This is a genomic window from Nocardia wallacei (genome assembly GCF_014466955.1).
GTDB lineage: Bacteria > Actinomycetota > Actinomycetes > Mycobacteriales > Mycobacteriaceae > Nocardia > Nocardia wallacei.
The window spans coordinates 1,189,978-1,301,276 of record NZ_AP023396.1; the positions used below are offsets into that span (position 1 = coordinate 1,189,978).

Genomic DNA, 111,299 nt, shown 5'->3' on the forward strand with positions numbered 1-111,299 from the left:
CATCAGATCCGCAGAATCGACAATTCCGGTAGCGAGAGCACCGTCCAGGGCGGCGACCGCGCCCCAGCGAACGGCTGGAGTCGGACCCGCAACCGGCCGCCGGGCCGCCGCGCGCCGACCCAGGCCAGCATCACCAAGCCGAGCAGCAACGCCAACGCCACCAGCACGAAGACGCACCCGTGCAGACCGTGGTGGGCGTTCCCGCAATCGGCACAACCGGCATCGCCGGTCGCAGGCGGATCCCGATGTGCGACCGTCCCGATGGACTCGACCCCGCCCGCCCGGATCTGCTCGAGGCCCGCGTGTGCATGTGCGGAGTGAGCCTGGCCGGCCACGGGCATCGGGCTGGTCTCGCCGACGTGATCGAGGTGGTCGGCGCCGACGATCGAGGCATGCCCCTGGGCGTGCGTGAGCGCGAGCCCCAGGGTGTGCGCTACTCCGGCGGTATGCGCGAGAGTCGGGGTGGCGGGTGTGTGACCGGCCGGACCGGCGTGGGCGTGGGACGGGGCGAAGACGACCGCGTGCATCAGCGCGACACCCGTCAGAAGCACCAGTACGCCCAGGGCGCGGAGATACCCGAGCGCCCGGGCCGGGCGCGGCGGACCGGCGACGCGGCCAAGGGCGGCGTCGGCGCTGCGCGGCCGGGGTTGCTCGCTCACGCGGCCCATTCTAGGGGCTCGGTTGCCTATACCCCGTAGCCGTATGGAATAGGCGCGGGCTCGACGTGTTCGATTCGGTTGTCGAGCCGAGCTAACGGAGGTTGTCTTGTCCGTCGCCACCGGGAAACCTGCCATCGGGCTCCGCTCCGAGCGCGGTGCCGTCCTCGCCGCGCTGATGCTGTCGACCTCGCTGGTGGCGCTGGATTCCACCATCATCGCCACGGCGGTGCTCACCATCACCGCCGATCTCGGCGGCTTCGCGCAGTTCCCGTGGTTGTTCTCGATCTACCTCCTGGCCCAGGCCATTACGGTGCCGATCTACGGCAAGATCGCCGACACCTTCGGCCGCAAGCCGGTGATGCTGTTCGGCATCGCCGTGTTCGCGCTCGGCTCGCTGCTGTGCGGTCTCGCCACGAGCATGGTGGCGCTCATCGTCTTCCGGGCGATCCAGGGCATCGGCGCGGGTGCGGTGCAGCCGATGTCGATGACCATCGCCGGTGACATCTACACCCTCGAGGAGCGCGCCACCGTACAGGGCTACCTGGCGAGCGTGTGGGCCGCCTCCTCGGTGCTCGGCCCGCTGCTGGGCGGGGTGTTCTCCGAATACCTCAGCTGGCGCTGGATCTTCCTGGTCAACCTGCCACTGGCGGCGTTGGCGGGATGGATGCTGGTCCGCTCGTTCCACGAGACCACGCCCCGGCGGCAGCGGCGCCGGATCGACTACCTCGGCGCGGCCCTGCTCGCCGGTGGGGCCGGCGCCCTGATTCTCGGCTTGCTGGAGGGCGGGCACGCCTGGGCGTGGGTCTCGCCCGTCGGTATCGGGGTGTTCGCGGGCGGCGCGCTGCTGCTGGCGCTGTTCGCGGTCGCCGAGCGCGGGGCCGCCGACCCGATCCTGCCGCTGTGGGTGTTCACCCGGCGCATCGTCGTCACCAGCAGCCTGACCTCGCTGCTCGTCGGCGCCGTCATGCTCGGATTGACCTCGTACGTACCGACTTTCGCGCAGGGCGTGCTCGGCGTGGGTGCGCTGGTGGCCGGGCTGGCCGTGGGCGCGCTGACCCTGGGCTGGCCGATCACGGCCTCGCAGGCCGGCCGGTTGTACCTGCGCATCGGGTTTCGCGGGACCGCGCTGATCGGCAGCGCCGTGGCCGCGCTGGGCGCGCTGTCGACGCTGTTGCTCGGCGCGGATTCCGGGCTGTGGCAGGTGGCGCTCAGCTGTTTCGTGGTCGGCGCGGGGCTGGGACTGGTTGCCACGCCGACACTGATCGCCGCGCAAACCGCCGCCGAATGGAGCGAGCGCGGGGTCGTGACGGGCGCCAATATGTTCGCCCGCTCGATCGGCAGCGCGGTCGGTGTGGCGGTGTTCGGCGCGCTGGTGAACATGCGGGTCGGTACGGCCGGCAATCCCGAGCCCGCGCTGCTGGCCGCCGGGATCCGGCTGGTGTTCGCCGGTGTCGCGGCGATGGCCGTCGTCATGGTGCTGGCAGCCGCGGCATTGCCGCGTGACCGGGCCGGACACGCCGCGCCGGACGTACCCGCGGCGTAGGCTGGGACGCATGGGACAGTTCGGCGAACTCCTCCACGGCGGCAGATTGCGCAAGGAGAGCGACGACGAGGCGGGCACGGGTGAACAGTTCGAGATCGGTTCGCTCGATCTCGACCGCGGCGTGGTCCGCCTGAACCCGCGCCCCGAGGCGCGCGACCAGCCCTCGGAGGAATAGCCCGCGACAGCCCGGCGGCTCAGCCGGTCGCGACGTCGACGACCAGCCGCTTCGGATTCTCCAGCGAATCGACCGAGAAGGCGGGCCGATCCGCGTTCACCCCGATGAACGACTGCGTGGCCCCCTCGAACACCAGGGTGCGGTAGACGCCCGCGATACCGGGTGTGTCCGGATCGGTGACCGGATCAGCGCCCTCGTACTGCGTGACCCCGCTGTCCCACGGATACGCCGAACCCAGGATCTGCACCTGGAGAATCGACTGCCCGGCCACGTCGACCGGCTTGCCGCTACCGTCCTGCACCGCGCGATCGGTGTACTGCACCCGCCAGCCCGGCGTCCCGGTGCCGCCGAGTTCGTACACCACCCGATCGAAGCCCGGATGGTGTCCGACCCGGACGTCGGTCACGGTCAGCCGCGCGTCGTCCGACGGCTCGTGCTGCTGCGGGCCGGTGGCCCGCGGCGGCGATTGCGGCGCCGCCGCCACCGTCGAACCCGTGGGCTCCGGTCCGCCGGGATCGGATGAGCTGTCCGAGCAACCCGCCAGCAGTGCGAGTGCCGCGACCACCGTGAATGCCAGCCTGTTACGCATGAGGCCGATGGTATGCGGTGTTGCCACCGGGGTCGGCGCGACGACACGGCAACGATCTAGCACACTGTAGGAGTGCAGGAGGTCGACGACGTGCTGAGCCGGTTGCGGCGGTATCCGGATGTGGAGGCGGTGAATCTCTACGCGGTCGACGCCGCGGATCGGCTGATCTTGGATGTGGCCGGAGACGCCCTGGCAGCGGCCGGCAGTGGCCGGGTCGCGGTCATAGACGACGGCTACGGGGCGCTCACCCTGGGCGCGGTCGCGGCGCACGACCTGAGTTCGGTACGCGTGCATCAGGATCTGCTCACCGGCGAACTCGCGCTGGCCAACAACGCGCGAGCGGTCGGTCTGGCCGATCGATACAGCAGCCACGAACTGGGCCGCCGGTTGCTCGAGGATGTCAAGGTGGTGTTGCTGCGGCTGCCGCGGGCGTTGTCGGGGCTGGCGGAGATCGCGGATGCCATTGCCCGCTACGCCGATCCGGAGGTCGAGGTGTTCGCCGGCGCCCGCGACAAGTACCTGACCCCGGCCATGAACGACGTGCTCGCCGAATCGTTCGGGTCGGTGCGGGCCAGTCGCGGTCGGCAGAAGTCGCGGATCCTGCTGGCACGCGATCCCAAACCCGTTGGCCGCCTTCCTTTTCCGGTGCGCAAGCAACTCGACGAGGTGGGACTCGAGGTCGTCGCGCACGGTGCCGCCTTCTCCGGGCCGCGCCTGGATATCGGCACCCGATTCCTGCTCGACCATGTGCGCCGGATGAAGCCGGACGCCCGCGACGCCATCGACCTCGGTTGTGGCACCGGCATACTGGCCGTCGCGCTGGCGAAGGCGCGCCCGCAGGTCAGTGTGGTCGGCACCGACCAGTCCGCGGCCGCGGTCGCCTCCGCGCGGGCCACGGCCGCGGTGAACGGGGTCGCCGATCGGGTGACGGTGCTGCGCGACGACGCCATGGCCGGCGTCGCCGGGCACAGCGCCGACCTCGTGCTGTGCAACCCCCCTTTCCATGTCGGCGCGGCGGTGCACACCGGTTCGGCGATCAAGATGTTCTCCGAGACCGGGCGAGTGCTGCGGCCCGGCGGCGAACTGTGGACGGTCTACAACTCGCATCTGAACTATCGTGGGGTGATGGAGCGTTTGGTCGGCAAGACCGATGTGGTGGGCCGCAATCGCAAATTCACCGTGACGCGGTCGGTGCGCGGTCTGTACGACGTTCGGCAGGAGTAGTTCTCCGGCGGTAAAGTCCGCTTTGTCCGTTTTTTTGCCCGGTTCGGGAACTTGCGCCCGCCGCGGCACGTTGGATACTCAGAACGGCCACGAGAGACGTGGACCGCGACCTTCGGAAAGGCACGGGAACGGTGCGCACCTCAAGCAACCCGATCTTCAAGAATTTGCCGCAGCAGCAAGGGGGTTATGCGGGGTTCGGTTCGGCTGCCGCCGGCGCCGGACAGTTCGCTCAGTACGGACAGCAGTACCCGCCGCAGGGTTACGAGCAGCCGTACCAGCAGCCCGCGCAGGCCACCCGGCCGATGACGATCGACGACGTCGTCACCAAGACCGGCATCACGCTGGGTGTGGTGACCATCGCGGCGATCCTGTCCTACGGTCTGACCGCCGCCAACCACGCGCTGGCTCCGCTGTTCGTCATCGTCGGCGGACTGGTCGGCCTGGTGCTGGTGCTGGTGGCGACATTCGGCCGCAAGCAGGACAACCCGGCCATCGTCCTGAGTTACGCCGCCGCCGAGGGCCTGTTCCTGGGCGCGCTGTCGTTCATGTTCACCAATATCGCCTTCGGCGGTGTCGGTGGATCCGGGCTGATCGCGCAGGCGGTGCTCGGTACCTTCGGCGTCTTCTTCGGCATGCTGGTCGTCTACAAGACCGGCGCCATCCGGGTCACGCCGCGCTTCACCCGGATGATCGTGGGCGCCATGATCGGCGTCGTGGTGCTGATGCTGGGCAATATGGTCGCCGCGTTCTTCACCCCGGGCGGCTTCGGCCTGCGTGACGGCGGCGCGCTGTCGATCGTGTTCAGCCTGGTCGTGATCGCGATCGCCGCGTTCAGCTTTCTGCTCGACTTCGACGCCGCCGACCAGCTGATCCGCGCGCAGGCGCCGGAGAAGGCCGCGTGGGGCGTGGCCCTGGGCCTGACCGTCACCCTGGTCTGGCTGTACCTGGAGATCCTGCGCCTGCTGAGTTACCTGCAGAACGACTAGTAGCCGGCGCGAGCCGATACGGGTGGTCACCGAATACTCGGTGACCACCCGTTTTTCGTGCCTCGGGCCGATCGGTAAGGTCGGGCGGCGAGGGAAGGGAGAGGTCCGTGCCGTATGCCGTAGCCGGAGACGGGGTCCGCCTCGCCTACCAGGTCGAGGGCGACGGTTACCCGCTGTTGCTGATCGCTGGGCAGTCGAACAACCACCACTGGTGGGACGGCATTCGTGACGACTTCCACGGCGCCCACCGCACCGTCACCTTCGACTACCGGGGCACGGGTGCGAGCGACAAGCCCGACATCGTCTACAGCACACCGGGTTTCGCCGACGACGCGATCGCCGTCCTCGACGCGCTCGAGATCGACCGCGCCGACGTGTACGGCACCTCGATGGGCGGCCGGGTGGCACAGTGGATCGCGGCACGGTATCCCGAACGGGTGCGCGCGCTGGTGCTCGGGTGCACGTCGCCCGGCGGCAAGCACGGCGTGGATCGCGGCGGCGACATCCGCGCCCTGCTCGCGAATCCGGCCACGGCGCACCGGGCTTTGCTGGACCTGATGTACACCCCGGCCTGGCTCGCCGCCCACCCCGGCCCGTACCGGACTCTCGGCGACCCGGACATGCCGTCCTACGCGCGCCGCCGCCATCTGCACGCCAGTCACCGGCACGACGCCTGGGATGTCTTGCCGGACATCGGTGCTCCGACACTGGTCGTGCACGGCGCCGACGATCGCTTCAACCCCGCCGCGAACGCCCCGCTGCTCGCCGATCGCATCCCCGCCGCCGAACTGCACATGATCCCGCGCGCCAGGCACGCCTACTTCGAGGAATTCCGCTCCGTCGCAAGCCCGTTGGTTCGCGACTTCCTCGCCGCCGTCCGGCGCTGACGATCAGTCGCCCAACAGCGCCGCGGGCAGCACATCGGTGGCGACATGGTCGCCGCCGCAGTGGTCGGCCAGCACCGCGACGCCGACCGCGTTATCGGTCCGCAGCGGCAGGATGTCCTGATACTCCGGCGACGCGTACCAGGCTTGCGCCGCAGCGTAATCCGGGAATTCGATCACGATCACCGACCCGTTCGCGGGCCCCTCGACGACCTGCTGCCGCCCGCCGTGCACGATGAACTTCCCACCGAACGGAGCCAGCGTCCCATCGATCCGGCGCAGATATTCCACGATCTCGGCATTGACATCCACATCGTGCAAATGGGCAACGGCATAGGCGGTCATCTCGGGCTCCTTCGCGTAAAACTTCGACGCCTTCGATGATTCCGCCCCGACCCGGGAAAGGCGATTACCCCTCGGGTAATCGCCTTCCCTATTCGGGGAGCGGCCGAGCGTCAGCTCAGCCGCTCGATCACCATCGCCATGCCCTGGCCGCCGCCGACGCACATGGTCTCCAGGCCGAACTGCTTGTCGTGGGTCTGGAGGTTGTTGATGAGCGTGGCGGTGATGCGGGCGCCGGTCATGCCGAACGGGTGGCCCAGCGCGATCGCGCCGCCGGACACGTTCAGCTTGTCCAGGTCCATGTTCAGCTCGCGCGCCGAACCCAGCACCTGCACCGCGAACGCCTCGTTGATCTCGTAGAGGTCGATGTCGTCGATGGTCTTGCCGGCCAGCCGCAGCGCCTTCCGCGACGCCTCGATCGGACCCAGGCCCATGATCTCCGGCGACAGACCCGACACGCCGGTGGACACGATCCGCGCGAGCGGGGTCAGGCCCAGCGCCTCGGCCTTGGTGTCGCTCATGATGACCAGCGCCGCCGCACCGTCGTTGAGCGGGCAGGCGTTACCGGCGGTGATCGTGCCGTCCGGCCGGAACACCGGCTTGAGCTGGGACACCTTCTCGTAGGTGGTGCCCGGCCGCGGGCCGTCGTCGGTGGACACGACGCTGCCGTCGGGCAGCGTCACCGGGCTGATCTCGCGCTCGAAGAAGCCGGACTTGATGGCCTCCTCGGCGCGGTTCTGCGACCGCACGCCCCAGTGGTCCTGCTCCTCGCGGGAGATGCCGGTGTACTGGGCGACGTTCTCCGCGGTCTGGCCCATCGCGATGTAGATGTCGGGCAGTTCGTCGTTCTCGCGCGGGTCGGTCCAGCCGTCCGAGCCGCCTTCGGCGCGCTTGGCCGTGCGCGCCTCGGCATCGGCGAACGCCAGGTTGTGGGTGTCCGGCCAGCCGTCGGAGGTGCCCTTCGGGAACCGCGAGACGGTCTCGACACCGGCGGAGATGAACACCTCGCCCTCACCGGCCTTGATGGCGTGGAAGGCCATGCGGCTGGTCTGCAGCGACGAGGAGCAGTAGCGGTTCAGCGTGACACCGGGCAGGAAGTCGTAGCCCAGGTGCGTGGCCACCACCTTGGCCATGTTGAAGCCGGCCTCGCCGCCGGGCTGCCCGCAGCCGAGCATCAGGTCGTCGATGTCGGCGGGGGCCAGCGCCGGGACCTTGTCCAGCGCGGCGCGCACCATCTGTGCGGCGAGGTCGTCCGGGCGCATGCCTACGAGCGAGCCCTTGCCCGCGCGGCCGATGGGGGAGCGGGCGGCGGAAACGATGACGGCCTCTGGCATGAGGACTCCTTCGTCGGGTGGCGAACAACCAAGCGGCTGTTCGGTACACAGGTACGGAATTCTCTTCCGAATCTACGTCGCACCGATCGGGCTAGGAACACCCGGTATGCCCGTATCCCGCCGATCGAGTTCCCGCAGCAGCGCCGGCAGCAGGTGAGCGGCGGCCAGCTCGTACCCCGCCGCCGAGGGATGGAAGCCGTCGGCGGAGAACAACACCTCGGGTGTGGTGCGGAAATCATGGCCGAGCAGATCGCCCATCGGCACCGGACTGCCACCGGCCGCCCGGGTCGCGGCGACCTGCGCCCGTGCCAGCCGCACGCTCCAGCCGTGCACCACCGTGCGCAACGGCTGCGGAATCGCGCCCACCGAACCGAGGTCCGGGCAGGTGCCCACCACGACCACGCTGCCCGCCGCGCGCAACCGCACCACCGCCGACCGCAGGCGCTGCGCCGACCGCAGCACCGAATGCTTCTTGGTGACATCGTTGGCGCCGATCAGAATCACCGCGGCGTCCGGCGGTGGCCCGGCCACGAACATCGCGTCCACCTGTCCCGCAAGACCTTTCGAGGTGGCGCCGGAAATGGCCTTGGTGCTCAACCGGATTCGCCGCCCGGTGGCCTCGGCGAGCCCGCGCGCGATCCGCACGCCCGGCACCTCCTCGGCGCTGCGGCAGCCGACACCCGCCGCCGTGGAGTCGCCGAAGACCATCAGGTGCAGATCGAAAGGTATTCCGCTGCGCCAGGTTTCGGGCGCAGCGCAGCCCGCTGTGTAGACGCCGTCCGCCTCGGGCGGTTTGGAGGTGTCCCGGCCGATCACCGTCCGCGCGGCCTGTGCCTGCTGCATCAGCAAGCGGTACGCCGCCCACGAAGCGGTCCCGGCGCCGGAACCGGCCGCCACGGTGGCCGCGCCGGTCACCGCCAAGGTGCGCCACGTTCTCGCCACGAAACCACACCACCCTCCACCACGCGATCGTTGTGTATGCCTGCGTATATCGTGCCGGATCGGGCGGATGTGAGCACGGTGCGGCAGGGGTGGTTCTCCTCGCCCGGCGGAGCGCCTATTCGCCGGGCGGCCGGGGCGGCGGGCCCGCGACGTCGAAGGCGCCGCGCGAGGGGATGTTGACATTGGACGTGGTGGTCGTGACCTCGATGTGGCCCGCGCCGGTGTCCTGGAACTGGGCGTACAGAATGCTGCCGTAGATGCCGGAGACCACGTTCAGCCGGTACTCCCCGGCCGCGCCGGTGGTGGTGTTGCGCCAAGCGACCGTCGTGTCGACATTGCACAGCGGTGCCAGCGGATACTGGCCCGGCCCGAACCCGGCCACCGGTAGCGCCTGGACGTTGAAGACGGCCCGGCCCGGGTAGTCGGGGCTGGTGTCGACCCAGGTCCGGATGTTGCCCCAGCAGAAGCCGCCGTAGAACACGCTCGGCGTCTGGGGGAATTCGACGGTCTGCGCGCTCGCCGGGGCGGACGTCGCGATCGCCGTCGCGGCCCCGAGGGATCCGAGCACGACGGCAGCGGTGCGGGCGGTCTTCGGCATCCTCACGGGGGCGATGATATTGCCAAACCGCGCTCTCGTCGCGGGGCAGGCCGGAACTCGCCGGACGATATCGCGGGTTCGCGGATTCCGGCCGCGCCGCGCCCGGCCCGGAGGCGCGGGCAGGCGCGGAGCGCGGTTCTGCAACGATGGGCGTATGCGCATCGCGAACCACGTCGTCGACTTGATCGGCAACACCCCGCTCGTTCGATTGAACTCCGTGGTGGGCCCGAACTCCGGCCTGGTCGCGGCGAAGATCGAATATCTGAACCCGGGCGGCAGTTCCAAGGACCGCATCGCGGTCAAGATGATCGACGCCGCCGAGGAACAGGGCCTGCTGCGGCCCGGCGGCACCATCGTGGAACCCACCTCGGGCAACACCGGTGTCGGCCTGGCGCTGGTCGCCCAGCAGCGCGGCTACCGGTGCGTGTTCGTCTGCCCGGACAAGGTCAGCGAGGACAAGCGCAATGTGCTGCGCGCCTACGGCGCCGAGGTGGTCGTGTGCCCGACCGCGGTCCCGCCGGAACACCCCGACAGCTACTACAGCGTCTCCGACCGCCTGGTGCGGGAGATCGAGGGCGCGTGGAAGCCCGACCAGTACTCCAATCCCGGCGGCCCGGACAGCCACTACGAGACCACCGGCCCGGAGATCTGGCGCGATACCGACGGCACCGTCACCCATTTCGTCGCCGGTGTCGGCACCGGCGGCACCATCACCGGAGCGGGCCGTTACCTCAAGGAGGTCTCGGGCGGGAAGGTGAAGATCATCGGCGCCGACCCGGAGGGCTCGGTGTACTCCGGCGGCACGGGCAGGCCGTACCTGGTCGAGGGCGTGGGCGAGGACTTCTGGCCCAGCGCCTACGATCCCGCGGTCCCCGACGAGATCATCGCCGTCTCCGATGCCGACTCCTTCGACATGACCCGCCGCCTGGCCCGCGAGGAGGGCCTGCTGGTCGGCGGCTCCTGCGGGATGGCGGTGGTGGCCGCGCTCCAGGTGGCCGAGCGCGATCCGGCGGCGGTGGTCGTCGTGCTGCTGCCCGACGGCGGCCGCGGCTATCTGTCGAAGATCTTCAACGACCAGTGGATGAGTTCCTACGGCTTCCTGCGTTCGCGCCTGGACGGCAGCACCGCCGAGCCGACCGTCGGCGACGTGCTGCGCGGCAAGTCCGGCGCGCTGCCGGACCTGGTGCACACTCACCCGTCGGAGACGCTGCGCGACGCCATCGAGATCCTGCACGAATACGGCGTCTCCCAGATGCCGGTCGTCGGTGCCGAACCGCCGGTGATGGCCGGGGAGGTGGCGGGCAGCGTGTCCGAGCGGGATCTGCTGTCCGCGGTCTTCGAGGGCCGTGCCCACCTCACCGACCCGGTCTCGAAGCACATGAGCGAATCGTTCCCGCTGATCGGTTCCGGCGAGCCGGTGTCGGCCGCCACCAAGTCGCTGGAATCCACCGATGCGCTGATGGTGGTCGAGGACGGCAAACCGATCGGGGTCATCACCCGCCACGACCTGCTCGGCTTCCTGAGCCGGTCGGGACTGCCCGCGCGGTAGACACGGGAATTCCCGGTCAGGCCGAACGCTGCCGCTGTCGCAGCCGGGGTTGGCCGTGCAGCACCTCCGCGACCAGATCGCTCCAGTCGTCGGCGAGCGCGGCCAGCCGGTACCAGGCCGTGTGCACGCGCGCGTCGGAAACGTCGGCGGCGGTGTGCAGCAAGCGATTCGCGTGCACCTGGGCAGCGGCGAGACGGTCCACGGCGCCGCCCAGCGACTCCGGGAACAGGCCGCGCCCGACTCGGGGCGGGCGCAGCGTCAGGCTCACCCAGTTGTCGATGGCCGCCACGAGTTCGGCTCGGGCGCAATCTATTTCGGCAGCGTGTCCGGGCTGATCGTGGCGGCGCAGATGCAACTCCGCGAGCGCGCGGGCCCAGCGCACCATCGGATGCGCGCCCGGGTCGTCGCCGAGGTGGCCGCAGAACGCGGCCAGCAGTTCGTGCCAGTCGGGCAGCGCGGCCGCCTCACGCGGGGACATGGCGAGCCTCCCATGACTGTGGCTGCGGCACCGCGGCAACCGGGTGGACCGGAGTGTGGCAGCTCGGGCGCAGGGGACTCGCGGCATCGGTCGGAAAGTGGCGGGCTTCGAACATCGGTACCTCCGGCGGCAGTCGCTGTGCACCCGGCGTGGATTCCGCGTTCGTCGTGACCTGATCGGTCCGGTCCGCGGTGACCGTGCCCCCGTGCGGTGTGGAGTTCGACATCCGGCGCCGGGTGTAGGAACAGCTTGCGCTTTCAACCTTGCCGGGGCGGTGACGCCCAGATGGCGCTTGGATGACCGGTCGTAACAAGGTGATGCGCACGGGCGCGGCCCGGGTTGTGAGGTCGGCCGCCGGTTACCGCTCGGCACAGTCACCGAACGGTCACGGTTCGTTACCGAGACGTGCCCCGATGGCCGGAAACGGTCGCGAAACGGCAAAGTCCAGCGCGACACGGCAACTTTTTTCTGTGACCCGCAGCACGCTCTCGTGAGGGTGAATCCCCAGGTCAGTGCGTTATAGCCGGTGTGGATCGAAGCCGCGCGAGCGTAGCGGCACCATTTGTTCACTTTCAGTTAGGTTTACGTTAACCTACCGCAATCATCCTGTGACCTCGTCGGTAATCGCGACCTCGAGTCCGAACACTACGAGGAGTTGGTCCACCCGCCGGGTCTCGCCCGGCAGCCATCGAGCCGGGTCGTGCCGACGGGGAATGCGAATCCCCTTCTCTCATAACAAGTCTCACAACAGCATGCAGTGCGTGGGTGAGTCGTACCCGGCGTCGCCCTGGTGCCGCACTGCCTGTCGCAGGCCCGAGGGCCGCAACACCAGAGTAGGAAAACACCGCGCATGTCGAAGAAATCCATCGAGAGCAGCAGAGCCAAGGCGGTCGCGCGCACCGCCGGAGCCGCCACCCTGGCGCTGGCCGCCTTCGCCGCCGTGACATCCGCGGGCGGTCACGGGACGGCCGAGGTGCAGCCGGCCGCACTGGCGTCCACGATCGCCCAGACCGCCGATAACGTCCCCGCTCCCGCCGCCGCGGCCGCTCCCGTCGAGGCGGTCGCCGCGGCCCCGGCTCCCGAGGCCGCCCCGGCCCCCGCGCCCATGCCCGCGCCGCTGCCGCCCCCGCCACCGGCCCCCAGCTACCCGGACAACCTGGACGGCTGGATCCGCCACGCGCTGGACATCATGGCCGCCCGCGGCATTCCGGGCAGCTACGACGGCATCTACCGCAACATCATGCGGGAGTCGACCGGGAACCCGCAGGCCATCAACCTCTACGATTCGAACGCCGCGATGGGCATCCCGTCCAAGGGCCTGCTGCAGGTCATCGACCCGACCTTCGCGGCGTACCACGTCGAGGGCACCCCGTTCGACGTCTGGGATCCGGTCGCCAACATCGTCGCCGCGTGCAACTACGCCGCGCACCGCTACGGCTCGATGGACAACGTCAACTCGGCGTACTGACCTCCCCGCCCGCTCGGCACGATGCGATAACGCATTGTTATCGAGATGGCAGCAAAATCTACGCAAACGCCAGATTCGAATGATCACACCGGGGTACAAACGTCTCTGTAGCAGTTCTGGCAAACAGTTGGAACAGCCGAGATAGCGGAAGGGACGGCCGCGCGTGTACACCTCCAGTTTGGCTATCGATTTTCAGCAGGGCATGTCCAACGCGTGGAGCGCCATCGCGACATTCGTGCCCAAGTTCGTCGGTTTCCTGGTGGTTCTGGCCATCGGCTGGATCATCGCCAAGGTCATCGCCAAGATCGCCGACCGGGTGCTGCGCCGGGTCGGGTTCGACCGCCTGGTCGAACGTGGCGGCATTCAGAACATGCTGGCCAACAGCCGGTACGACGCCACCGACATCCTGGTGAAGCTGGTCTACTACGCGATCCTGCTGATCGCGCTGCAGATCGGCTTCGGTGTCTTCGGTCCGAATCCGGTCAGCAACATGCTCAACGGCATCGTGGCCTGGCTGCCGCGGGCCGCGGTCGCGATCATCATCGTGTGTGTCGCGGGCGCGATCGCGCGGGTGGTCACGGACCTGATCGGCAATATGCTCAGCGGGCTGTCCTACGGCCGCATGCTGGGCCGGCTCGCGGCGGTGTTCATCTGGGGCGTCGGCATCATCGCCGCGCTGAACCAGATCGGCGTCGCGACCTCGGTCACCACGCCGATCCTGATCACGGTGCTGGCCACGATCGGCGGCATCCTGGTCGTCGGCATCGGTGGCGGCCTGATCCGGCCCATGCAGCAGCGCTGGGAGGGCTGGCTCGACACCGTCGAGGGCGAGATGCCGCAGTTGCGCGGCCACGCCGAGGCCTACCAACGGGGCCGGGAGGACGCCGCCCGGCAGCGCGAAGGCGTCGCTACTCGCCAGCAGGAGTGGGCGGGTGCCCCGCGGACCGGAGATCAGTGGTCGCCGCAGACCAGCGGTGCGGGCTACCGGCCGGAGACCGGGGGCATGACCGAGCCCGGCTACGGCGGGCAGAGCGGTCAGGGCTACGGCCAGGGTTACGGCGAGGCGCCGGGGTACGACGACCCGCAGTCACCGCGCTGACGCGACAACCGAACAGATCGACAGGGCCTGGGCGGTCGCGGAGTTCCGCGGCCGCTCAGGCCTTCGCGTGGGCCAGTACGCACACCGCGGCGAGCCGCAGCTGCAGCCATTCGGCGCTCGCCCAGCCGACGAGATCCGACGGTGCGCGCAGGCCGCCGCGCCCGGTATGTTCCAGCAGGCCGCGGGCGTAACCGGCGAGCAGCACACCCACCGGCACGGCCGCCGAATCCTGCACTCCCAGATCGAGAATGTCGCGGACGGCCGCGGCGTGCTGATCCAGGGCTGCCGACACCGCGGGCAGTTCCTGTGCCGCGACGAGCGCCGGAACTCCGTGCGTCTTGTGCAGGCGGTTCAAAGTCTTGCGCGCCGACACTTCGAGCAACGCGGAGCCGAGCAAAAACACTTACTTATGCTAGCAATCATGCAGCTTTCGCGGCAGTGTGACCTTTCCCTCGGAAATCGCTACGGCCGCGGCTAACCGGTGGCATTTTGCGAGTTTCGGAAGTTCTTGTCAGCGAAAGGCTTTCGATCCGGTCAGCGCCTCACCGAGTACCAGTTGATGGACCTCCGCGGTGCCCTCGTAGGTGAGCACCGATTCCAGGTTGTTGGCGTGCCGCAGCACCGGATAGTCGAGGGTGATGCCGTTGGCGCCGAGGATCGTCCGGCATTCGCGCGCGATGGCCAAAGCCTCCCGCGTGCTGTTCAGCTTGCCCGCGCTCACCTGTTCCGGGCGCAGCTCCCCGCGGTCCTTCAACCGGCCCAGGTGTAGCGCGAGCAGCGTGCCCTTGCCCAGCTCGACCGCCATATCCGCCAATTTGGCCTGGGTCAGCTGATACGCCGCCAGCGGCTTGTCGAAGACCTCGCGGGTGCGGGTGTAATCGATCGTCGCGTGCAGGCAGTCGCGCGCCGCGCCGAGCGCGCCGAACACGATGCCGAACCGGGCCTCGGACAGACAGGCCAGCGGCCCGGCGAGACCGTGCGCCTCCGGCAGCACCGCGTCGCCGGGCAGCCGCACCCCGTCCAGGTCGAGCTCGGCGGTGATCGAGGCGCGCAGCGACAGCTTGTGCCGCATTTCGCGAGCCGTGAAGCCCGGCGTGCCCGTGGGCACCAGGAAGCCTCGGATGCGCTCCTCGGTGCGCGCCCACACCACCGCCACATCGGCCACCGAGCCGTTGGTGATCCACATCTTCGACCCGTCGAGCACCCAGTCCGAGCCGTCGCGCCGCGCGCGGGTGCGCATGCCGCCGGGATTGGAACCGTAATCGGGCTCGGTCAGCCCGAAGCAGCCGATCGCCCGCCCGGCCGCCAGCTCCGGCAGCCACTGCCGCTTCTGTTCCTCGGAACCGTACTTGTGGATCGCCGTCATCGCGAGCGAGCCCTGCACCGACACCATGCTGCGCACGCCGGAGTCCACCGCCTCCAGTTCCAGGCACGCCAGGCCGTACTCCGTCGCCGACGTTCCGGCGCAGCCGTAACCCTCCAGATGCATACCCAGCAGGCCGAGCCCGCCCAACTCCGGCGCCAGCTCGCGGACCGGGAAGGCGCCGCGCTCGAACCAGTCGGCCACGTGCGGGCGCAGCCGTTGCTCGCCGAACCGCCGCACCGTCTCGCGGATCTGGCGCTCGGTGTCGCTGAGCAGGGAGTCGAGGGCGAACAGCTCGTCTACGGTGGCCATGGATTCACAGTATCGGCCGATCGGGTTCCCGGGTCCCGGCCGTCGACGCGCCCCTTCTAGGCTGGCACTATGACCGACGATCAGCTGGGGTTCTCCACACGCGCGGTGCATGCCGGATTCGATCCGGATCCGCAGACCGGCGCCGTGAACGTGCCGATCTACGCGAGTTCGACCTTCGCCCAGGACGGCGTGGGCGGGCTGCGCGGCGGCTATGAGTACGCCCGCACCGGCAACCCGACCCGCACCGCGCTGGAGGCCAATCTGGCCGCGCTGGAATCGGGCCGGTACGGGCGGGCCTTCTCCTCGGGGATGGCGGCCACCGACTGTGTGCTGCGCGCGGCGCTGCGGCCGGGCGATCACCTGGTGATTCCGAACGACGCCTACGGCGGCACCTTCCGCCTGATCGACAAGGTGTTCACGCACTGGGGCGTCGAGTATTCGGTGGCGCCGGTGTCGGATCCCGACGCGGTGCAGCGCGCGCTGCGGCCCAACACCAAACTGGTGTGGCTGGAGACGCCGACCAACCCGCTGCTGAACATCGGCGACATCGCCGCGCTGGCCGACATCGCGCACGGCGGCGGCGCGAAACTGGTGGTGGACAACACCTTTGCCTCGCCCTACCTGCAGCAGCCGCTGCTGCTCGGCGCCGACATCGTGCTGCACTCCACCACCAAGTACCTCGGCGGGCACTCCGATGTCGTCGGTGGCGCGCTGGTCACCGACGACGCGGAACTCGATGCCGCGTTCGCCTTCCTGCAGAACGGCGCGGGCGCGGTGCCCGGCCCGACCGATGCCTTCCTCACCATGCGCGGCGTGAAAACCCTTGCCCTGCGCATGGATCGGCATTGCGACAACGCCGAGACCCTCGCCGAGTTCCTGTCCGAGCACCCGAAGATCCAGCAGGTGATCTACCCGGGCCTGCCGGAGCATCCCGGACATACGGTGGCGCAGAAGCAGATGCGCCGCTTCGGCGGCATGATCTCGGTGCGGCTGCACGGCGGACGGCAAGCGGCGCACGACTTCTGCGCCCGCACCCGGATCTTCACCCTCGCCGAATCGCTGGGCGGGGTGGAATCGCTGATCGAGCATCCGGGCGCGATGACGCACGCCTCCACCGAGGGCTCGGAGCTGGAGGTGCCCGCGGATCTGGTGCGGTTGTCGGTCGGCATCGAGGACGTCAGCGATCTGCTCGCGGATGTCGAGCGCGCGCTCGGCTGAGTCCCGCCGACCTCGAATACACGGCGGCGACCGCACCGAGTTCTCCGGTGCGGTCGCCGTATCCGTTCCGGCGCCTCGGACGGCGGTGCTGCGATCCGCCGCCGAGGCGTGGCCCGTCAGCTGTGGTAGGGCTCCGCGCTGACCAGCGTCACCTTCATGGTGTTGCCGTTGGGCAGCGTGTACTCGCGGGTCTCGCCGACCTTGGCGTCGATGAGCGCACCGCCCAGCGGTGACGCCGGGGAGTACGTCTCCAGGTCGGAACCGCCCAGGCCCTCTTCGCGCGTCGCGATCAGGAACGTCTCGGTGTCGGTCTCGTCGCCGTCGTAATAGACCTTGACGACCGAACCCGGCAGCGCGATGCCCGACTTGGTCGGGGCCACGCCCACCTTGGCGTTGTTCAGCAGCTCCTGCAGCTGGCGGATGCGCGCCTCCTGCTGGCCCTGCTCCTCACGCGCCGCGTGATAGCCGCCGTTCTCCTTGAGGTCGCCTTCCTCGCGGCGTTCGTTGATCTCGGCCGCGATGACCGGACGGTTGGCAATGAGCGCGTCGAGTTCGCCCTTGAGCCTTTCGTGCGACTCCGGTGTCAGCCAGGTCACGTTCGTCTCAGTCATCTCGATCACTCCCTAGTAGTTGTTCCCGGCGAACCGGGATTCCCTGATACCCGCCGCCGTACCCATCCGAAAACGCGCACAGCGGCAGTGGACGGCTAGAGCGATCCCTGGGGGATGTCACCGACCCCGACAGGCCCTGGTTCGCACGACACCCGGGTGCCCCGGAACCGACAGCGCTGGCCGCCAATGCAGCAAACACGGCTCCGAGCTTCGGAACCGTGTGTTGGGCCATTTTAGCACGATCTACAAATTCGCAGGTAGGAGCCTTGATCGTATGGTGTTTCGCCCGGATCGGGTAGTTGGGGTCGACGGAGCCCCGTCAGCCCGCACGCAGGTAGGCCGGGACCTTGTCGCTGCATCCGTAGATGTCGCCCGCCGCGGGGCGGCCGGTGGTGCGGATGGTGGCGGTCAATTCGACGGTTCCGCTGGTCGAAGGCGGGATCAGCACCTCGCGACGGCCCACTTCGGCCTGGTCGGAGTCCATCGCGCGGACGAAGCACACGACCGGACGGTCCGGGTGTTCGCGGGTGACCTTGATATGGATGTCGAGGGTCGAGTCGTTCACGATGGCGTAGCCCAGCTGGTCGGGCTCGATGTCCTTGGGACCGAACTGCCGGTATCCGGCGTAGGCGACGATCAGTCCGGCCAGCACCACGACCGCGCCGAGAACATAGGGGAGCCAGCGCCGACGGCGGCGCGGCCCGGTACCGTAGCGGTCCGCGACCCGCTCGGCTCCCGGCGCTGGCTCGCTCATGATCTGTCGCTCCTGTGGTCGAGCGGCGGCGCCTCGCGCCGCAGGGGGTAAGTCGGAACAAATGATGGTCGGATGGAACTATAAGGGGTGGAGATCGGCGCGGGATCGGCCGGCTTCGACACCCGCGGCGGAAAGCAATGAGGTGCAGACGTTGAGCAACGAGGTGAACGAGACGTGAGTGGCCTTCGCCTCATGGCGGTGCACGCCCACCCCGACGACGAGTCCAGCAAGGGCGCGGCGACGACCGCGAAGTACGCCGCGGAGGGCAACGACGTCCTGGTCGTCACCCTGACCGGCGGCGAGCGCGGCTCGATCCTCAACCCGGCGATGGATGTGCCCGGCATCCTCGACCGCATCGACGAGGTGCGACGCGAGGAGATGGCCGAGGCCGCCCGGGCGCTCGGCGTGCGCCAGCACTGGCTGGGTTTCGTGGACTCCGGCCTGCCCGAGGGCGACCCGCTGCCGCCGCTGCCGGAGGGCTCGTTCGCGCTGGTGCCGCTCGAGGAGGCCACCGAGGCGCTGGTGCGGGTGGTCCGCGAGTTCAAGCCGCACGTGATGACCACCTACGACGAGAACGGTGGCTATCCGCACCCGGATCACATCATGTGCCACAAGGTGTCGGTGGCCGCGTTCGAGGCCGCGGGCGACCCGGAGCGGTTCCCCGACGCCGGCGCGCCGTGGACACCGCTGAAGCTGTACTACGACCACGGTTTCAGCATTCAGCGGATGGAAGTGTTCGCCGAGGAGTTCGAGCGGATCGGCGAGCCGTTCCCGATGCAGGAGTGGCTGGACCGGTTCCGCGCGATGGCCGCCGAGCGCGGCGACATCATGGGCCGGGTGACCACCCAGATCGAGTGCGGCAAGTACTTCCCCCAGCGCGACGACGCCCTGCGCGCCCACGCCACCCAGATCGATCCGAACGGGGCGTTCTTCGCCATCCCGATGGAGATGCAGCAGCGGCTGTGGCCCACCGAGGAATTCGAGCTGGCCCGCACTCGGGTCCGCACCGAGATCCCCGAAACGGACCTGTTCGCCGGCATCCGCGAGGACGAGGACGCGCGCACCGCGCTCGAGGACACCACCCGATGATCGTCACCCTGCTCGCCCAACCGGCCACCAACCCCACCGGCCCCGAATTCGGCAAGGCCTCCCCCCTGGGCCTGGTAATCGTCCTGCTGCTGCTGGCCGGCACGGTCCTGCTGATCCGCTCGATGAACAAGCACATCAAGCGCCTGCCCGCCGAGTTCTCCCCCGAACACCCCGAGCCCGACCAGGAGGCCGACGAGGGCACCGATCCCGGTGCGGTGCAACAGGATTCCGCCGAAGCCGTCTCCGACATCTCCGCGAAGCCCGACAAGCCCAAGGGAACGTAACTCCCGGCTTCAGAACGGCGGATCGTGATGCCGCCGCCGACACAGATCACAATCACAATCGAAGTACCCGATCCCAGCACTCCCGTGCGCCCCCCGGCGCTCGGCATCTTCCAGATCGGCGAACCAGGGCCGTCGGCGTGCGGGCGAGGCGCCCAGCGAGGTCGTAGTAGTCATACCTGCAGAAATACCCCGCGGAAGCCCACACTGCGTTGCGGTTTCAGCACAGCTGCCGCGACATGATCATTTCAACCGGCCGTGCGATCCCTCACCCCCGCCCCCGGCACTTCCCGCCCCACCTCCGCATGGAATTCCCGCCACCCATCGGGATATCCGGTCTCGACCAGCACCCACCTCCCGAGCGAGTTCTCGATATCGGCCGCAACCAGCCACGCACCTTCGATCGCTTCTTCGGTGTCCACGATTCCGATCCTTCATAGAGACGGTGTTCTGTTGTCAGGCGGCCTCATCCTCACCGACCCCTTTGCGTTAAGCGTCCTTGTCCCTTCTCCAAGCTGCTCAATTCCTTTCTCCTCGCAGACCTGGAACGGCCGACAAATCTGTAGCAAATGCCATAGCTCGGTATCTGTGGTGAGCCCGTTGTGTCTTCCGTCGTATGGGACGCTGGAGGCGTGAATCGACTAGGCAGCGCGACCTCGCCGTACCTACGTCAGCATGCCGACAATCCGGTTGATTGGCGGGAGTGGGGGCCCGAGGCGCTGGCGGAGGCCGCGGCTCGGGATGTGCCGATCCTGCTCTCCGTCGGGTACGCCTCGTGCCACTGGTGTCACGTGATGGCGCACGAGTCGTTCGAGGACGAGGCGACCGCGGCGGTGATGAACGAGAATTTCGTGTGTGTGAAGGTGGATCGGGAGGAGCGGCCGGATCTCGACGCTGTGTATATGACGGCGACGGTGGCAATGACGGGGCAGGGTGGGTGGCCGATGACCTGTTTCCTGACGCCGGCGGGGGAGCCGTTCTATTGCGGTACCTATTACCCGAAGGCGCCGCGTGGGGGGATGCCGTCGTTCACGCAGTTGCTGGCCGCGGTGAGCGAGACCTGGCGTCATCGGCGGGACGAGGTGGATCAGGCGGCCGGGCAGGTGGCGCAGGCGTTGCGGGAGCAGGGGGATGGGCTGCCGGGTAGTGAGTTGGCGGTCGGTCCGGAACTGTTGCGGCATGCGGTCGCGGCCGTGTTGCGCGATGTGGACCCGCGTTACGCCGGATTCGGTGGGGCGCCGAAGTTTCCGCCGTCGGCGTTGCTGGAAGGGTTGCTGCGGCATTACGAGCGCACCGGGGACGAGCAAGCGCTGCAGGCGGTTTCGCGGACGGCGGCGGCCATGGCGCGCGGTGGAATCTACGATCAGCTGCGTGGGGGGTTCGCGCGGTATTCGGTCGATGCGGCCTGGGTGGTGCCGCACTTCGAGAAAATGCTCTACGACAACGCGCAATTGCTGCGGGTCTACGCGCATCTGGCGCGACGCCCGGCGAACGACGATGCGGGACAGCCCTTTTCGCTGCGGGTCGCGACCGAGACAGCGCAGTTCCTGCTCGACGATCTGGGGACCGCGGAGGGCGGTTTCGCCTCGGCCCTGGACGCCGACACCCAGGTGGAGCCCGGTGGCCCCGGCGTCGAAGGCGCCACCTACGTCTGGACACCGGCGCAACTGACCGAAGTGCTCGGTGCGGACGACGGTGCTTGGGCCGCGGAGGTTTTCGGCGTCACGGCGGACGGCAACTTCGAGCACGGTACCTCCGTGCCGACCAGATACGCCGATCCGGAGGACACCGAGCGCTTCGACCGCGTCCGGGCACGTCTGCGCGAGGTGCGCGATAGGCGGCCCCAGCCCGCGCGCGACGACAAAGTGGTGACCGCCTGGAACGGCATGGCGATCGTCGCGCTGGCCGAGGCCGGGTCGGCCCTCGCCCGGCCGGACTGGGTCGAGGCCGCCGTCCGCTGCGCCCGATTCCTGTTGGCCGAGCACGTGATCGACGGCCGCCTGGTCCGGGCGTCGCTGGGCGGCGTGGCGGGCACGGCCACCGGCGTGCTGGAGGACTACGCGTGGCTGGCCACCGGCCTGCTGGCACTGCACCAGGCTACCGGCGATCCTGATTGGCTCGAGCGCTCGTGCCACCTGATCGACACGGCCGCAGCGCATTTCGCCGATTCCGATACCCCCGGCAACTGGTACGACACCGCCGACGACGCCGAGACGCTGGTGAGCCGCCCCCGCGACCCGCTCGACGGCGCCACGCCCGCGGGCGCGTCGGCCTTCGCCGAGGCGCTGCTGACCGCGTCCGTCCTCGCCGACGCCACCCGGTCCGCCCGCTATCGCGAACTGGCCGAGCGGACCGTGCAGCGCGGCGCGATCGTGCTGGCGCGGGCCCCACGCTCGGGCGGGCACTGGCTGGCCGTGGCCGAGGCGGCGGTGCGGGGCCCCATCCAGGTGGCGATCGCGCTGCCGCACGGTGTCGATGCGGAGACCGCCGAACTGACCGTCACCGCGCGCCGCGTCGCGCCCGGCGGGGCCGTGGTGGTTGCGGGCGCCCCCAACTCGGTGCCGTTGCTGGCCGATCGCCAGCCGGTCGCTGATCGGCCCGCCGCCTACGTCTGCCGGGGGTCGGTCTGCGATCTTCCGGTCGGCGATGCGGCCGAACTCGCGGCCGCTTTGGTCTCGGACCGGTAACGATCGACGCCTCCCGGCCGATCTCGAAAGCATCCGGGGTCGCCGCTGACCTTCCGGAACGCCGGTCATAGCGGATGTGCGTGCAGAGGGTGCGTTCGCGACCCGGCGCTTGCCGACGGGGATGACCTCCGTGCAGGATGTCCGAGTCGGCAGCAAATGTCAGGCAAGCACTACCCAGGCCACAGGGAGATCGCGTGAGACTGCCACGTCGAGGAATTCGTACCGCCCGTTCGTCCGGTTTCGTCGTCGCCGCCGCGGCGCTGGCGCTGACGGCATCCGTCGGCGCCGCGCAGGCCAGGCCGATCGGCCCCTTCGAGGTCGGCGGCGCGATCGAGGTCGAGTACGACCGAGCAGGCGGGTTCGCGACCTTCGGCAACCCGGTCTCGCCCGAATCCGACGCGGGCGGCGGCGGCAAGTTCCAGGTATTCGAGCGCAACAACTCGATCTACTGGTCGGTGGGCACCGACGCGCACGCCGTCGGCGGCCTGATCCGCGACAAGTGGGGCGCACTCGGCTGGGAGAACGGCGCCCTGGGCTACCCGGTGACCGACGAGCAGCAGGCGGGTAAGGACGGCCAGGGTCGCTACAACCTGTTCAACGGCGGCTCGGTCTACTGGTCGGCCAAGACCGGCGCCCACGCGGTGTGGGGCGCCATCCGCGACACCTGGTTCACCGAGGTCGCCGAGAAGGGCCGCTACGGCTACCCGACCAGCGACGAATACGACTACCAGGGCGGCAAGGCCCAGGATTTCCAGGGCGGCCGCATCACCTGGAAGCCCTGACCGCACGGGCCGTACACCGGCGGCATTCGTCGAGCTTGAACAGGTCTCCCGTCCTCCCGGAGCTTGAACAGATCCCCTGCCATCCCGGCACGCTTTTGGCCGGGATCTCACCGTGGATTCCGGCCAAAAACACGCCGGAACCACGGGTTGGTGCCCCGTAGCCACGGGTTGCGTGCGATCCTCGGGCTTTGTCTCACGCTGTGGGCGTAACCACCTCAGCTACCCGGTGCCGCTTCTGCCTCGCCGATCTGGGTGCCGAGTGGCTTCAGACCCTCGATGTCGTCCTCGCCGGTGCCGTTGACGCCGGGCGCACCATCGCCGCTGGGGCTGACCGGGAGGTCCGTCCAGCAGGAGGTCGGTTCCACCCGCCCACGAAGCTGAATCGTCTCGAAGTGCGCCCACAACGCCCGCTCGTCGGCGGTGGCCGCGTCGATCACCGCCTGGGACACCAGGATTCGGCGGTCGACGCGCTTGGCCTCGGTGGTGAGTCGCGACGCCTCGTTGACCGCGTCGCCGATCACGGTGTACTCCAGCCGGGTGTCGGTGCCCACGTCGCCGGCGAACACCATGCCCCGGGCCACCCCGATACCGATATCCAGTTCGCCCGCCGCGGCCACCTCGTCGCGAATCCGGCGTGCTGCCCGCAGCGCCGGAGTCGCGTTGTCGCGCAACGCGATCGGCGCGCCGAAGATGCACAGCGCCGCATCACCCTCGAACTTGTTGACCAGCCCGCCGTTGTCCTCGGTGGCCGACACCACGATCGTCAGCAGCCGATTCAGCTTGACGACGAACTCGCTCGGTTCGAGCCCGGTGGACAGCGCCACCGAGCCGACGACATCGACGAACAGCGCGGTCACCGGCCGGATGTCACCGGTGAGGTCGAGCCCGCCGGCGAGCGCGCGCTCGGCGACCTCGGTGCCGACGTGGCGGCCGAACACGGTCCGCATCCGCTCCCGCTCGGACAGATTGGCGGCCAGCTCGTTCACCGAATGCTCCAGCCGCCCGATCTCGCTGGCGCTGCCGACCGGAACCCGGACGTCCAGCTCGCCGCGCGCGATCCGGTCCAGCGCCCGGCGCAGCGCCCGCACCGGCGCCGCGACCGCGCGGGCCAGGGTCGCCGTCGACAGCGCGCCCACACCCAGTCCCACGACGGACATGTACACGGCCGTGCGAATCCGGTCCTCGGCGGTCGCCACCGGATCGGCCAGCACGGTGATCAGCATCAGCAGCGGCATGGCCCCGGCCACCGCCCACGACACCACGACCCGGTTGAGCACCGTGGAACTCCAGTGCATCGTCCCGCCCAGTACCGAGGACACGATCGGGATCGTCGGCCGGATCAGCCGATCGACGATGAGAAAGGTGAACCCCGCCGATTCGAACGCGCCGAGCGTGAACATCGCGCCGACCACCGCGATCGCCCGCGACGGAATCACCTGCGCGAAGATCGCCGTGGCGATGATCACGCCGGGCAGCCAGATGGCGAGGGCGCGCAGCGTGATCGCCAGCGGCAGGTTCAGCAGCCGCCGCGCCTCCGCCGCACCCGGCTTGCGCCCTTGGTCGAGCCAGCCGAAGTAATAGAACCGATCGCGCACGGCGAGGATGATCCCGACCACCGCGCCGATCGCCGGATAGATCGACGCCTGGGCCATCGCGGTCATCCAGTTCGGCCCGAGCCGACCGAGGAACCCGCTGAGCGACAGTTCGGTGAGAATGACGCCCAGACCGCCGAGATTGCAGGCCATCACCACGAACGACAGCCCCCAGCGCGCCCGCAGCGCGAGCAGAATCAGCCGATTGATCATGGCGACGGATCGGCCGCGGACGTGCGAATCGGTTCGGGGAACACGAAGCAGGAGCATAGAACCCGGACGGTGACCCGCGGCGCGTTCCGGCCGATCTTGTCGGCTGCGTCACCCCGCGATTCAGTTCAGCAGAACCAGCCAGACCGCCGCGTAGTGGCACAGCGCGGCGAGAACCGTTGCGGCATGGAAGAACTCGTGATGTCCGAAGGTCTCCGGCCAGGGATCGGGCCATCGGGTGGCGTACAGGACGGCGCCCCCGCTGTAGGCGAGTCCGCCGACGAGCAGCAGCACCATCGGCGCGACGCCCACGTTGTGGGTCAGCGTCGCCGCCACCGGCACCACCGCCCAGCCCAGCACCAGATACAGCGGCACCCCGACCCAGCGCGGCGCGGTCGGCCACAGCAGTTTCAGCGCGACCCCGGCCAGCGCACCCGCCCAGACGACGGCCAGCAGCGTGACCCCCGTCGACGTCGGCAGCCCCAGCAGCGCGAAGGGCGTGTAGCTACCGGCGATGAACAGGAAGATCATCGAATGGTCGGCGCGCTTCATGTGGATGCGCGACCGCTCGGTGCGCCAGTTCACCCGGTGATACACGGCACTGACGCCGAACACCCCGCACACCGTCAACCCGTACACCAGCGTCGACCAGCCCGCCTTCGCCGACACCGTCGCGGCCGTGCCGGTCAGGGCGATCACCGCCAGCGCCGCGATGCCCACCGCGTAGGTGTGGATCCACCCGCGCATGCGGGGCTTGAGCGGCACCTGCCGTAGCTCGTCCAGGGCTCCGAGCACCGGGTTCGCCCGCTGTACCGTCTCCGCCACGCTCAGTACCTCCTCAGTAACCTACGGTTCCGTAGGTTGGCGCTGTCGCCACTGTACCGGGCGCGGGCGAGGGGTTCGGCGAGTCGGCTCGCGCCCGCGGGCCGCGGTACCGCGTGTCGGTGCGCCGAGGCTTGTCAGGCCGACAAGGCGGTGACGTGACACGGCGGCGTAGGGTGGCTGTTCGTGGAACTTGCTAGTCGGGTGCGTGGCCTGCCATATCGCATCTACGAGGCGCGGCTGTCGAAACAGCTGGCGGGCAAACAACATCCGCGTCATGTAGCGGTCGTCTGTGACGGCAATCGGCGCTGGGCGCGGGAGAACGGTTTCACCGACGTCAGCCACGGGCATCGGGTCGGAGCGCTGCGGATCGCCGAACTGGTCGGCTGGTGTGAGGCCGAGGGCATCGAGATGGTGACGGTCTATCTGCTGTCGACCGAGAATCTCAGCCGTGGTCAGGACGAACTGGAGACGCTGTTCGAGGTGATCCCGGACGTCGTGGAGGAACTGTCGGCGCCGGAACGGAACTGGAGCGTGCGGATCGTCGGCTCGCTGGACGGGCTGCCGGCCGATATCGCGCGCCGCATGGAGAAGGCGGCCGCGGAGACGCACGGCCGCAACGGCGTGCACGTGAACGTCGCGATCGGCTACGGCGGTCGGCAGGAGATCGCCGACGCGGTGCGTTCGCTGGTGCGCCAGGAGATGGCGGCGGGGGAGACCGGCGAGGATCTGGTGCAGTCGATCACCGTCAACGCCATCGGCCAGCACCTGTACACCTCCGGGCAACCGGATCCGGACCTGGTCATCCGCACCTCCGGCGAACAACGGCTGTCGGGATTCCTGCTGTGGCAGAGCGCCTATTCGGAGATCTGGTTCACCGAGGCGTACTGGCCGGAGTTCCGGCGAGTGGATTTTCTGCGTGCCCTGCGTGACTACGCCGCACGGCATCGTCGCTACGGGACCTGAGCCGCGCTCGAGCACAGCTCTGTTGCATTGCGTGGTCACGGGCTCACCGGACCGCGCGGCTCGCGTACCGTGCGAACATGAGTGACAACGGGACCGGGCAGCGCGGCACGGTCACGGCACCGGCCCACCTCAGCTACGAGGAATTCGGGCGGCGCTTCCTGCTGTACGCCGCGTCCGAGCAGCGCATCGCCGGCGCATTCGCCCAACTGACCGGCGCCGCTTTCGATTTCGGCCCGATCGGGGTCGGTCCGGGACGGCTGGCCAAGGTGTCGGCGCAGGTCCAGCTGGGCGAACCGCGCCTCGAACGCGACGTCGGCGATCTCATCGAGTTCGATCTGGCCATCCCGCTCGGTGTCGATCTGCTGCTCGATCTGGCCCTGGATCGGCACAACTTCCAGGTCGACGGTTTCGTGCACATCCACCTGACCGTGCGGACGGCCGAGCCGCTGCGGGTGCTCATCGACATCGCCGAGCCGCGTCCGGGCGATGTGCGCATCAATGTCGCCACCGCGACCCGGCGCGGCCAGTTGCTGCGCATTCTGGCCAGTGTCGACCACGAGATCCGGCGTTTCGTGGCCCGCTATATCGCCAAGGAAATTCGCAAACCGCATATCGCCGCGGTGCGCGATATCGATGTGGCGGCCCGGCTGGACGCCGCCTGGAAAGTCTGACGGGCTACAGCTTGCGCAGCCGTATCCGGTTGATGGTGTGGTCGGAATCCTTGCGCAGCACCAGGGTCGCGCGTGGCCGCGTGGGCAGGATGTTCTCCACCAGATTGGGCCGGTTGGTGGCGTTCCAGATCTCCTGGGCCGCGATCGTGGCCTCCCGGTCGGAGAACTTGGCGTAGTGGTGGAAGTGGGATTTCGGATTCGCGAACGCCGTCTTGCGCAGGGACAGAAAGCGATTCACGTACCAGGTTTCGATGTCCTCGATGCGCGCGTCGACATAGATGGAGAAATCGAACAGGTCCGACACCATCAATCGCGGCCCGGTCTGCAGGACGTTGAGACCCTCCATGATGAGAATGTCCGGCTGGCGCACACAATGGAAATCACCCGGCACGATGTCGTAGAGAATGTGCGAGTACATCGGCGCGCACACCTCGGCCGCACCGGATTTCACCTCGGTGACGAAGCGCAGCAATTTGCGGCGGTCGTAGCTTTCCGGGAAACCCTTGCGGTGCATGATGCCGCGCCGGGTGAGTTCGGCGGTGGGATAGAGGAATCCGTCGGTGGTGACCAGGTCCACCCGGGGGTGGTGTTCCCAGCGCGCGAGCAGCGCCTGCAGCACGCGGGCGGTGGTGGACTTGCCGACGGCGACGCTGCCGGCGATGCCGATCACGAACGGTACCTGGTGGTCGGGGTGGGTTTCGCCGAGGAACGTGGCGGTCGCCGCGAACAGCCGCTGCCGCGCGGCCACCTGCAGGTGGATGAGCCGGGCGAGGGGCAGATAGACCTCCGCGACTTCCTCGAGGTCGATCTGCTCACCGAGACCGCGCAGACCGACCAGCTCTTCCTCGGTCAGTACCAGAGGAGTCGATTTCCGCAGGGTGCGCCACTGTTTTCGGTCGAATTCCACATACGGACTCGGCTCGCTCATCCGCGCCACTTACCCACGCCCCCGGCTCGGTAAACACGGCACTTCGGATGAGTTCTCACAGGTGCCGTCCCCGGCGCGGTGAGAACCGGTCCACTGTCCTCGCATAGGCGAATTGTCCTCTCGGTCAACGGACCGCCGTACGCGGGGTGTTCCTACTCGTCGGTAACCTGGCGTGACGATTCTCTCTCCGGTGCCGTGTACGCGGCGATGAACAGGCGTTAAGGTCGGTGGTCATGCAGGCGCATCCGCTCGTGACCGAATACCTGCGGCTGGGGCTGGCATTCGACCGCCTCGAGCCCGGCTTTGTCGACGCCTACACCGGTGATCCGGCGCTGCGGCGTGGGGTGGAGAACGCGCCCGCGCCCGAGCCGCGCGAACTGGCCACGCGGGCAGCGGCTTTGCGCAAAGAACTGCCGGAGTCGGGTTTGACGGCCGAGCGCACGGAATTTCTCGACGTCCATCTGCGGGCGCTGGAATGCTCCGGCCGCAAGTTCGCCGGTGACACGATCTCGTTCGTCGACGAGGTGCGCGCCTATTTCGATGTCGAGATCGCGCCGGGCGAGGTCGAGGACTATCGCGAGGCGCACCGGCAGATGGCCGAGGTGCTGCCCGGCGACGGACCGCTGGCCGAACGGGTCACCGCGCACCGCCGCGCCGACGAGATTCCGCCCGACCGGCTGCGCGCCTGTGTGGCGGCGTTCTCCGGCGCGCTGCGGGAGCTGGTGCGCGCTCGCTACCCGCTGCCGGACCACGAGACGGTGGAGTACGAGGTGGTCGGCGACAAGCCGTGGTCGGGCTTCAACTACTACCTGGGCAACTACCGCTCCCGGGTGGCGATCAACTCCGACCTCAAACAGCACATGGCGCATCTGCCCGCGCTGATCGCGCACGAGGCGTATCCCGGTCACCACACCGAGCACTGCCGCAAGGAGGCCGGGCTGGTCGCGGCGGGGCAGGACGAGCAGACGCTGTTCCTGGTGAACACGCCGCAGTGCCTGATGGCCGAGGGCCTGGCGGATCTGGCGCTGAAGTCGATCGTCGGCCCGGGCTGGGGGCGTTGGGCGCAGGACATCTACGCCGACCTCGGCCTGCGCTTCGATGGTGAACGCGCGGAACGGCTTTCGGCCGCTTCGGCGAAGCTGCTGGGCGTGCGGCAGGACGCGGCGCTGCTGCTGCACGATCGCGGCCGCAGCGCCGACGAGGTCGCCGAATTCCTGCAGCGCTGGAATCTGACCACGCCGGAGCGGGCGCGCCAGTCGCTGCGCTTCCTGTCCTCGCCGCTGTGGCGGGCCTACATCAGCACCTACGTCGAGGGCTACCGCCTGCTCGGCGGTTGGCTGGACCGGGCCGCCGACGCGGACGAGCGGGCCGAGCGGTTCCGCCGCCTGCTCGACGAACCGCTCACCCCGGGCGCGCTGCGCCGGATGCCCTGACCCGATACGGTTACCGGCCGCTGCCCGGCGCGGGCAACTCGGACGCTGCCCGGGGCGGGCGACTCGGACGCTGCCCGGGGCGGGCGACTCGGACGCTGCCCGGCGCGGGCAACTCGGGCAGCCGGGCGCGGACCGGGAGCACCGTTCGAGGGCGCGACACCCGGAACATAGACTGTGCTCGTGACCCAGACGACCGCCTCTGTCAACACGCAATCCCTCGCCGAACTCGATCCCGAGCTGGCCACCGCGATGGCCGGTGAGCTCGCCCGCGAGCGCGACACCCTCGAGATGATCGCCTCGGAGAACTTCGTGCCGCGTGCGGTGCTGCAGGCGCAGGGCAGCGTGCTGACCAACAAGTACGCCGAGGGCTACCCGGGCCGGCGCTACTACGGTGGCTGCGAGCACGTCGACGTGGTCGAGAACCTGGCGCGGGAGCGGGTCAAGGCGCTGTTCGGCGCGGATTTCGCCAACGTGCAGCCGCATTCGGGGGCGCAGGCCAACGCCGCGGTCCTGATGTCGCTGATGAACCCCGGCGAGCGGCTGCTCGGCCTGGATCTGGCGCACGGCGGTCACCTCACCCACGGCATGCGGCTGAACTTCTCCGGCAAGCTCTACGAGGTGCACGCCTACGGGGTGAGCAAGGACGATCACCGCATCGACATGGACGAGGTGCGCAAGCAGGCGCGCGAGGTGCGGCCGCGGGTGATCGTGGCCGGGTGGTCGGCCTATCCGCGGCACCTGGACTTCGCGGCGTTCCGGGAGATCGCCGACGAGGTGGACGCCTACCTGTGGGTCGACATGGCGCACTTCGCCGGTCTGGTGGCCGCGGGCCTGCACCCCTCGCCGGTGCCGCACGCCGACGTGGTCTCCTCCACCGTGCACAAGACCCTCGGCGGCCCGCGCTCGGGTGTGATCCTGGCCAAGCAGGAGTACGCCAAGAAGCTGAACAGCGCGGTGTTCCCAGGTCAGCAGGGCGGCCCGCTGATGCACGCGATCGCCGCCAAGGCCGTGGCCTTCAAGATCGCGGGCACCCAGGAGTTCAAGGAGCGTCAGGAGCGCACGCTGACGGGTGCGAAGCTGCTGGCCGAGCGCCTGGCCGCCGCCGACGTCTCCGCGAAGGGCATCACGGTCCTCACCGGCGGCACCGACGTGCACCTGGTGCTGGTGGATCTGCGCAACTCGGTGCTCGACGGCCAGCAGGGCGAGGATCTGCTGCACGAGATCGGAATCACGGTGAACCGCAACGCCGTCCCGTTCGACCCCCGCCCGCCGATGGTCACCTCGGGCCTGCGCATCGGCACCGCCGCCCTGGCCACCCGAGGCTTCGGCGACACCGAGTTCACCGAGGTCGCCGACATCATTGCCACTGCCCTGAAGGGCGACGCCGACCTGCCCGCCCTGCGCGCGCGAGTAGCCAAGCTGGCCCAGGAGTTCCCGCTCTACGAGGGCCTGGAGGACTGGCGTCTGCTCGGCTGAGCATGTAAACCGCTGAGCCCCAAAGGCTCCGAACACAGCATGGCCCGTCGATGCCTCGATGCGTCGACGGGCCATGCTCGTACTGTCTCGGCTGTGGCCTCGCCCTTACCGTCCGTCCTCGCTTTCGATGCGATCACGAATCCCCCGAACCGACTTGTCCTCCGGCGTCCGCTGCGGCCACAACACCGCAATCACGAAGACCCCCAACGGTATTCCGATCACGACAACAAGACCGACCTGCCACCCGAGCCCATTCACGACGCCTCCCATTCCACCCACCCGCCCTCCCCAGCATCACCGCCATAGCACTCCAGATACACCCCCGGCCCATCCTCGGCCGACTCACCTTCATAGGCGCGAACTTCCAGCACGCCCCCGGGAAACTCGAACAACCGTGTGCGCCACTCCATCTCGTCCCCTCATAGCCGTAGGTACGGCAACCCCGAACCGATCCCATTCCGCCGGTTCCGACTGCCGACTCCGACGCTAGGAAGCCGGATGTCATCAGGGCGAGAGACTTGCAGAAACTTGCGAAAAATGATGGAACCGGGGACATCGAGCATCTATCCGCGAGACAATGCCTTCTGCCATCGCAAGAACCCGCAAGTTTTCGGCGAGGAGAAGTCGTCATGAAGCTGAAGTTCCTTGGCAGCGGAGGATCCGACAGGAACGGCTGTCCGACTTTGTATGCCAACGACGAAGGCTACGTCGTCCAGGCATGGCGGACGGATCGTGTGGGCACTGTCGAACTCCCGCATCTGCTGCTCGGTTTCTTGGAGCCGGATACTTTCATAGCCGCACGGCTGACCGATACGGGCCGAGGTACGTTCACCCTGACGGGTGTACCTGTCACCGACCGTGAGACGCTGGCGCAGATGGCGATCGCGGAGAACGAAACGGCTGTCGAAGTACCGAAGGCTGAGAGGACCTACTACGGTGGAGTTTCGCGGACTCGATGATTGGATTCGGCCGTTCCTCGCGTGTCAACGTTCGGCCTTCCACATGGAAGTCCGCGACTCCTACCTCGAGCCGTCCGAGTCGGAAGCCCTGCGACGGTTCCTGAACGACGAGCCGCCCCCGGAGTACGACAAGAGCGATTGGACCGGGCTGATTCGGGATATGACCGATCGAGGCGTTGGAGTGAGTCGTATCCGAGTAGTCACTGTGCCGCACAGCGGATACCAGCGTTGGCTATTGTCGGTTACCGGCGAGAATGTGGAAGCTGGCGAAGACATTCGATACATCCCACGTCACACGGTCGCGCCGGAAATCGTGCCATCCGACGATTGGTGGCTGTTCGACGAGCAGATGGTGGTGTTCAACCTGTCGGGTGCCGACGGTAAACCGGCCGGTACGGGAACGACAACGGATCCCGGGATTGTCACTTATTGCCGCGAGGTCAGGGAAAAGCTCTGGCCCTATGCGATACCTTACCGCGACTACTACGAACGTCCGGCGACCGCTCGATAGTGACGAACTCGGCTCAGGAAGGCAGGGAGGCCCTCGGCCTGCGGCTCCGCGAGATACGACGGGATGCCGGTGTCACAGGCCGAGACCTCGCTGCCCGCGAAGGATGGCATGAATCCAAGGTATCGCGTATAGAACACGGAAAAGCGCGGCCGTCGAGCGATGATATTCGTGCGTACTGCCGACATTGCGGTGCTGGCGACGAGCTACCGGAGCTGTTGGCCACGCTCCACGCGGTCGACTCGGCGTACCTGGAGTGGCGGCGTGTGCTGGGCGGGGGTATCAAACGGGCGCAACAGGTCGTGATGAGGAACGAGGCCGCAGCTCAATTCATAAGAAATTATGAGCCTCAGGTGATTCCCGGCCTGCTGCAGACTGCCGAATATGCCGAAGCCAAGCTTCGCAGTGTCATCCAGTTCTACAATCTTCCCAACGACCTGGACAGTGGCGTATCGAAGCGCATGGAACGGCAGCAAATCCTGTACAAACGCGGGCGCAGGTTTCACTTTCTGATCAGTGAGAAATCCTTGTACGGTACCGTGGGAAACGACAGTGTGATGGGCGGGCAGCTCGATCGTCTGATGTCGATAATCGGAATGCCGAGAGTTGCGCTGGGTATCGTACCCCTCACCGCCGAGACCGTCGTATCGGTCGAGAATTTCATGATGTTCGACAACCGAATGGTAAAGGTCGAGGGGCATACGGCCGAATTGACCGTCACCCAACCCAGAGAAATCGCCCTCTACGGCCGCGCATTCGACGTCCTGGCCGGTCAGTCGGTGACAGGGGAGAAGGCGCGCAGGCTGATTCGGGCTGCGATGGATATTCGGCGGAGTTCGGATCAGTAAGGGTAGTGACTGGTCGGATGAGCGTTACCAGAGGCGGAAATGGTGGCGGCGGGGGCCGCCGGTGAGGGTGGGGGCGTCGGCGGTCACGGTTGCTATCAGGTCCTTCGGGTGGGGGTTCACCCAGTGGCGTTCGCCGAGAGCGTCGCGGAGGACGACGGTGGGGACGGCCTCGTTGCCGTAGGCGACCGAGCGGACGAAGTCGGCGGCCTGGGGGTCGCTCCAGATGTCGACCTCGCGGTGGATGATGCCGTGCCGATTCAGCACCCGACGCATCCGCGCGCAGTACGGGCAGCCGTCGCGGCGGTAGACGATGAGTTCGGGTGCTGAATCGGACATAGCGGAAGTGTAAGGCGTGTGCTTCGATTCCCCATGGGAAGCACTCTTGCTGTCGCCCAAAGCGTTTCGGGCGCGTGGTACGGCGGGTCCGCGGTGGTCAGTGCACCAGCGGGCTCAGCGTCTTCCCGGCCAGCTCCAGCACGCCAGGCTCGTGGCCGTTGGTGACCATGTTGACGATCACGCCGTCCACGCCGTGGTCGAGTACCCGGCGCTGGATCTGCTCGGCCACATCGTCTGGGGCGCCGACGAATTGGCGATGGCCGACGGTCTCGCGGAGTTCTTCGACCGAGGGGCCGGAGGGGTCCCGGGCGGCCTGCTTGCGGAGCAGGTCGTCCTGCAGTGCGCGGGCGCGGTCGCCGTCCTCGTCGAGGATCAGGAAGGCGAGGAAGCTGGTTTCCAGCGTCGCCGGATCGCGGCCGGCCTCCGCGCAGCGCTGCCGCAGCGCCTCGATCTTGCCGGGCAGTTCGGGTGCGTCGCAGATGATGTTCAGATGGTCGGCGAAGCGGGCGGCCAGGCCGAAGGTCTTCTTCTCCCCGCCCCCGCCGAGCATGATCGGCAGGTCGTCGCGGATGCGCGGCTCGTTGAGCGCCTCGCGGGTGTGGTACCACTTGCCGTCGAAGGTCGGGCGCTGCCCCTGCAGCATCGGCTGGATGATCTGCAGGGCCTCCTCCAAGCGCTGGAAGCGTTCGGTGAAGGTGCCGAACTCGTAGCCGTAGCCGATGTGCTCGAGTTCGAACCACCCCGCGCCGATGCCGAGCACCGCCCGCCCGCCGCTGACCACGTCCAGCGTGGTGACGGTCTTGGCCAGCATCGCCGGATTGCGGTAGGTGTTGCCGGTGACCAGCGTGGACAGCTGAATCCGCTCGGTGGCGGTGGCCAGCGCGCCGAGGGCGGTGTACGCCTCCAGCATCGGCTCCTCCGGCGCACCGAGCCCGGGCAGCTGGTAGAAGTGGTCCATCACGAACGCGGCGTCGAAGCCCGCCGCCTCGGCCGCCCGCGCCTGGGCGATCACCGAGGGGAACAGTTCGCGCGGCGAGGTCGCATGACTGAAATTCGGCATCTGGTACCCGAGGCGAATGCTCATCCGACGACCTTTCGCTGAGAATGGGCTGGTAGGTGCATGCTCACCTCGGCGAAGCTACCCGCGGCGCACGGAGTGAGACAGGGAGCGATCTGCCCTTGTTGTCGGCGTGATCCGGGTGTATGCGGCTCAGTCGTGCTCGGCCAGATACTCGATGTACAGCGGCCGCAGCACGTCGGCGAGCTTGCCCTCGCCGGCGTGCACATAGTCGTCGAGCATCGGCAGCACGTATTTGATGTCGGCCTCGCTCTCGCCGAGGTCGCCGGAGGCGGCCGCGGCGGCGGGAATCTGTTCGAGCAGCCGCCACAGGAACCGGATATCGCCGTGCCGGACGGCGTACTTCACGGCCCGGTCGTGCAGCTCCTTCGACGACAGCTGCTCCAGTTGCTCAACATCGGCCATGTGTCGACTCTATCCGGTGCCGCGGCGTGTGGGCCGCTATCGCGGCCGCGACTGTGCTCCCATGGAGCCATGGCACAGCAACCCGCGGGCGGTTTCCGGGTGAAGCGGGTCTACGACGCGCCAGAGGATTCCGACGGCACCAGGGTGCTGGTCGACCGGCTGTGGCCGCGCGGCATCAGCAAACAGCAGGCACGCATCGATGACTGGGCGAGGGACGTCACGCCGTCGAACGAGCTGCGCCGCTGGTTCCATGCCGACCCGCAGCGCCGCGAAGCCGAATTCCGCGAGCGTTACCTGGCAGAACTGTCCGCGGACGCACCGCGGCAGGGCCTGGCGAGGCTGCGTGAGCTGGCCGCCCGGGGTCCGGTCACCATTGTCACGGCGGTCCGGGACCCGGCGCGCAGCCAGGTCTCCGTGCTGAAAGAGCTACTTGACAGCTAATATTTCCGGGCCATGCCTTGCCGCCAGGGAAGTGAGATGTGTGTCATAGCTTGAACTTTCGTCCAACTGGGTATACATGGGCCGCGTTAACGACATATTCACCGACACGCCTGCGATCTCGGGAGCCGGAATCGCGGATGCGCAGTAACGTCGGATGTGCGGGCCGCGGCGGTGTGGCTCGTACGGGAGGTCCTGATCGTGACTGAGAAATTCAGTGCGAGGGGGCCGGCGCCCGGCCCTCGGGTCCACTGACCCCAGGGCGGACCGGCCCAGCGAGAACGTTCGTACGGGTGCTGTACGAACAACAAAGGAGCCCACCGTGACTGATGCACGCTCCGTCATCGCTCCCTCGGCGAAAGCCCGCTCGACTCAGAGCGCACGCTCCGGAAAGGGAGCTTCCACCTCGCAGACTGCCCGGAAATCCGGGTTGAAAACCTTCGTCATCGACACCTCCGTCCTGTTATCGGATCCCTGGGCCATCACGCGTTTCGGTGAGCATCACGTGGTGCTGCCGCTCGTGGTGATCAGCGAACTCGAGGGCAAACGGCACCATCACGAACTCGGCTGGTTCGCGCGGGAATCCCTGCGCATGCTGGACGATCTGCGGCTGGTGCACGGACGGCTGGACGAGCAGGTGCCGATCGGCACCGAGGGCGGCACGCTCCAGGTGGAGCTCAACCACACCGATCCGGAGGTACTGCCGGTCGGGTTCCGCACCGACAGCAACGATTCCCGCATCCTCGCCTGTGCGCTGAATCTGGCCGCCGAGGGCCGCTCGGTCACGCTGGTGTCCAAGGACATTCCGATGCGGGTCAAGGCCAGCTCGGTGGGTCTGCACGCCGACGAGTACCACGCGCAGGACGTGATCACCTCGGGCTGGACCGGTATGGCGGAACTCGAGGTCGCCCCCGAGGCCGTCGACCGGCTCTACGCCGAGAGCGTCATCGATCTCGACGAGGTCCGGGACATGCCCTGCCACACCGGGATCCGGCTGTTGGGCGCGGGCGGCAGCGCCCTGGCCCGGGTGACGCCGGACAAGCGGTTGCAGCTGGTGCGCGGTGACCGCGAGGCGTTCGGGCTGCACGGCCGCTCGGCGGAGCAGCGCATCGCGCTGGATCTGCTGCTCGACGAGAGCGTGGGCATCGTGTCGCTGGGCGGCAAGGCCGGTACCGGCAAGTCGGCGCTGGCACTCACCGCGGGTCTGGAGGCGGTGCTGGAGCGGCGATCTCAGCGCAAGGTGGTGGTGTTCCGGCCGCTGTACGCGGTCGGCGGTCAGGAGCTGGGCTACCTACCGGGTTCCGAGAGCGAGAAGATGGGCCCGTGGGCGCAGGCGGTGTTCGACACCCTGGACGGCCTGGCCAGTCCGGAGGTCATGGAGGAGGTGCTGTCGCGCGGCATGCTGGAGGTGTTGCCGCTGACCCACATTCGGGGCCGTTCGCTGCACGACTCGTTCGTGATCGTGGACGAGGCGCAGTCGCTGGAGCGCAACGTGCTGCTGACGGTGCTGAGCCGGTTGGGCAGTGGGTCGCGGGTGGTGCTCACCCATGATGTCGCCCAGCGTGACAATCTGCGGGTCGGCCGGCACGACGGAGTGGCGGCGGTGATCGAGAAGCTCAAGGGCCACCCGCTTTTCGCGCACGTGACGCTCACGCGCAGCGAGCGTTCGCCGATCGCCGCGCTGGTGACCGAGATGCTGGAGGAGTACGGGCCGAACGCGTAGGTCAGCAAATCCTTGGTATGTGTTTCACCTCACAGGCTGACGGGTATATTTCCACGGGATACCTGTTCGGCGTTGGTTTCGGGTGAGGAGCTTCAATTCGCCGAACCATAGCCGGGCAACGGCCTGAGTTGCCGGTGGCGTCGTCGCGGCGCCACCGGCAACCAATTTCGAGAGGATGGACATGCACCACTTCGCTCGACGTTCGGCGGCTTGCACCATGACGATCGCTGCGGCGGCCCTGCTGTTCACCGGCTGCGGCAACGACGACGACAACAACGATTCGAGTAGTTCCGCCTCGGCCACCCTGCCCGCCACGACCCTGCCCGCCACGACCACGCCCGACTCGGCGACCACCACGCCGGCGACCACCTCGGAGCACGAGATGGGCAACGAGAGCGGTGCGGCGACCGAAACCAAGATCGCCACGCAGAACGGCGAGATCGCCGTCTCCGGACAGGTTCTCACCAAGTACAACGAGACGGGCGGGCCGACCGGCGCGCTGGGCGAGCCCACCGGGGCGGCTGTGAGCGGCCCCGACGGCGGCTCCTGCCAGGAGTTCACCGCCGGTCTCATCTGCTGGAGCGAGCAGACCGGCGCGCACGTGGTGTGGGGCGACATCCGCCAGGAGTGGGAGAACAGCGGCGGGGTGAACAGCAAGCTCGGCTACCCGACCACCGACGAGAAGGACATCAGCGGCGGCAAGCAGAGCGAGTTCACCGGCGGCAGCATCAGCTGGAACGCCAGTGACCGCAAGACCACGGTGACCGAGAAGTAGATTCTCCGACCTCGCGCGGCCCCGGAAACGTCCCAACGGTTCCGGGGCCGTTGCTGTGGATTGTCTGCGTGTTCGGCGGAGCTTTCCCATTTGCCGGGCGGACTGGGTAGGTTGTCGGGGTGCAAACTCTGTTGACCGACCGTGAACTGCTGGAATCGCTGGCGGCGGAGGTGGAGGAGAACCTGCGGCGGCACACGGCCGTCGCGGACGGCTGGCAACCGCACGACCTCGTGCCCTGGGACGACGGCCGCAATTTCGCCTTCCTCGGCGGAACCGACTGGGAGCAGGGACAATCCGAGCTCAGCGAGGTGGCTCGGCTGGCGCTCACCGTCAGCGTCCTGATCGCCGACAACCTGCCCTCGTATCACCGCGAACTCGGCAAGTACCTGCGCACCGGCCCGTGGTGGCGCTGGGTCGGCCGGTGGACGGCCGAGGAGAACCGCCACGAGATCCTGATCCGCAACTACCTGATGGTCTCCCGCTCGGTGGACCCGGTGGAGCTGGAGCGCCTGCGGATGGCGCATATGACCGACGGGTTCCGCCGTCCGTCGCTGCATCTGCTGGATGTGCTGGCCGCGAGCGCGTTCGAGGAGGCCGCCGCGGCGGTGCGGCACCGCAATACCGCGGCGCTGCAGGAGAATCCGATGGTGACCGCGATCGCCGAGCGGCTCGCCGCCGACGACGAATTGCAGGCGGAGTTCTTCGCCAATCTCGTCGCCGCCGGACTGGACCTGACGCCGGATCAGACCGTGCGGGCCATCGCCGATCAGGTCGCCGCGTTCCGCATCCCCGAGGTGCCGCTGCCCGGCGGCCGCAGCAGCACCGAGGTGCTGGCCGAGGCGGGCATCTACGATCCGGCACGCGAAGCGGAGTTGGTCTTCGCGCCGCTGCTGGAGCGCTGGAACATCTTCTCCCGCACCGATTTCACCGACGCGGGCGAGGCGGCGCGCGCCGAATTGGCACACCTGCGCCGCTGAGGTGACGCGGCGGGGCGTCGGATCGGTCGGCGCCCCCGTGGGTTCAGCGGCGCACAGCGCGCCAGAGCCCTACCGCGGTACCGCGCAGGAAGTTCTCCCAGGAGAAGTGGTCGTGCCAGAGGGTGATGCGGCCGTCCACGATCTCGAAGGTGCCGCAGACCCAGAAGGCGATCTCCACGGGACCGGCGCGCAGGTAGTCGGTGCGCTCGGTGAGCACCGTGCTGCCCTCGGCGGCGGGGGAGCCGTTGGATTCCGCGGCGATGTGGTGCATGTCGGCGCGGAAACCGAACGACGGCCGGTTCAACCCGCGCAACAGCCCGGCGACGCGACCGGCGCCGCGGACGTCGGGCAGCGAGGTGTTCTTCCAGACGATGTCGGGATCGACGAGGTCGAGGGCCTCGTGCACCGCGCCCACCTCCAGCGCCGCGAAGAACTCGCGCACCGTGGTGATCGCATCCTGCTGTAACTCGGGTAGCTCGGACATGTTCCGACTGTAAGCGCGCGGGGGCCGTCGGGCCATGTTCCGGCGGTTGTTTCGCGCGACGGCTTCAGCGCGCCCGGTCGGCGATCAGGGCGGCGATGCCGTCGAGAATGCGGTCGATGCCGAAGGTCAGGGCGTCGTTGCGCACGGCGGCGGGGTCCGCGGCCTGGTCGGCGAAGGCCGCGACGACGTGTGGGAAGCGCTCCGCGTGCGCGGCCATGACCTGCCCGATCTGCTCGGCGAGCCGTGACTCGAGATCGTCGTCGGCGTCGGCCGGGCCGATCTGCTGCACGAGGCTGCGGACATGACCGAGCAGCAGCACCACCGTGTCGAGCCGTTCCGCGCCGGTGAGGGGCGACTCGGCCAGGGCCGCGAGCGCGCTCTCCAGCCACGCGATCTCGTTGGGGCCCATCGGCCGCACGCCGTTGGACAACTCCAATGCCCAGGGGTGGGCGAGCATGCGGTCGAAGATGGTCTCGGACCAGGCCCGCAGGTCGTCGCGCCAGGCGTGCGCGGCGGGCGCCGGGGGCGGTGGCGCGCCCATCGCCGCGTCGAGCATGAGCGCGGTGAGTTCGGTCTTACCGGGCACATAGCGGTACAGCGCCATCTTCGCGCAGCCCAGCCGCTCGGCCAGGCGTTGCATCGACAGGTTGGCCAGGCCCTCGGCATCCGCGAGGGTGATCGCCTCGCCGACGATCCGCTCCAGCGTGAGCGAGGGCTTCGGCCCGCGCTTGGGGCGCTGCGGGCTGCCCCACAACAGGTCGAGGGTGCTCGATGCCGACATGCCGCCCATCCTTCCCGAAAGATCCGCTTGACGAGAATCTGCGTCCACCATACGCTAATTCACATCCAACAGCGTCCGTCGGACGCGGTTAGTGAAGGAGTTTTCGCCATGCGCAACACCACCGTCCTCGTCTCCGGCGCCAGCATCGCCGGTCCGGCCCTCGCCTACTGGCTCGAGCGGTACGGCTTCGACGTCACCGTCGTCGAGCGCGCGCCGGCGCTGCGCCGCAGCGGCCAGGCCGTCGACTTCAAGGGCGCCACCCACCGCACCGTGCTGGAGCGAATGGGTATCTGGGCGGAGATCCAGCGCCGCCGGACGGGCAAGACCGACATGGTGTGCCTGGACGATGCGGGTCGCGAACGCGCCGTCATATCAGGCGAATTCACCGGCGGCGATGTCGAGATCCTGCGCGGCGACCTGGCCGAGCTGCTCTACGAGCGCACCGCGGACGACTGCGAGTACCTGTTCGGCGACTCGATCACCGAACTGACCGAGACCGAACACGGCGTACGCGTGCGGTTCGAGCACACCGAAACTCGCACCTTCGACCTGGTCGTCGGCTGCGACGGCATCCACTCGGTCGTGCGGCGGCTGGCCTTCGGGCCGGAGCGCGACTACGTCCGGCACCTCGGGTACTACTACTGCCTGGCCGGTGCGCCGGGGTGGGGCCACGATCCGGAAACCCGGCAGCGCAACATCTCCCATGCCTGGAACGCGCCGGGGCGGCTGGCGGTCAAGGGCGGGGCGAAGGCGTCACAGATGTACATGTTCGCCGCGCCGGAACTCGATTACGACCGCAAAGATATTGCGGCGCAACGCCGTATCGTGGCCGAGCGGTTCGCGGGCATGGGTGGCGAGGTGCCCGGCATGCTGGCCGAGCTGGCCGAACTCGACGACTTCTATCTCGATTCCCTCGGCCAGGTGCGGATGAAGGGCGGCTACACGAAGGGCCGGGTGGCACTGGTCGGCGACTCGGCGTACGGGAACACGCTGGGCGGCTTCGGCACCGGGCTCGCCGTCGTCGGCGCCTATGTGCTGGCCGGTGAGCTGGCGGCGGCCGGTGGCGACCACACCGCGGCGTACGCCCGCTACGACGAGGTCATGCGGCGCTACGCCAAGATCGCGGGCAACTCCAACGCCGGGCACTTCCTGGCGCCCGAGACGGCGTGGGGCATCCGCGCCCGCAACTGGTTCCTCGGTTCCCGATTGTTCGACCTGATGGTGAAATACGCCGACAACGCGGCCAACGACATCGAGCTGCGGGACTACGAGGCGGCGGTGGCGGCCGGTCGCTGAACCGGCCGCCGGGCTCGCCCGTGTTACTTCTCGCCGTCCACCTTCGCCATCGACAGCACATCGAGCCGCCGATCCAGCTCCGCCTCGGACAACTTGTCGCCGATGAGGCCGCGGTCGACGACGGCCTGCCGAATGGTCTTGTGCTCCTTCAGCGCTTCCTTCGCCACCGCGGCCGCCTCCTCGTAACCGATGGCGGAGTTCAGCGGCGTGACGATGGACGGGGAGGACTCGGCCAGCCGGCGCAGCCGTTCGGTGTCCGCGGTCAGGCCCGCGACACACTTGTCGGCGAACAGCCGGGACACATTGGCCAGCAGGCGGATCGACTCGAGCACGTTGCGCGCCATCATCGGGATGTAGACGTTCAGTTCGAAGGCGCCGTTGCCGCCGCCCCAGGCGATCGCGGCGTCGTTGCCGATCACCTGCGCCGCCACCTGCGTAACCGCCTCGGGCAGTACCGGATTCACCTTGCCGGGCATGATCGAGGACCCGGGCTGCAGATCGGGCAGCTGGATCTCGGCCAGGCCGGTCAGCGGGCCCGAGCCCATCCAGCGAATGTCGTTGGCGATCTTGGTGAGGCTGATCGCGACCGTGCGCAGCGCGCCCGACACCTCCACCAGGCCGTCGCGCGCGGCCTGCGCCTCGAAATGGTCCTGCGCCTCGGTCAACTCGTCGAGGCCGGTCGACTTGCGCAGTTCCGCAACGACTTCGGCGCCGAAACCGGCGGGCGCGTTCAACCCGGTGCCGACCGCGGTGCCGCCGATGGGCAGCTCGCCCAGCCGGGGCAGCGTCGCGATCAGGCGCTCCATCCCCGCCTGCACCTGCCGGGTGTAGCCGCCGAACTCCTGCCCCAGCGTGACCGGTACCGCGTCCATCAGATGGGTGCGGCCCGACTTCACCACGGTCCGCCACTCGGTGGACTTGTCCAGCAGCCGCAGCCGCAGATGGTCGAGGGCCGGAATCAGGTCCTTCACCACGGCCTCGGTGGCGGCCAGATGGGTGGCCGTGGGGAAGGTGTCGTTGGACGACTGCGACATGTTCACGTCGTCGTTGGGATGCACCGTGATACCGCTACCGGCGGCCAGGCCGGCGATGACCTCGTTGGCGTTCATATTGGAGCTGGTGCCCGAACCGGTCTGGAACACATCGATCGGAAACTGGTCGTCGTGGCGGCCCTCGGCGATCTCGGTGGCCGCGGCGACGATGGCGTTCGCCTTGGTGGCGTCGAGCAGGCCGAGGTTCTTGTTCACCGTGGCGCAGGCCGCCTTCAGCAGGCCGAGCGCGCGGATCTGGGCGCGCTCCAAGCCGCGGCCGCTGATCGGGAAATTCTCGACGGCTCGCTGGGTCTGCGCGCGCCACAGCGCGTGCACCGGTACGCGGACCTCGCCCATGGTGTCGTGTTCGATGCGGTACTGCGTCTGGTCGTCGGTCATGCTTTCGACCCTAAGCCCGGGCGCGGTCGCGGTGGGCTGCCACGCCTGAGGGCTTTCGCACACCCGCGGACGGCTGGTCCGGGAATAGTTCAGGAGGAGAACAGCATCTTGCCGAAGCCACGTTTGTGGTGCTTGTGGCCGTGGCCGTAGTGCTGTGCGCCCCACGCCGGGCCCGGCGGAGGCGGCGCGCCGAAGCCGGAGCCGAGGTTGGTCAGATGCTCGAGCTCACCGTAGTCCAGGAAGATGCCGCGGCAGTTGGTGCACTGTTCGATCTGCACACCGCTGCGGTTGTAGGTCTGCATGAAACCGTGACATTTCGGGCACTGCATGCCATTCGCTCCCTAGTTTCGCGGCACGTATGCGGGCCGTGCCATATGCGTCACCCACCATACGGGAGCGCCGTCATGCGCACGCAGGCATCGATCAACGCGATGTCGATATCGTCCGGTGCCGCAGCGGTCTTCGCCACCGCGAGCGCCGCGGCCTGTACCACCACCGCCCGCGCCGGGACGTCGAGCACGGCCCACTCGTCGCCGCCCGGCGGCACCGCCGGACCCTCGCCGAGCCGGTACGCGTCCAGAAAGCGCTGCCAGGCAAGGGGTTCGAGGATCCCCGCGGCGAAGTAACCCGCGGGCCGTGCCAGGTCCCACACCGGGTCGCCCAGCCCCAGATCGTCGATATCTATGAGCCGCCAACGGTTTTCCCCCGCCTCCGGGGTGCGAACCAGTCGTGCTGGCACGGAGTTTCGGAGCTGCCCGTCGTTCGCCGCGTGTGGCGGGACGCCGCCGCATTGCGGTTCCGGGCCGGTGTGTGGTGCACGAGCGCGGAACGGCCCCTTCGGTGCGGTGTGGTGTCCTGCGGAATGCACGTCGGCCGGTGGTTCGGCGGGCCCGCCGCCCGGCAGGCGGACCAGCTGGCCGAGGTGAAAATCGCCGTGTACCAGCGTCTTCGGTGCGGCGTCCAGGGCGGGGAGGTTGTCGTAGGCGCGCAGTACGGCGGTGGTGGCGGCCGGGTGGGAGTGGGCGGCGCGCAGCCGGGCGATCGCGCGGTGCACACGGGCCGGAGCACCGGCCGCCGGGAAGGAATGGGGCGGGCGATCCGGGTGACCGATGTGCTGCGAGCCTTCAGAGCTCTGGTCCAGGGTGAATGCGATTCGGTGCAGGCCGGCGAGCAGGGCCGCGCTCTGCTCCCAGGGAGCGGCATCGGGGTCGCCTGGGTCGACGGGGATGCCGTAGGGCCAGGCCGTGATCGGGCGTTCGTGGACGACGCACAGCAGGTCGCCGTGGATCGTCCGCGGTGGTACGAGGATGTCGCGTAGTGGTGTCCCGCCCGCTGTTCGGAGCCGGGCGCGCAGGGCGCCTAGGTCGGTGTCGGCGGGGTGCGCCTTGACGGCCAGGTCGCCCACGCGGACGACCTGGCCGTCGGCCCGGTCGGACAGCACCTCGGGGGTTCCCTCGGCACCGGCCGCCCGGGCCACGCGGGTCAGTTCGGCGAACAGGCCGCCGGGCGCCATCGCTCGCGGATCAGGGCATCGGCGGGGCGGCGTCCTCGTCCCCGGTGAAGTTGACCGAGGAGTACTCACGGAGCTTGGTCAGGCGGTGGTAGGCGTCGATCATGCGGACCGTGCCGGACTTCGAGCGCATCACGATGGACTGGGTGGATGCGCCGCCGCTGAAGTAGCGCACGCCGCGCAGCAGGTCGCCGTCGGTGACGCCGGTCGCGCAGAAGAAGACGTTCTCGCCGGAAACCAGATCCTCGGTCGACAGGATGCGGTCCAGGTCGTGCCCGGCGTCGATCGCCTTCTGCCGCTCCTCGTCGTCCTTCGGCGCCAGCTGGGCCTGCAGCGCGCCGCCCATGCAGCGCAGCGCGGCCGCGGCGATGATGCCCTCGGGCGTGCCGCCGATGCCGATCAGCATGTCGGTGCCGGAGTCGGGGCGCGCGGTCGCGATGGCGCCGGCGACGTCACCGTCGGAGATCAGCCGGATGCGAGCCCCGGCGTCGCGCACCTCCTGAATGTGCCGGGCGTGCCGCGGCCGGTCCAGCACGCACACGGTCAGGTCCGACACCGAGGAGTTCTTGGCCTTGGCCACCCGGCGCAGGTTCTCCGCGATCGGGGCGGACAGGTCGATCACGTCGGCTGCCTCCGGCCCGACCGCGATCTTCTCCATGTAGAACACCGCCGACGGGTCGAACATCGCGCCGCGCTCGGCCACCGCCAGCACCGCGATCGCCCCGGGCGAGCCCTTCGACATCAGCGTGGTGCCGTCGATCGGGTCGACCGCGAAGTCGACCTCGGGCCCCGTGCCGTCGCCCACCGCCTCGCCGTTGTACAGCATGGGCGCCTCGTCCTTCTCGCCCTCACCGATCACGACGATGCCGCGCATCGACACCGTGGCCACGAGCTGCCGCATCGCGTCCACCGCGGCACCGTCGCCGCCCTCCTTGTCACCGCGGCCGACCCAGCGTCCCGCCGCCATGGCGCCGGCCTCGGTCACCCGGACCAATTCCAGCGCGAGGTTACGGTCCGGGGCCTCACGGCGGCTGGATGCGGGCGTAGGTGCCGTCATGTGGGATGCCTCCTCGATTGTGGTCGTGCGTCCCAAATTGTCGCAGACCCTCCGAGGACGGGTTCAGGTACTAGCGTCCAAGTGTCCCGATGCCTCCGCATGCGGGGCAGCCACGGAAGAGCCCTCGCATCTCTATTGCGAATAACGACCCCGCCGGAGCGAAGCGGAGGCCGACAACCCTGCATACTGGGGGTGTGTCTTATCAGAAGCCGCGGATCATGCACGACTATCGGGACTTGTTCTGGTCGCTGATTCCGCTGGTGCTGATCTGCCTCGTGATCGCCGCGATCGCCAGCCAGTGCAGTTTCTCCGCGGACGGCCCGACGCCGGGCCGGATCCCGAATTTCGACGTGCACGCCGCCTTGCGGGACGATGCGCGCACGCTGTCGTTCCCGATTCGCGATCCCGCCCTGCCGGCAGGCTGGCAGCCGAACTCGGGCAGCCGCGACACGGTGTCGGGCAGCGGCGGTGGCGCGGCCAGCACGGTCGGTTTCATCACACCGCAGGGCACGTACATGCAGCTGACCCAGTCCGCGGCCACCGCCGACGCGCTCGCCAACCACCTGCTGGGCACCCGCACCCGCGGCGGCGCCCAGCAGATCGCCGATCGGGCATGGACGGTGTATCACGTCGAGGGCAGCGAGCCTGCCTGGGTTTCCGACTTCGGCGCGGTCCGGGTGCTGGTCAAGGGCGCGGGAAACCAAGAGGCATACAGGACGCTGGCCGGTGCGGCCGGTGCGGCGCAGCCGATCTCGCCGTAGGCGCTGGACGGGTATGAAACCGTTGTCGTCGTTCCGGCATGGCCTCGGCCGGAATCCGGCTGCATGAGTGTGGATCCCGATGGCACGCCCGGACAAGATCGCCGGTGCAGGCCCGGACATTCCGGCCTCGGAGCGCGCTGCGGTCTCCGACCGATCCACTCTTGCCTTGGCGCCCAACCTTTTTCATGCCGTCTCGACGAACGCCCACCGCGGGGCGCCGAGCACCCGGACTGTCGCCCGGCACAGTTTCGTAGCGTCGGGAGGGGTACGCCCGCTAACGTCAGGCAAGTGGAACGCGCGGACGTCGGCTGGCTGGAGCGGGCAGTGGGTCAGCCTGTCAGCGAAGCAATGCCGGCCGAGTGGGGTGATCGGGACCGCACCGAGATGGTGACCCTCGCCGACGAAACCCGTGTGGTACTGCAGCGTTACCGACGCCGCGCCGACGCCGAGCGCCGCGTGCGGATCATGGACGCCTTACGCGAACCCGCTGCGGACAAGGGCATTCCGATCCCGGTCATCCGCCGGTCCGACCTCGACGCCGACCCGCCGTGGGCGGTGTTCGAGGCACTGCCGGGAGTTCCGGTGCCGGACAGCCCGGAGACCGGCCCGCAGAGCCCGCGTTTTCCCCTGGTGGCCTGGTCGATGGGCGCGCTGCTCGCCGATTTCTCCGAATTGCCCGGCGACGACCTGGATCTCGACGATTCCTGGGCCCGCCCGCGCTACCTCTCCGCGCGCGCCGACGCCTGGGCCGAATGTCTCGCGCCCGCGCTGTCGACCCGGCAGAGCGACACCCTGGAGGAGGTGCTGGCCGATCTGCCCGCATTGTTCGACGGGCGGCCGACGGTGCTGGCGCACGGCGATTTCGCGCCGGTGAACGTACTCGTCGAGGGCACCTCCATCACCGGCCTGCTCGATTTCGAATCGGTGCGCCTCGCCGACCCGCTCTACGACGTGGCCTGGTGGGCCTGGTCGGTGAGCTTCTCCGGCCCGGCCGTCTTCACCGCCGCCTGGCCCGCCTTCCTGGACGGTGTGGGCATCGACCCGCGCGAACCCGGCCTGGTACCGCGGGTCCGGGCACTGCAGATGGTCCGCATGCTGGAGATGCTCGCCGAGCACGACCTCGCCCCGGACCGCTGGCGCATCGTGCACGAGCGACTCGTGCGCATGTTGAGCTGACCGCGAGCTCCCGCTCGGGTCAGCGGTGGCTGACCACGTTGACGACGGTGCCGTCGGGGTCGCGGACGAAAAACCTTCGGACGCCCCACGGTTCGTCGCGCAGCGCGTACACGATCTCGGCGCCAGCGGCCACCATCGTGGCGTGCGCCGCGTCGACGTCGTCGACCTCGACGCTCATATTCGGTTGGGGGTCATCGGCGTTTCCCCCGAACAGGATGATCTGCGCCGTCGGATTCGACGGCGACGCGAGGGTGACGACCCAGCCGAGGTCCATCACCTCCTCGAAGCCGAGCCGCCGATAGAAGGCCCGGGTGCGTTCCATGTCGGCGGGGCGCAGGTCCGGCACGACCCGGCGGATGCTCACGACTGCCCGCCGTCGGCGTCGCGGCGGGACAGGGCGTCCTCGACCCGCTTGCGGGCACCGGCGAGATGCTCCTCGCAGCGGTTCGCCAGCGCCTCGCCGCGCTCCCACAGCGCCAGCGAGTCGTCCAGGTCCATGCCGCCCTGCTCCAGCATCTTCACGACGTTGATCAGTTCGTCGCGGGCACGCTCGTAGCCGAACGTCTCGATCTCGGCGAGGTCACTGTCGGTCATTCTCGGCTCCCTTCGTCTTCCCACCCAACCCCTGGCTGCCCAGTGCGGCCGCGCTGATCGCCCCGTCGGCGACCCGGATCCGCAGCTGACTGCCGGGCGGCGCGTCGGCGACGGCGCGGATCACATGTCGCTCCGAACCCGAAACCCGTTGCACCACGGCGTATCCGCGGGCCATCGTGGCGGCGGGACCGACGGCGGTGAGCTTGTCGCGCAGGTGCCGGATGGTGGTGGATTGGGTGTCGAGGCCGTGCTGGACGGCGCGGCGCGCGGCCGTGCGCAATCGCTCGGCCTCGTCGTGCCGCTGTTCGAGCAACCGCAGCGGGTCGGCCAGCACGGGCCGGGAGCGCAGTTGGCGCAGGGCCCGCGCTTCCCGCTCGACCCAGCCGCGCAGCGCCGCCGCGGACCGCTCCCGCTGCTCGCGCACCAGCGCCAGCTCGGCGGCGGCGTCGGGAACCACGCGCTCGGCGGCGTCGGTGGGCGTTGCCGCGCGCAGGTCGGCGACGTGATCGGAGATCGGGTTGTCCGGCTCGTGGCCGATCGCACTGACGATCGGCGTGGTCGCGGCCACGATGGCGCGGCACAGCGTCTCGTCGGAGAACGGCAGCAGGTCCTCCACGCTGCCGCCGCCGCGGGCCAGCACGATCACCTCGACGTCGGGGTCGCGGTCGAGTTCGGCCAGCGCGTCCAGGATCTGCGGGACCGCGGTCGGTCCCTGCACCGCGGTGTTGCGCACCTCGAACCGGACCGCGGGCCAGCGCTGCCGCGCCACCGTCAGCACATCGTGTTCGGCGGCGCTCGCCCGGCCGGTGACCAGGCCGATCACCTTGGGCAGGAACGGAATCGGGCGCTTCAAGCGCGGATCGAACAGCCCCTCGGCGGCCAGCAGCGCCTTCAGCCGCTCGATCCGGGCGAGCAGTTCACCGATGCCGACCGGACGAATCTCGGTGACGCGCAACGAGATCGTGCCGCGCCCGGTGAAATAGGTGAGTTTCCCGTACACCACGACCCGGCTGCCCTCCTGCAGCGGCACCGCGGCACCGCGCAGCAGCTGCGGATCACAGGTCACCGACAGTGACATGTCGGCGGCCGGATCGCGCAGCACCAGGAACGCGGTGCGGGCGCCGGGGCGCAGCGAGATCTGGGTGATCTGCCCCTCCACCCAGACGCTGCCGAGCCGGTCGATCCACTGCGCGACCTTGACCGCGATGCTGCGCACCGGCCACGGGTGCTCGGCCGAGGCGCCGGGGCGCTCGTCGGCGGGCGTCCGGGGTTCGGTCACTTCGCCCGCACGGTGGCGATCCGGTTCGTCAGCATCGTCACGAACGGCGCCCGGTCGCGGGTCCGCTGCTCGTAGTCGAGCAGGGCGGTGAGATCTTCGACACTGAACATGCGCAGGCGGGCGCGCAGCTGCGCCAGCGTCATGGTGGAGTAGTCGTAGCGGGTGGCGACCTCCGGTTCGATCACCTCGACCGTGCCGTCGCTGGAAGCCGTTGCCGCGAGCACGGTTTCGGGCTCCGGCTCGGCGGACTCGGCCGGTTCCGGCGTCTCGGCCGGTTCGGTGCCGGGCGCCGGTTCCGGAGCCGGTGCGACCGCCGCCGGGGTCGTCTCGTCCGCCGTCGTGGTGCGCGGGTGCGGGTCGGGCTCCCGCTCGGCAGACCGTTCCGGTTCGGCGTACCGATCGAACGCGCTCAGCCGGGCCGCCTCGGCGATATCGCGAAAGGTTTGCTCGAATTCGGAGTCCTCGTCGAAGGTGGCCCACTCGGGCTGTTCGACCGGGCGATTGGCGAGGCGGTCGAACACGACGTCGCCCTTGAGGGCGAGGCTGGTCACGAACTGCTGCGCGTGCATCGTGGTCTGCAGCAGCCGGCTGATCGCGGTGATCGGCAAATTCACTGCCGCCGTGGGTAGCCGACGGGTTTCCTCGATGGCGTACACGGCGGCCCCGGCGGCGACACGGGCGAGAAACGGCGGTCGAAACATGGTCATAGCGTGCCCGAAACGCGGTGTGATGCAAAGGGTGGGGCCGCGTGAGTTACCCATGTGACCACTTAATCAGCCGATCCGCGGCCCGCAGCCGCCGGGGTGCCGCGGGCCGCGCGGCCGACGCCCTTGTCGACAGGCGTGTCGCACCCGCGTGGCGGTGCCCGCGCCTGGGCGCGTCGTTGTGCACGCACGTAAGCTGTGGGGCATGTCCTCGGCTATCCCGTTGAATGTCGGAATCGCCCGGTCGGCCGGCTCCGGCGCGTCCGGTGCGGCCAAGCGCGTGCTGCTCGCCGAGCCGCGCGGCTACTGCGCCGGGGTGGACCGCGCGGTGGAGACCGTGGAGCGCACGCTGGACAAGCACGGCGCCCCGGTCTACGTCCGCAAGGAGATCGTGCACAACCGGCACGTGGTGGAGACGCTGCGCGAGCGCGGCGTGATCTTCGTCGACGAGACCGACGAGGTGCCCGAGGGCGCCGTCGTGGTCTTCTCCGCGCACGGCGTGTCCCCGGCGGTGCATCAGGCCGCCGCCGAACGCGGCCTGCACACCATCGACGCCACCTGCCCGCTGGTCACCAAGGTGCACCAGGAGGCCAAGCGCTTCGCCCGCGACGATTTCGACATCCTGCTCATCGGCCACGAGGGTCACGAGGAGGTGGAGGGCACCGCCGGCGAGGCCCCCGACCACGTGCAACTGGTCGACGGCCCCGACGCCGTGGACACCGTCACCGTGCGCGACGAGAACAAGGTGATCTGGCTGTCACAGACCACTCTCTCGGTCGACGAGACCATGGAGACGGTACAGCGGCTGCGCGAACGCTTCCCCAAGCTGCAGGACCCGCCGTCCGACGACATCTGCTACGCCACGTCCAACCGCCAGACCGCGGTGAAGGCCATGGCGCCGGAATGCGATCTGGTCATCGTGGTCGGCTCTCGCAACTCCTCCAACTCCAAGCGCCTCGTCGAGGTCGCCCTGAACGCCGGCGCCCGCGCCTCCTACCTGGTCGACTTCGCCGCCGAGGTGGACCCGGCCTGGTTCGAGGGCGTCCGCACCGTCGGCGTCACCTCCGGCGCCTCGGTCCCGGAGATCCTCGTCCGCGGCGTCCTCGACCTGCTGGCCGAACACGGCTACGGCGAGGTCCAGCCCGTCACCACCGCCAACGAAACCCTCGTCTTCGCCCTCCCCCGCGAACTCCGCACCGCCCGCCGCTGAGTTTCCGCAGGCGTGTCGGCCTTGCCGCTCACGGCCGCCACTGACGTCTCGGCGTACGCGGCTGGGGATCGCTCCGGCTGTGACAGTTTGGTCGCTATCGTTCGGCGAGCGAACATGGCTGGGCGATACGTGGCTCGGGTGTGACACCAATCGGCTTGTTGGATAACAGCATTCGGTGTCGCCGCGATGCTCGTGGCGTGAGCGATGAGGTGTGCGCGGGGTGCCTGTGGTCAGCGTTCGATGCGGCCGGAATCGCGGTCGCGGTAGCGGACATTCGGGCGCGGGTGGGGTGGGACGTCGCCGTTGCGCTGTGATCGGGAGCGGCGTGCGGCGGGGTCGGGTGTGGCGCGGTCCGAATTGGCACGTGGATAGGCCGCTTTGGCGGGGGAGACGCGCGGCGGGCGTTCCGCGACGCGACCGGAGGCGCGGCGGCTCGTGCGTGGCGCAGGTTCCGGGTCGGCGTCGGCGGCCGACGCACGGGCACGGCGACGCAGGGTGTCCGACGAACTCGCAGCCCGGCTGCGGCGGGCCCGGTCGCCCGAGCGCGGACTCCGGCTCCGGGACGACGACTTGCGGGTGCGGTCGCCACCGGTACGCGCGGCCTCCTGCCGGTGCATCAGTACGCGGCCCCCGCCGATCAGCAGCACCAGCACGGTGGCCACCGCCATCGTCGGAAACCGGTTCACCAGCGGGATCGCCAGATTCAGCAGCACATCCTTCACCGACGTGGAACTGCGGCCGATCAGTTGCTGATAGGCCAGCGGAACCGACACGAACAGCAGCAGCGGCGGCGTCACCATGGTGGTGAACAGACCGCGATAACGCACGACCAGCGCGGCCAGCACGCAACCCACGACGTAGCAGATCGCGAAGGTACCGGTCAGCTCCTTGCCGCTGCTGCCTGCATCGATGAAGAACCCGATGAACGTACACGCCACCGCGATCAACACCGCCGCGCCGGCGGGAACGCCGGGCACCGATGGAATGATCGAGCGGTGCGATGCCGGTACCTCGGATCGCTCGCGTTGGGTAGCTGCCACGTAAAGCACACTATCTGCCCCGGCCGAGACGTGTCTCGAGGCCGGGCGGATGCGCAGGCTACTCGCTGGTGTCGACCAGTCCGACGGCCCGCGGCCAGGACTCCACCCGGGCGATTGCCGGGACCTCCCGGTCGCCGATGTCCAGCTCGTGCAGTCGGCGGGCGGTCACCATCACCCGCGACTCCACCGCCGCGACGGTGTGGTTGTAAGCGTCCACGGCCTTGCCCAGTTGAGCGCCGAGCCGGTCCAGGTGGCGACCGGTGGTGCCCAGCCGGGTATACAGCTCCCGTCCTAATTGCTGCACGGTTGCCATTTCTCGCGACAGGGCCTCCTGACGCCAACCGAAGGCGACCGTGCGCAGCAACGCGATCAGCGTCGTCGGCGTGGCGAGAATCACATTCCGGCCGAAGGCATATTCCAGCAGCCCGGAATCCGCGGTGAGGGCGGCGTCGAGGAACGGATCGCCCGGCACGAACAGCACCACGAATTCCGGCGACGGGTCGAATGCCGTCCAGTACGCCTTGTCGGCCAGTTGGTCGATGTGCGCGCGCAGGTGTTTGGCGTGCCGCGCGAGATGTTCGCCGCGCGATCGCGGGTCGGTTTCGGCGGTCGCGTCCAGGTAGGCGGTGAGCGGGACCTTGGCATCCACGACGATGTGGCGGCCACCGGCCATGCGCACCACGAGATCCGGGCGCACGACGCCGTCCGGTCCGGACGCGCTGACCTGGGTGTCGAAATCGCAGTGCCGCGACATCCCGGCCAGTTCCACCACCCGCTCCAACTGGATCTCGCCCCAGCGCCCGCGCACCTGCGGCGCCCGCAGCGCCGACACCAGTTGGCCGGTCTGCGTGGACAACTGATGCGATACCCGCTGTATCCCCGCCACCTGTTCCCGCAGGCCCGAATAGGCGTCGACGCGGCTGTGCTCGACCTGCCGGAGATGCTGGTTCAGCGCGCCCACCGCCTCCCGCAGCGGATCGACCAGCGTGCCCAGCGCCTGCGAATTGCGCCGCGCCGCATCCTCGTTCGCGGCGCTGAGCGACTGCCGCAGCAGCCTCTCGTTGTCGCGCAGCGCGGCCAGCTGGGCCTCGGCGGCCGCCGCCCGCCGGCCCGCCCGCGCGGCGTGCCCCAGCCACCCGAGTCCGGCTCCGGCGGCGAATACCAACAACAACGCGAACAGCATCGATGCGGTCATGGGTGCAGATAGTGCCCCATGCCACCGACAACTACGAGGATCCGGCAATCTCCCGGCGTCGCGCCCGGCGCACCCGATCACCACCGGAATCCATGACGGCGTGTTCGGGACACGCTCGGCCGGCCGGTTTCGGATCTGTCAGTGGGAGCGTCTACGGTTGCGCGGCATGCGGATGCTGCATACGTCGGACTGGCACATAGGGCGCACGTTCCACGGCGTGGATCTGCTTGCCGACCAGGCACGTTCGCTGCGATCGATCGCCGAGATCGTGGCCGCCGAGGGGATCGAGGTGGTGATCCTGCCCGGCGACGTGTACGACCGGCCGATACCCAGCGCCGACGCGATCGCGGTGTGTAATCGGGGATTCGAGGCGATCCGGGCGGCGGGGGCGGTGATCGTGGCGACGTCGGGCAACCACGATTCGCCCACCCGGCTGGGCGCGCTGGGCAGCTTCGCCGCCGCGGGCGGGCTGCATCTGCGCACCACCGTCGCCGATGTCGGGCGGCCGGTGCTGCTGTCCGACCGGTTCGGCGAGATCGCCTGCTACGGCATCCCGTATCTGGAGCCGGAGATCACCCGCGCCGAACTGGAGGTGCCGCAGGCGCGTTCGCACGCGGAGATCCTCGACGCGGCGATGGCCCGCATCCGCACCGATCTGGAGCAGCGCGGGCGCCCGCGGTCGGTGGTGCTGGCGCATGCCTTCGTCGTGGGTGGCGAGGCGACCGGTTCGGAGCGCACCATCTCGGTCGGCGGTGTCGAGACGGTGCCGCTGGGCGCCTTCGACGGCATCGACTACGTGGCGCTGGGGCATCTGCATTCGCCGCAGACGCTGTCGGATTCGGTGCGGTACTCCGGTTCGCCGCTGCCGTACTCGTTCGCCGAGCGCTCGCACCGTAAGGCGGTGTGGATAGCCGACCTGGACGCCGACGGGCTGAAGGACGTCGTGCGGCGCGATCTCCCGCAGGTACGTGGTCTCACCCAGCTCACCGGCCCCCTCGAGGAACTGCTCGACGACCCGGCGCACGCCGGGGCCGAGGACGACTACGTCTCGGCGACCTTGACCGACCACGCCCGCCCGGTCGACGCGCTGCGGCGGCTGCGCGGCCGATTCCGACACGCCGTCCACGTGGAATGGGTTCGCCCCGAAGGCAATCCGGAGTTGCGCTACCGTGAGCGGGTGCAGGGCCGAGGCGACACCGACGTAGCGCGCAGCTTCCTCGCCGACGTCCGCGGCGAGCCGTCGCCGGGCGAGATGCAGTGGATGGAGCGCGCGCTCGCCGCGGCCGTCGCCGAACGGGAGACCGAGGTCGTGGCAGCCGTCGCCGACGAGCTGACGGCATGAGGCTGCATCGGCTGGAGGTGACGGCCTTCGGGCCCTTCGCCGAGACGGCGACCGTCGACTTCGACGAACTCGGCGCCGACGGACTGTTCCTGCTGCACGGGCAGACCGGCGCCGGAAAGACCACGGTGCTCGACGCTATCGCGTTCGCGCTCTACGGCCGGGTGCCGGGCGCGCGGGGGGAGAGCAAGCGGCTGCACTCCGACCACGCCGATCCGCAGATTCCGCCGCGGGTGCTGTTGGAGGCCACGCTCGGCGGTCGGCGGCTGCGCCTGATCCGCTCCCCGGAATTCCAGCGTCCGAAGAAGCGCGGCACCGGCTGGGTGACCGAACAGGCCGCCGCGACATTGGAATGGCTGGACGGTCGCGGGCATGCCAACCTCTCCCGCATACCCGATATCGGTGACGAGATACTCCGCCTGCTCGGCATGAGCGCCGATCAGTTCTTCCAGGTGGTGCTGCTGCCGCAGGGCGATTTCGCCCGCTTCCTGCGCGCGGACAACGAGGACCGCGAGAAGCTGCTCGAAAAGCTATTCGACACCGAGCGTTTCGGCACCGCCGAACAGTGGCTCGCGCAGCGTCGGCGCGAGAGCGGCGCCGAGCTGGAGACGCAGCGCCAGAGCATCGACCGGCTGATCGCGCAGGTGGGCGGCGCTGCCGGGCTCGGCGTCACCGAAACCGTCGCCCCGTTGGAGTCTGTCGAGTGGTCGCAGCGGCTCCTGGCGACCGCGCGCACCGAGCTCACCACCGCGACCACGGAACTCGAACGCTGCCAGCAGGTTTCGGCCCGCGCCCAGACGGCGGCCGAGGAGCAGCGCCGCCTGCGCGACCTCCACCGCCGCCTGTCCGCCGCCCGCGCCCAACTCGACGAGTACGCCGCGACCGCCGGTCACCGCACCCGGCTGACGGCCGAACTGGACCGCGCCCGCCGCGCCGAACCGGTAGCCGCGGCCTTGTCCGACGCCCGCTCCGCGGCCGTGACGCTGCGCCGCCGCACCGACGAGGCCCGCGCCACCGCCGAACGCCTGGCCGTCCGCCTCCTCGACCCACCCAGTGCCGAACTACCCGGAACCGCCTGGGCCGCATCCGATCTCGCCACCGCCGAACTGGCAGGCACCGACCTGGCAGCCGACCTGTCCGAACTGATTCCCGCCCCGTCGGCGGCTGCCGAGACTCCGGATCCCGACCGCCAGGCACCGTCCACGTCGGCCGAGGAATCGTCCGGACCGGCTGGTCATGTGGCGCGTGCGGCCGAGTCCCGCGACCGCGTACTGCGCGCGGCGGCTCCCACGGCCCCCGATCGGATCCTGTCGCCCGCGGCCGAAACTGTCGACGTCGATGACCCTGTGCCGACGGTCGAATCGGCCGAGTCCGGCGCACCGGTGTCGGCTGCCGAGCCCGAGGAACTGGAGCTGTTCTCGATCGACAGCTTTCTCACCCCGAGCGCGAAGGCTCGAGAGAAGCTCGAGGCCGCTACGGGCGAACAGCCCACATCCGCTGAGCGGCCGCCCACGTCTGCCGCCGGCAAGCGGAAGCCGCCGGCCAGCGATCGTAGCGAGTCCACAGCTGGTGAACGGCCCGAAACCGCGGCGGCGGAGCCGTTCCCGGCCGATCCGCGATCCGCGTTCGGGGAGCGTGCCGAGGTGGCGGCTCGCGGGCAGGCCGAGAGCCTGTCGGCGGGCAGGGTGCCGGTCGAGCGATCGGGAGCTGCGGCCGAGGCCCGGTCCGCGACCCCGGCCGAGAGCGGGCTCGAGGCGGCTGTGCGGGGTTGGTCGGCGCAGATCGGAGCGTTGGACGAGGTTCGGGCGGATGCCGAGTCGGCCAAGTCGTTGGCGGCCGAATTGGCCAGGCTGCGTGAGGAATACGCGAATACGACCGCGCGGGCCGAGAAGCTGAGAGTGCGGCGGGCAGAGCTGCCCGAGTCGATCCGGACGGCCGAGGTGCGGTTGCGGGCGGCCGCCGATGCCATGGCCGGGCTGGCGGGGCTGGCCGCCGAGTGCGAGCGGTTGCGGGCTGCCGCGACCGCCGCGGTGGATCTGGTGCGGCGCCGTGCCGAGGCCGCGCGGGCCCGCGACGAGTACGAGACGGCCCGGACCGCGCACGCCGATGCCCGTGAGCACACGCTGGATGTGCGTGAGCGTCGGCTCGCGGGCATGGCCGCCGAATTGGCGGGCGAGTTGGCGGACGGCCGGCCGTGCGCGGTGTGCGGCGCCACCGAACATCCCGAACCGGCCCGCCCGGCCGCCGCGGCCGCCACCCGCAGCGACGAGGAACGGGCGGTCGCGGCCGAACGCGCAGCCGAAGCCGCCCGCGACCGCGCACTGGCCCGCACCACCGAACTGGAGCGCCGGATCGAGGTGCTGGTCGAACGCGGCGGTGACGGCGACAAGGCGGAGCTGGCCGCCGCCCTGACGGCCGCCACCGATGCCTACGAGGCGGCGGGCCGCGCGGCCGCCCAGCACGACGACCTCACCGTGGAATCGGCCCGCCTGCGCAGTGCCGAGACCCGCCTGCACGACGAACTGCGCGAACTCGAATCCCAGTGCAGCGCGGTGCAGGAACGCCTGCTGGCCGCCGATCGACGCCTGGCCGAACTCACCGAACGCCTGCGAGAGGCGGCGGGCGCGGACGGCACGGTGGACCGCCGCCGCGCCCGCCTCGAATCCCTCGTCCGCGATGCCGCCGAACTACGTGAGGCACGCGTCGAGGCCGCTGCCGCTCGCGACCGGGTGACCGCGCTCGCCGCCCGCGTCGAGCAACTGGCACGCGCCGCGGACCTGGTACCGCAGTCGGAAAAGGCTGCCGCCGAGGGAGTTTCGAGGTACGGGCGGTCCATTGCCGATACCCGGTCCGAACCAGAGCACGCCGAAGGCGTTTCGGACCCGGAGCGGTCCATCGCCGCTACCCGGCCCGAAACAATGCACGCCGAAGGCGGTTCGGACCTGGAGCGGCTCCACGCCGATACCCGTTCCGCGACAGGGAACCCCGACTTCGCCGTGCTGGCCTCTTACGCCGAGGTCGTGGACGCCGCCACCCGTACCGCCGCACAGCAGTCGGAGATGGAGGCCGTGCTGGTGGCGGCCGACCGCGCCCGCGCGCATGCGGAGGCCGTCCTGGCCGAGCCGGAGATCCGCGCGGCCGCCGACACCGAGCCCGCCGATCTCGCCGAGCTGGAAACCGCTGTCGCACAGGCACGTACCCGCTTGGACGCGGCGGTCGGCACACACGCCGAGGCCGCCCGCAGGGTGGCGCGGCTGGAGGAGCTCGGCGGGCAGTTGTGGGCGGCGGTGGATCGGATCGCCCCGATGCAGCAGGCCCACGACGAGCTGGCCGGGCTGGCCGAGGTGGTGGCCGGACGCGGCGAGAACAGCCGCCGGATGTCCTTGCGCTCCTACGTCCTGGCCGCGCGTCTGGAGGAGGTGGCGCTCGCGGGTTCCGTGCGGTTGCGCCGGATGTCCGGCGGCCGTTACGAATTCGTGCACACCGACGCGGCCGGTCCGCGCGGCCGCCGCGGCGGGCTGGGCCTCGATGTCCGCGACGACTACACCGGCGCCATCCGCCCCGCCAAGACCCTCTCCGGCGGCGAGACATTCATGGCCTCACTGGCCTTGGCGCTCGGCCTGGCCGACGTGGTCGCCGCGGAGGCCGGCGGCCTGGTGCTCGACACCCTGTTCATCGACGAGGGTTTCGGCAGCCTCGACGCCGACACCCTCGACTCCGTCATGGGCGTCCTGGACGAACTCCGTTCCGGCGGCAGAGTCGTCGGCGTGGTCAGTCACGTCGACGAAATGCGCCAGCGCATCCCCAGCCGCCTCCACGTCATCCGCGAACCCACCGGCTCCCGCCTCCGAACCACCGTCGCCTGAACGTCTCGCCGCGCGACAGAACCGCCCGGCCCCGCGGTCGTCCGACGCTTCGCCGAGTGCACGTCCTCGCGACCGGTGCTCTGTCCAAGGGCATTCCTGCGAGTCAACCGCCGTCATACCGGCATGTTTCGGCCGGGATCCGCCCGCGCACAGGTCGTTCCGGGTGACGGCATGCCCGAAATGACGATGGGGTCACCCAGTCCGCGACGCCTCGTGGTCCAGCAGCCACCGCTTGACCGGGAGCCCCCAGCGGAACCCGCCGAGGGAACCGTCGGTGCGCAGGATGCGGTGGCAGGGGACGAAGAGGGCGGCGGCATTGCGGGCGCAGGCGTTGGCGGCCGCGCGGATCGCCTCGGGGCGGCCGGACAGGTCGGCGAAGGCGGTGTAGGTCACCGGTTTTCCGGCCGGGACCTTGCGCAGCACCTCCCAGGCGTGCACGAGGAACGGCCCGGAGAGCTGCCGCACGGTGATGTCGTCGATCGCGAAAACATCACCGTCGTGGTACTTCTCGACGGCGCGGGTCACCGCTCCGAGCGACGGCCGCTCGCGCAGCGAGGCGGGGCGCAGGCGCGGGTGGATCAGCACGCGCAGTTCCTCGGCGTCGCCGGTCCAACCGGCGGCCAGGACGGCACCGTCGGGATCGACCAGCGTGGTGAACGGCCCGACCGGCGTCGGGCTCGTCGCGTACTCGGCCGTTGTCATTGCCGCACACTCACTTTCGCGGAGCCGTTGGTGGTACCGGCGGGCACCGTGCGCTCGGCCAGCGCCCGCTTCCACAGATGCATGGACAGGTAGGACCGCCACGGCGCCCATCGCGCGGTGTCGGTGAGATCGATGCCGAACAGCGCCGCTCCCTGCCGCACGACGAGGTCGGTGTGCAGCAGGATGTCGGGGTCGGCGAGCAGCCGCATGGTGACGTAGTCGGCCGTCCACGGACCCACTCCGTCCAGCGCCAGCAGGTCGCGGCGCACGTCGCCGGCGGTGCGCCCGGCGTGCAGCGACAGGTCGCCGGAGGCCAGTGCGCGCGCGGCCGACAGGATCGATCCCGTGCGCCGCGCCGGTCCGGTGAGCACCTCGGCGCCGCGCTCGGCGATGGTCTCCGCGGTCGGGAACAGCCGCGGCACCGGCCCACTCACGGTGTCACCGAGCGCCTCGACCAGCCGTGCGGTGTGCGTGGCCGCCGCCGACACCGAGATCTGCTGCCCGATCATGGTGCGCAGCAACAATTCCGGGCCGTCCAGGCAGCCCGGCACGCGGATGCCCGGGGTGATCGCCGCGCGGCGGAATCCGGCCGCCAGCGCTTCGTCGATACCGACCGGGTCGGCGTCGAGGTCGAGCAGGTGTCGCAGCCGCGCGACCGTCGGCGCCAGGTCCCGCATGTCGTGCAGTGCCAGACCCGCGCGCACGTGCCCCGCCTGCACGCTCAGCCGCACCGTCGCGTGTCCGTGCGGGGTGCGCAGGGCACGGGTGTAGGTGCCGTCCTCCCACAGCTCCAGCCCGGGCACCGCGTGCGACGACAGGAACCACTCCAGCCAGGACCGGTCCAGCGGTTCCCGATACGGCAGGCGCAGGGTGAGCATGCCGTTGGTGGCCGGCAGCGTGTCGCCGCGCAGCCGCCGCGCCTCGTCTCGCAGCGTCGTCGGGCTCACCGCGAACACCTCGCGCACGGTGTCGTTGAACTGCCGGATGCTGGCGAACCCGGCCGCGAAGGCGATGTCCGACATCGGCATCCGGGTGGTCTGGATGAGCAGCCGGGCGGTGTGCGCGCGATGGGCGCGAGCCAGCGCCAGGGGCCCGGCGCCGAGCTCGGCGGTGAGCACCCGGGTCAGCTGCCGCTGCGAGTAGCCCAGTGCGCCGGCGAGCGCGGGCACCCCACCGCGTTCGATGGTGCCGTCTGCGATCAGCCGCATGGCGCGGGCGGCCAGGTCGGCTCGCGTGTTCCACAGCGGCGACCCGGGCGCGGCGTCGGGCAGGCAGCGGCGGCAGGCCCGGAATCCGGATTGCTGCGCGGCCGCGGCGGTCGGTAGGAAGGTGACGTTGGTGCGCTTCGGAGTGATAGCAGGACACGATGGGCGGCAATAGATTCCGGTCGTCCGCACCGCGGTGACGAAGTGACCGTCGAATCGGGCATCGCGGGTCGCCACGGCACGGTAACAACGCTCGAAGTCCAGTCCGTTCGCACTCACGCCGTCCACCATGTCAGTCCGAGCCGATCCGCGCTAGCGGAAATCTGCCACCTTCCCCCACGGCTCGAATGTTGCATCGCGATGCACGATCGCTATCACAGTGATTGCTGGAGATGAACTGGATACCCGGCCGCCGCTCAGCAACATCGGGTGCCCGGATTGCGGGCCGCCGCGTCGTGCCGGTCCCGCCAGTACTCCCGCTCGCTCGGAAGCGGCCGATCGGGATGGTTGCGCCGCAGATGCTCGACGTAGCGCGCGTAATCCTCGCCGCCGAGGATCGAGTTCATGTACCAGACCATGGCGCGTGCGCCGCGCAGGACGGCCCGGCCGGGACCGCCCCGCGCGGCGCGCGGCGTGTCGATGCCCGGCTCGGTCACTTTGTCGCCACGGCGGACGCGGCTCCGGGCGTCTCGGCCTTGTCCGTGCGCGCCCGTTCGTCCCATTCCCGCTGCACCTCCTTCTCGGCCTTCGAGGTGAGAAAACCGCTGGGCCCGAAGATCTTCGACGGCGATTCCGGCGACTCGGTGGTCGGGCCGCCGCCCTTGCGCAGCGCCCGCACGCAGACGATCAGGCCCACCGCCGCCACGATCAGCACCAGCACCGCGAAGACGATCGACAGGGTGCCCTGGATGAAGGTGTTGCGCACCACCTTGTCCATGTCCGCCATGGACTTCGCCGGTGCCACGATCTTCCCCGCCTGCCGCGCGTCGCTGTAGATGCTGTGCTGCTTCCAGTATCCGATGTTCTTGTCGGCGGAGAAGATCTTCTGCCAGGAGGCCGTCATGGTGACGACGAGATCCCAGATCAATGGCAGCGCGGGAATCCAGGCCCATTTGACCAGGCCCTTCTTCACCACGATGACGAGCACGACGGTCAGCGCCACCGCGGCCAGCAGCTGGTTGGCGATGCCGAACAGCGGATACAGCGTGTAGATGCCGCCCAGCGGATCGGTGACGCCCATCAGCAGCACCGAACCCCACGCCGCGACCACGACGAACGAGCACAGGAACACCCCCGGCCACCAGGACGGGTTCTTGAACTTGGCGGCCGGACCGCCGAAGTTGCCGAGGGTGTCCGAGAGCATGAACCGCGCGACCCGGGTACCGGCGTCGATCGTGGTGAGAATGAACAGCGCCTCGAACATGATCGCGAAGTGGTACCAGAACGATTTGAGCCCGGTACCGCCGATGAACTTGTGCATCACCTCGGCCATGCCGACGGCCAGCGTCGGCGCGCCGCCGGTGCGCGAGACGATGCTCTCCTCGCCGACATCCTGCGCCGCCTGGTTCAGTTCGGCCGCGGTCATCGGATCACCGCCCAGGCCGAGGCTGTTGGTGTAGGTGGCCGCCTTCTCCGCGGTGCCGCCGGTGACCCCCGCGCCCGCGTTCATGGCGAAGTACAGGTGCTGGTCGAGAATGCTGGCGGCGATGAGCGCCATCACCGCGACGAACGACTCCATCAGCATGCCGCCGTAGCCGATCATCCGCGCCTGCGACTGCTTCTCCAGCAGCTTGGGCGTCGTGCCCGAGGACACCAGCGCGTGGAATCCCGACAGCGCACCGCAGGCGATGGTGATGAACAGGAACGGGAACAGGCTCCCGGCGAAGGAGGGACCGCTGCTGTTGCCCGCGAACTGCGAGACGGCCGGGGCCTTCAGCACCGGCATGGTGACCACCACGCCGACCGCGAGCAGCACGATGGTGCCGACCTTCATGAACGTCGACAGATAGTCGCGCGGGGCCAGCAGCAGCCACACCGGCAGCACCGAGGCGATGAAACCGTAGACGATCAGCAGCCAGGCGATGGTGGTACCGGACAGTGTGAACAGGTCGCGGCCCCAGCCGGATTCGGAGACCCAGCGGCCGGAGATGATGGCCAGCAGCAGCAGCGCGAAGCCGACGATCGAGATCTCGCCGACCTTGCCCGGCCGCACGTAGCGCAGGTACAGGCCCATCAGCACGGCGATCGGGATGGTCATCGAGATGGAGAACACGCCCCAGGGGCTGCCGCCGTGCAACTGCCCGTCCGCGCCCTTGGTAGCGGCCAGCGCGTTCACCACGACGATGCCGAGCACGGCCAGCAGGATCACCATGATGACCAGCACGGCGATCAGCGCCGCCGCGCCACCGACCACGCCGAGTTCGTCGCGGGCCATCTGGCCGAGACTGCGCCCGCGTCGTTTGGTCGACGCCCACAGCACCAGATAGTCCTGTACCGCCCCGGCCAGCACCACGCCCACCACGATCCACAGCACGCCCGGCAGGTAGCCCATCTGCGCGGCGAGCACGGGACCGACCAGCGGCCCCGCACCGGCGATGGCGGCGAAGTGATGGCCGAACAGGACCCGCCGGTCCATCGGCATGTAGTCCTTGCCGTTCTCCATCTCCTCGGCGGGAGTGGCGACCCGATCGTCCGGCTTGGTGATCTTCCATTCGATCAGCCGCGCGTAGAACTGGTAGGCGATGATGTAGGTGCAGACGGCGGCGATCACGATCCACACCGCGTTCACGTTCTCGCCGCGGGCGATGCCGAGCACGGCCCAGGCGGACGCGCCCAGGACCGCGATGACGAGGAAGATCCCCTTCTTGGCGGGCGTGATCGGGGAACGGTCCACGACTCCCACGGGAGGTAGGTCGGGGTCTGTTCGGAGGGCTTCGATGGTCGCCATGCGAGCTACTCTCCCGTGCTTCATTGCTGGTCTTGCGGAAACGGACACAACGTAGCCGAACCGAGGCGCGTCCGAGTTCGACTTAAGAAAGTCCGAACACAGCGATCGGTACGTTCTTGTATCCGACTGTATGTTGCCACGCGAATCTCACATACTGCGCGGTCCATTCCCGCTTCTCGAGATCGTGCGAATGCGCGGCCGCGCGTGTCACTGCGGCCGTGCGCGCCGCGCGTCCGTATGCTCCCGTGCTGGTCAGCGGTTTACCGCCACGCGGTGCCGACTGACCGGGTCGGCGCACCGGTCGGCCGCGCCCGCCGCCGTGCCGAGGGAGATTCGTGACACCGACGCGTCGTTCCGTACTCCGGTCCGCGCTGGCGTTACCGCTGGCGGCCGCCTCGGGGTGCGGCGCGGACGACGACGCGGTGACGTTCTTCTTCCAGGCGCGCCCGGAGGAGGCGCGCGCCCGGGTGCGGATCATCGACGAATTCCACCGTCGCCGCCCGGACATCCGGATCCGCACCGTGCTGTCCGGCCCCGACCCGCTGCAGCAGATGCTGACCTACTGCGCGGGCGGTCGATGCCCGGACGTGCTGATGTCGTGGGAACTGCTCTACGCGGGCCTGGCCGAGCGTGGCGTGCTGCTGGACCTGCGCACCATGCTGGACCGGGAGCCCGACTACGCCGACCGGCTCCGCCGCGACAGCTACGGCCCGCTGTACGAGACGTTCGGTTACAACGGCGGGCAGTACGCGCTGCCCGAACAGTGGTCCGGGGTGTTCCTCTACTACAACCGGAAACTGTTCGAACAAGCCGGGATCCGGCCGCCGCGACGGTGGAGCGAAGCATGGACCTTCGCCGAATTCCTCTCCGCGGCACAGGAATTGACACGATCCGGCCGCAACCGGCAGTGGGGATTCGTCGACGGCTGGGTGCCGTATTATTCGGCGGCCTGCTTCGGGATGAACAACGGCGCAGAATGGTTCAGCCCGCCGATGGCTCCGGCGCGCACCAATATCGGCGACCCGCGATTCGCCGCGGGCGTGCAGTTCTACGCCGATCTGGCGCTGCGGCACCGGGTCGCGCCCGCAGTCGCGGACCAGCAATCGGTTTCGGCCTACGACCTGTTCTCGCGCGGACGCGCGGCGATGCTGCTGGGCGGGCACTGGCTGTATTCCGAATTCGCCGGGCGCGAGGGCCTGGACTTCGATGTGACGGTTCTGCCGGTCGGACCGCACGGCGGGCCCGGCGCCGTCACCGACGTCGGCTGCACCGGCCTGGGAATCGCCGCCGCCAGCCCGCGGCGCGAACCAGCCTGGGAGTTCGTGAAATTCGCTACCGGGCCGGAGGGGCAGGCGATCATCGCCGAATCCGGGCTGTTCGTCCCGGTGCTCGGCTCGGCCATGCACTCACCGCAGTTCGCCGCCGCGCACCGGCCGATCGCCAACTTCGAGGTGTTCACCGAGGGGCCTGATCACTCTCGCCAGTTCGCGATCACGCCCGCGTGGGGAAAGGTGGAATCGCTGTTGTCGCGCAACTGTAATCGAGTACTGCGAGGGGCTGCCTCGGCCGACTCGCTCGCGGACACGGCCGCCGACATCGACACCTTGTTGCGGGCACGGGCATGAGCCGATGCTCGCTCCCTGACGCGCCGATCGACCGGCACGGCACCGTGTCGAATCGGGGGAACCGCACCCAGCGTCCACGCTCCGCGCTGGCGCGCCGACGGATGCGGGCCGGGATGGGGTTCGTGGCACCCAATCTCGCGGCGGTCGCGGTGTTTCTCCTGTTCCCGCTGGGCTTCTCGCTGTACATCAGCTTCCACTCGTGGGATCTGTTCGGCCCCATGCGTTTCGCCGGGCTCGGTAATTATCGGCAGCTGCTCGGTGATCCGCTGTTCTATATCGCCTTGCGAAATACGGCCGTGTTCACCGCGGCGGCCCTGGCGCCGACGGTGGCGATCAGTCTCGCGGTCGCCGCCGCCCTGAACCGGACGGTGCGGGGCATCGGGATATTCCGCGTGCTGGCCTTCCTGCCGCTGGTGGCCTCGACCGTGGCGATGGCCGTGGTCTGGCGATTCCTGTTCATCACCGACGACGGACCGGTGAACCTCCTGCTCGGCTGGTTCGGGCTGGGACCCGTTCCCTGGCTGAGCGACCCGAACTGGGCGCTGCTCGCGCTGACCGTCGTCACGGTATGGAAGAGCGTGCCGTTCGCCACCGTCATCCTGCTCGCGGCCATGCAGGGCGTTCCGGAGAACCTGTACGAGGCGGCGCGCATCGACGGCGCGGGCACGTGGCGGCGGTTCCGCTCCATCACGGTGCCGCTGATCCGGGGCGCGCTGTCGTTCGTCTTCGTGATCACGATCATCAACTCGGTGCAGGCCTTCGACCAGGCATATGCCTTGACCGACGGCAACGGCGGACCCGAGACCGGCACCTACGTGCTGGGAATCATGCTGTTCCAGAACGCCTTCCGGTTCTACGAGATCGGCTACGCGGCCGCGCTGGCCTGGGTGGTGTTCGCGCTGCTGCTGGTGCTCACCCTGATCCAGCTCTGGCTGGCGCGCCGCGAACCGGAGCAGCCGTGAACTCCGCCACCGCGCGTGGGCAGCAGCGGATCCTGCGCCGGACCATGCGCGGCGCACTCGGGTACGTCGTGCTGATCGGGATCGCCTGGTGCGCGGTCGGCCCGATCCTGTGGGCGCTGTCGGCATCGCTGAAAACCGAAGGGGCGGTGAGCGATCCGAATCCGATTCCGGCCGAACCGCACTGGGCGAACTACGGGGAGGTGTTCGTCCTGCTGCCGCTGGGGCGCATGCTGTTCAATACCGCCGTCTATGCCGGGTGCGTCACCGCCGGGCAGGTCTTCTTCTGCTCGCTGGCCGGTTACGCCTTCGCGCGCTTGCGTTTTCCGGGCCGGGAGATACTGTTCCTGGCCTATCTGGCGACGCTGATGGTTCCGCTGACCGTCACCGTGATCCCGCAGTTCATTCTCATGCGCACCTTCGGCTGGGTGGACACCCCGTGGGCGATGATCGTGCCCGGTCTGTTCGGCTCCGCCTTCGGCACGTATCTGATGCGCCAGTTCTTCCGGACCCTGCCCGCCGAACTGGAGGAGGCGGCGATCCTCGACGGCTGCGGCACCTGGCAGGTCTACCGGCGGGTGCTGCTGCCGCACGCCCGGCCCGCGGTGATGGTGCTGGCCGTCCTCACCTGGATCACGGTGTGGAACGACTTCCTGTGGCCGCTGGTGATGATCCAGCGCAACCAGATCGCCACGGTCACACTGGGTCTCGTGCGGCTGCAGGGCCAATATCACACCGAGTGGCCGATCCTCCTCGCCGCGGCCGTGATCGTGCTGGTGCCGCTGCTGGTCGTCTACGCGGTCGCGCAGAAGTCGTTCGTGCGTGGCATCGCGCAGTCGGGTCTCGGCGGGCGGTGAGGGCTCACCGCCGGTTTGCGGGCGGCGTGCCGGCGGCCTCGGCCTGCAGCGTCGCCCGGTGCGCGAGAGCGAGATGCTCGCGGGTCTTCACCGTATCGGGATGGTCCGGGCCGAGGACCTGCTCGCGATCGGCGAGGGTGCGGGTGAACTCGTCGACCGCGTCGGCGTAGCGGTCCGCCTCGAAGTACGAGCAGGCCAGGTTGCTGCGGGCGAGGATGGTGAGCGGGTGCTCGTTGCCCAGCAGCCGCTGCCGGTCGGCGAGCACGCGGCGGTAGAGCTCGATCGATTCCTCGCGCCGCCCCAGCCGCTCGTAGGCGAGCGCCAGATTGCCGCGGGCGCGCAGCGTCGCCGGATGGTCCGTGCCCAGCGCCCGCTCCGCGGTGTCGACCGCTTGCTCGGACAGTGCGGCGGCCTCGGCGACGCGCCCGGCCTCCAGGTGATCGTCGGCCACCGCCGCCAGCGAATCGATCGTCTCCGGATGGTCGGCGCCGAGCGTGCGCTCGCGGACGGCGAGGCTGTGCTGATTCAGCTCGGCGGCCTCCTCGATGCGGCCGGCCTCCCGCATCGCGAGGGCGAGGCTGTCGTAGGTGGCCAGGGTGTCCGGGTCCTCCGCGCCGAGCACACGTTCGGAGTCGGCGAGGGTGCGTTTGTACAAGGCGATCGCCTCCGGCAGCCGGTCCGCCTGGCGGTAGGCCATGGCCAGATTGTGCCGGGCCGCAAGGGTATTGCGGTGCTCGTAGCCGAACACGCGCTCGCTGTCGGTGAGCGTGCGCTCGTACAGATCGATCGCCTCGCGCAGCCGGCCGACGCGGCGGTATCCGCGGGCCAGCTTGGTGCGGAAGTTGAGCGTGTCGACGTCGTCGGGGCCCAGCACGGCCTCGCCGTCGGCGAGCACCCGCTCGTAGAGGTCGTTGGACTCGGTGATGCGCCCGGCGTCGTAGTAGGCGCGGGCGAGATCGCCCGCGGCGACCAGGGTGTCGCGGTGCGAGGGCCCGTGCGCCCGTTCCCGGTCGGCGACGATGCGCTCGTGCAGGGCGATGAGTCCGGCGTGCCGCCCGGTGAGTGTCGCCGCGTCCGCGGACGGCGCGTCGACCGCGGCCTGATGCTCGATGGTGGGGGCGGGTTCGTCGGACGCCGCCTCGGTGCCGGAGTTGTCGCCGGGTGCCGTACCGGTGCTGGCGGTTTGGTCGGGCGCCGTACCCGTGCTGGACGTCTCGTCGGGCGCTGTGGCCGCGCTGGTGGTTGTGCCGGATGCCGTAGCTGTGTTGGTGGTTCGGTTGGGTGTCGTAGCTGTGTTGGTGGTCTCGTCGGGTGCTGTGGCCGCGTTGGTGGTTGTGCCGGATGCCGCACCTCTGCTGGAGGTTCGGCCGGGTGCCGTACCCGTGCTGGGAGTCCCGTCGGATGCCGCACTCGGGCCGGCGGTTTCGTCATCGGCGGGTGTTGCCGGGACGGTGCTGACGGCGTGCGGGATGGGCTCGGTCGGTGCCTCCTCGGCGACCGGCTTCGGTTTCGCGGGCGCGGGCTGCGCAGGCGCGCCCGCCGCTACCGGCGGCGTCGCCGTTGCCGCGGCTGTCGGGGACAGTGTGAGTTTCACTGTGTGCGTGGTGGTTCCGCCCGGCAGCGGGGTGTTCGCTCCGACCACCCAGAAACGTGGTTCGCGGTTGTCGGCGTCGCTGTCGATCAACAGTTGACACGTCAGGTCGATGGCGGTGGGCTCGAAATCGATGGCCTCGAACGGACGTATCGCTGCCAGCTGCGTCGACAGCGCGGCAACGACGTCGGTGAGCGGCAGTGCTCCGGCGAGCCCTTTTCCGCTGTCCGGCATGGTGATTCCCCTCGGGAGCGCGTATGAACCACCGCCGCGAGGCGGCTTCTCCGATCGTACGGTTCCCCGCCGGCACTTCCACACGGTAGTGGTGAGCGTGGCACCGGAGGGGCAGTATACGGGCAGCGCGCCGTGAAACTTCTTGCCCCGCAGCGGCATGCGCGCGACGGGCTCAGCCCGCGCCGTTGCCGATCGGCGCGACGATCACCGACTTGGTGACCTGGCTGGTGGCGATCACCGTCGACGGCGAATCGCTCAGTACCGCAGTCGCGGTCACGAACGCGACGCCGCGGCCGCGCTTCACCAGTTCGCCGTAGACGAGCACCCATACGTCCCGGGGCGCCGCCCGGACGAACTGGGTGGAGATGGCATGGGTCACGGCGTGCTCGCCGGGGCCGAGCGTCGGCGCGACCGCCAGATATCCGGCGAGTTCGATGACCGCGTTGAGCGCCCCGGCGTGCAGGGTGCCCGCCGGAGTCACCGCCAGGCCGCGCACCGGAAACCGCACGCCCGCGGTCGGATCGTCGGTATCGATCAGCTCGGCGCCGAGCGCGTGTTGCAGCCCGACCAGCAGCGCGGCGTCCGCCCGCGCCCGCAGGTCACCGTCATCGACGACGTCGGAAGACACGGCCGCAGCCTAACGCGGTCGGAGCCTTTGCGCGGATGAACTTTTCGGAAAATGGGTGCGAGCGTCGGGAGAACAAAGGCTCACCTGCTCGGCGCCCTCCTTCGCGGATGGGGTGCCGAGCGGACAGCGGCGGAAATCAGGCCGGTGCCGCTCCAGCGCGCTTCCACCGAGGCTCCGGCCGCCATGCGTACTCAGGTCAGCGATATGTAGGCAGCGAAGTTGTCGGACACGATGGATATCGTCGGCGTGCGGTTCTCGACCGGTACCGTCCGCGGGATGCGATGTCGTCGGCCGGGAATGCGCGGGCGCGCCGCCGGGTTGGTGAGTTCATCCGGGCGGCTCGGGCCGTGTGGCTGCTGACGAAGGGATCACACCCGTGCGTGCTGTGAGTGTTGTCGCCGCGATCGTCGCGGTCGTCCTGGGATTGTCCGGAGGGGCCACGGCCGCACCGGCGGCGGGCTGGGAAGCGGTGTGGGCGACGGCGCCGATGCGCGCGGCGGAGGGTTTCGCGCCCAACTGGTCGGAGGCCGGGTTCGCGGATCAGACTGTGCGGCAAACGGTTCGGGTCAGCAGCGGCGGACCGGCGCTGCGGGTGCGGCTGTCCAACGCGTACGGCACGCAGCCGCTGGAGGTGACCGGAGCGACGCTGGCCCGGACGGCTGCCGGCGCCGCGGTGCGCACGGACACCTTGCAGCACTTGACGGTCGGACTGAGTCGCACGTTCACCCTCGCGCCCGGCGCGGAGATCGCCACCGACCCCGTCGTACTCGCGGTGTCGCCGCTGGAATCGCTGACCGTCACCCTGTATTTCGCCCGCGCGACCGGCCCGGCCACCCACCACGCGCAGGCGCTGACCACGACGTACCGCGCGAACGGTGACCACCGAGCCGACGGCACGGCCGACGCGTTCACCGACACTTCGGAGTCCTACTACTACCTCTCCGGCGTCGAAGCGGCCGCGCTGCCGCGTAACTCGGGCGTGGCCCTGTTCGGCGACTCGATCACCGACGGCTACGGCGCGACACCCGACGCCCGCAACACCTACCCAGACGAACTCGCCGAGCGGCTGACCGCGCGGGGCACGCCGCGCCCGCTGCTGAACCTGGGCATCGGCGGCAACCGCGTGACCGTCGACTCGCCGAGCCTCGGCGACAGCGCGCTCTCCCGGTTCCATCGCGACGTGCTCGCGCAGCCCGGCGTCGGCACGGTCGTGATTCTCGAGGGCATCAACGACATCGGTCTCAGCGGCGGCGGCGATCCGGTCGGCGCACCGTTCACGGTCGTCTCCGCCGAGCGGCTCATCGACGGGCACCGGGAACTGATCCGCCAGGCGAGGGCCGCTGGCATCCGGGTGATCGGCAATACCCTGCTGCCCTTCGCGGGCTCGGACTACCACACCGCCGACCGGGAAGCCGTCCGCCAGGCCGTCAACGCCTGGATCCGCACCTCGGGAGAGTACGACGCGGTCGTCGACCTCGACGCCGCCCTCGCCGACCCGGCCGACCCCGCCCGCCTGGACCCCCGCTTCGACGTCGGCGATCACCTGCACCCCAACGACGCTGGATACGCGGCAATGGCCGACGCCATCGGCCCGCGCCTGCCCGCGTAGACTCTGCTTCTCGTGAGTCTCACCCTCGGTATCGTCGGCCTGCCCAACGTCGGAAAGTCGACGCTGTTCAACGCGCTGACCAAGAACGACGTGCTGGCGGCGAACTACCCGTTCGCCACCATCGAGCCGAACGTCGGGGTGGTGCCGCTGCCCGACCCGAGACTCGACAAGCTGGCCGAGATCTTCGGCTCCGCGCGCATCCTGCCCGCCACGGTGTCGTTCGTCGACATCGCCGGCATCGTGAAGGGCGCCTCCGAGGGTGCGGGCCTGGGTAACAAGTTCCTGGCCAACATCCGCGAGGCGGACGCCATCTGTCAGGTGGTCCGCGTCTTCGCCGACGACGACGTGGTGCACGTCGACGGCCGCGTCGACCCGCTCGCCGACATCGAGGTCATCGAGACCGAGCTGATCCTCGCCGACCTGCAGACCCTGGAGAAGTCCGTCCCGCGCCTGGAGAAGGAAGCCAAGGTCAAGAAGGACCGCAAGCCGGCCTACGAGGCGGCGAAGGCGGCCCAGGACGTCCTCAACGAGGGCAACACCCTGTTCTCCGTCCGCGACAAACTCGACACCGACCTCCTGCGCGAACTCTCCCTCCTCACCATCAAGCCCTTCCTCTACGTTTTCAACGCCGACGAATCCGTCCTCACCGACGAATCGCGAGTAGCCGACCTCAAAGCCGCCGTGGCCCCCGCCGACGCCGTCTTCCTCGACGCCAAGGTAGAAGCCGAACTCCTCGAACTCGACGACGAATCCGCCGCCGAACTCCTGGAATCCATCGGCCAATCCGAACCCGGCCTCCACGCCCTCGCCCGAGCCGGCTTCCACACCCTCGGCCTCCAGACCTACCTCACCGCCGGCCCCAAGGAAGCCCGAGCCTGGACCATCCACCAGGGCGACACGGCCCCCAAGGCCGCAGGCGTCATCCACACCGACTTCGAACGCGGCTTCATCAAGGCCGAAATCGTCGCCTACGACGATCTGATCGAGGCGGGTTCGATGGCCGCAGCCAAGGCGGCGGGGAAGGTGCGGATGGAGGGGAAGGATTATGTGATGGCGGATGGGGACGTGGTGGAGTTCCGGTTCAACGTGTAGTTGATCAGCGTCGGCTCCCTCTCCCTCCAGGCCGCGCCCGGTGCCGAAACCGGCCCGATCTCCGCCGCATACTCAGCGTCGAAGACCTTCCTCAACGCCGTCACGATCCGATACGCCAAAGAACTCAGTGACACCAACATCCTGATCAACTGCGGTTGCCCCCGGTTTCACCGCAACGGACCTCAACGGCTTTCGCGGTTACCGCACCCCCGCACAAGGAGCGGCAATCGCGATTCACCTCGCGAACCTCCCCGACAGCGGACCGACTGGGGGATTCTTCGATGACGCCGGAACGATGCCCTGGTGACAGGTTCAGATGGTCGTGCCACGATCTATCGGGTGGAGACCGACTCGTCGCGGTTGGCGGATTACCTGGCGGCCCGTCCGTATTGTCGTGCCGAGGTACTTACGAAGCCATCGCCCGTCCCGGCGGCGCGTGGTGTCTACGGCTGGTGGTTCCGGAGATTGCCGGCTGGGATCGACGCTGGATGCTGCGTCACAAAGGATGGTCTTACGCTGCTCTACACCGGAATCGGACCGTCGAAGCCGCCCTCGAACGGCAAGGCGCCAAGTCGGCAGACCCTCAGATCGAGGATCAGGACCCATTACACGGGTAATGCGGCCGGTTCGACGCTCCGGTTGACACTCGGGTGTCTGCTATCGGATCAGCTCGGGATCGAACTCCGCTTGTTCGGTTCGGGCAGGCGATTGCATTTCGGTTCGGGTGAACGTCTGTTGTCGCAATGGATGCACGAAAACGCGCTGGTTTCATGGATAACCGATCCAACGCCCTGGGAGCTCGAGGACGAGCTGATCGCGACGCTCGATCTGCCGTTGAATCTGAAAGGCAACGCGCGCAACGGGTTTCATACGGTTCTTACGGCAGCCAGGTCGGCAGCGAGAATTCGCGCGGCCGGTCTGCCGGTGCTGGCCAATCCGGGCGTAGGCGGCCGCTGGCCGTAGTGGCCGATATCGCCGGACTGAAGCGGAACGCTCCTTCCCGCGCGGTCGGGAGCGGACCACGACGTGGCGGGTTCTCATCCCCACGATATGAATGGGCGTTTCGGTCAGTCATTCGGCGTCCAGAAGCTCTCGTGCTTCGAACTCGCCTCGTTCCGCGTCGTCTGCGGACTCGAGCAGGCGTACTCCACCGTGGGTGGTGAGGACGTGGAGCGTCTCGTGGATTGGGTTTGCAGTCATGGCGAGTCTCTGTCGACGTTGTATGAGAGCTGTGGACCGTATGCTGGTTCGGTCAAATCAGCCGATGTAAGGGTGGGGCAGCGTGGCGTAGCCGTGGTTGATGCGGAGGCGGATCGACGGGTGAATAGGTAAGGTGGCTAGTTCGTTTCGAGATGTCCACCTTACGTTCGGGGATTCGGGGCTGGGCTTCAAGGTGTCGGTGCCTGTTGGGTGTGCTTTGAAACAGATCGAGAACTGTTGGCGTACTTCGCCGTCCGAGTAGGCCATGATGTGTCTGGGGTCGCTGTAGATACCTACCAAGCATGTGACTTCTATGTCTATGCCGGTTTCCTCTCGCGTTTCTCGTACTGCTGTTTCGGTGATGTACTCGCCGAAGTCCTGGGCGCCGCCGGGTATGGCCCACAGACCGTTGTCGCTTCTCTGGATGAGGAGTACGCGGTTGTCGGCGTCTCGGACGAAGGCTGTTGCTGCGACGACGATGCTGTTCGGCTGAGGTGCGTTCGGGTCGTCGTAGTATTCGACGCGGGACATATAATCCTCCGCTCGGACCGAGCAACGCTCAGGCGGGACCAGCGTTCGCCCCGGAACCTACAGGTACGGTTGGGATCGTGATTTCGGCGGTGGTGTTCGACGTTGGTGAGACGCTTGTCGATGAGACTCGGGAGTATGGGACGTGGGCTGATTGGTTGGGGGTTCCGCGGCATACGTTTTCGGCGGTATTCGGTGCGGTTATCGCGAGTGGGCGCGACTACCGGGAGGCGTTTCAGGCGTTCCGGCCTGGGTTCGATCTGACTCGTGAGCGGCAAGCCCGGATCGATGCGGGCGATCCGGAGACTTACGGGGAGGAGGACCTCTACGCCGATGTTCGGCCCGCGTTGTCCAGGTTGCAGGAGATGGGGGTATGGGTGGGTGTCGTTGGTAACCAGACAGTTCGGTCCGGCAGGATTCTGAGGAGTCTGAACCTTCCGACGGATTTTGTTGCGACATCGGATGATTGGGGTGTCGCGAAGCCGTCGGTGGAGTTCTTCGCGAAGGTGGTCGAGGTGGCGCCGTGCAGTGCTGGACAGATCGTGTACGTCGGTGACCGCATCGACAACGATGTCGCGCCTGCCAAGAAGGTTGGCATGCGGACCGCCTACATCCAGCGCGGTCCATGGGGCTGGATTCTCCGCGACCAGCAAGTGGTCGCGGACATGTCGGACTGGCGGATCCGGGAGCTGACTGAGTTGCCGGAAATCGTTGCGGCGGAGAATGGTTCGGCTAACCAATCAGTGAGTTGACTGTTGTGTGCCAGTCGTAGAGTCGATTGTCGAGGCTCCGGACGGCTGGCAGCGAATCCCACTGGCGAAGCGTCTGACGGACCGCCTTGATGCGTTCCATTGCCGTCGCGTACCAGTTGCGACCAAGGATATCGAGCGCTTCCTCGAGATGTGTGCAGGCTTGCTCGGGGTTCGCCTCCAGCGCTGAGGCGGCCGCCAGGTCCGCAAGATAGATGGATCGCTGTTTGATCGAGTCGTCGGGGAGGTCCGAGAGGACTCGCTCGAGAGCTTCGCGTGCCTCTCTGCCCCGCCCGGCGGCGATGAGGGTGTTCCCCTTGAACCCGGCAAGTCGAGTGGGCGAGAACCAATCGAGCCAGGCCGGAGATGGATTGGTTTCACTGTCGTATTCGCTATAGGTCTCCTCGGCATGCTGGAGCAGTTTGAGAGCACGGCGGGTATCGCCGAACCGTGTCTCGATTTCGGCTTCCACGGCATCGAGCCATGCGACCATTTCGGCGCTGGCGTTGCCCCGGCGTGCGAACGTTCGAGCGGCTCGAAGACGGTCGCGAGCTTCTTCCGCACGTGACGGGTCGCCGGAGAAGGCCGGAGCGAATGCCATGTGGGCCAGCGTCGCCGAGCCGAGCAGCGCATCGTCGGCCTCGTGGGCTGCTTGAAGTGCCGACACCAAGCTTCTTTGGGCGAGTTCTGGCTTCTGAAGATCGAAGAACTCGATCCGTCCGGTAAGCAGACTCGACTCGGAAACCGCCCGGGCCAGAAGCGTTTTCGCGGGCGAAGGCACCCGTTGAAGTAGGTCCAATCCTAGCGCCGAATGCTCGGCAACAGCATGATGCAGCCGTACCACAGGCACCGACCAATAGAGGTGCCGATAGGAAACGGTGATCGCCATGAAGTCGGTCGCGACCGACGGCGGGAGGGTGGACATCGGTGCACCGAAACGTCTCGGAACCCAATTTTCGGATGTGGGAGCGCCCGAAGGCTTCTTGATGCCGGGCGCTTCGTCCTCTGTCCAAGGGGGAGTGAAGCCGAGGTCGGTAATGGGCCGTTTGAACAGGGCCTCCAGGGCGGCTGCGTGTTCGGGGTGTGGCCAAGGCGATTCGCTGGATTCCCAACGACGAACCGTCCGCGTGCTGATCGAAATGCGCAGTCCGACTGCATGTGCCGTGTCATTGAGCGCTTCCGCGAGGGCGGCTTGCGACCGGTATCCGAGGGCCTGGCGGGCCGCGCGTAGTGCGGAGTTTCCTGAAGTCGTCATGCCACCAGGCTAGTCCTCTATGAGGACATCGTGCGCGGAAGGGGCGTCGTTATGTCCTCTCTATGGACTCTTGTATGTCCTTTCTTCGTCATCCTTCTAGCGAGAGCATTCACGCATCAAAGCTCGCCGTCCGGGTGGGCAAAGGCGCTCGGAGATCGATCTCCCGACACGGATGTGCCGACCGGACCGGACATGACAGAACGAGGGGTGACTCATGAGGCGGCTTCCGACGGCTATGGGATGGATCGATCCCGATATGTCGGATTCTTTGGAATGGGATGTGGCGCAGGTGCGGCGGTTGGCCCGGCGGCTAGGCTACCAGCTGATCTGGCGCGGTGACTCTCCGGTTCGGTTGGTCGATCAGGTCCGCGCCGAGGAGGTCGATGTGGTGCTTGTACCCGCGCCGTACCATCTCGGGGTGCTCGAGATCGACGCGGTCACGCACATTGCCGATATTGAGACGGCTTGTCCGCGTCTGTCTTTCAGTCGTTGGGCCGTGGGGAGTGGCGGCAGATGAGTGGATGGGTAGTGGTGGGGCTTGTTGCCGCGGTGGTTATTCCGGCGGCGGTTCTGGGAGCGGCGTTGTTCTGGCCGCATAGGCCGCCAACGGGCCGGTCGGTCAACGTTATTCGTCGTGTCGAGGCTGAGGACCGTTTTGAAGGGGGAGGGAAGGCGCTGTAGGTCGTTGCGGTGGAGTGGTCGATCGAGTGCTCAATGTCCGCGAGCAGTCGGGTGCAGTGGCGAGCCGGGGTCGGTCGCTGATGGGAGTGGGTGGCTGACTTTTCTACAAGACACGGGCGTTGTCGCTGGGCAGGGTTGGGGTGCTGCGGGACGAAAGGAAAGGGGCTCTCATGGGCGACACCAGTGCCAGGTCGGTGATGGGACGGCGTTTCAAGTCGGTGGGTGTTGCGGTGTTGGCCGCCTTGGTGATTGGTGGTGCGGGGGGCGTTGGGAATGCCGCGCCGGAGGGCTCATACGAGGGGATGGTGACGGTGACCGGCGGAGACGTCCATGTCGTGACGGACGGGAAGCCGCGGGCCGAGGCGGTGGTACTGGTGCATGGGTTGGGTGGGTCGGTGGGGTGGTGGGAGGAGGTGATGCCCGCGTTGCGGGACAAGTACGTGTTGCGGATCGATCTGCTCGGGCACGGGCAGTCGGCGAAATCCGAGAGTGGGTACAGCATCGCGGAGCAGGGCAGTCGGGTCGGGGAGGTGCTCGATCGGCTCGGTGTGCGGCGGGCGGTTGTGGTCGGGCATTCCACGGGTGGATATGTGGCGACGGCGCTGGCCGAGCAGCGACGAGGACTTGTCGAGGCGCTCGCGTTGATCGATTCCGGGCCACGGCTCGATGCGTTGACCGACAACGGCCCTGCGGGGGAGTTGCTGCTCAATCCCGCTATCGGGCAACCGTTGTGGCCGTTGCTGCCGGATGCTGCGATTCGGTATTCCATGAGCAGTGCCTTCAGTTGCGATGTGCCGATCCCCGATCGGCTGGTCGCTGATTTCCGGGGTATGACCTATCGCAGCGTCACCGCGACATCAAATGCCTCGGACGAGTATTTGCGAGATCGGGTCGAATCGGATCGGCTCGTGGACCTCCACCTGCCCACCATGGTGATCTACGGCGTGCAGGACAAGCGTTGGCCCGCGGAGTCTTTCGAGGAATATCGTCGGGTACCGAATGCGCGGCTCGAGTCCCTCGATTGCGGCCACACCCCGATGCTCGAGAATCCCGATATTACCGGCGCCCTCATCCGCGACTTCGCAGAGAATCACTGAACAGGGCTCCAGCGCCCGACCACCACCGAGTACGAGGGCAACTACCCAAACCAACGGAGGCGCAGATGCGGATCCTGATCTCCGGCGCCAGTATCGCCGGTCCCGTACTGGCGTACTGGCTTGCGCGGCAGGGCTTTTCGGTCACGGTGGTCGAACAGGCGCCCGCACCGCGCAAGACCGGCGGCCACGCGGTCGACCTGTTCCGGCCCGCGATGGACATCTCGGAGAAGATGGGTGTGCTGGCTCGCATCGAGGAGCGGACGACCGGCACGCGGAGGTTGGCGCTCGTCCCGGAAGGTGGGCGGCCGGTCCGGGTGGACTTGGCCAAGGTCTTCGGCGCCGCCTCCGATCGGCACGCCGAGATCATGCGCGACGATCTGAGCGAGATCTATTACGAGGCATCCCGCGACGACGCCGAGTACCTGTTCGGCGACTCGATCACCGCGATCGCACCCGACGGTGCGGTGCGGTTCGAGCAAGCCGCGCCGCGCCGCTTCGATGTGATCGTCGGTGCGGACGGCCTGCATTCCACCGTGCGCCGCCTGGTCTTCGGCGCCGAGTCCGGTTTCACCGTCGGCACCGGGGCATACCTCGCGGTGCTCACGCTGCCCGCCGCCACCGGCATCGATGGTGAACTCCGCATCCATGTCGGCGTCGGCCGCACCGCCGGGATGTACAGCGCGCGACATCTCGGGGAGGCGCGGGCACTGTTCCTGTTCCGCAGCCGACATCCACTCGACTACCACCACCGCGACGTACCCCGGCAGAAGGAACTGTTGCGCGCCGCGTTCACCGGCGTGGATCCCGAGGTGCGGCGCTGGCTCGACGCCCTCGACGACACCGACGCCTTCTACTTCGACTCCATCACCCAACTGCGCATGGACACCTGGTCACGGGGAAGGGTGACGCTCGTCGGCGACGCGGGCTACTGCCCGGGGCCGGCGGTCGGCGGCAGTACGAGTCTCGCTGTCGTCGGCGCGTACGTCCTGGCCGGTGAGCTGGCACGGGCGGGCGGCGACCCCGACCGCGCGTTTCCCGCCTACGAGCGCGCGATGGCCGAGCACGTGCGCGGCAGCCATGCCGTCGGCCGGAGCGCGGCGAAAACGCTCATTCCCACCTCCCGGCTCGGTGTGCGGGGCCTGGCCCAGGGCACGCGCCTGCTCGCGGCCCTGCCCCCGTCGCTCGGCCGGGCCTTCCTCCGCCTCACCACCAAGAGCGCACGCGTCCACAACGTCATGACAGTCGCCGACTATCCGGCCCCGCCGGGGCAGCGGGTCGACGCCTGAGAAGGATTGCGCCGGCACATCTTCGGTCCTACGCGCCGGTCACCACCGGCGCCCTACCCCGCACCCGCCGCTCCCGCGTCAGCCCCCGCTCCAGCCACCACTCCGCCACCAGCAACGAGGAAGTCCACCCCAACCACGTGCCGATCCCCGCGATCGTCTGCGTCATCAACTGCTCGTCGCCGTGAAATGTGGTGTGCAGCTGCGGACTCAGCGCGACGGTGAGGACGCCGCCCACCAGCCGGTTGAGGATGATCGACAGGGTGAGGGCGAAGCTGCGGATCATCCAGCGTCGATGGTCGGCGAAGCGGCGGCGCCGGGCCGCTCGCCAACCGGTGATCGTGACGGCGAGCCACAGCAGTGCCAGCATGACGTTGCTGACCCGGGCGACCGGGCCGAACGGGCTGGTCGCGCCGATCACGACGCCCGCGAGCCCGGCGGGCAGCACACCGGCGAAGACGTACCAGCGGCCCATCCGCCGATGCACCGCCGAATACCTGCGCCGAAACCACGGCCACACCTGGAACCCGCAGAGCAGGATCGCGATCGAGCCGCAGACCACGTGCACCACGAGCAGCGGATAGTGCGGCGCGAAGCCGGGATCCGGCACCCGCGACCGCGCCGGGTCGAGTGTCAGATACGGCGGCAGGGAGAAGGCGACGAAGGCGACGACGAGCACCAGCAGCGGGCCGACCCAGGGCCGCTGCCACCAGCGTCGTGAACTGTTCGTGCGCACAGGTATTGCCATGGTGGACCACCCTGAGATGTCGGAAGAACAACTACTGCGTAGAATATACGCAAAGCGTAGCGCATACGCAGTAGAGGAGGACAAGTTGGCCGAGCAACCGCCGCGCGTGGCCCGCCTGCTATGGGACGGCAATCAGTGGTCCGGCCGCGGGCCGCGACCGGCGCTCAGTCTCGAGCGCATCGTCGCCGAGGCCATCGTCATCGCCGACGAGGAGGGCATCGGCGCGGTGTCGATGCAGCGCGTGGCCAGGCAACTCGGTGCGGCCACCATGTCGCTGTACCGGTACGTGCCGAGCAAGGACGAACTGGTCGCGCTGATGTTCGATACGACCATGTCCGACCCGCCGGACCTGTCCCGGCACGGGTGGCGCGCGGCGCTGGAGCAATGGTCGCGGGAGAGCCGGCAGCTGTATCTGCGACATCCGTGGATGCTCGCCATCGGCGCGAACAATCGCTGGATGGGACCCAACGAGGCCGCGTGGGGTGAGGCCGCGATCGGTGCGGTGACCGCGGCCGGGTTGCCGCCGGACACCGTCGCCGACATCATCTTCTCCGTCAACGCGTTCGTCGGCGGCATCGTCCGGCTGGAGATCGACCCGACCCTCGGGCGCGACCAGACCGGGCATGTCGGCCCCGCCCTCGATCCCGCGATGATCGAGAACTACGGCCGCCCGGAGCGATTCCCGGCCCTGCTGGCCATGCTGTCCGCCGACCCCGGTGACGACTACGGCACTCGCGACCTCGCCGCGTCCGTCTTCGAATTCGGCCTCGGCAAACTACTCGACGGCATCGCCGCCCACCTCGACTCCTGACCGAGAGCGCCAGGCCCGCAACGCCTCTGCCTCGAGTACATCCCCGTGGCCCACGCAGACGGTGTCGACATCCAGCTCCGTGAGGCGGTGGGCGGCGGCCGCGACGGCGTCACTGTCGAGATTGAACACTCCCGGCATGGTGGCGCCCCGGAGGTTGGCGAGAGTGTCGCCGGTGAACAGCACGCGGTGGCTCGGCAGGTGCAGGGCGATGCTGCCCGCCGTGTGCCCGGGGACGGCGAGAACTGTTGCGCCGCCGCCGAAGTCGAGTGACTCACCGGCGTGCAGTTCGCGGTGCACCGGAGCCGGACGCGGTGGGATGCCCGGCGGCAGCGCCGCCGCGATCGGGCGTTCCCAGTCGCGCAGCACCGGAGCGGGCTGCGGGCGCTCGCCCCGCACGATGGCGGCATCGGCGTGATGAGCCCAGATCTCGGCGCCCCATTCGGCCAGGTCGGCGGCCGAGCCGAGATGGTCGTCGTGGGCGTGGGTGAGGATCACTCGCCGCACCTGGCGGGGCGCGAAACCCAGTGCGCGCAGGCCGTTCTCGATCGCACCGGCGGCGCCGGGCAGGCCACTGTCGATCAGCGTCACCGCCCCGTCGTCGTTCCAGACGTACACATTGAGGTCGTTGACCTCGGAAAACCGCAGGGCGTTCAGCTGCGGCAGCACGGATACGATCTCCACACCGCGAACCTACCGACAACCGGCCCGGCCACCCGGGAAATCTGCTCTGAGCAGAGAACGGGCGCCGCGCGACGCGGCGGCGCCCGCACGGATCATGCTCTGTCGCGCAACGGCGTTCGCCCACCGGCCAATTCGGCCGTGAACGACTGGGTGTGCCGGTAGCTGCGGGCCACCAGCGCGGAGCGCAGATACCACAACCCGCTGGCCTGGGTGGGGTCGCACCCGGTGAGGGTGGCGATGCGTTTGAGCCGGTAGTCGACCGTATTGGTGTGGATGTGCAGGGCATGGGCGGTGCGCTGGCGGTTCAGGTTGTTGCTGATGTGCCGTTGCAGGGTGTCGAGCAGTTCCGGATGCGGGTCGAGCGGGTCGAGCAGGGTGCCCAGGTGCTCGCGGCCGGGACCGGGCCGGGTGAGCTGATACTCGAGCGCCAGGTCGTCGAACCGGTAGAGGCCGCGTACGAGCCGGAGCCGGTGCACCATGTCGAGCAGTTGGTGGGCGCGGTCGGCCGCGGCCGGGATGTCGTGGGTGTCGGAGGTGACGACGGTCGCGGTGATCGCCACCTGCGCCGCCTGTGACAACGTATCGACCAGCTGATCGAGATCGATCTCCCGGGTGGCCGGAATGAGCAGCGTGCCGCCGTCGACGCTCAGCAGCGACAGCGGGGCGTCGCCGTTGAGACTGGTGGCCAGCGCGGCCTGGATGCGGCGCAGCTTGCGGCGCGCGACCACCGCGCCGTCCAGCATCGGATTGTTCTCCTCCGGATGCGGCGGCACCGCCAAGGCCAGCACGTGGTACTGCTCGGCGATCTCGATGCCGGATTCGCGGGCCATGGTGGAGGTCGGCCGGCCGCCCAGCAGCGCCGAGGTCAGCGTGTGCACCGCGGTGTGGTGTTCGCTGACCACCGAACGCAGTTCGCGCACATAGGCTTTCGATACCGCGGTGGTCATGGTGTCGAGCATGTCCACCACCATCTTGGCGGCGCCGACCAGATTGTCGTAGTCGTCGCGCCGCAGTGCCAGCATCTGCTCGTCGCCGTCGATCGTGCGCCGATAACTGTTGGTGGCGCTGGTGATCACCAGGTCGAGTCCGAGGCGGAAACCCTCGTGGATGGCGTGGTGGATGGTGTCGATCGGCACGCCTTCGCGCGCCCACTGCGCGGCGGTGTCCTCCAGTTTCCGGGTCTTCTCCGGCACGTCGGCGCCGTCGAGCATACTGACCGCCAGCTCGAGACACAGCCGGGTGATGGAGGTGACGTCACCGTGGATCGCGTCGCCGGGCAGGGTTCGGCACGGTGCGACGGTCTCCACGAAGTGCCCCACCATCTGACGCGACAGGGCCCGCACGTCCTTCAACGGCGTGGAGAACGGCGTCCCGGAATACGTCAGACCGGGACTGTTGGACATGTCGGCTTTCATCGGCGACCTTCCTTCCACCTTTGGTAAGACGAGGTGGGTATCACCCGCTTGTTGCTCTGCCACAAACGGTAAGCCGAGCTTCAACTCACCTTCTACTCCTCTTTGAAGATTGTTCGGCAGTCGCGAAAACGCCGATTCATCAGGCGAAACAGTGCGCGGCGGCGGGGGTTGCGGAGCGTTCTGCGCGCGGATAGTTGGCCACAAGCTCACTTTTGGCGAGTCGTTCCGTACGCTGCGGTACGTTCGTGCCCGTCCGCAGCTCAGGCGGCCCGGGCGTTGATTTCCGCCTGGGCCATCGCGGCGATCATCCGCGCCGTCATCGCGATGGCCTCCTTGCGCTGCTGGGCGTCGATGTCCAGCGCCGAAACCCGCAGCACCGCGGCGAAACCCGTGTTGATCAGCACGAACGTCATGACGTCGTACTCGTGGTCGTCGCCCGGTCCGAGCATCTGGATGACCAGCACCTTGACCAGCAGGCGCAGCCGCGGCTCGAATTCGGGGATGCCGCTGCTGTAGAACTGCACACCGGCCACCAGGGCTCGCACCAGCTGCGCGTTGTCTACCAGCTCGTCGCTGATGACCTCGAGGATGCCGGTGATCATGTCCACGGTCGGCTTGTCCGACATGCCGAAAACCCGCTGTGTGAAGCGTCTTTCGATGTTCTCCAGCAGTCGCCCGAGCAGTTCCTCGACGATGACCGAGCGATCGGAGAAATACCGGTAGACCGTGCCGATGCTGACTCCGGCCTCCGCCGCGATGCGGTTCGTCGAGGTGTTGGCGATGCCGCGCTCACCGAAGAGCTGCGCGGCGGTGTCGAGTATGTGTTCCCTGGTCGCCTTGGCACGATCCTGTCTCGGGCGACGGCGCTGTCCCGCGGTTTTCGGCGGCATCGCGCTCTCCTGCCTGCTGTCGAAAGAAGATGAGCGTCGCTCAGTTTAAGCACAGTCCGCCCGCACCGTGGCGGAATCCGCGCCCGGAACCTGTTGGTCGGTTCGCCGTACTTGCGAATTCCCGGCCCGGCGCCGCCTCGATGGGGTGGAATGTGGGTGAACGGGAACAGGCAGCGTTGCCAGTGGAGGTGCGGTAGTGGCCGGTCGAGTGCCGAAGGGGCGTTTCGTACGGGGGAGCAGAATGGGCCGGCTCGCGGCCGGGCAGGCCGTCCGCGGGGTCGGGACCAGGCTGTCCATGATCGGCCGTCCCGAGCAGGCTCGGCAGGTGCTGGCCGAACGGGCCACGCTGCAGGCGGCACAGCAGTTCGTCACGGTGCTCGGCGCGATGAAGGGCGCGGCGATGAAATTGGGGCAGATGCTGTCGGTGCTCGACGTCGATCTGCTGCCGGAATCGCATCGCGAGATGTTCCGCGTCAAACTCGCCGAACTCCGCGACCAGGCGCCGACCGTGCCGTTCGGGCAGATGCGGGCGGTGCTCGAGGCCGATCTCGGGCCGCTCGGTCGGACCTTCCGGGATTTCGACGAGACACCGGTCGCGGCCGCCTCGATCGGCCAGGTGTATCGGGCCACGCTGCGCGACGGCCGGACGGTCGCGGTGAAGGTGAAGTATCCGGGCGTGGACGAGGCCGTGGAATCGGATATGCGCAACCTGGCCATGATCAGCAGGTTGTGGAAGTCCATTCTGCCGAGCGCGGCCGACGAGGACGTACTGGACGAGATCGCGCGCAATATCGGCACGGAACTCGATTATGTGCGCGAGGCCCGGACGCAGCACCGGGTGGCGACGCGCTACCGGGATCACCCGTTCATCACCGTGCCCGACAGCGTCGAGGAATGCTGCGGGCCGCACGTGCTCGTGACGGAATTCGTCGAAGGCGAATCGTTTTCGCAGCTGCGGCAATTGCCGGCGGCCGACCGGGACCGGATCGGGGAATTGATCTACCGCTTCTACATCACTCCCATCTTCGCCGACTACGAATTCTGCGGCGATCCCCATCCCGGCAATATCCTGCTCGCCGCCGACGGCCGGCTCGCCTTCGTGGATTTCGGGCTCTACAACACCATGGACGCCGTGTACGTGGAGGCCGAGCGCACGGCCATGCGCATGGCGTGTGAGCAACGCGCCGAGGATCTCTACGACACGTGGGTCGGCCGCGGCATCATCGACCCGAACGCGGGCGTGACCCCGCAGGAGTGCATGGAGTACGTCTGGGCCGCCGCCGGCTGGCACCTGCTCGACGAGGAGATCACCATCACCCCCGAACTCGCCACGGGCGCGGTCGTTCTGGCCATCGATCCGCGCGCGGCCAGCTTCCGCGGCATGCGCCGCCAGCACCTGCCCGCCGAGCACGTCTTCTCCCGCCGCGCCGACCTGTTCACTTTCGCGGCCCTCGGCCAACTCGTCACCACCAACAACTGGCATCGCCTGGCCCGCGAATGGCTCTACCACGAACCCCCGGCCACCGAGATCGGCCGCGCCTGCGCCGAGTGGCGGGCGAGCCGGTAGCGCGGTGAGGGGCATCGTTACGGCGACATGCCGACGAGTTCGGCGCTATCCGCCCACAGCGCCCGCGCCGCCTGGGGGTCGCGCGCCGACTCGGACGGTTGCGGCCAGGTGAGCACTCCTCTGCGCAGGGCGGCGTAGGTACGGCCGTCCGGGGGCGTGGCATGGCCGAGCGCCAGGTCGGCCAGGGCGGCACCGGCGGCCGCGGGCGTGTTGAAGTGACGGTTGAACGCACGCAGGGGGCGGGCGAGCGCGGGCGTGCCGAGCAGCGACCAGACGACCGGCAGCGGGAAGGCGAGGTTGCCTGCCAGACCGGTGCCGAAGACCTGGCCGGGGCAGTAGGCGATGGCGGTGAGGCGGCGGTGGGTGCCGCCGTACTCGGACAGTGCCCGCGCGGTCAGGACAGCGCACAGTTTGGCGGCGGTGTAGGCGTGCTGGCCCGCCTTTCTCGGCGTGGGATCCCGGCCGGGATCGCGGTCGGGGTGGGCGAGCAGCGTCGCGTCGGCGTGGCGCGGCGGCGTGAGACCGCCCTTGGTAGCGGGGTCGTGGGTGCCGCTCGTGGTCAGCACGACGGTCGCGGTGTCCGTCAGAAGGGGCAGCAGCAGGCGCAGCAGGAGGTAGTGGGCGAGGTGGTTGACGGCGAAGGTGGTCTCGAAGCCGTCGACCGTGCGGCCGTCGGCGTCGGGGCGGATCACGCCCGCGTTGAGCACCAGGGCGTCGATGCGGGTGTCTCCCAGGGTCTCGCGGACCTCGGTCGCGAAGGCGCGCACCGACGCCAGCTCGGTGAGGTCGAGCGGGAGAACCGCGCCTGTGGCCGTGCGGCGCGCGCCGAGAAGGAGCCGCGCGGAGTCCGTACATGCTATCCGGTCGGCCGCGATCGCACCGAAACCCGATGTGCCGCCGGTCATTACCATTACTGACATGCTTCCTCCGGGAAGCCCGTCGAATTGTGACGGTCTCGAATGTAGCGCCATGGCTCAGAAACCGATACCCGGACGGCCGGGCCGGGGTATGAGGCGGGCGGTGCGGCATCTGGTGGCGTAGCGGACCACCGGGCCCGCGAAGATTCCGGCGAGACGGGTGTAGGGCCAGATGCCGATCAGCAGCAGCACGGTCAGGGCGCGCAACCGGTGCAGGGCGGGGGCGTCGGCCATGGTCTCGGGTTTCGGGCGCAGGATGAAAAGTGAACGCGCCCAAGCGAACAGCGTTTCCGCGGGGCGGTAGTTGCCGTCGAGGGAGTTCGGGTCGAAGCGCACCAGGATGCCGGACAGGACGACCGCGGTCAGGACCGGGAGCGTCAGCCGGTCCAGCGGGGTGACCGGCGCGCGGTAGGCGCCGGCGATCATCGGCGGCAGGAACACCAGGACCGCCCCGGCCGCGGCGGTCGGCCCGGCCACCATCTCGACCCCGGCCGGGATCGCGTGCAGGACGCCGCGCGGGTGATCGTGCGGTCCGGAGGTGGCGACATCGGTGACGCGGGCGGCCAGCACGAGGACGGTTCCGAGGCGAAAGGCGTTGGCGCCGTAGCGTTCCAGTCGGTCGATGTCCGGGCCGCCACCGGCCGGGTGGAAGCGGTCGTGGCGGTATCGCCACACATTGCCGAGTACGAAGGACACGACAGCGCAGTAGGGCAGGACGACCCAGAGCAGAACCGGCACGGTTCGTCATCGCCTTCCGGAGTGGGGGAACTGGTGCACCACGGTCGCAGAGGCGCAAACTCCGAGCTAGGGGCCAAAGACACCTACCGAGGCGGCTCATCGGGACAAGCGCGCCCCCATTGCCGCAGGAAAGCCCGTGCCGCGTCGAGGTGCTGCCGCTGCAACCCGGTGTGCCGGTCGACCGGGATCAGCCGGGTGGGCGCCCCGGAGTCGCTGCGCCGTTCGGCCCAGCTCCCGTCTGCCGGTTGGAACTCGTCGTCGAACCAGCACAGCGGCCGCCGGCCCGCCCAGCGGTCGATCGTGGGCAACTTGCCGTGCCGGCCGTCGCGATGCCGGATACCGGTGTCCTCGAAGACGATCACCTCGAGCGCGGGCAGCCCGAGCAGCGGGCCGAGGAGGCGGTCGGCCTCATGCTCCCAGGCGGTGGCCCACACCAGATCGGCGTTCGTCTCCTGCGCCAGTCGCAGCAGGTCGCGCCCGCGCTCGGGATGCAGCAGCACCCGCTGCTCGATCGGGGGCACGGCCGGGATGATCCGGTGCGACACCACGAAGGGCAGGTAGCCGGTGGGCGGCGGCCGGCCCCGGCGCGGATAGGGATTCAGCGGGCCGTCGACATCCAGAAGTATTGCCGCACGCGGTGATTCGACCATGCGCATCCTCCCCGAATTCGGCAAGTTTACCCGGTCCGGACGCTCGGCGGGCGGATAGCCGGCGAAACGCTCGGCTGTGCGGTGGGCCTCCGGCTGCCGCTGGTTCGGCGAATCCGCGCTGGTGACGCCGAGATTGTGGCACCATTCGAAGTAGGTAACGGTCGGGCGTCGAGGAGATCGGTCCGAATCGGGTGACTCGGCGACCGGCGAACTTCGGACCACACACAGGATCGCGGCAGGGCCGATCATCGGCCCTCATTCCCAGGAGCCCGCTATGTCGGATCCGTCGCACACCAGAATCTGCCTGACCGGGACGGCGTCGCGCGCGCCGATGGTCAGCCTGTTCCTCGTCCCAGAGCCGCGCGTGCGCGGCGCCTGCATGCTGCACCTGCTCGAGCAGGCGCCGGTCGACGACGCACCCCGCCCCGACCCGGAACTGATCGCCTCCGTCGAGGCCCGTCACCTGCCCGGCGCCCGGGCCCGGCTGCTCGAAGTCGAACCGGTCCGCGCGTCCGCGCCGCAACTGCGCACCGTGTACCACGACCACTACATCGCCGACGGCCCACTCGGGCTGGACACCGGTGATCCGGCCGAGCTGGCGCGCCTGTCGATGCTGCCCGAGCATCCGATCGGCCCGCGCCGCATCGACGACTTCGAGGATCACTCGGTCCGGCAGGCGATGCTGGCCGTGTACCGCTATTTCGGTGTGGACCAGCGCATTCCGCTGATGTACCACGGATTCGCCGATCCGGGCGGCGGGTGGCTGGCGTTGCGCACGGCCGTCGCCTGAGGGCTCGGTCGGCGGGCGGCCTGGTAGCGGGAAACGTGCGGTGTCAGCGTGCGGTGACGAAGCCCTGCGCGACCAGCCAGTCGCGAGCGACGTCGGCCGGTTCCTGGCCCTCGACGTCCACCTTGCGGTTGAGTTCGGTGATGCTCTCGTTGGTCAGCTGCGCGGTGATCGGGGCCATCACCTCGGCGACCTGAGGATGTGCGGTGGCGAAGGATTCGCGCATCACCAGCGCCGCGTTGTACTTCGGGAAGAACTTCAGATCGTCGTCCAGCAGTTTCAGGTTCAGGGCCGGGATGCGGCCGTCGGTGGCGGCCACCGAACCGAACTGGCAGGTGCCGTCGGCCGTCGCCGGGTACACCAGCGAATCCTGCATGACCTGCTTGCGCACCTTGCCCATGTCGACGCCGTACTTGCGGACCAGGCCGGGGAAGCCGTCCTGCCGGACGCTGAATTCGGTTCCGACACAGGTGGTTCCGGTGGCCGGGTCGGTGTTCACCAGGCGGGCGTAGTCCGACAGGGTGGTGGCGCCGGTCCGCTGCTGGGCCGGTCCGCTGGTGACGAGCGCGTAGGTGTTGTTCATCGGGGCCAGGTCGGCCCACACCATGCCGTGCTCGGCGCGGTCCTGGTCGCGGACCGCCTCGAACTGCGCGACCGAATCCGGGACGGGGGTCTCGTTGCCGAGGTAGTTGATCCAGCCGGTGCCGGTGTAGTCGAACGCGACATCGACCTGCCCGTGCAGTTGGGCATCGCGCAGGCTGTTGGAGCCGGTGATGGCGGTCAGGTCGCGGACCTCCGCCCCGGCGGCGCTGAGCGCGAATTCGATCAGGTAGCCCAGGATGATCTGCTCGGTGAAGTCCTTGGAGCCCACGATGACTCGCACCCCGTCGAGTTCGGGGACAGGCTGAATGCTGCCGGGCCCGACCCGCAACGGCACCGCGCCCCCGGCCTCCAGCCCGCATCCGCACAGCAGCAGCCCCACCGCAGTCAGCGCGGCTATTGCCTTGGCCCCCACCGAGACAGGCCGTTGCCGCGCCGACGCGGACCGTCGCCTTGCCGCCGAGGTCTGTCGCCTTGCCGCCGAGGTCTGTTGGCTTGCTGGCGTGGGTTGTTGGTGTGCTGCTGTGGGCGGTTGGTTCGCTGGCGTGAGGTGTTGGTGTGCCGTTGTAGGCGGTTGGCTTGCTGGCGTGGGGGGTTGGCCTGCCGCTGTCGGCCATCGCCGCGCCGGCGCAGGCGGTGGAGTTCGTGACGGGAAGTTGGGAGTGCTCATCGCAGCCCCCTCGGTCCGAGGAAGCGTTCGGCGAGGGCGCCGAGCCAATCCACCAGGAGGGCCAGGGCGACGGCGAGGAGTGCGCCTACCCATAGCGTTACGTTGTCGCGCAGTTTGTAGCCGGTGTCGATAAGGATGCCCAGGCCGCCCGCGCTGACCAGGAACGACAGCGTCGCGGTGCCGACCGCCAGCACCAGCGAGGTGCGCAGGCCGGCCAGGATGTAGGGCACCGCGAGCGGAAACTCGATGCGGCGCAACACCGTAACGGCCGACATGCCCTGGCCGCGTCCGGCGTCCACGAGCGTCGGATCGACCTGCTGGTAGCCGAGGATGGTGTTGCGCAGCACCGGAAGCAGCGAATACAGCGCGATCGGCCCCACGCCGACCCAGAAGCCGGTGTGCTCGGTCCACAGGTAGGTCAGCACGATGAGCCCGATCGTGGGCGCGGCCGAACCCAGGTTCGCGATACCCACGAACAGCGGCGCCGCCCGCCGGTATCGGGCGCGCGTCAGCAGCGTGCCCAGCGGTACCGCCACCAGCACGACGATCACCATGACGGTCAGGGTGATGACCACGTGCTCGCGGGTGGCGGTGGCGATGTTGTCGGCGTTCATGCTGGCCTGCTGGGTGGCGGTCAGCGTGCGGCCGAATCCCCACCAGAGCACGCCGACGGCCAGCGCGAGCGCCAGCAGCGGCTGGGCGAACAGTCGGATGCGTTCGGCCCGCCGCTCCGGGTGCCCAGTGGCGACGCTCATGTCCGCGGGCCCGGTTCGGTTGTGGCGCTGGTGTGTTCGGCGCGCATCTCGGACAGGTGCGCCACCAGGGTGTCGATGGTGATCAGGCCCGCGTATTCGCCGCGACGGCCGGTGACGACGGCGTGGGCGTTGCTCTCGGCCAGCAGCACCTCGAGCGCCCCCTGCAGCGACGAGCGCAGCGCGACCGTGCCGGTGACGGGCAGCCCGGCCGCGCGCAGCGAGGTCGCCTGCGCGAGCAGGGCATCCGAGACCCACCGCAGCGGACGGCGTTGGGCGTCGAGCACCAGGCCCCATTTCCACTCCCGCTCGGCGAGCGCGGCGCGCAGCGGCTGCACCTCGTCGGATTCCAGGGCGGTGGGGCACTGCCCGAGCGCCACGTCCTGCACCCGGACCAGCGTGAGCTGCTTGAGCGCGGCGTCGGCGCCGACGAATCCGGCCACCGTCTCGTCGGCCGGTTCGGCCAGGATCGCGGCGGGGGTGTCGTACTGCAGAATCCGGGACCGGTTGCCCAGCACCGCGATTCGGTCACCGAGCTTGACCGCCTCGTTGAAATCGTGGGTGACGAACACGATCGTCTTGTGCAGTTCGGCCTGCAGGCGCAGCAACTCGTCCTGCAGCAGGCCGCGGGTGATCGGGTCGACGGCGCCGAACGGCTCGTCCATCAGCAGCACCGGCGGGTCGGCGGCCAGCGCCCGGGCCACGCCGACGCGCTGCTGCTGCCCGCCGGACAGCTGGCGCGGGTAGCGGTCGCGGAAGGTGGCGGGGTCCAGCCCGACCAGTTCGAGCATCTCGTCGACGCGGATGGCGATCCGCGCGCGGTTCCAGCCGAGCAGCCCGGGCACCGTCGCGATATTGCGCGCCACCGTCATGTGCGGGAACAGCCCGGCCTGCTGGATCGAATAGCCGACCTGCCGGCGCAGCTGGTCGGCGTTCACCGCGGTCACGTCGCGTCCGGCGATGGTGATGGTGCCCGACGTCGGCTCGATGAGGCGGTTGATCATGCGCATGGTGGTGGTCTTGCCGCAGCCCGACGGGCCCACGAATACCACGATCTCACCGGCGGGAATGGTGAGCGAGATGTTGTCGACGGCCGGATCCCGTTGTCCCGGATAGTGTTTGGTCACCGAGTCGAGGACGATCTCGGCGCGGGGATGCTCCGCGGCGGCGGGTGCGGTCTCAGTCACGGATTCCCCTCGCAGTGGTGAGCCGGCCGACGAGCACGAGCACGGCGTCGAGCAGCAGCGCCAGCACGATGATCAGCACCGTGCCCGTCAGCGCCATCGGCACCGCGGTGGGGCTGCCGAGCCGGGCCAGGCCGGAGAAGATCAGGTTGCCCAGACCCGGGCCCTTGGCGTAGGCGGCCATGGCGAGAATGCCCATGCTCAGCTGGGTGCTGACCCGGATGCCCGCCAGGATCGACGGCCACGCCAGCGGCAGTTCGATGCGGGCCAGGATGCGCAGGCGGTTCATGCCCACGCCGCGCGCGGCATCGGCGACGGCCGGGTCGACGCCGGCCAGGCCGATGATGGTGTTGCGCAGGATCGGCAGCAGCGCGTACAGCACCAGGGCCACGACGGTCGGCGCGACACCCAGGCCCAGGGCCGGAATGAGCAGGCCCAGCAGGGCGAACGAGGGCACCGTCAGGATGATGCTGGCGGCCGCTGTGGACAGCGCCGAACCCCACGGGCTGCGGTGCACCGCGATACCGGCCAGCACGGCCACCACGGTGGCGAGCAGCACCGACTGCACGACGGCGGAGACGTGCAGGTAGGAATCGGTCAGCAGCTGGTTTCGGTGGTCGACGACGAAGGTCCACAGCGTGTCCAGGGTCAGCCCTCCCGCATCCTCGACGTCCGGGCAGAGTGTAGCGACACAGAAGGGGACGGTATGGCATTTCCGGCGGTTTGTCGCGGTAGCGCCATCCGGTCCGGACACTCGGCGGTCGTTCCCGCGAATCGGGCTGCGGCCCTGGTCGTTCCGCCGTTGGAGGCCGAATGACGGCGCAACCGGACACAGTGGGACAGCTATGCCTCTTGACGGTCGGCCCGGCGGCTCGGGATGCTCATCCGGCCGTCCTGCGCAGTGCGGCCAGTAATGCCCGGCGGGGACGGCACGAGCAGACGATCGCACCATGCCGGTGCGGACGGCGCGTGCCGACAGGGCACGGCTGCCTCCCGGCGGCAGCGGACCGGCGGTCGATGCGCACCGACCGCCGGTTTCGCGTACTGCCGCCCCGTCGGGAACCGCGAGGCTCTCCCGGTCGTCTTACTCTGTGACGGCCCGGGGAGGGGAGCGGAGATGACAGGACGCACGCGGACGCGATCGTGGTGGCTCGTGGCGGGGGTGATAATCGTGCTCGCCGTCGTCGCGGTGGGCGGGGTGTGGTGGCAGCATAGTTCGGGCCCGCGGCCGATCGCCGGTGAGCGGCTCACGGCCTTCCCCGATATCGACTCCTCCGGGCTGGATCCCGGCCGGTCCCGGATCATCGCCGTGGCCCGCGCCGAATTCGCCCACCCCGGCGACGGGCGCAAGTACGCCGAAGGGGTCGAGGAGGCGTGGTGCGCCGACTTCGTCAGCTGGGTGCTGCGGGAGGCCGGAATGCCGCTGGCCAACCCGAATTCTGGGTCGTGGCGCATACCCGGCGTCTACACGCTGCAGGAGTACTACGAGTCCGAGCAGCGGTTCGCCGCCGCCGATTCCGGCTACCAGCCGCGCCCCGGCGACGTGGTGCTCTACGACAGCAGCAGCCCGTTCGGTCAGCACACCAATATCGTGCTCGCCGCCGACGCCGCCACCCTCACCACGATCGGCGGAAACGAGCAGGGCGATATCAGAATTCACCGTTACATCCGGGCCGAGGTACCGGGTATGGTCGGGTTCGGTCGTTCCTGAAACGGATCCGCCCGCGGGGGCTGTCACCGAGCGGTGGGTGAGGTGCATCGCGCACATCTCGGCCTACGATGGACCCGGCGGTGCCCGGCAGCGCCGCCGTCGCGGTCCCTGTCCTGCTGCCCCCTCATCGGCAGGACGGGGATCCGCATCGCACGGCGAGGTTTCGGGAGCTCATGCGACAGTCCACTGAAGACCCTTCCACCTGGATCGACTACGCGGATTTCGGTGAGCGTTTCGTCCGGCACGCGGTGACGCGGGCGCGCATCGAGGCCGCGGTCTCCGGGGTGGCCGGGCGCGGGATGACGATCGGCCCGTTCTCGGTCGGGCCCGCCGGGCTGGCCGGATTCGTCGCCGAGGGCAGTGTGGGCAAGCCGATCATCGCGCGCAGCGGGCCGCAGGTCACCTTCGAGGTGCGGGTGCCGGTGTCGCTGCACGTCACCATCACTCTGGGCGGTCAGCGCCTGCGGCTGGAGGCCATAGTCGAGATCGATCTGACGCTGCACGCGCGTACCGCCGCGCCGCTGCTGATCGTCATCGACATACCCCCGGTCACCGCGCCGGACGTCAGTTTCGTGGTACGGGCCCAAGCCATCGGCGCGGCCTTCGAATTGCTGCTGGACCCCATCGCGGTGCTGGTGCAGCGCGAGGTCGCCCACCGGATCAACGCCCTCCTCGCCGACCCCGCCGCCCGCCGCGGGCGGGTCTTCGACGTCGAGGCGATCATGAACGGCACCCGATCCGAGCATCTCGGGCGGGAGAGCCTCGACTGGATCGGTTACGACGAGTTCGGGCGGCGGTTCTTTCCGCTCATCGTCACCGCGGAACGAGTGCGCGAGGTGGTGGACCGCCTCGCCGGGCGGCCCATCGAGATCGGGCCGCTGCGCACCGGGCCGCGCGAGGCGGCGACGGTGGAGGTCAGAGGAGCGGTCCGGGTGCCGCGCCTGGCAGAGCGGGAAGGCGAGGATCCGGTGTCCTTCGATCTGGTGATTCCCGTGGGGCTGGACATCACCGTCGATGTGCTGAAAGCCAATCGGTACCGGGCTGAGGTGGAGATTCCGCTCGTGCTCGAAGCCCGGGCCGCCGACCCCCTACTGATCGTCATCGACACGTCCGCTCCCGACCCCCACGCCATCTCCGTCGACCTGCGTGCCGAGGGCTGGCGGGCCAAGGCGTTGGGGCGGGTCGGGCAGATTCGTCAACAGATCGCTACCCAGGTCGCTGCGGTCATCCGGAACGAACTGGCTGATCCCGCCGGGCGGACGATCGACGTTCAGGCGCGTATCGACGGGGTGTAGGGGGCGCGCACTCGTCCTGGGAGCCTAATAGTTTCGTCCGCTGTCCGGCTTGATCTTTCCGGCGCGGACCAGCGTGTACCACGCCGCACTCTTACGCGGGCAATCTTGCACCGGGCAGTCCCGGTGCTGCTGCATGATCCGGTGCGCGTGGCTAGTAGTCAGTGGCTCGGCCGGGGCTTGATGCGCCCAGCCAACTGTTTGGTGCTCACGCGCGAGCCGTTCCTGGATGTCATCCACGGTCTGGCCGGCCGTGTCCTTGCGCCACCAGTTCATTTTCCGCCCTATCCCTCGGAACCGGGGGACAGGCGTACTGAGGACACGTGTTCTTCGGCGTCGGCCGCCAGACCATCGAGCACGGCTATCAACGTCTGAAGATCGACTCCGGACGGTGGTGACGATTCGGCCGACGACCAGTAGGGGATGCCGCGCGCCGCGGCTCGCTCGCGCAGCGTCTCCACCGGCGGAACGATCTTCCCCTCCCGGACCAGGCACCTGTACGCGGCCGACTTACGCCGACAGGAATCAGCACGACATCCCCTGTGCTGCTGCATGATTCGCTGGGCTTCGGTCACGGTAAGCGGATGGTGGGGATATGCGTGTTCAAGATCGGCGAGGCTCGGCAGCGCAAGGGGCCACGTATTCGGTGGCCGGACCGTCTCCAGGATGAACGAGTCACAGATCCTGGACGGCATGTTGTCGATCGTGTCGAGGTCGTACGCGACGATCGCATCGACCCCGAGGCCCGCGGCGATTCCCAACCCGTACCCGATCGGGTCCGGATGGTCTGCGGGTGGACGCACCGTGTAGAGGCAGACATATCCCAGCTCGGCGGCATGGTCCTGCGCGAGTATCGCGTGCCGTGGGGCTTCGAGGTCCGACACGTCGCCGCGGACCAGGCATGCGGCAGTGGGCTTGGTTGCGTTCTCTTCCTCGAGACTCATGACTTCCTCTCAGCTCGTCCTTCGGGGCGGCCCGCCACCGCCGGAAAGCTGTGCGCCATCGGCCAGTTGGAGAGGGTGGATCGACCGACGTGCAGGAATGGAATTGCATCAACCCAGCGGCGGGGCAGGTTGAACAGTGCGTGTTCGAGGCGTCGCCAAGGGACAGGAAAAGGACAACCGACGCACGACCAGGCCAGAGGACCTACCCTCGGGGTATGACGACTGCTGGTGAAGCGATAGCACGCGAGCGGAAGCTGGCGGGTCTCACACAGCGCGGCTTGGCGAACCGGATCACCTACAGTCTGAGTCTCGTCAAAGCCGTTGAGCAGAAACGTGAACCAGCCAGTCCCGGCATGATCTCCGCCGTGGCGAGAGCGCTGCGCATTCTGCCGGAGCAACTGACCGGAGCGCCCTACGACGATGGCAAGCCGATGTCCGACGCCGTGAACGGGATCACCGCGCTGCTGGCGGAGGGCCGCTACGCCAGAGCCGAGGAGCCGCTACCGCTGGATGCCATCGAGGCGAAGCTGAACGAGGCCCGGCGCCTGTATCGGGCGGATCGTACGAGGCAGACCATCGAGATGCTGCCGGGCATCATTCGCCAGATTCACGGAGCTGTCCAGACAATGACAGGTGATGCCCAGCGCCGAGCGTATTCGCAGCTCGCGTGGGCATACATATTCGCCGAATGGGCCGCGCGGCGAGTCGGCCAAACCCGGCTGGCCATCCCGGCGCTGGACCTGGCCGACCACTACGCGCCGAAGGGGGATGACCCGCACTACGGCGACTTCTCGATGCTCGCCCGCGCCCGTGTACTCACTCACATCGGCGAGTCGGGCGTCGCGGGCCAGCTGATCGACACGGTCATCGAACGTGCGGAGGCGGACACGACGACCACCGGCCTCGTCATGACCGGCTACTCGCATCTGGCTGCTTGTATCAATGAGGCTCGGAAGTTGAACTACGCCAACGCCGTATCGCATGTGGACGCGGCACGGGAGTACGCGGATCGCACCGGCGAGACAGATGTGTACATGACTTCGTTCGGGCCGTTGAACGTCGAATTCCATCGGCACGCAATCGAACTCGAGTCGGGCGACCCACACAAAGCGGCCCGCGAAGGAACACAGCTGACCATCCCGAGCGGGTACGACAAACCGACACGAATCGGACACCATTGGCAGGACAACGCTCGTGCGTGGTTGATGGCCGGCAATCCCGACAAAGCCCTCGTAGCGTTGAACAAGGCGCGGGCAGTCGCGCCGCAACAGACACGACTGCATCCCTCGGTGCGGGAGACTCTGCACGGGATCGCCGCGGCCCAACGACGGAGAAGTGAATCGTTGGTGGGCTTCGCCTCCTGGTTGGGGACTTCCCTCTAACGAGCCCTACATCGACTCCAACGCTCGCGGACCGTCCAGGCGACGGCCGCGGAACTGGGGCTGTACAACCCCAGAGCGGTGAAAGCGAAGACCTCGCAGTCTGGTACGGGTGTCGAAGCTGCCCTAGGCTGGAATTGGGGTGGCGAGGAGAACGCCTTCCATCCGCTGTCCCACTGCGATGGAGTGAGCACAGCGTGGTTCGGTGAGCGCGGAGAACAGCTCGGTTACGGCGTCGTTCACGGCCGCCCATGCTACGCCCGGTATTTCGCGGAGAGTATGGCTGCTGGAGATGATTTCGGGCGGCGGTTCTTCCCTTGATAGTTACCGCTGACCGCGTGCGTGAGGTGGTGGAAGTGAGCGGGCGGTTCGGGTGCGGCGGCTGGCAGGGCGGGAGGGCGTGGATCCGGTGTCTTTCGATCGGGTAATCAAATTTGTGCGCGATCCAGCATTGGTGCGATGTTGGCCGGTGGCTCGGCTTCGTGGAGCTGCCGAGGTGGCCGTTGCGGATTCGGGAGGTAGCCGGGTTCAGGGATGCGTCGGCGGGAGATGGAAGCGGTCGTGATTGTGGAAGCGGCTGTGGTCATGGATGCAGGTGGGGTCGTTGATGCGTAAGCCGTTGTGTACGCGCGTGTTCTCGTCGATGCAGAAGCCGTCATCTCGAGTTGGCTGTGCTTCGGCGGTCGCCGCCATCGCGCTTGGTGCTCCGATCGCCGCGGCGATGAGCGCTACAACCAGGGTGCGGCGTACCGGGGTGGTCGTCGCGGGAATTGTTCGGCTCAATGGGGTTCCTTCGGTCGCGGGATCTCACACCGTTCTATCAGCGGACGCGGGATGGCAACAACTACCAATTCCAGAGGTGGATCGGCGATCGACGGGGTGGGGGTGGGTGCTGGTTGGCGTGGTTGTGGGGTGGGGCGGCTGTATTTTTGGCCTCCGCTTCGCTCCGGCGGGTTTTCGGCGCCCTGTGGCTCGGTTTTCGGGTACCGCTGCTGGCTCCTTCGTCGCGGACGCAGCGGTACCCGAAAACCGAGCCGCGCCGAAAACCTTTGGGGTTGGCGGGCTATGGGATGTTTTTGGCGGAGGGGGTTGCGTGAGGGTGGGAAGAGTTGCGTGCGGGTTGGAGAGTCGCCCGAGGGCGGGGGAAGTGGCGCGAGGGTTGAGGAGTCGCGTGAGAGTTGAGGAGTCGCTCGAGGGCGGTGGAAGTTGCGTGGGGTTGGAGAGTTGCCTGAGGGCGGGAAATGGGATGAGGGTTGAGGAGTCGCGTGCGAGTCGGAAGTTGCGTGAGGGCCAGGGAGTTTCGTGGGGTTGGGGGAGTTGCCTGAGGGCGGTGGGAGTTGGGGGAGAGTTGGGGGTTGCGGGAAGTGGGGGGTTGCTCGAGGGCGGGGAGTTGCGGAGAGGGTGGGGGAGTTGCCTCAGGGGTGGGAAGAGTGCGCGTGAGGGTTGGGGAGTTGTTCGAGGCCGGGGGCTGAGGCATTGTTTCTTGTGGGGTTGGTGGGTTTGATGGGTCTGGCGGTTCTTGTGTGCTTGTGGTGAAATGGGGCAACGTTCGAGGCTGCCGGGCGCGCGCTTTATGGGGAAGGTGCGCCGGGCATGCTGGTTGCTCGGCCATGGGCGGTACCGGGCGTTCGCGTCCGGCGCGAGATTCTCGATCCACCAACGGCGCGAAGGGGTTGTTCGATGCGTTCTGTTCCGATGTCTCGGCGGGCTCTTTTCGGTGTGGCCGCGGGTGCCGCCGCGTGCGCTGGGCTGTCTGCCCTTGCTCCGGGCGCTTCGGCGACAGGGGCTCGGTTGGGGACGTTGCTCGATTACGCGGGGGCCGTGCCGTCAGCCGATGCCATTCGGGAGGCGGGGCATGTGGGGGTGATTCGATACGTGTCCGATCGGCGGCCGGGGGCGGAGTGGATGGCGGGAAAACCGCTGCTGGCCGGGGAGGTCGAGGCGTTGCGGGCGGCGGGGCTTTCGGTTGTGTCCTGCTATCAGTACGGCAAAGGGCCGACGGCGGATTGGCGCGGTGGGCTGGAGGCGGGTAAGCGGCATGCCGAGCGCGGGCTGGCGCTGCACAGTGCGGCGGGTGGACCCGAGGGCGTGCCCATCTATGCCTCCATCGACGACAATCCGTCCGCGGCCGACTTCGCCACCATGATCGCGCCCTACCTGGCGGGCTGGCGGTCGGTGCTCGGCAACGGGAACGTGGGGGTGTACGCCAACGCGCCCACGATCGAGCTGGCTCGCGCGGCGGGCCTCGGTTCGTGGTTCTGGCAACACGATTGGGGGACACCGGAGGGGGTCGTGCATCCCGCCGCCAATCTGCACCAGTTCGAGATCGACGAGCGTTCGGTGGGTGGCGTGGGTGTCGACGTCAATGCCATCCTCACCCCGCAGTACGGCCAGTGGTGGTGACTACGTCTGGCAGTGGCAGGTGGGGTCCTCGCACAGGTCCGGTTCGTCGGCGACGACCGTGAGCGCGGGGCGGGCCTCGGGTGCCTCGCGCACGCCCATCCAGGAGAACAGCGACCACCGGGACAGGCCGGAGAACGCCGAGCCCAGACTGAAGAACGAACCGATCGACCCGACCGACAGCACCGAGCCCACACTGCCGACCGACAGGATCGAATAGGCCGAGCCGATCGACAGGATCGAGCCCTCGGAGCGGATCGACAGGATGGACCGGTTCGACCGGGTGGACAGCACCGATCTGAACGAGCGCCGGGACATCACCGACTTGCCGGAGCGGGATACCGCCCGGGTGGAACCTGTGGATCGTTCGAGCTGATCGACAGTCGCCATGAATAGCGGTCTACCACAGCCGATGAACCACTGCCCGGCTATTGGGCAGGAAAGGCCCGGAGTGTCACATTGGTGACGGCTCCGGACGGCGGGACCTACCGCTGCGCCTGAGCGGCCGGTGCGGTCTGCGGGACCACGAAGAAGCCCAGCGTCGGCAGGAACGAACAGGTGATCGGCGCCTCGTCCGCGGCGGGCTGCGTCGTCAGCGAGCCCGCGACCACCGCGATCACCCGGCCGGGGCCCGTGTCGGCGATGGCGGACAGGGTGGCCGGGCCGTCGGGGTTGATGTGCGCCTCGTCGGTCAGCGGCTGGGTGGCCGTGCGCCGGGTGTCGAGGTTCAGCCACTGCACCGTCATCGGCGGGTTCTGCTGCGGCGTCAGGCCTTTGGTGCCCAGCGCGGTGAACACGAAGCCGGTCTGCCCGGCGGCCGGTCCGGGCGGGGGCAGTTCGGCGGGGCCGGGGACGGCCAGCGCGGTGCCGACCGAATCGGCGCCGGGGCCGATGCAGCCCTTGCCGATGGTCGGGTAGAGGAACTGGGCGATGGCCGGGCCGTTCTCCGGAATGTCGGGGCCGCCACCGCCGCTGCCGTCGAGGAACTTGATGATGGCCTGCAGCGCCTGCTTCACCTGCGGCGGCAGGTTGGCCGAGTTCAGGATCTGCTGGGCCTGGTCGAGGATGCCCTGCTGGGCGGGTGCGGCGATATCGCCCGCGGTCGCGGCGGCGCCGACGATGGCGGGAGCCAGGTTGGCGATCGCGTCGACCGGCACACCCTCGGGGATCAGCGGTACGGCGGCCGGTGCGTCCTGCTTCGGCGCCGGAGCGGCGACAGCGGTCGACGCGGCGACAGTGGCACCGGCCGCGAGGGCCAGCGCGGACATTGCGAACCGCGATCCTCTGTTGCGAAGCACTGGTGTAGCCGTCCTTACCTCGGGTACTTCATCCGGCGATGCGGCCGCATCGCTTGCGTCACTTTAGGGATAGAGCAGCCGTGTTGTACAGCCGTGGTGCGATCTCACAGGCAGCGGGCATCGGGTGCGCGCCGTGCACGGACGATAACTCCGCGTGGCTGCGGGAGCGACGTGCCACGCCGGTACCCTTGTCCCGGCCTGCCAACCGAACCGAAAGTCTGCGTGCCGTGAACCGACACCCCCGCCGGATCGCTCTCGCCGCGCTGATCCTGTCGGTCCTGGCCCGCATGTTGTGGATGCTGTTGGCGCCCAACGGAATGAACCTCGTCGACCTGCACGTCTACGTCGACGGCGCGGCGAGCCTGGGCAGCGGCCACCTATTCGACTACACCTACGCGGAGAAGACGCCCGACTTCCCGCTGCCGTTCACCTATCCGCCGTTCGCGGCCGTGGTGTTCTATCCGCTGCATTTCCTGCCGTTCACGCTGGTCGCGGTGGCCTGGTTGCTGCTGATCGCGGCGGCGCTGTACGCGGTGGTGCGGATCAGCTTCGCGATGCTGCTCGGCGCGGCGGCGCGGGAGAGCCGCTGGCGCACGGCCGCGATCGGCTGGACCGCGGTGGGACTGTGGCTGGAACCGACCCGGACCACCATGGACTACGGGCAGGTCAACGTGTTCCTGGTGCTGGCCGGGATGGCCGCCGCCTACTACACGGCCTGGTGGCTGTCCGGCCTGCTGGTCGGGGTCGCGGCCGGGGTGAAGCTGACGCCCGCGGTCACCGGGCTGTATTTCCTCACCCAGCGGCGGTGGGCGAGCGCCGTGTGGGCGGCGGTGGTGTTCGCGGCGACGATCGGGGTGAGTTTCGCGATCTCGCCGGGGGAGACGCGCACCTACTTCGGCCCGCTCATCGGTGACGCGAACCGGATCGGCCCGGTCGGCTCGGTGTGGAACCAGTCGCTGCGCGGCGCACTGACCCGCATCCTCGGCTACGACGCGGGCGCGCCCTGGCATATCGGCGGGCATCGGGTGCCGTTCGGGCCGTGGTGGCTCGGCGGGGTGGTCGTGCTGGCGGTGCTGGCCTTGTTCGCCTGGCGCGCACTGGAATTCGGCGATCGGCTGGGCGCGCTGCTGGTGGTGCAGTTGTTCGGGCTGCTGGTGTCGCCGATCTCCTGGTCACATCACTGGGTGTGGCTGCTGCCGGTGGTGCTGTGGCTGCTGTACGGGCCGCTGCGCGAGGTCGCGGGCGCGCGGATCCTCGCGGGCTACTGGCTGGTGACCACGCTGATCGGACTGCCCTGGGTGCTGTCGTTCGCCCAGCCGACCATCTGGACCATCTCCCGGCCCGGCATCCTGTCCTGGCTCGGTGCGGTCGACGTGATCGGCGTGGTCGTGTTCTATCTCTGGCTGATCCGGGCCGGGCGGCGGCGCGGGCTCAACTCTCCTGCGCCAGCCGATCGATCGCGCGTGCCAGTTCCACATCCAGGCGGGTGAGCCCGCCCTCGGAGTGCGTCGACAGCGTGAAGGTGACGCGGCGCCAGCGGATATCGATGTCGGGGTGGTGGTTGGCCGACTCGGCCTCGGCGGCCACCCGGCGCACCAGCTCGATTCCCGCTAGGAACGACGGCGCCTCGACGGTGCGGGCGATGCTGTTTCCGGTGTGGGTCCAGTCCGGCAGTTCCTCGAGCGCGGTCCGGATCTCGTCCTCGGACAGTAGTGGGGTGCTCATACCCCGGTTCTACCCGCCGAGCTAGGCCGCACGCGCCTGCTTCAGGTACTTCTTCAGGTCTTTGCCGCAGATCCCGGCGGATTCGGCCTTCTTCATCCGCATGATCACGACCGGGCATTTCACGCAGCGCGTCTTCTTCCGACAGCACTTCTTCTTAGGCTTCAGGCGCGAGACCTTTTTTGCCTTGACCTTGCCCATGGAGGTTAGCTTAACCTAACTCAGAGCCCGGGGGCCTCCCCGGCCCGAACGGGTGCCCCGGCCGTTTCGGTACTGTGTAGCTGGCCGCATGCCCGGTGAGTCGCTCGTCCACCTGTCTTGTTCGGACCCTCTACGGCGAGGGTTGGCCGGCAACCATCTCATCAGCAGGAGGATTTCACGTGTCGTCTGTCGAGTTCCGCAACGTGGCGATCGTTGCTCACGTCGACCACGGCAAGACGACGCTGGTCGACGCGATGCTGCGGCAGTCCGGCGCGTTCGCCGAGCGGGCCGAGCCGGTCGACCGGGTGATGGATTCGGGCGATCTGGAACGCGAGAAGGGCATCACCATTCTCGCCAAGAACACCGCCGTGCACCGGCACAACGCCGACGGCAGCGTCACCGTGATCAATGTCATCGACACCCCCGGCCACGCCGACTTCGGTGGCGAGGTCGAGCGCGGGCTGTCCATGGTCGACGGCGTGGTGCTGCTGGTCGACGCCTCGGAGGGGCCGCTGCCGCAGACCCGTTTCGTGCTGCGCAAGGCGCTCGCGGCGTCGCTGCCGGTGATCCTGGTGGTGAACAAGACCGACCGGCCCGACGCGCGGATCGAGGAGGTCGTGGAGGAGTCTCACGATCTGCTGCTCGACCTCGCCTCCGATCTGGACGACGAGGCCTCCGAGGCCGCCGAGCTGGCGCTGGACCTGCCGGTGCTGTACGCCTCCGGCCGTGAGGGCAAGGCCTCCACGCAGCGTCCCGAGAACGGCAACGCGCCCGACGCGGAGAACCTGGACGAGCTGTTCGACGTGCTGCTGAAGTGCGTCCCCGCGCCCAAGGGCGACGCCGCCGCGCCGCTGCAGGCCCACGTCACCAACCTCGACGCCTCGCCGTTCCTGGGCCGCCTGGCGCTGCTGCGCATCCACAACGGCACCCTGCGCAAGGGACAGAACGTGGCGTGGATCGCCGCCGACGGCGTCAAGAACGTCAAGATCACCGAACTGCTCAAGACCGTTGGGGTGGAACGCAATCCGGCCGAGGAGGCCGTGGCCGGTGACATCGTCGCGGTCGCCGGGATTCCGGACATCATGATCGGCGACACCCTGGCGGATCAGGAGAAGGTGGCGGCGGGCGAGGATCTCGCGCTGCCGCGGATCACCGTCGACGAGCCCGCCATCTCGGTGACCGTCGGTATCAACACCTCCCCGCTGGCCGGGCGCAACGGCGGCACCAAGCTCACCGCGCGCCTGGTCAAGGCCCGGCTGGATCAGGAACTGGTCGGCAACGTGTCGCTGCGGGTGCTGCCCACCGAGCGTCCCGACACCTGGGAGGTCCAGGGCCGCGGCGAGCTGGCGCTGGCGATCCTGGTGGAGACCATGCGCCGGGAGGGCTTCGAACTCACCATCGGCAAGCCGCAGGTGGTCACCCGCACCGTCGACGGCAAGGTGCACGAGCCGTACGAGGAGCTGACCGTCGACGTGCCCGAGGAGCACCTGGGCGCGGTGACGCAGCTGCTGGCCGCGCGCAAGGGCAAGATGGTACAGATGACCAACCACGGATCCGGTTGGGTCCGAATGGAATTCATCGTGCCCTCGCGCGGGCTCATCGGATTCCGCACCGACTTCCTCACCGAGACCCGCGGCACGGGCATCGCCAACGCCGTATCGCACGGGTACGCGCCGTGGGCCGGGGAGATCCGCGCCCGGCACACCGGGTCGCTGGTGTCGGACCGGGCGGGCAGCGTCACCCCCTACGCCATGCTGCAGCTGGCCGATCGCGGCACCTTCTTCGTCGAGCCGGGCGCCGACACCTACGAGGGCATGGTGGTGGGCATCAACCCGCGCGCCGAGGACCTCGACATCAACGTCACCCGCGAGAAGAAGCTGACCAACATGCGCAGCTCCACCGGCGACGTGCTGGAGACCCTGGCCCGCCCGATGGTGCTGGATCTCGAAGGGGCCCTGGAGTTCTGTGCCGGTGACGAGTGCGTCGAGGTCGGCCCCGACGTGGTCCGGGTGCGCAAGGTGATCCTGAACGCCACCGAACGCGCCCGTGAGCTCTCCCGCCGCAAGGCCCGCGACCGCGCCGCCCAGAACGCGTAGCGCGGCCGGATTCGGCGCGGCCTTATGCTGCTATCGCCGCCGACCTCGTGAATACACCGCCCGGACGGTGCGCACGAGGACTTTTCGACAGAGAGGTGGACCTGCATGTGGGTCGCGGCCCGGCTCGTTTCCGGACTGACGGTGCTGGCCATGTCGGTGACGGCGCTGGTCGGCTGCACCGCGAACCCGCCGCCGCCGATCGAGAGCACCGACAGTCCGAAGACCCAGCCCGCCAAGCCCACCAAGAGCACGGTGGTGGTGGCGGTGGACGACATCGGGATCGGGTTCAATCCGCATCTGCGGTCGAATCAGTCGCCGGCGACCAACGCGGTCAGCTCGATGGTGTTCCCGAGCCCGTTCCGGCCGGTGCCGTCGCAGGCGGTGCCGGGCTCGACCGACTGGGCGCCCGACGGCGCGCTGATGGTGTCGGCGGATGTGACCGCGCAGGAGCCGTTCACCGTCAGCTACAAGATCCAGAATCAGGCGTCGTGGTCCGACGGTGCGCCGATCGCCGCCGAGGATTTCCGGTATCTGTGGCAGCAGATGATCACCCAGCCCGGGGTGGTCGATCCCGCCGGCTATCGGCTCATCTCGGATGTGAATTCCAGTGAGGGCGGCAAGTCGGTCACGGTCACGTTCCGGGAGCCGTATCCGGCGTGGCGGCAGCTGTTCACCGACCTGCTGCCGGCGCATCTGCTGAAGGACTCGCCCGGTGGCTTCCAGCGCGCCCTGGCGGTGGAGCGCGGTCTGATCGATCAGAATCCGATCTCCGGCGGGCAGTTCCGGGTCAAGCAGGCCGATTCCGGTCGCGAGGAGATCCTGCTCGAACGCAACGACCGCTACTGGAGCACCCCGGCGGTGCCGGATCAGATCCTGCTGCGGCGCGGCGGGACCACGGCGCAGCTGGCCGAGTCGCTGCGCTCGGGGGACGCCCAGATGGCGCTGGTGCGCGGCGGTACCGCGACACAGGCTCAGCTGCAAGCGATTCCGGCGGTGCGCACGTCGATCATGCCGCAGGCGCGCGAACTCCAGCTGGCGTTGAACGGGCGCACCGGCGATCTCACCGACCCGCGGGTGCGGCACGCCGTGCTGGGCCTGCTGGACCCGACGCTGCTGGCGACGGTCGCCGCCCAGACCGGTTCCTGGATGGAACCCGCTCGCGCGCAGGTGCTTTCGCCGTCGGATCCGGGTTACGCGCCGACCGCGCCGCCGCGGCCGTCGACCGACGAGGCGTTCGGGCTGCTGGCCGAGGCCGGGTACGCCCGCGCGCCGGAGCAGCCGGTGAGCAACTCCTCGCCGACCTCACCGGCGCCGCAGCCGCGTCAGGTCGCCAAGAACGGGAAGACGCTGGCCGTGCGGATCGGCGCGGTGGACAAGGACACCACCGCGCTGGCGGTCGCCAACACCGCCGCCGACATGCTGCGCAGCGCGGGCATCGACGCGAGCGTGCGCAGCCTGCCCGCCGAGGAGCTCTACGGCAAGGAACTGCTCGACGGCAACGTCGACGCGATCGTCGGCTGGGACCGCGCGGGGAACGATCCGGCGACCGTGCTGGCCTCCCGTTTCGGCTGCCCGCCCGCGGCCGAGGCGACGCCGGACGGCCCGTCGTCGTCGCAGCTGGAGGAGATTCGCAAGGCGCCGAGCAATATCTCCGGGGTCTGCGACCCGGCGTTGCAACCGGCGATCGACACCGCGCTGCGCGGCATCGACGTGCCGAAGGTCGTCGGCGAGGCGGAGCCCAAGCTGTGGGAGCTGGGCATCGTGCTGCCGATCATGCAGGACAACGGCGTGGCCGCGGCCAGCTCGCGGATGGACGGCGTCTCCCTGAGCGGTGCGATCGAGGCCGGGATCTTCGGCGGCGCGGCGACCTGGCGGCGACTGTCGTGAGCGCCGCCGCGGGCGGTCTGCTGCTGGTGCACGCGCATCCCGACGACGAGTCGATCGCGACCGGCGGCACCATCGCGCACTATCGGCGGCGTGGGGTGCCGGTGACGGTGGTGACCTGCACGCTCGGGGAAGAGGGCGAGGTCATCGGGGACGAGTGGGCGCAGCTGGTCAGCGCCCGGGCCGATCAGCTCGGCGGGTATCGGATCGGTGAATTGTCCAGGGCGCTGGCGGCTTTGGACGCCGGGCCGCCGCGGTTCCTCGGCGGTGCGGGGCGCTGGCGCGATTCCGGGATGGCGGGGGAGACCTCCGATCCGCGGTTGCCCGAGACCCTGCATCCGCGGGCGTTCGTGAACTCGGGCGAGGAGGCGGTGCGGGAATTGGTGCGGGTGCTGCTGGAACTGCGGCCGCAGGTGGTCGTGGGGTACGACCCGCGCGGTGGTTACGGTCACCCGGATCATGTTCGGGCCCACCGGATCACGATGGCCGCCGTCGACGCGGCGGCGGAGCGGGGGTGGACGGTGCCGAAGGTCTACTGGACCGTGACCGATGCGGAGGTGCTGCGCCTGCACACCGAGGCGCTGGCCCGGCGCACGATCGACCGGTTGCCCGGTGCGCTCCCGCCGGGCTGGCGGCTGCCGGTGCTGGACGAGCTGCCTTCTGTGCCAACCGAATCGGTGACTACCACCATCGACGTCTCCGATGTGCTGGCGGCCAAGCGCGCCGCCCTGCGCGCCCACGCCACCCAGGTGAGCGTGGCGCCCTCCGGCCGCGAGTTCGCCCTCTCCAACAACGTGGCCCAGCCGGTACTGCCGGAGGAGCACTACATCCTGGTCCGCGGCCGCCCGGGGCCCCGCGCCCCCGACGGCCGCGAGCACGACCTGTTCGCCGGGCTGCCACTGCCGACCGGGACACACACTGAGTAGCCCGCTGCGGCGTGGTCGCGGCGATTGTGGGTCTCCGGGTACGGGGAGGCCGCGCGGCCTAGACTGGCGCGCATGTACAACTGGAGCCTGCAGGACGCGATTGTGGCGTTCGTCGAGAGCCAGAAACCCCACTGGCAGGCGCAGCACGATCTGTACCTGTCGGTGCTCTACGGGTTCGTGGACATGCAGAGTCATTTGCTGACGCTGCTCGGCTTTCCGCCGGTGCCGTGACGGCGACGTCGATCGGGCGGTCGCGCACGGTTCCGGAGGAACAACTGCCCGGCTGGGCGGCGCTCGGTGGCGTGCTGGCCGGTGTGCTGGTGTTCGAGGGTTTCCTGTCGCTGGCGCTCGAGGTGCTGTATCTGCCCGCCTACATCGGCAGTACCCCGTTTCCGATCTCGGTGCTGGCCGCCGCGGTGGTGAACGTGCTGCTGGTGATGGGCATGGGCGTGGTGGTGACCCGCCCCGCCGCCATGGCGCTGCCCCTGCTCGCCTGGCTGCTCGGCTTCCTGCTGCTGTCGACTACCGGCCCCGGCGGAGACGTCCTGCTCACCGACAGTTGGACCTCGCCGCTGCTGCTGGCCTGCGGCCTGATTCCGGCGGGCTTCTACCTGTTCCGCCGCGCGTTCCTGCGGCCTCGCCGCTGAGCCGAGGTTGCCGCACGGCCTGTTGCCGGGCCGGATGGCCGGGTGCGCGCTGCGGGGACTGTTGCCGGGCCGGATGGCCGGGTGCGCGCTGCAGGGCCTGTTGTCGGCCGGATGGCCGGGTGCGCGCTGCACGACCTGTTACCGGCCGGATGGCCGGGCGCGCGATTCGTTTCACGCGGTTCGGGCCGGGCGGTGTCCGGCTCGGCCGGGAGTGACTTCCTCGATCAGTTCCCATGCGCGCGCGACGGGCACGTCCACGACGTGGTAGCGCTTCTTCCCGGCGGCGGTGGCCGCGACCAGGGTGGCGACTCCGGCGCGGCGCTGGAAGAAGGTCTGGCGGACGGTCCAGCCGATGATGCCGGGCGCCTCGAGACAATCCCGGTCTCGATCCAGCGAGCCGCTGCGCGTGATCAACCAGGTGGGGCCCTCCGGAGCCGCGTCGGATGCCTGGCCCGGCTGCCCGGGAGGCAGGACGGCGTGGCCCAGCCCGCGATACCGGTCGTGCGCCAGAGCCGCTGCCGCCGCGGCGATCACGGCTACCACCACCCACACCCATATCGGAACCTCTTCCCCCGCAACGGTGATGGCCGCGAGCACGATCGCCGCCACGGTTACGGGCGCCAGCGCCCGGGTATACCTTCGCCGCCGAGCCTGCGGCCCATGCGCCACCAGCGGAATGTTCGCCGGTGCCGCAGCCTTCTCCGAAAGCTCTTGCCCCACCGGTCCTTCCGATGCCTCCACCGAGACCACACCCGTGGTGTCGGGCTCGGTGAGTTCCGCAGCACTGCAGAGCTGTCGTCCCGCAGGCGGGTTCCCGGTATTCGGCGAGGTCCCACCTGTAGGCGAGGTCTCGGGTCGTGCCGGATCGGTGGTGTCGGAGCGGCCCGCCAGGGGCAGAGGGGTCGGACGGGAGGCCAGGAGATGACCGAGCGTGCGTTCGACGGCGGCGCGCGGGGCTTGGGGGAGGATTTTCTGGCGGGGGCTGGTGCCTACCATGATGGCCTCGAGTTCGGCGCCGCCGGCCAGGCGTAGCAGCAGGGGTTCGTTCACCGTGGCGCCGCGCAGGCGGGCCAGGTCGAGGGTGGTCTGGCGGGTGGTGAACAGGCCGTGGCGCAGGTGCAGGGTGCGGCCGTCGTCGCGCACGCGCAGGCCGAAATACGTGGTGAGGTACCGCGCGCACCCGGCCAGGCTGACGATCGCCACCACGGCGACCACCAGTCCCGCCACGACGGCCGCGAGGAACCAGGCGCTCCGGTCGCCGACCCGGTGCACCGCGTCGGAGCGGAACAGGGCCTCGGCCAGGCCGTACTGGAATGCCAGGCCGACCACCGGCGCGACGATCGCGAACCCGGTCAGCGACAGCGGCGCGTACCGCACCCATTTCGGTTGCCAGTGGCCGATTTCCACGCTCTCGCGACGCGAAGAGCCGACGGGCCCGGTGTTTTCGACACCGACGGCCGCGCTGACCGGCGCACTCGATCCCGAATCCTGTTGCGCGCCGGGGCTTTCCGTGTCTCTGAGGTGCCGCAGCAGCTCGGCGCGCAATCCCGGAACCAGCCGATTCGCCAGGGCATCGAGCTTGAACTGTTCGTCCTTGCTCGCCTGCTGCCCGGTCCCGATGGTCAGCACCGCCAGCCCGAGCAGCCGGTGCAGCGGCGACGCCTCGACGTCCACCGAGCGAATCCGCGAGCGCGGCACCGCCAGTCGCTTGCGCTGCAACACCCCCGTGCGCAATTCGAGATTGTCCGGGCCGATCCGATAGGTGGTCGTGAACCAGCGCGCGACCGCGAATCCCACGATGACCGCGAGCGCCAGCAATCCCCAGCCGGGATTGTCGTTGCGGGTGCCCACGATCACCGAGACGGCCAGCACCGGAACGTAGCGGCCCACCTCCCGCACCGGGTGCACCAGCAGCATGCGTTTGTCGAGCCGCTGCCAGGACGCCTCGGTCGGCTGTTCGGTCACGTCGCGTCTCCCCGGTGCCGCGCCGCGATCCGCGTCAGCCGGGCCACCGTCTGCTCGGCCACCGGCCGGTCCAATGCGCTGATCCGGACGGCTCCCGCCGACGAGGCGGTGGTGACGGTGACGGTGGCCAGACCCAGCAGCCGTTCCAGCGGGCCGCGCTGGGTGTCGACGGTCTGCACCCGGGTGATCGGCGCGACCCGGCTCTCCTGCGTGAGCCACCCGGTGCGGGTGTAGACCGCCTCGCCGGTCACCTCCCACCGATGCACCGCGTACCGCCACAGCGGCACCGCGACCACGCTGACCGCCGCCGACACCAGCGTGGCGGCTACGACCGCGGCCTGCGCCGCCCGATGCGCACTGTCGACGCCGAGCCAGATCAATTCGGCGATCAGCACGATCGCCCAGCCGATCGCGGGACCGAGCGCCCACAGCAGGCGGGCGCGGGGACTCGGCCGCCAGGCGGGCTCGGCCATGATCGTGTCACCGGCCGCGGGCGGATCGGAAGGCTGTGCCATGCAGTCATCGTTGCATGGAATTTCCTCGCATTCCGGGTTCGCGCCCGCATCCCGGCGCTGATCGGCGCGCGGCGGAATAGCCCGGTCGCGGGCCGGGTTGTGTCACGGCACAGGCACCGGAGGGAGAACACTCGAATGGTTGGCGCATGATCGAGGGCGTGACGGATCTACCGAACCCTGGCATCCCGCCCGCACCCCCGTCCCCCTCGGCGATGCGCCGGGCGCTGCGGCGGGCCCGCGACGGAGTGACGCTGAACGTCGACGAGGCCACCGTGCTGCTGCACGCTCGCGGCGACGACCTGGTGGAGCTGAGTCGCAGCGCCGCCCGGGTCCGCGACGCCGCCGTGGCGTCGGCGGGCCGATCCAAGACCATCACCTACTCCAAGAACGTCTTCATCCCGCTGACCCGATTGTGTCGCGATCGCTGTCACTACTGCACTTTCGTCACGGTGCCCGGCAAGCTGCGCGCCGAGGGCAAGGGCATGTACCTCGAGCCGGACGAGGTGCTCGACATCGCCCGGCAGGGTGCGGCATTGGGTTGCAAGGAGGCCCTTTTCACGCTCGGCGACCGGCCGGAGGATCGCTGGCCCGAGGCCGCGCAGTGGCTCGACGAGCACGGTTACGACTCCACCCTGGACTACCTGCGTGCCGTCTCGATCATGGTGCTCGAGGAGACCGGGCTGCTGCCGCACCTCAATCCGGGCGTGATGTCGTGGGCGGAGATCTCGCGGCTCAAGCCGGTCAGCCAGTCCATGGGGCTGATGCTGGAGACCACCGCCACCCGCCTGTTCAGCGAGAAGGGCAACTGCCACTACGGCAGTCCCGACAAGGAT

Annotated in this window: 113 protein-coding genes (1 of these 113 running past the window's edge); 54 read left to right on the forward strand and 59 right to left on the reverse strand. The window is 68.9% G+C overall.

Annotated features, from left to right (window positions below; genetic code table 11):
• Positions 1-2: 2 nt before the first annotated feature.
• On the reverse strand, positions 3-659 hold the full coding sequence (locus tag NWFMUON74_RS05440) for a DUF6153 family protein (RefSeq protein ID WP_187686881.1): 657 nt from the start codon (positions 657-659) through the stop codon (positions 3-5).
• A 106-nt stretch (positions 660-765) separates the two neighbouring features.
• On the opposite strand from NWFMUON74_RS05440, the gene NWFMUON74_RS05445 reads away from it, so the two are divergent.
• A complete protein-coding gene (locus NWFMUON74_RS05445) occupies positions 766-2,202 on the forward strand; it encodes an MDR family MFS transporter (RefSeq protein WP_232110858.1) in 1,437 nt (478 codons plus the stop codon).
• Positions 2,203-2,212: 10 nt separating this feature from the next.
• Positions 2,213-2,377, forward strand: a complete 165-nt coding sequence (locus NWFMUON74_RS05450; RefSeq protein ID WP_187686882.1) for a hypothetical protein — start codon at positions 2,213-2,215, stop codon at positions 2,375-2,377.
• A 19-nt stretch (positions 2,378-2,396) separates the two neighbouring features.
• Here NWFMUON74_RS05450 and NWFMUON74_RS05455 read toward each other — a convergent pair whose 3' ends face one another.
• On the reverse strand, positions 2,397-2,966 hold the full coding sequence (locus NWFMUON74_RS05455; protein ID WP_187686883.1) for an AMIN-like domain-containing (lipo)protein: 570 nt from the start codon (positions 2,964-2,966) through the stop codon (positions 2,397-2,399).
• Positions 2,967-3,038: 72 nt separating this feature from the next.
• Between NWFMUON74_RS05455 and NWFMUON74_RS05460 the strand changes: the two genes are divergently transcribed.
• From NWFMUON74_RS05460 to NWFMUON74_RS05470, 3 genes are all read left to right on the forward strand, one after another.
• Positions 3,039-4,190, forward strand: coding sequence for a class I SAM-dependent methyltransferase (locus NWFMUON74_RS05460; RefSeq protein ID WP_187686884.1), 1,152 nt, complete (start codon positions 3,039-3,041; stop codon positions 4,188-4,190).
• Positions 4,191-4,321: 131 nt separating this feature from the next.
• Positions 4,322-5,176 carry a Bax inhibitor-1/YccA family protein gene (locus NWFMUON74_RS05465; protein ID WP_187686885.1) on the forward strand — a complete coding sequence of 285 codons (855 nt, stop codon included), beginning with the start codon at positions 4,322-4,324 and terminating at the stop codon, positions 5,174-5,176.
• A 107-nt stretch (positions 5,177-5,283) separates the two neighbouring features.
• Positions 5,284-6,063, forward strand: a complete 780-nt coding sequence (locus NWFMUON74_RS05470) for an alpha/beta fold hydrolase (RefSeq protein WP_187686886.1) — start codon at positions 5,284-5,286, stop codon at positions 6,061-6,063.
• Between the two features lie 3 nt (positions 6,064-6,066).
• Here the strand turns inward: NWFMUON74_RS05470 and NWFMUON74_RS05475 are convergent, their stop codons facing one another.
• The 4 genes from NWFMUON74_RS05475 to NWFMUON74_RS05490 form a co-directional block, all read right to left on the reverse strand.
• Positions 6,067-6,405 carry a DUF1330 domain-containing protein gene (locus NWFMUON74_RS05475; RefSeq protein ID WP_187686887.1) on the reverse strand — a complete coding sequence of 113 codons (339 nt, stop codon included), beginning with the start codon at positions 6,403-6,405 and terminating at the stop codon, positions 6,067-6,069.
• A 110-nt stretch (positions 6,406-6,515) separates the two neighbouring features.
• Positions 6,516-7,736: an acetyl-CoA C-acetyltransferase gene (locus NWFMUON74_RS05480; RefSeq protein WP_187686888.1), complete on the reverse strand. Its 1,221-nt coding sequence runs from the start codon at positions 7,734-7,736 to the stop codon at positions 6,516-6,518.
• Positions 7,737-7,808: 72 nt separating this feature from the next.
• Entirely contained in the window at positions 7,809-8,678 is an 870-nt protein-coding gene (locus tag NWFMUON74_RS05485) for an SGNH/GDSL hydrolase family protein (protein WP_187686889.1), read from the reverse strand.
• Between the two features lie 115 nt (positions 8,679-8,793).
• Positions 8,794-9,276, reverse strand: a complete 483-nt coding sequence (locus NWFMUON74_RS05490) for a hypothetical protein (RefSeq protein ID WP_232111107.1) — start codon at positions 9,274-9,276, stop codon at positions 8,794-8,796.
• 154 nt (positions 9,277-9,430) lie between these two features.
• Between NWFMUON74_RS05490 and NWFMUON74_RS05495 the strand changes: the two genes are divergently transcribed.
• A complete protein-coding gene (locus NWFMUON74_RS05495) occupies positions 9,431-10,825 on the forward strand; it encodes a cystathionine beta-synthase (protein WP_187686891.1) in 1,395 nt (464 codons plus the stop codon).
• A gap of 16 nt (positions 10,826-10,841) precedes the next feature.
• Here the strand turns inward: NWFMUON74_RS05495 and NWFMUON74_RS05500 are convergent, their stop codons facing one another.
• Positions 10,842-11,303, reverse strand: a complete 462-nt coding sequence (locus NWFMUON74_RS05500) for a DUF4254 domain-containing protein (protein WP_187686892.1) — start codon at positions 11,301-11,303, stop codon at positions 10,842-10,844.
• Positions 11,304-12,153: 850 nt separating this feature from the next.
• On the opposite strand from NWFMUON74_RS05500, the gene NWFMUON74_RS05505 reads away from it, so the two are divergent.
• Both NWFMUON74_RS05505 and NWFMUON74_RS05510 read left to right on the forward strand, forming a co-directional pair.
• Positions 12,154-12,771: a transglycosylase SLT domain-containing protein gene (locus tag NWFMUON74_RS05505; protein ID WP_187686893.1), complete on the forward strand. Its 618-nt coding sequence runs from the start codon at positions 12,154-12,156 to the stop codon at positions 12,769-12,771.
• A 178-nt stretch (positions 12,772-12,949) separates the two neighbouring features.
• Entirely contained in the window at positions 12,950-13,870 is a 921-nt protein-coding gene (locus NWFMUON74_RS05510) for a mechanosensitive ion channel family protein (protein ID WP_425300412.1), read from the forward strand.
• Between the two features lie 55 nt (positions 13,871-13,925).
• Here NWFMUON74_RS05510 and NWFMUON74_RS05515 read toward each other — a convergent pair whose 3' ends face one another.
• Both NWFMUON74_RS05515 and NWFMUON74_RS05520 read right to left on the reverse strand, forming a co-directional pair.
• A complete protein-coding gene (locus NWFMUON74_RS05515) occupies positions 13,926-14,273 on the reverse strand; it encodes a DUF6401 family natural product biosynthesis protein (RefSeq protein ID WP_187686895.1) in 348 nt (115 codons plus the stop codon).
• A 108-nt stretch (positions 14,274-14,381) separates the two neighbouring features.
• On the reverse strand, positions 14,382-15,545 hold the full coding sequence (locus NWFMUON74_RS05520; protein WP_187686896.1) for an acyl-CoA dehydrogenase family protein: 1,164 nt from the start codon (positions 15,543-15,545) through the stop codon (positions 14,382-14,384).
• 69 nt (positions 15,546-15,614) lie between these two features.
• Here NWFMUON74_RS05520 and NWFMUON74_RS05525 point away from each other — a divergent pair, with 69 nt between their 5' ends.
• A complete protein-coding gene (locus NWFMUON74_RS05525) occupies positions 15,615-16,763 on the forward strand; it encodes a cystathionine gamma-synthase (protein ID WP_187686897.1) in 1,149 nt (382 codons plus the stop codon).
• Positions 16,764-16,879: 116 nt separating this feature from the next.
• On the opposite strand, the gene greA is transcribed toward NWFMUON74_RS05525, so the two are convergent.
• Together greA and NWFMUON74_RS05535 are read right to left on the reverse strand one after the other, a co-directional pair.
• Positions 16,880-17,374 (reverse strand): transcription elongation factor GreA, encoded by a 495-nt coding sequence (gene greA, locus NWFMUON74_RS05530; protein ID WP_187686898.1) that lies wholly within the window; start codon positions 17,372-17,374, stop codon positions 16,880-16,882.
• A 319-nt stretch (positions 17,375-17,693) separates the two neighbouring features.
• Entirely contained in the window at positions 17,694-18,128 is a 435-nt protein-coding gene (locus tag NWFMUON74_RS05535; RefSeq protein WP_187686899.1) for a DUF4307 domain-containing protein, read from the reverse strand.
• Positions 18,129-18,302: 174 nt separating this feature from the next.
• Between NWFMUON74_RS05535 and mca the strand changes: the two genes are divergently transcribed.
• Positions 18,303-19,217 carry a mycothiol conjugate amidase Mca gene (gene mca, locus NWFMUON74_RS05540; RefSeq protein WP_232110859.1) on the forward strand — a complete coding sequence of 305 codons (915 nt, stop codon included), beginning with the start codon at positions 18,303-18,305 and terminating at the stop codon, positions 19,215-19,217.
• Positions 19,214-19,501: a hypothetical protein gene (locus NWFMUON74_RS05545; protein ID WP_187686900.1), complete on the forward strand. Its 288-nt coding sequence runs from the start codon at positions 19,214-19,216 to the stop codon at positions 19,499-19,501. The genes mca and NWFMUON74_RS05545 overlap by 4 nt, the downstream gene beginning before the upstream one ends.
• Positions 19,502-19,746: 245 nt before the next feature.
• On the opposite strand, the gene NWFMUON74_RS05550 is transcribed toward NWFMUON74_RS05545, so the two are convergent.
• The gene (locus NWFMUON74_RS05550) at positions 19,747-19,920 is read right to left on the reverse strand and encodes a hypothetical protein (RefSeq protein ID WP_187686901.1); all 174 of its coding nucleotides are present in this window, start codon (positions 19,918-19,920) and stop codon (positions 19,747-19,749) included.
• Between the two features lie 210 nt (positions 19,921-20,130).
• Here NWFMUON74_RS05550 and NWFMUON74_RS05555 point away from each other — a divergent pair, with 210 nt between their 5' ends.
• On the forward strand, positions 20,131-22,185 hold the full coding sequence (locus NWFMUON74_RS05555; protein ID WP_187686902.1) for a thioredoxin domain-containing protein: 2,055 nt from the start codon (positions 20,131-20,133) through the stop codon (positions 22,183-22,185).
• A gap of 194 nt (positions 22,186-22,379) precedes the next feature.
• Positions 22,380-22,967: an LGFP repeat-containing protein gene (locus tag NWFMUON74_RS05560; protein WP_342212970.1), complete on the forward strand. Its 588-nt coding sequence runs from the start codon at positions 22,380-22,382 to the stop codon at positions 22,965-22,967.
• A gap of 215 nt (positions 22,968-23,182) precedes the next feature.
• Here the strand turns inward: NWFMUON74_RS05560 and NWFMUON74_RS05565 are convergent, their stop codons facing one another.
• Together NWFMUON74_RS05565 and trhA are read right to left on the reverse strand one after the other, a co-directional pair.
• Positions 23,183-24,772: an adenylate/guanylate cyclase domain-containing protein gene (locus tag NWFMUON74_RS05565; protein ID WP_187686904.1), complete on the reverse strand. Its 1,590-nt coding sequence runs from the start codon at positions 24,770-24,772 to the stop codon at positions 23,183-23,185.
• A gap of 120 nt (positions 24,773-24,892) precedes the next feature.
• A complete protein-coding gene (trhA, locus tag NWFMUON74_RS05570) occupies positions 24,893-25,516 on the reverse strand; it encodes a PAQR family membrane homeostasis protein TrhA (RefSeq protein ID WP_187688948.1) in 624 nt (207 codons plus the stop codon).
• Between the two features lie 261 nt (positions 25,517-25,777).
• Here trhA and NWFMUON74_RS05575 point away from each other — a divergent pair, with 261 nt between their 5' ends.
• Positions 25,778-26,557, forward strand: coding sequence for an isoprenyl transferase (locus tag NWFMUON74_RS05575; RefSeq protein ID WP_187686905.1), 780 nt, complete (start codon positions 25,778-25,780; stop codon positions 26,555-26,557).
• Between the two features lie 77 nt (positions 26,558-26,634).
• Positions 26,635-27,228, forward strand: coding sequence for a hypothetical protein (locus NWFMUON74_RS05580; protein WP_187686906.1), 594 nt, complete (start codon positions 26,635-26,637; stop codon positions 27,226-27,228).
• A gap of 4 nt (positions 27,229-27,232) precedes the next feature.
• On the opposite strand, the gene coaA is transcribed toward NWFMUON74_RS05580, so the two are convergent.
• Positions 27,233-28,165: a type I pantothenate kinase gene (gene coaA, locus NWFMUON74_RS05585; RefSeq protein WP_187686907.1), complete on the reverse strand. Its 933-nt coding sequence runs from the start codon at positions 28,163-28,165 to the stop codon at positions 27,233-27,235.
• A 224-nt stretch (positions 28,166-28,389) separates the two neighbouring features.
• Between coaA and NWFMUON74_RS05590 the strand changes: the two genes are divergently transcribed.
• From NWFMUON74_RS05590 to NWFMUON74_RS05610, 5 genes are all read left to right on the forward strand, one after another.
• Positions 28,390-29,589 carry a DUF885 domain-containing protein gene (locus NWFMUON74_RS05590; RefSeq protein ID WP_187686908.1) on the forward strand — a complete coding sequence of 400 codons (1,200 nt, stop codon included), beginning with the start codon at positions 28,390-28,392 and terminating at the stop codon, positions 29,587-29,589.
• Between the two features lie 180 nt (positions 29,590-29,769).
• Positions 29,770-31,065, forward strand: coding sequence for a serine hydroxymethyltransferase (glyA, locus tag NWFMUON74_RS05595; RefSeq protein ID WP_187686909.1), 1,296 nt, complete (start codon positions 29,770-29,772; stop codon positions 31,063-31,065).
• Between the two features lie 629 nt (positions 31,066-31,694).
• Complete coding sequence (locus tag NWFMUON74_RS05600; RefSeq protein ID WP_187686910.1) at positions 31,695-32,024, forward strand: hypothetical protein; 330 nt, start codon at positions 31,695-31,697, stop codon at positions 32,022-32,024.
• Positions 32,002-32,535 (forward strand): DUF6879 family protein, encoded by a 534-nt coding sequence (locus NWFMUON74_RS05605; protein ID WP_187686911.1) that lies wholly within the window; start codon positions 32,002-32,004, stop codon positions 32,533-32,535. Before NWFMUON74_RS05600 ends, NWFMUON74_RS05605 begins: the two co-directional genes overlap by 23 nt.
• Positions 32,535-33,380, forward strand: coding sequence for a helix-turn-helix domain-containing protein (locus NWFMUON74_RS05610; protein WP_187686912.1), 846 nt, complete (start codon positions 32,535-32,537; stop codon positions 33,378-33,380). The genes NWFMUON74_RS05605 and NWFMUON74_RS05610 overlap by 1 nt, the downstream gene beginning before the upstream one ends.
• Positions 33,381-33,404: 24 nt before the next feature.
• Here NWFMUON74_RS05610 and NWFMUON74_RS05615 read toward each other — a convergent pair whose 3' ends face one another.
• From NWFMUON74_RS05615 to NWFMUON74_RS05625, 3 genes are all read right to left on the reverse strand, one after another.
• Positions 33,405-33,716 (reverse strand): glutaredoxin family protein, encoded by a 312-nt coding sequence (locus NWFMUON74_RS05615; RefSeq protein WP_187686913.1) that lies wholly within the window; start codon positions 33,714-33,716, stop codon positions 33,405-33,407.
• Between the two features lie 97 nt (positions 33,717-33,813).
• On the reverse strand, positions 33,814-34,800 hold the full coding sequence (locus NWFMUON74_RS05620) for an LLM class F420-dependent oxidoreductase (protein WP_187686914.1): 987 nt from the start codon (positions 34,798-34,800) through the stop codon (positions 33,814-33,816).
• 126 nt (positions 34,801-34,926) lie between these two features.
• Entirely contained in the window at positions 34,927-35,199 is a 273-nt protein-coding gene (locus NWFMUON74_RS05625; protein ID WP_187686915.1) for a hypothetical protein, read from the reverse strand.
• 69 nt (positions 35,200-35,268) lie between these two features.
• Here NWFMUON74_RS05625 and NWFMUON74_RS05630 point away from each other — a divergent pair, with 69 nt between their 5' ends.
• The 4 genes from NWFMUON74_RS05630 to NWFMUON74_RS05645 all read left to right on the forward strand — a co-directional run bounded on the left by NWFMUON74_RS05630 (position 35,269) and on the right by NWFMUON74_RS05645 (position 39,112).
• Positions 35,269-35,640: a DUF488 domain-containing protein gene (locus NWFMUON74_RS05630; RefSeq protein ID WP_187686916.1), complete on the forward strand. Its 372-nt coding sequence runs from the start codon at positions 35,269-35,271 to the stop codon at positions 35,638-35,640.
• Between the two features lie 427 nt (positions 35,641-36,067).
• Positions 36,068-37,360, forward strand: a complete 1,293-nt coding sequence (gene phoH2, locus NWFMUON74_RS05635; protein ID WP_425300533.1) for an RNA 5'-3' helicase PhoH2 — start codon at positions 36,068-36,070, stop codon at positions 37,358-37,360.
• A gap of 217 nt (positions 37,361-37,577) precedes the next feature.
• Positions 37,578-38,135: an LGFP repeat-containing protein gene (locus NWFMUON74_RS05640; protein WP_232110860.1), complete on the forward strand. Its 558-nt coding sequence runs from the start codon at positions 37,578-37,580 to the stop codon at positions 38,133-38,135.
• Between the two features lie 119 nt (positions 38,136-38,254).
• The gene (locus tag NWFMUON74_RS05645) at positions 38,255-39,112 is read left to right on the forward strand and encodes an acyl-ACP desaturase (protein WP_232110861.1); all 858 of its coding nucleotides are present in this window, start codon (positions 38,255-38,257) and stop codon (positions 39,110-39,112) included.
• Positions 39,113-39,155: 43 nt separating this feature from the next.
• On the opposite strand, the gene NWFMUON74_RS05650 is transcribed toward NWFMUON74_RS05645, so the two are convergent.
• Positions 39,156-39,596 carry a limonene-1,2-epoxide hydrolase family protein gene (locus tag NWFMUON74_RS05650; RefSeq protein ID WP_187686919.1) on the reverse strand — a complete coding sequence of 147 codons (441 nt, stop codon included), beginning with the start codon at positions 39,594-39,596 and terminating at the stop codon, positions 39,156-39,158.
• A 64-nt stretch (positions 39,597-39,660) separates the two neighbouring features.
• Positions 39,661-40,377 carry a TetR/AcrR family transcriptional regulator gene (locus tag NWFMUON74_RS05655; protein ID WP_187686920.1) on the reverse strand — a complete coding sequence of 239 codons (717 nt, stop codon included), beginning with the start codon at positions 40,375-40,377 and terminating at the stop codon, positions 39,661-39,663.
• A 108-nt stretch (positions 40,378-40,485) separates the two neighbouring features.
• On the opposite strand from NWFMUON74_RS05655, the gene NWFMUON74_RS05660 reads away from it, so the two are divergent.
• Positions 40,486-41,673, forward strand: a complete 1,188-nt coding sequence (locus NWFMUON74_RS05660; protein ID WP_187686921.1) for an FAD-dependent monooxygenase — start codon at positions 40,486-40,488, stop codon at positions 41,671-41,673.
• A 23-nt stretch (positions 41,674-41,696) separates the two neighbouring features.
• On the opposite strand, the gene NWFMUON74_RS05665 is transcribed toward NWFMUON74_RS05660, so the two are convergent.
• The 4 genes from NWFMUON74_RS05665 to glpX all read right to left on the reverse strand — a co-directional run bounded on the left by NWFMUON74_RS05665 (position 41,697) and on the right by glpX (position 45,670).
• Positions 41,697-43,103: a class II fumarate hydratase gene (locus NWFMUON74_RS05665; protein ID WP_187686922.1), complete on the reverse strand. Its 1,407-nt coding sequence runs from the start codon at positions 43,101-43,103 to the stop codon at positions 41,697-41,699.
• Between the two features lie 89 nt (positions 43,104-43,192).
• Positions 43,193-43,432: a TFIIB-type zinc ribbon-containing protein gene (locus NWFMUON74_RS05670; protein WP_187686923.1), complete on the reverse strand. Its 240-nt coding sequence runs from the start codon at positions 43,430-43,432 to the stop codon at positions 43,193-43,195.
• Between the two features lie 50 nt (positions 43,433-43,482).
• Positions 43,483-44,616 carry an aminoglycoside phosphotransferase family protein gene (locus NWFMUON74_RS05675; RefSeq protein WP_187686924.1) on the reverse strand — a complete coding sequence of 378 codons (1,134 nt, stop codon included), beginning with the start codon at positions 44,614-44,616 and terminating at the stop codon, positions 43,483-43,485.
• 10 nt (positions 44,617-44,626) lie between these two features.
• A complete protein-coding gene (gene glpX, locus NWFMUON74_RS05680; protein ID WP_187686925.1) occupies positions 44,627-45,670 on the reverse strand; it encodes a class II fructose-bisphosphatase in 1,044 nt (347 codons plus the stop codon).
• A gap of 194 nt (positions 45,671-45,864) precedes the next feature.
• Between glpX and NWFMUON74_RS05685 the strand changes: the two genes are divergently transcribed.
• Both NWFMUON74_RS05685 and NWFMUON74_RS05690 read left to right on the forward strand, forming a co-directional pair.
• The gene (locus tag NWFMUON74_RS05685) at positions 45,865-46,431 is read left to right on the forward strand and encodes a DUF4245 domain-containing protein (protein WP_187686926.1); all 567 of its coding nucleotides are present in this window, start codon (positions 45,865-45,867) and stop codon (positions 46,429-46,431) included.
• Between the two features lie 288 nt (positions 46,432-46,719).
• The gene (locus tag NWFMUON74_RS05690; RefSeq protein WP_187686927.1) at positions 46,720-47,607 is read left to right on the forward strand and encodes a phosphotransferase family protein; all 888 of its coding nucleotides are present in this window, start codon (positions 46,720-46,722) and stop codon (positions 47,605-47,607) included.
• A gap of 19 nt (positions 47,608-47,626) precedes the next feature.
• Here the strand turns inward: NWFMUON74_RS05690 and NWFMUON74_RS05695 are convergent, their stop codons facing one another.
• The 4 genes from NWFMUON74_RS05695 to NWFMUON74_RS05710 are packed head-to-tail and all read right to left on the reverse strand — an operon-like array spanning position 47,627 to position 50,181.
• Positions 47,627-47,971, reverse strand: a complete 345-nt coding sequence (locus tag NWFMUON74_RS05695) for a VOC family protein (RefSeq protein WP_187686928.1) — start codon at positions 47,969-47,971, stop codon at positions 47,627-47,629.
• Positions 47,968-48,201, reverse strand: a complete 234-nt coding sequence (locus tag NWFMUON74_RS05700; protein WP_187686929.1) for an exodeoxyribonuclease VII small subunit — start codon at positions 48,199-48,201, stop codon at positions 47,968-47,970. The genes NWFMUON74_RS05695 and NWFMUON74_RS05700 overlap by 4 nt, the downstream gene beginning before the upstream one ends.
• Entirely contained in the window at positions 48,188-49,480 is a 1,293-nt protein-coding gene (xseA, locus tag NWFMUON74_RS05705; RefSeq protein WP_187686930.1) for an exodeoxyribonuclease VII large subunit, read from the reverse strand. The genes NWFMUON74_RS05700 and xseA overlap by 14 nt, the downstream gene beginning before the upstream one ends.
• A complete protein-coding gene (locus NWFMUON74_RS05710) occupies positions 49,477-50,181 on the reverse strand; it encodes a lipid droplet-associated protein (RefSeq protein WP_187686931.1) in 705 nt (234 codons plus the stop codon). Before NWFMUON74_RS05710 ends, xseA begins: the two co-directional genes overlap by 4 nt.
• A 208-nt stretch (positions 50,182-50,389) precedes the next feature.
• On the opposite strand from NWFMUON74_RS05710, the gene NWFMUON74_RS05715 reads away from it, so the two are divergent.
• Positions 50,390-51,394 (forward strand): 4-hydroxy-3-methylbut-2-enyl diphosphate reductase, encoded by a 1,005-nt coding sequence (locus tag NWFMUON74_RS05715; protein WP_187686932.1) that lies wholly within the window; start codon positions 50,390-50,392, stop codon positions 51,392-51,394.
• Between the two features lie 230 nt (positions 51,395-51,624).
• Here NWFMUON74_RS05715 and NWFMUON74_RS05720 read toward each other — a convergent pair whose 3' ends face one another.
• The gene (locus tag NWFMUON74_RS05720; protein WP_232110862.1) at positions 51,625-52,371 is read right to left on the reverse strand and encodes a DUF6542 domain-containing protein; all 747 of its coding nucleotides are present in this window, start codon (positions 52,369-52,371) and stop codon (positions 51,625-51,627) included.
• Positions 52,372-52,492: 121 nt separating this feature from the next.
• The gene (locus NWFMUON74_RS05725) at positions 52,493-53,629 is read right to left on the reverse strand and encodes a DNA recombination protein RmuC (protein WP_187686934.1); all 1,137 of its coding nucleotides are present in this window, start codon (positions 53,627-53,629) and stop codon (positions 52,493-52,495) included.
• 166 nt (positions 53,630-53,795) lie between these two features.
• On the opposite strand from NWFMUON74_RS05725, the gene NWFMUON74_RS05730 reads away from it, so the two are divergent.
• A complete protein-coding gene (locus tag NWFMUON74_RS05730) occupies positions 53,796-54,971 on the forward strand; it encodes an exonuclease SbcCD subunit D (RefSeq protein WP_187686935.1) in 1,176 nt (391 codons plus the stop codon).
• Positions 54,968-58,834, forward strand: coding sequence for an AAA family ATPase (locus NWFMUON74_RS05735; RefSeq protein WP_187686936.1), 3,867 nt, complete (start codon positions 54,968-54,970; stop codon positions 58,832-58,834). Before NWFMUON74_RS05730 ends, NWFMUON74_RS05735 begins: the two co-directional genes overlap by 4 nt.
• 192 nt (positions 58,835-59,026) lie before the next feature.
• Here NWFMUON74_RS05735 and NWFMUON74_RS05740 read toward each other — a convergent pair whose 3' ends face one another.
• The 4 genes from NWFMUON74_RS05740 to NWFMUON74_RS05755 form a co-directional block, all read right to left on the reverse strand.
• Positions 59,027-59,536 (reverse strand): methylated-DNA--[protein]-cysteine S-methyltransferase, encoded by a 510-nt coding sequence (locus NWFMUON74_RS05740; RefSeq protein ID WP_187686937.1) that lies wholly within the window; start codon positions 59,534-59,536, stop codon positions 59,027-59,029.
• A complete protein-coding gene (locus NWFMUON74_RS05745) occupies positions 59,533-61,032 on the reverse strand; it encodes an AlkA N-terminal domain-containing protein (RefSeq protein WP_187686938.1) in 1,500 nt (499 codons plus the stop codon). The genes NWFMUON74_RS05740 and NWFMUON74_RS05745 overlap by 4 nt, the downstream gene beginning before the upstream one ends.
• A gap of 125 nt (positions 61,033-61,157) precedes the next feature.
• On the reverse strand, positions 61,158-61,397 hold the full coding sequence (locus NWFMUON74_RS35600) for a YbdD/YjiX family protein (RefSeq protein ID WP_342212965.1): 240 nt from the start codon (positions 61,395-61,397) through the stop codon (positions 61,158-61,160).
• Positions 61,394-63,688: a carbon starvation CstA family protein gene (locus NWFMUON74_RS05755; RefSeq protein ID WP_187686940.1), complete on the reverse strand. Its 2,295-nt coding sequence runs from the start codon at positions 63,686-63,688 to the stop codon at positions 61,394-61,396. Before NWFMUON74_RS05755 ends, NWFMUON74_RS35600 begins: the two co-directional genes overlap by 4 nt.
• A gap of 335 nt (positions 63,689-64,023) precedes the next feature.
• Here NWFMUON74_RS05755 and NWFMUON74_RS05760 point away from each other — a divergent pair, with 335 nt between their 5' ends.
• The 3 genes from NWFMUON74_RS05760 to NWFMUON74_RS05770 all read left to right on the forward strand — a co-directional run bounded on the left by NWFMUON74_RS05760 (position 64,024) and on the right by NWFMUON74_RS05770 (position 67,129).
• A complete protein-coding gene (locus NWFMUON74_RS05760) occupies positions 64,024-65,313 on the forward strand; it encodes an ABC transporter substrate-binding protein (RefSeq protein ID WP_187686941.1) in 1,290 nt (429 codons plus the stop codon).
• A gap of 86 nt (positions 65,314-65,399) precedes the next feature.
• Positions 65,400-66,275, forward strand: a complete 876-nt coding sequence (locus NWFMUON74_RS05765; RefSeq protein ID WP_232111110.1) for a carbohydrate ABC transporter permease — start codon at positions 65,400-65,402, stop codon at positions 66,273-66,275.
• Positions 66,276-66,319: 44 nt separating this feature from the next.
• On the forward strand, positions 66,320-67,129 hold the full coding sequence (locus tag NWFMUON74_RS05770) for a carbohydrate ABC transporter permease (protein WP_187688950.1): 810 nt from the start codon (positions 66,320-66,322) through the stop codon (positions 67,127-67,129).
• Between the two features lie 4 nt (positions 67,130-67,133).
• On the opposite strand, the gene NWFMUON74_RS05775 is transcribed toward NWFMUON74_RS05770, so the two are convergent.
• Entirely contained in the window at positions 67,134-68,954 is a 1,821-nt protein-coding gene (locus NWFMUON74_RS05775) for a tetratricopeptide repeat protein (RefSeq protein WP_187686943.1), read from the reverse strand.
• 172 nt (positions 68,955-69,126) lie between these two features.
• A complete protein-coding gene (locus tag NWFMUON74_RS05780; protein WP_187686944.1) occupies positions 69,127-69,582 on the reverse strand; it encodes a PaaI family thioesterase in 456 nt (151 codons plus the stop codon).
• Positions 69,583-69,958: 376 nt separating this feature from the next.
• Between NWFMUON74_RS05780 and NWFMUON74_RS05785 the strand changes: the two genes are divergently transcribed.
• From NWFMUON74_RS05785 to NWFMUON74_RS05795, 3 genes are all read left to right on the forward strand, one after another.
• The gene (locus NWFMUON74_RS05785; RefSeq protein ID WP_232110863.1) at positions 69,959-71,191 is read left to right on the forward strand and encodes an SGNH/GDSL hydrolase family protein; all 1,233 of its coding nucleotides are present in this window, start codon (positions 69,959-69,961) and stop codon (positions 71,189-71,191) included.
• Positions 71,192-71,203: 12 nt separating this feature from the next.
• Positions 71,204-72,283 (forward strand): redox-regulated ATPase YchF, encoded by a 1,080-nt coding sequence (ychF, locus tag NWFMUON74_RS05790; protein ID WP_187686945.1) that lies wholly within the window; start codon positions 71,204-71,206, stop codon positions 72,281-72,283.
• Between the two features lie 303 nt (positions 72,284-72,586).
• A complete protein-coding gene (locus NWFMUON74_RS05795; protein WP_232110864.1) occupies positions 72,587-73,246 on the forward strand; it encodes a GIY-YIG nuclease family protein in 660 nt (219 codons plus the stop codon).
• 108 nt (positions 73,247-73,354) lie between these two features.
• Here NWFMUON74_RS05795 and NWFMUON74_RS36510 read toward each other — a convergent pair whose 3' ends face one another.
• Together NWFMUON74_RS36510 and NWFMUON74_RS05800 are read right to left on the reverse strand one after the other, a co-directional pair.
• Positions 73,355-73,483: a hypothetical protein gene (locus NWFMUON74_RS36510; RefSeq protein ID WP_269475320.1), complete on the reverse strand. Its 129-nt coding sequence runs from the start codon at positions 73,481-73,483 to the stop codon at positions 73,355-73,357.
• 57 nt (positions 73,484-73,540) lie between these two features.
• Positions 73,541-74,014, reverse strand: coding sequence for an NUDIX hydrolase (locus NWFMUON74_RS05800; RefSeq protein WP_187686946.1), 474 nt, complete (start codon positions 74,012-74,014; stop codon positions 73,541-73,543).
• Positions 74,015-74,091: 77 nt separating this feature from the next.
• Here NWFMUON74_RS05800 and NWFMUON74_RS05805 point away from each other — a divergent pair, with 77 nt between their 5' ends.
• Positions 74,092-74,763 (forward strand): HAD family hydrolase, encoded by a 672-nt coding sequence (locus tag NWFMUON74_RS05805; protein ID WP_187686947.1) that lies wholly within the window; start codon positions 74,092-74,094, stop codon positions 74,761-74,763.
• Here the strand turns inward: NWFMUON74_RS05805 and NWFMUON74_RS05810 are convergent.
• On the reverse strand, positions 74,744-76,015 hold the full coding sequence (locus NWFMUON74_RS05810) for an NsdA family TPR-like regulatory protein (protein ID WP_187686948.1): 1,272 nt from the start codon (positions 76,013-76,015) through the stop codon (positions 74,744-74,746). The two genes, NWFMUON74_RS05805 and NWFMUON74_RS05810, sit on opposite strands and share 20 nt — an antisense overlap.
• Positions 76,016-76,250: 235 nt before the next feature.
• Here NWFMUON74_RS05810 and NWFMUON74_RS05815 point away from each other — a divergent pair, with 235 nt between their 5' ends.
• The 3 genes from NWFMUON74_RS05815 (at position 76,251) to NWFMUON74_RS05825 (ending at position 79,079) form a co-directional block, all read left to right on the forward strand.
• Positions 76,251-76,532: a hypothetical protein gene (locus NWFMUON74_RS05815; protein WP_232110865.1), complete on the forward strand. Its 282-nt coding sequence runs from the start codon at positions 76,251-76,253 to the stop codon at positions 76,530-76,532.
• Between the two features lie 304 nt (positions 76,533-76,836).
• A complete protein-coding gene (locus tag NWFMUON74_RS05820) occupies positions 76,837-77,793 on the forward strand; it encodes an alpha/beta fold hydrolase (protein ID WP_232110866.1) in 957 nt (318 codons plus the stop codon).
• 65 nt (positions 77,794-77,858) lie between these two features.
• On the forward strand, positions 77,859-79,079 hold the full coding sequence (locus tag NWFMUON74_RS05825) for an FAD-dependent monooxygenase (RefSeq protein WP_187686950.1): 1,221 nt from the start codon (positions 77,859-77,861) through the stop codon (positions 79,077-79,079).
• A gap of 28 nt (positions 79,080-79,107) precedes the next feature.
• On the opposite strand, the gene NWFMUON74_RS05830 is transcribed toward NWFMUON74_RS05825, so the two are convergent.
• Positions 79,108-79,824 (reverse strand): DUF2306 domain-containing protein, encoded by a 717-nt coding sequence (locus NWFMUON74_RS05830; RefSeq protein WP_187686951.1) that lies wholly within the window; start codon positions 79,822-79,824, stop codon positions 79,108-79,110.
• Positions 79,825-79,909: 85 nt separating this feature from the next.
• Here NWFMUON74_RS05830 and NWFMUON74_RS05835 point away from each other — a divergent pair, with 85 nt between their 5' ends.
• Complete coding sequence (locus tag NWFMUON74_RS05835; RefSeq protein ID WP_187686952.1) at positions 79,910-80,635, forward strand: TetR/AcrR family transcriptional regulator; 726 nt, start codon at positions 79,910-79,912, stop codon at positions 80,633-80,635.
• Here the strand turns inward: NWFMUON74_RS05835 and NWFMUON74_RS05840 are convergent.
• From NWFMUON74_RS05840 to NWFMUON74_RS05850, 3 genes are all read right to left on the reverse strand, one after another.
• The gene (locus tag NWFMUON74_RS05840; protein WP_187686953.1) at positions 80,600-81,316 is read right to left on the reverse strand and encodes an MBL fold metallo-hydrolase; all 717 of its coding nucleotides are present in this window, start codon (positions 81,314-81,316) and stop codon (positions 80,600-80,602) included. The two genes, NWFMUON74_RS05835 and NWFMUON74_RS05840, sit on opposite strands and share 36 nt — an antisense overlap.
• Positions 81,317-81,408: 92 nt before the next feature.
• Positions 81,409-82,731 (reverse strand): PucR family transcriptional regulator, encoded by a 1,323-nt coding sequence (locus NWFMUON74_RS05845; RefSeq protein WP_232110867.1) that lies wholly within the window; start codon positions 82,729-82,731, stop codon positions 81,409-81,411.
• 260 nt (positions 82,732-82,991) lie between these two features.
• Positions 82,992-83,621, reverse strand: coding sequence for a TetR/AcrR family transcriptional regulator (locus NWFMUON74_RS05850; protein ID WP_187686954.1), 630 nt, complete (start codon positions 83,619-83,621; stop codon positions 82,992-82,994).
• 196 nt (positions 83,622-83,817) lie between these two features.
• Between NWFMUON74_RS05850 and NWFMUON74_RS05855 the strand changes: the two genes are divergently transcribed.
• Positions 83,818-85,188 (forward strand): ABC1 kinase family protein, encoded by a 1,371-nt coding sequence (locus tag NWFMUON74_RS05855; RefSeq protein WP_425300395.1) that lies wholly within the window; start codon positions 83,818-83,820, stop codon positions 85,186-85,188.
• 17 nt (positions 85,189-85,205) lie between these two features.
• Here NWFMUON74_RS05855 and NWFMUON74_RS05860 read toward each other — a convergent pair whose 3' ends face one another.
• The 3 genes from NWFMUON74_RS05860 to NWFMUON74_RS05870 form a co-directional block, all read right to left on the reverse strand.
• Positions 85,206-86,108, reverse strand: a complete 903-nt coding sequence (locus tag NWFMUON74_RS05860) for an SDR family NAD(P)-dependent oxidoreductase (protein ID WP_187686956.1) — start codon at positions 86,106-86,108, stop codon at positions 85,206-85,208.
• Between the two features lie 54 nt (positions 86,109-86,162).
• On the reverse strand, positions 86,163-86,843 hold the full coding sequence (locus NWFMUON74_RS05865; RefSeq protein WP_187686957.1) for a respiratory nitrate reductase subunit gamma: 681 nt from the start codon (positions 86,841-86,843) through the stop codon (positions 86,163-86,165).
• A gap of 83 nt (positions 86,844-86,926) precedes the next feature.
• Positions 86,927-87,493, reverse strand: a complete 567-nt coding sequence (locus NWFMUON74_RS05870; protein WP_187686958.1) for an HAD domain-containing protein — start codon at positions 87,491-87,493, stop codon at positions 86,927-86,929.
• Positions 87,494-87,767: 274 nt separating this feature from the next.
• Between NWFMUON74_RS05870 and NWFMUON74_RS05875 the strand changes: the two genes are divergently transcribed.
• On the forward strand, positions 87,768-88,283 hold the full coding sequence (locus NWFMUON74_RS05875) for a hypothetical protein (RefSeq protein WP_187686959.1): 516 nt from the start codon (positions 87,768-87,770) through the stop codon (positions 88,281-88,283).
• A 43-nt stretch (positions 88,284-88,326) separates the two neighbouring features.
• Here the strand turns inward: NWFMUON74_RS05875 and NWFMUON74_RS05880 are convergent, their stop codons facing one another.
• From NWFMUON74_RS05880 to NWFMUON74_RS05895, 4 genes are all read right to left on the reverse strand, one after another.
• A complete protein-coding gene (locus tag NWFMUON74_RS05880; protein WP_232110868.1) occupies positions 88,327-89,295 on the reverse strand; it encodes a glycine betaine ABC transporter substrate-binding protein in 969 nt (322 codons plus the stop codon).
• A gap of 251 nt (positions 89,296-89,546) precedes the next feature.
• A complete protein-coding gene (locus NWFMUON74_RS05885; RefSeq protein ID WP_187686961.1) occupies positions 89,547-90,305 on the reverse strand; it encodes an ABC transporter permease in 759 nt (252 codons plus the stop codon).
• A complete protein-coding gene (locus NWFMUON74_RS05890) occupies positions 90,302-91,489 on the reverse strand; it encodes an ABC transporter ATP-binding protein (RefSeq protein ID WP_187686962.1) in 1,188 nt (395 codons plus the stop codon). Before NWFMUON74_RS05890 ends, NWFMUON74_RS05885 begins: the two co-directional genes overlap by 4 nt.
• A complete protein-coding gene (locus tag NWFMUON74_RS05895; protein ID WP_425300396.1) occupies positions 91,482-92,132 on the reverse strand; it encodes an ABC transporter permease in 651 nt (216 codons plus the stop codon). Before NWFMUON74_RS05895 ends, NWFMUON74_RS05890 begins: the two co-directional genes overlap by 8 nt.
• Before the next feature lie 471 nt (positions 92,133-92,603).
• Between NWFMUON74_RS05895 and NWFMUON74_RS05900 the strand changes: the two genes are divergently transcribed.
• Together NWFMUON74_RS05900 and NWFMUON74_RS05905 are read left to right on the forward strand one after the other, a co-directional pair.
• Positions 92,604-93,197 (forward strand): CHAP domain-containing protein, encoded by a 594-nt coding sequence (locus tag NWFMUON74_RS05900; RefSeq protein ID WP_187686964.1) that lies wholly within the window; start codon positions 92,604-92,606, stop codon positions 93,195-93,197.
• 173 nt (positions 93,198-93,370) lie between these two features.
• Positions 93,371-94,492 carry a hypothetical protein gene (locus tag NWFMUON74_RS05905; protein WP_187686965.1) on the forward strand — a complete coding sequence of 374 codons (1,122 nt, stop codon included), beginning with the start codon at positions 93,371-93,373 and terminating at the stop codon, positions 94,490-94,492.
• 24 nt (positions 94,493-94,516) lie between these two features.
• Here NWFMUON74_RS05905 and NWFMUON74_RS05910 read toward each other — a convergent pair whose 3' ends face one another.
• Positions 94,517-94,765 (reverse strand): hypothetical protein, encoded by a 249-nt coding sequence (locus tag NWFMUON74_RS05910; RefSeq protein WP_187686966.1) that lies wholly within the window; start codon positions 94,763-94,765, stop codon positions 94,517-94,519.
• Positions 94,766-94,773: 8 nt separating this feature from the next.
• Positions 94,774-95,433 (reverse strand): hypothetical protein, encoded by a 660-nt coding sequence (locus NWFMUON74_RS05915; protein ID WP_187686967.1) that lies wholly within the window; start codon positions 95,431-95,433, stop codon positions 94,774-94,776.
• Positions 95,434-95,648: 215 nt separating this feature from the next.
• Between NWFMUON74_RS05915 and NWFMUON74_RS05920 the strand changes: the two genes are divergently transcribed.
• Positions 95,649-96,815: a helix-turn-helix domain-containing protein gene (locus NWFMUON74_RS05920; RefSeq protein WP_187686968.1), complete on the forward strand. Its 1,167-nt coding sequence runs from the start codon at positions 95,649-95,651 to the stop codon at positions 96,813-96,815.
• A gap of 525 nt (positions 96,816-97,340) precedes the next feature.
• Here the strand turns inward: NWFMUON74_RS05920 and NWFMUON74_RS05925 are convergent.
• A complete protein-coding gene (locus NWFMUON74_RS05925; RefSeq protein WP_187686969.1) occupies positions 97,341-97,505 on the reverse strand; it encodes a hypothetical protein in 165 nt (54 codons plus the stop codon).
• Between the two features lie 987 nt (positions 97,506-98,492).
• Between NWFMUON74_RS05925 and NWFMUON74_RS05930 the strand changes: the two genes are divergently transcribed.
• Positions 98,493-99,215 carry a DUF1906 domain-containing protein gene (locus NWFMUON74_RS05930; RefSeq protein WP_187686970.1) on the forward strand — a complete coding sequence of 241 codons (723 nt, stop codon included), beginning with the start codon at positions 98,493-98,495 and terminating at the stop codon, positions 99,213-99,215.
• On the opposite strand, the gene NWFMUON74_RS05935 is transcribed toward NWFMUON74_RS05930, so the two are convergent.
• Positions 99,216-99,530 carry a hypothetical protein gene (locus NWFMUON74_RS05935; RefSeq protein ID WP_187688955.1) on the reverse strand — a complete coding sequence of 105 codons (315 nt, stop codon included), beginning with the start codon at positions 99,528-99,530 and terminating at the stop codon, positions 99,216-99,218.
• Positions 99,531-99,697: 167 nt separating this feature from the next.
• Positions 99,698-100,480: an Rv1157c family protein gene (locus NWFMUON74_RS05940; protein WP_187686971.1), complete on the reverse strand. Its 783-nt coding sequence runs from the start codon at positions 100,478-100,480 to the stop codon at positions 99,698-99,700.
• Positions 100,481-100,728: 248 nt separating this feature from the next.
• Between NWFMUON74_RS05940 and NWFMUON74_RS05945 the strand changes: the two genes are divergently transcribed.
• Positions 100,729-102,000, forward strand: a complete 1,272-nt coding sequence (locus NWFMUON74_RS05945) for a mannosyltransferase (RefSeq protein WP_425301368.1) — start codon at positions 100,729-100,731, stop codon at positions 101,998-102,000.
• On the opposite strand, the gene NWFMUON74_RS05950 is transcribed toward NWFMUON74_RS05945, so the two are convergent.
• Positions 101,942-102,235 carry a 4a-hydroxytetrahydrobiopterin dehydratase gene (locus NWFMUON74_RS05950; RefSeq protein WP_187686973.1) on the reverse strand — a complete coding sequence of 98 codons (294 nt, stop codon included), beginning with the start codon at positions 102,233-102,235 and terminating at the stop codon, positions 101,942-101,944. The two genes, NWFMUON74_RS05945 and NWFMUON74_RS05950, sit on opposite strands and share 59 nt — an antisense overlap.
• 21 nt (positions 102,236-102,256) lie before the next feature.
• Positions 102,257-102,433, reverse strand: a complete 177-nt coding sequence (locus tag NWFMUON74_RS05955) for a hypothetical protein (protein ID WP_187686974.1) — start codon at positions 102,431-102,433, stop codon at positions 102,257-102,259.
• 179 nt (positions 102,434-102,612) lie between these two features.
• Between NWFMUON74_RS05955 and typA the strand changes: the two genes are divergently transcribed.
• From typA to NWFMUON74_RS05980, 5 genes are all read left to right on the forward strand, one after another.
• Positions 102,613-104,529, forward strand: coding sequence for a translational GTPase TypA (gene typA / locus NWFMUON74_RS05960; RefSeq protein ID WP_187686975.1), 1,917 nt, complete (start codon positions 102,613-102,615; stop codon positions 104,527-104,529).
• 105 nt (positions 104,530-104,634) lie between these two features.
• Positions 104,635-106,416, forward strand: coding sequence for an ABC transporter family substrate-binding protein (locus tag NWFMUON74_RS05965; RefSeq protein ID WP_187686976.1), 1,782 nt, complete (start codon positions 104,635-104,637; stop codon positions 106,414-106,416).
• A complete protein-coding gene (mshB, locus tag NWFMUON74_RS05970; protein WP_187686977.1) occupies positions 106,413-107,339 on the forward strand; it encodes an N-acetyl-1-D-myo-inositol-2-amino-2-deoxy-alpha-D-glucopyranoside deacetylase in 927 nt (308 codons plus the stop codon). Before NWFMUON74_RS05965 ends, mshB begins: the two co-directional genes overlap by 4 nt.
• A gap of 72 nt (positions 107,340-107,411) precedes the next feature.
• Positions 107,412-107,570 carry a hypothetical protein gene (locus tag NWFMUON74_RS05975; protein ID WP_187686978.1) on the forward strand — a complete coding sequence of 53 codons (159 nt, stop codon included), beginning with the start codon at positions 107,412-107,414 and terminating at the stop codon, positions 107,568-107,570.
• On the forward strand, positions 107,567-107,986 hold the full coding sequence (locus tag NWFMUON74_RS05980; protein ID WP_232110870.1) for a hypothetical protein: 420 nt from the start codon (positions 107,567-107,569) through the stop codon (positions 107,984-107,986). Before NWFMUON74_RS05975 ends, NWFMUON74_RS05980 begins: the two co-directional genes overlap by 4 nt.
• A 171-nt stretch (positions 107,987-108,157) precedes the next feature.
• Here the strand turns inward: NWFMUON74_RS05980 and NWFMUON74_RS05985 are convergent, their stop codons facing one another.
• The gene (locus NWFMUON74_RS05985; protein WP_232110871.1) at positions 108,158-109,951 is read right to left on the reverse strand and encodes a PH domain-containing protein; all 1,794 of its coding nucleotides are present in this window, start codon (positions 109,949-109,951) and stop codon (positions 108,158-108,160) included.
• Complete coding sequence (locus NWFMUON74_RS05990) at positions 109,948-110,466, reverse strand: PH domain-containing protein (RefSeq protein ID WP_187686979.1); 519 nt, start codon at positions 110,464-110,466, stop codon at positions 109,948-109,950. The genes NWFMUON74_RS05985 and NWFMUON74_RS05990 overlap by 4 nt, the downstream gene beginning before the upstream one ends.
• Before the next feature lie 146 nt (positions 110,467-110,612).
• On the opposite strand from NWFMUON74_RS05990, the gene NWFMUON74_RS05995 reads away from it, so the two are divergent.
• Positions 110,613-111,299, forward strand: the 5' end (the start) of a protein-coding gene (locus tag NWFMUON74_RS05995) for a bifunctional FO biosynthesis protein CofGH (RefSeq protein ID WP_187686980.1). It continues 1,914 nt past the right edge of the window; 687 of the gene's 2,601 nt are visible here — the first part of the coding sequence; its start codon is at positions 110,613-110,615; the stop codon falls past the right edge of the window.

Excerpts from the sequence above, each read along its gene's own strand:
- NWFMUON74_RS05450 (WP_187686882.1), top strand. The coding sequence starts at position 2,213 with ATGGGACAGTTCGGCGAACTCCTCCACGGCGGCAGATTGCGCAAGGAG.
- NWFMUON74_RS05455 (WP_187686883.1), bottom strand. The coding sequence starts at position 2,966 with ATGCGTAACAGGCTGGCATTCACGGTGGTCGCGGCACTCGCACTGCTG.
- NWFMUON74_RS05475 (WP_187686887.1), bottom strand. The coding sequence starts at position 6,405 with ATGACCGCCTATGCCGTTGCCCATTTGCACGATGTGGATGTCAATGCC.
- NWFMUON74_RS05480 (WP_187686888.1), bottom strand. The coding sequence starts at position 7,736 with ATGCCAGAGGCCGTCATCGTTTCCGCCGCCCGCTCCCCCATCGGCCGC.
- NWFMUON74_RS05490 (WP_232111107.1), bottom strand. The coding sequence starts at position 9,276 with ATGCCGAAGACCGCCCGCACCGCTGCCGTCGTGCTCGGATCCCTCGGG.
- NWFMUON74_RS05495 (WP_187686891.1), top strand. The coding sequence starts at position 9,431 with ATGCGCATCGCGAACCACGTCGTCGACTTGATCGGCAACACCCCGCTC.
- NWFMUON74_RS05500 (WP_187686892.1), bottom strand. The coding sequence starts at position 11,303 with ATGTCCCCGCGTGAGGCGGCCGCGCTGCCCGACTGGCACGAACTGCTG.
- NWFMUON74_RS05505 (WP_187686893.1), top strand. The coding sequence starts at position 12,154 with ATGTCGAAGAAATCCATCGAGAGCAGCAGAGCCAAGGCGGTCGCGCGC.
- NWFMUON74_RS05520 (WP_187686896.1), bottom strand. The coding sequence starts at position 15,545 with ATGGCCACCGTAGACGAGCTGTTCGCCCTCGACTCCCTGCTCAGCGAC.
- NWFMUON74_RS05525 (WP_187686897.1), top strand. The coding sequence starts at position 15,615 with ATGACCGACGATCAGCTGGGGTTCTCCACACGCGCGGTGCATGCCGGA.
- greA (WP_187686898.1), bottom strand. The coding sequence starts at position 17,374 with ATGACTGAGACGAACGTGACCTGGCTGACACCGGAGTCGCACGAAAGG.
- NWFMUON74_RS05535 (WP_187686899.1), bottom strand. The coding sequence starts at position 18,128 with ATGAGCGAGCCAGCGCCGGGAGCCGAGCGGGTCGCGGACCGCTACGGT.
- NWFMUON74_RS05545 (WP_187686900.1), top strand. The coding sequence starts at position 19,214 with ATGATCGTCACCCTGCTCGCCCAACCGGCCACCAACCCCACCGGCCCC.
- NWFMUON74_RS05565 (WP_187686904.1), bottom strand. The coding sequence starts at position 24,772 with ATGATCAATCGGCTGATTCTGCTCGCGCTGCGGGCGCGCTGGGGGCTG.
- trhA (WP_187688948.1), bottom strand. The coding sequence starts at position 25,516 with ATGCGCGGGTGGATCCACACCTACGCGGTGGGCATCGCGGCGCTGGCG.
- NWFMUON74_RS05580 (WP_187686906.1), top strand. The coding sequence starts at position 26,635 with ATGAGTGACAACGGGACCGGGCAGCGCGGCACGGTCACGGCACCGGCC.
- NWFMUON74_RS05590 (WP_187686908.1), top strand. The coding sequence starts at position 28,390 with ATGCAGGCGCATCCGCTCGTGACCGAATACCTGCGGCTGGGGCTGGCA.
- NWFMUON74_RS05600 (WP_187686910.1), top strand. The coding sequence starts at position 31,695 with ATGAAGCTGAAGTTCCTTGGCAGCGGAGGATCCGACAGGAACGGCTGT.
- NWFMUON74_RS05615 (WP_187686913.1), bottom strand. The coding sequence starts at position 33,716 with ATGTCCGATTCAGCACCCGAACTCATCGTCTACCGCCGCGACGGCTGC.
- NWFMUON74_RS05620 (WP_187686914.1), bottom strand. The coding sequence starts at position 34,800 with ATGAGCATTCGCCTCGGGTACCAGATGCCGAATTTCAGTCATGCGACC.
- NWFMUON74_RS05625 (WP_187686915.1), bottom strand. The coding sequence starts at position 35,199 with ATGGCCGATGTTGAGCAACTGGAGCAGCTGTCGTCGAAGGAGCTGCAC.
- NWFMUON74_RS05630 (WP_187686916.1), top strand. The coding sequence starts at position 35,269 with ATGGCACAGCAACCCGCGGGCGGTTTCCGGGTGAAGCGGGTCTACGAC.
- NWFMUON74_RS05640 (WP_232110860.1), top strand. The coding sequence starts at position 37,578 with ATGACGATCGCTGCGGCGGCCCTGCTGTTCACCGGCTGCGGCAACGAC.
- NWFMUON74_RS05650 (WP_187686919.1), bottom strand. The coding sequence starts at position 39,596 with ATGTCCGAGCTACCCGAGTTACAGCAGGATGCGATCACCACGGTGCGC.
- NWFMUON74_RS05655 (WP_187686920.1), bottom strand. The coding sequence starts at position 40,377 with ATGTCGGCATCGAGCACCCTCGACCTGTTGTGGGGCAGCCCGCAGCGC.
- NWFMUON74_RS05660 (WP_187686921.1), top strand. The coding sequence starts at position 40,486 with ATGCGCAACACCACCGTCCTCGTCTCCGGCGCCAGCATCGCCGGTCCG.
- NWFMUON74_RS05665 (WP_187686922.1), bottom strand. The coding sequence starts at position 43,103 with ATGACCGACGACCAGACGCAGTACCGCATCGAACACGACACCATGGGC.
- NWFMUON74_RS05670 (WP_187686923.1), bottom strand. The coding sequence starts at position 43,432 with ATGCAGTGCCCGAAATGTCACGGTTTCATGCAGACCTACAACCGCAGC.
- NWFMUON74_RS05675 (WP_187686924.1), bottom strand. The coding sequence starts at position 44,616 with ATGGCGCCCGGCGGCCTGTTCGCCGAACTGACCCGCGTGGCCCGGGCG.
- glpX (WP_187686925.1), bottom strand. The coding sequence starts at position 45,670 with ATGACGGCACCTACGCCCGCATCCAGCCGCCGTGAGGCCCCGGACCGT.
- NWFMUON74_RS05700 (WP_187686929.1), bottom strand. The coding sequence starts at position 48,201 with ATGACCGACAGTGACCTCGCCGAGATCGAGACGTTCGGCTACGAGCGT.
- NWFMUON74_RS05710 (WP_187686931.1), bottom strand. The coding sequence starts at position 50,181 with ATGTTTCGACCGCCGTTTCTCGCCCGTGTCGCCGCCGGGGCCGCCGTG.
- NWFMUON74_RS05715 (WP_187686932.1), top strand. The coding sequence starts at position 50,390 with ATGTCCTCGGCTATCCCGTTGAATGTCGGAATCGCCCGGTCGGCCGGC.
- NWFMUON74_RS05725 (WP_187686934.1), bottom strand. The coding sequence starts at position 53,629 with ATGACCGCATCGATGCTGTTCGCGTTGTTGTTGGTATTCGCCGCCGGA.
- NWFMUON74_RS05730 (WP_187686935.1), top strand. The coding sequence starts at position 53,796 with ATGCGGATGCTGCATACGTCGGACTGGCACATAGGGCGCACGTTCCAC.
- NWFMUON74_RS05735 (WP_187686936.1), top strand. The coding sequence starts at position 54,968 with ATGAGGCTGCATCGGCTGGAGGTGACGGCCTTCGGGCCCTTCGCCGAG.
- NWFMUON74_RS05740 (WP_187686937.1), bottom strand. The coding sequence starts at position 59,536 with ATGACAACGGCCGAGTACGCGACGAGCCCGACGCCGGTCGGGCCGTTC.
- NWFMUON74_RS05745 (WP_187686938.1), bottom strand. The coding sequence starts at position 61,032 with ATGGTGGACGGCGTGAGTGCGAACGGACTGGACTTCGAGCGTTGTTAC.
- NWFMUON74_RS05755 (WP_187686940.1), bottom strand. The coding sequence starts at position 63,688 with ATGGCGACCATCGAAGCCCTCCGAACAGACCCCGACCTACCTCCCGTG.
- NWFMUON74_RS05770 (WP_187688950.1), top strand. The coding sequence starts at position 66,320 with ATGCGCGGCGCACTCGGGTACGTCGTGCTGATCGGGATCGCCTGGTGC.
- NWFMUON74_RS05775 (WP_187686943.1), bottom strand. The coding sequence starts at position 68,954 with ATGCCGGACAGCGGAAAAGGGCTCGCCGGAGCACTGCCGCTCACCGAC.
- NWFMUON74_RS36510 (WP_269475320.1), bottom strand. The coding sequence starts at position 73,483 with ATGACTGCAAACCCAATCCACGAGACGCTCCACGTCCTCACCACCCAC.
- NWFMUON74_RS05800 (WP_187686946.1), bottom strand. The coding sequence starts at position 74,014 with ATGTCCCGCGTCGAATACTACGACGACCCGAACGCACCTCAGCCGAAC.
- NWFMUON74_RS05810 (WP_187686948.1), bottom strand. The coding sequence starts at position 76,015 with ATGACGACTTCAGGAAACTCCGCACTACGCGCGGCCCGCCAGGCCCTC.
- NWFMUON74_RS05815 (WP_232110865.1), top strand. The coding sequence starts at position 76,251 with ATGGGATGGATCGATCCCGATATGTCGGATTCTTTGGAATGGGATGTG.
- NWFMUON74_RS05825 (WP_187686950.1), top strand. The coding sequence starts at position 77,859 with ATGCGGATCCTGATCTCCGGCGCCAGTATCGCCGGTCCCGTACTGGCG.
- NWFMUON74_RS05830 (WP_187686951.1), bottom strand. The coding sequence starts at position 79,824 with ATGGCAATACCTGTGCGCACGAACAGTTCACGACGCTGGTGGCAGCGG.
- NWFMUON74_RS05845 (WP_232110867.1), bottom strand. The coding sequence starts at position 82,731 with ATGAAAGCCGACATGTCCAACAGTCCCGGTCTGACGTATTCCGGGACG.
- NWFMUON74_RS05850 (WP_187686954.1), bottom strand. The coding sequence starts at position 83,621 with ATGCCGCCGAAAACCGCGGGACAGCGCCGTCGCCCGAGACAGGATCGT.
- NWFMUON74_RS05860 (WP_187686956.1), bottom strand. The coding sequence starts at position 86,108 with ATGTCAGTAATGGTAATGACCGGCGGCACATCGGGTTTCGGTGCGATC.
- NWFMUON74_RS05870 (WP_187686958.1), bottom strand. The coding sequence starts at position 87,493 with ATGGTCGAATCACCGCGTGCGGCAATACTTCTGGATGTCGACGGCCCG.
- NWFMUON74_RS05875 (WP_187686959.1), top strand. The coding sequence starts at position 87,768 with ATGTCGGATCCGTCGCACACCAGAATCTGCCTGACCGGGACGGCGTCG.
- NWFMUON74_RS05885 (WP_187686961.1), bottom strand. The coding sequence starts at position 90,305 with ATGAGCGTCGCCACTGGGCACCCGGAGCGGCGGGCCGAACGCATCCGA.
- NWFMUON74_RS05900 (WP_187686964.1), top strand. The coding sequence starts at position 92,604 with ATGACAGGACGCACGCGGACGCGATCGTGGTGGCTCGTGGCGGGGGTG.
- NWFMUON74_RS05905 (WP_187686965.1), top strand. The coding sequence starts at position 93,371 with ATGCGACAGTCCACTGAAGACCCTTCCACCTGGATCGACTACGCGGAT.
- NWFMUON74_RS05910 (WP_187686966.1), bottom strand. The coding sequence starts at position 94,765 with ATGAACTGGTGGCGCAAGGACACGGCCGGCCAGACCGTGGATGACATC.
- NWFMUON74_RS05915 (WP_187686967.1), bottom strand. The coding sequence starts at position 95,433 with ATGAGTCTCGAGGAAGAGAACGCAACCAAGCCCACTGCCGCATGCCTG.
- NWFMUON74_RS05920 (WP_187686968.1), top strand. The coding sequence starts at position 95,649 with ATGACGACTGCTGGTGAAGCGATAGCACGCGAGCGGAAGCTGGCGGGT.
- NWFMUON74_RS05925 (WP_187686969.1), bottom strand. The coding sequence starts at position 97,505 with ATGGCGGCGACCGCCGAAGCACAGCCAACTCGAGATGACGGCTTCTGC.
- NWFMUON74_RS05930 (WP_187686970.1), top strand. The coding sequence starts at position 98,493 with ATGCGTTCTGTTCCGATGTCTCGGCGGGCTCTTTTCGGTGTGGCCGCG.
- NWFMUON74_RS05935 (WP_187688955.1), bottom strand. The coding sequence starts at position 99,530 with ATGTCCCGGCGCTCGTTCAGATCGGTGCTGTCCACCCGGTCGAACCGG.
- NWFMUON74_RS05940 (WP_187686971.1), bottom strand. The coding sequence starts at position 100,480 with ATGTCCGCGCTGGCCCTCGCGGCCGGTGCCACTGTCGCCGCGTCGACC.
- NWFMUON74_RS05950 (WP_187686973.1), bottom strand. The coding sequence starts at position 102,235 with ATGAGCACCCCACTACTGTCCGAGGACGAGATCCGGACCGCGCTCGAG.
- NWFMUON74_RS05955 (WP_187686974.1), bottom strand. The coding sequence starts at position 102,433 with ATGGGCAAGGTCAAGGCAAAAAAGGTCTCGCGCCTGAAGCCTAAGAAG.
- NWFMUON74_RS05965 (WP_187686976.1), top strand. The coding sequence starts at position 104,635 with ATGTGGGTCGCGGCCCGGCTCGTTTCCGGACTGACGGTGCTGGCCATG.
- NWFMUON74_RS05975 (WP_187686978.1), top strand. The coding sequence starts at position 107,412 with ATGTACAACTGGAGCCTGCAGGACGCGATTGTGGCGTTCGTCGAGAGC.
- NWFMUON74_RS05990 (WP_187686979.1), bottom strand. The coding sequence starts at position 110,466 with ATGGCACAGCCTTCCGATCCGCCCGCGGCCGGTGACACGATCATGGCC.